This is a genomic window from Pseudomonas neuropathica (genome assembly GCF_015461835.1).
Taxonomy (GTDB): domain Bacteria; phylum Pseudomonadota; class Gammaproteobacteria; order Pseudomonadales; family Pseudomonadaceae; genus Aquipseudomonas; species Aquipseudomonas neuropathica.
On the sequence record NZ_JACOPX010000006.1, the window covers coordinates 57,672 to 173,014 of the forward strand.

99 protein-coding genes, 2 pseudogenes and 1 riboswitch are annotated in these 115,343 nt (G+C 59.5%); of the genes and pseudogenes, 40 read left to right on the forward strand and 61 right to left on the reverse strand.

Features of this window, described 5'->3' with window-relative positions; all coding sequences use genetic code 11:
• Positions 1 to 2: 2 nt before the first annotated feature.
• A complete protein-coding gene (locus tag H8F23_RS09785; protein ID WP_194934214.1) occupies positions 3 to 437 on the reverse strand; it encodes an HhH-GDP family DNA glycosylase in 435 nt (144 codons plus the stop codon).
• Between the two features lie 195 nt (positions 438 to 632).
• Between H8F23_RS09785 and H8F23_RS09790 the strand changes: the two genes are divergently transcribed.
• The gene (locus H8F23_RS09790) at positions 633 to 881 is read left to right on the forward strand and encodes a DUF6555 family protein (RefSeq protein ID WP_077572547.1); all 249 of its coding nucleotides are present in this window, start codon (positions 633 to 635) and stop codon (positions 879 to 881) included.
• A gap of 139 nt (positions 882 to 1,020) precedes the next feature.
• Here H8F23_RS09790 and H8F23_RS09795 read toward each other — a convergent pair whose 3' ends face one another.
• The gene (locus H8F23_RS09795; protein WP_095049913.1) at positions 1,021 to 1,338 is read right to left on the reverse strand and encodes a DUF7677 family protein; all 318 of its coding nucleotides are present in this window, start codon (positions 1,336 to 1,338) and stop codon (positions 1,021 to 1,023) included.
• Positions 1,339 to 1,625: 287 nt separating this feature from the next.
• Here H8F23_RS09795 and H8F23_RS09800 point away from each other — a divergent pair, with 287 nt between their 5' ends.
• Positions 1,626 to 1,913 (forward strand): hypothetical protein, encoded by a 288-nt coding sequence (locus H8F23_RS09800; protein WP_194934215.1) that lies wholly within the window; start codon positions 1,626 to 1,628, stop codon positions 1,911 to 1,913.
• A gap of 1 nt (position 1,914) precedes the next feature.
• A complete protein-coding gene (locus H8F23_RS09805; protein ID WP_194934216.1) occupies positions 1,915 to 2,343 on the forward strand; it encodes a hypothetical protein in 429 nt (142 codons plus the stop codon).
• Between the two features lie 110 nt (positions 2,344 to 2,453).
• On the opposite strand, the gene H8F23_RS09810 is transcribed toward H8F23_RS09805, so the two are convergent.
• Positions 2,454 to 3,461 (reverse strand): Rossmann-fold NAD(P)-binding domain-containing protein, encoded by a 1,008-nt coding sequence (locus tag H8F23_RS09810; RefSeq protein ID WP_194934217.1) that lies wholly within the window; start codon positions 3,459 to 3,461, stop codon positions 2,454 to 2,456.
• A gap of 494 nt (positions 3,462 to 3,955) precedes the next feature.
• On the opposite strand from H8F23_RS09810, the gene H8F23_RS09815 reads away from it, so the two are divergent.
• Entirely contained in the window at positions 3,956 to 4,318 is a 363-nt protein-coding gene (locus tag H8F23_RS09815; RefSeq protein WP_194934218.1) for a DUF6124 family protein, read from the forward strand.
• A 141-nt stretch (positions 4,319 to 4,459) separates the two neighbouring features.
• On the opposite strand, the gene H8F23_RS09820 is transcribed toward H8F23_RS09815, so the two are convergent.
• Positions 4,460 to 5,215: a bestrophin-like domain gene (locus H8F23_RS09820; protein WP_194934219.1), complete on the reverse strand. Its 756-nt coding sequence runs from the start codon at positions 5,213 to 5,215 to the stop codon at positions 4,460 to 4,462.
• A 206-nt stretch (positions 5,216 to 5,421) separates the two neighbouring features.
• Here H8F23_RS09820 and H8F23_RS09825 point away from each other — a divergent pair, with 206 nt between their 5' ends.
• The 3 genes from H8F23_RS09825 (at position 5,422) to H8F23_RS09835 (ending at position 7,722) form a co-directional block, all read left to right on the forward strand.
• On the forward strand, positions 5,422 to 5,982 hold the full coding sequence (locus tag H8F23_RS09825; RefSeq protein ID WP_194934220.1) for a nucleotidyltransferase family protein: 561 nt from the start codon (positions 5,422 to 5,424) through the stop codon (positions 5,980 to 5,982).
• Positions 5,983 to 6,123: 141 nt separating this feature from the next.
• Positions 6,124 to 7,125 carry an acyltransferase family protein gene (locus H8F23_RS09830; protein ID WP_194934221.1) on the forward strand — a complete coding sequence of 334 codons (1,002 nt, stop codon included), beginning with the start codon at positions 6,124 to 6,126 and terminating at the stop codon, positions 7,123 to 7,125.
• Between the two features lie 135 nt (positions 7,126 to 7,260).
• Positions 7,261 to 7,722 (forward strand): thiol-disulfide oxidoreductase DCC family protein, encoded by a 462-nt coding sequence (locus tag H8F23_RS09835; protein ID WP_194934222.1) that lies wholly within the window; start codon positions 7,261 to 7,263, stop codon positions 7,720 to 7,722.
• Here H8F23_RS09835 and H8F23_RS09840 read toward each other — a convergent pair.
• From H8F23_RS09840 to H8F23_RS09850, 3 genes are all read right to left on the reverse strand, one after another.
• Entirely contained in the window at positions 7,706 to 8,197 is a 492-nt protein-coding gene (locus H8F23_RS09840; RefSeq protein WP_194934223.1) for a DUF2269 family protein, read from the reverse strand. The two genes, H8F23_RS09835 and H8F23_RS09840, sit on opposite strands and share 17 nt — an antisense overlap.
• Position 8,198: 1 nt before the next feature.
• Positions 8,199 to 9,326 (reverse strand): saccharopine dehydrogenase family protein, encoded by a 1,128-nt coding sequence (locus tag H8F23_RS09845; protein ID WP_194934224.1) that lies wholly within the window; start codon positions 9,324 to 9,326, stop codon positions 8,199 to 8,201.
• Positions 9,327 to 9,512: 186 nt separating this feature from the next.
• Entirely contained in the window at positions 9,513 to 13,331 is a 3,819-nt protein-coding gene (locus tag H8F23_RS09850; protein ID WP_194934225.1) for an autotransporter outer membrane beta-barrel domain-containing protein, read from the reverse strand.
• Between the two features lie 164 nt (positions 13,332 to 13,495).
• A riboswitch (cobalamin riboswitch) is annotated at positions 13,496 to 13,701 on the forward strand.
• A gap of 92 nt (positions 13,702 to 13,793) precedes the next feature.
• Here H8F23_RS09850 and H8F23_RS09855 point away from each other — a divergent pair.
• The 8 genes from H8F23_RS09855 (at position 13,794) to H8F23_RS09890 (ending at position 20,673) form a co-directional block, all read left to right on the forward strand.
• A complete protein-coding gene (locus H8F23_RS09855; protein ID WP_194934226.1) occupies positions 13,794 to 15,731 on the forward strand; it encodes a TonB-dependent receptor plug domain-containing protein in 1,938 nt (645 codons plus the stop codon).
• Positions 15,731 to 16,090: a (2Fe-2S) ferredoxin domain-containing protein gene (locus H8F23_RS09860; protein ID WP_194934227.1), complete on the forward strand. Its 360-nt coding sequence runs from the start codon at positions 15,731 to 15,733 to the stop codon at positions 16,088 to 16,090. Before H8F23_RS09855 ends, H8F23_RS09860 begins: the two co-directional genes overlap by 1 nt.
• Entirely contained in the window at positions 16,087 to 17,007 is a 921-nt protein-coding gene (locus H8F23_RS09865) for an ABC transporter substrate-binding protein (protein ID WP_194934228.1), read from the forward strand. Before H8F23_RS09860 ends, H8F23_RS09865 begins: the two co-directional genes overlap by 4 nt.
• Before the next feature lie 50 nt (positions 17,008 to 17,057).
• The gene (locus tag H8F23_RS09870; protein WP_194934229.1) at positions 17,058 to 17,261 is read left to right on the forward strand and encodes a PLDc N-terminal domain-containing protein; all 204 of its coding nucleotides are present in this window, start codon (positions 17,058 to 17,060) and stop codon (positions 17,259 to 17,261) included.
• Between the two features lie 170 nt (positions 17,262 to 17,431).
• On the forward strand, positions 17,432 to 17,752 hold the full coding sequence (locus tag H8F23_RS09875; protein WP_194934419.1) for an isochorismate lyase: 321 nt from the start codon (positions 17,432 to 17,434) through the stop codon (positions 17,750 to 17,752).
• A 130-nt stretch (positions 17,753 to 17,882) separates the two neighbouring features.
• On the forward strand, positions 17,883 to 18,365 hold the full coding sequence (locus H8F23_RS09880) for a GNAT family N-acetyltransferase (protein WP_194934230.1): 483 nt from the start codon (positions 17,883 to 17,885) through the stop codon (positions 18,363 to 18,365).
• Positions 18,366 to 18,384: 19 nt separating this feature from the next.
• On the forward strand, positions 18,385 to 19,095 hold the full coding sequence (locus tag H8F23_RS09885; RefSeq protein WP_194934231.1) for a phytanoyl-CoA dioxygenase family protein: 711 nt from the start codon (positions 18,385 to 18,387) through the stop codon (positions 19,093 to 19,095).
• 36 nt (positions 19,096 to 19,131) lie between these two features.
• Positions 19,132 to 20,673 (forward strand): class I SAM-dependent methyltransferase, encoded by a 1,542-nt coding sequence (locus H8F23_RS09890; protein ID WP_194934232.1) that lies wholly within the window; start codon positions 19,132 to 19,134, stop codon positions 20,671 to 20,673.
• 34 nt (positions 20,674 to 20,707) lie between these two features.
• Here the strand turns inward: H8F23_RS09890 and H8F23_RS09895 are convergent, their stop codons facing one another.
• The gene (locus H8F23_RS09895; protein WP_194934420.1) at positions 20,708 to 21,175 is read right to left on the reverse strand and encodes an anti-virulence regulator CigR family protein; all 468 of its coding nucleotides are present in this window, start codon (positions 21,173 to 21,175) and stop codon (positions 20,708 to 20,710) included.
• Between the two features lie 105 nt (positions 21,176 to 21,280).
• On the opposite strand from H8F23_RS09895, the pseudogene H8F23_RS28855 reads away from it, so the two are divergent.
• From H8F23_RS28855 to H8F23_RS09905, 3 genes and pseudogenes are all read left to right on the forward strand, one after another.
• Positions 21,281 to 21,394 (forward strand): annotated as a pseudogene (locus H8F23_RS28855) (VOC family protein); the annotation flags it as partial.
• 66 nt (positions 21,395 to 21,460) lie between these two features.
• Positions 21,461 to 22,369 (forward strand): alpha/beta fold hydrolase, encoded by a 909-nt coding sequence (locus H8F23_RS09900; protein WP_194934233.1) that lies wholly within the window; start codon positions 21,461 to 21,463, stop codon positions 22,367 to 22,369.
• Between the two features lie 78 nt (positions 22,370 to 22,447).
• Complete coding sequence (locus H8F23_RS09905) at positions 22,448 to 22,606, forward strand: DUF2986 domain-containing protein (RefSeq protein WP_093433404.1); 159 nt, start codon at positions 22,448 to 22,450, stop codon at positions 22,604 to 22,606.
• Positions 22,607 to 22,737: 131 nt separating this feature from the next.
• Here H8F23_RS09905 and H8F23_RS09910 read toward each other — a convergent pair.
• Positions 22,738 to 22,884 (reverse strand): annotated as a pseudogene (locus H8F23_RS09910) (AraC family transcriptional regulator); the annotation flags it as partial.
• 175 nt (positions 22,885 to 23,059) lie between these two features.
• On the opposite strand from H8F23_RS09910, the gene H8F23_RS09915 reads away from it, so the two are divergent.
• Positions 23,060 to 23,605 (forward strand): GNAT family N-acetyltransferase, encoded by a 546-nt coding sequence (locus H8F23_RS09915; protein WP_194934234.1) that lies wholly within the window; start codon positions 23,060 to 23,062, stop codon positions 23,603 to 23,605.
• 42 nt (positions 23,606 to 23,647) lie between these two features.
• Here H8F23_RS09915 and H8F23_RS09920 read toward each other — a convergent pair whose 3' ends face one another.
• On the reverse strand, positions 23,648 to 24,355 hold the full coding sequence (locus tag H8F23_RS09920; RefSeq protein WP_194934235.1) for a class I SAM-dependent methyltransferase: 708 nt from the start codon (positions 24,353 to 24,355) through the stop codon (positions 23,648 to 23,650).
• A 215-nt stretch (positions 24,356 to 24,570) separates the two neighbouring features.
• Here H8F23_RS09920 and H8F23_RS09925 point away from each other — a divergent pair, with 215 nt between their 5' ends.
• The 3 genes from H8F23_RS09925 to H8F23_RS09935 all read left to right on the forward strand — a co-directional run bounded on the left by H8F23_RS09925 (position 24,571) and on the right by H8F23_RS09935 (position 28,097).
• Positions 24,571 to 24,885: a hypothetical protein gene (locus H8F23_RS09925; protein ID WP_194934236.1), complete on the forward strand. Its 315-nt coding sequence runs from the start codon at positions 24,571 to 24,573 to the stop codon at positions 24,883 to 24,885.
• 168 nt (positions 24,886 to 25,053) lie between these two features.
• Entirely contained in the window at positions 25,054 to 27,438 is a 2,385-nt protein-coding gene (locus H8F23_RS09930) for a DUF3772 domain-containing protein (RefSeq protein ID WP_194934237.1), read from the forward strand.
• A 197-nt stretch (positions 27,439 to 27,635) separates the two neighbouring features.
• A complete protein-coding gene (locus tag H8F23_RS09935; protein ID WP_095049879.1) occupies positions 27,636 to 28,097 on the forward strand; it encodes a DUF3574 domain-containing protein in 462 nt (153 codons plus the stop codon).
• Positions 28,098 to 28,283: 186 nt separating this feature from the next.
• Here H8F23_RS09935 and H8F23_RS09940 read toward each other — a convergent pair whose 3' ends face one another.
• The 20 genes from H8F23_RS09940 to H8F23_RS10035 all read right to left on the reverse strand — a co-directional run bounded on the left by H8F23_RS09940 (position 28,284) and on the right by H8F23_RS10035 (position 50,110).
• On the reverse strand, positions 28,284 to 29,684 hold the full coding sequence (locus tag H8F23_RS09940) for an APC family permease (RefSeq protein WP_194934238.1): 1,401 nt from the start codon (positions 29,682 to 29,684) through the stop codon (positions 28,284 to 28,286).
• Positions 29,674 to 32,061, reverse strand: coding sequence for a TonB-dependent receptor plug domain-containing protein (locus tag H8F23_RS09945; RefSeq protein WP_194934239.1), 2,388 nt, complete (start codon positions 32,059 to 32,061; stop codon positions 29,674 to 29,676). The genes H8F23_RS09940 and H8F23_RS09945 overlap by 11 nt, the downstream gene beginning before the upstream one ends.
• A 429-nt stretch (positions 32,062 to 32,490) precedes the next feature.
• Entirely contained in the window at positions 32,491 to 33,156 is a 666-nt protein-coding gene (locus H8F23_RS09950) for a sulfite oxidase-like oxidoreductase (RefSeq protein ID WP_194934240.1), read from the reverse strand.
• Positions 33,157 to 33,314: 158 nt separating this feature from the next.
• The gene (locus H8F23_RS09955) at positions 33,315 to 34,370 is read right to left on the reverse strand and encodes a substrate-binding domain-containing protein (RefSeq protein WP_194934241.1); all 1,056 of its coding nucleotides are present in this window, start codon (positions 34,368 to 34,370) and stop codon (positions 33,315 to 33,317) included.
• A gap of 23 nt (positions 34,371 to 34,393) precedes the next feature.
• Positions 34,394 to 35,419 carry an ABC transporter permease gene (locus H8F23_RS09960; protein ID WP_194934242.1) on the reverse strand — a complete coding sequence of 342 codons (1,026 nt, stop codon included), beginning with the start codon at positions 35,417 to 35,419 and terminating at the stop codon, positions 34,394 to 34,396.
• Complete coding sequence (locus H8F23_RS09965) at positions 35,412 to 36,968, reverse strand: sugar ABC transporter ATP-binding protein (protein ID WP_194934243.1); 1,557 nt, start codon at positions 36,966 to 36,968, stop codon at positions 35,412 to 35,414. Before H8F23_RS09965 ends, H8F23_RS09960 begins: the two co-directional genes overlap by 8 nt.
• Before the next feature lie 8 nt (positions 36,969 to 36,976).
• Entirely contained in the window at positions 36,977 to 37,648 is a 672-nt protein-coding gene (locus tag H8F23_RS09970) for a methionine ABC transporter permease (RefSeq protein WP_194934244.1), read from the reverse strand.
• Positions 37,645 to 38,445 carry a methionine ABC transporter ATP-binding protein gene (locus tag H8F23_RS09975; RefSeq protein ID WP_194934245.1) on the reverse strand — a complete coding sequence of 267 codons (801 nt, stop codon included), beginning with the start codon at positions 38,443 to 38,445 and terminating at the stop codon, positions 37,645 to 37,647. Before H8F23_RS09975 ends, H8F23_RS09970 begins: the two co-directional genes overlap by 4 nt.
• Entirely contained in the window at positions 38,442 to 39,251 is an 810-nt protein-coding gene (locus tag H8F23_RS09980; protein ID WP_194934246.1) for a MetQ/NlpA family ABC transporter substrate-binding protein, read from the reverse strand. Before H8F23_RS09980 ends, H8F23_RS09975 begins: the two co-directional genes overlap by 4 nt.
• Before the next feature lie 27 nt (positions 39,252 to 39,278).
• Positions 39,279 to 40,325, reverse strand: a complete 1,047-nt coding sequence (locus H8F23_RS09985; protein WP_194934247.1) for an isopenicillin N synthase family dioxygenase — start codon at positions 40,323 to 40,325, stop codon at positions 39,279 to 39,281.
• Between the two features lie 346 nt (positions 40,326 to 40,671).
• Entirely contained in the window at positions 40,672 to 41,589 is a 918-nt protein-coding gene (catA, locus tag H8F23_RS09990; RefSeq protein WP_194934248.1) for a catechol 1,2-dioxygenase, read from the reverse strand.
• A gap of 162 nt (positions 41,590 to 41,751) precedes the next feature.
• Positions 41,752 to 42,042, reverse strand: a complete 291-nt coding sequence (catC, locus tag H8F23_RS09995; RefSeq protein ID WP_194934249.1) for a muconolactone Delta-isomerase — start codon at positions 42,040 to 42,042, stop codon at positions 41,752 to 41,754.
• A 15-nt stretch (positions 42,043 to 42,057) separates the two neighbouring features.
• Complete coding sequence (locus H8F23_RS10000) at positions 42,058 to 43,179, reverse strand: muconate cycloisomerase family protein (protein WP_194934250.1); 1,122 nt, start codon at positions 43,177 to 43,179, stop codon at positions 42,058 to 42,060.
• 22 nt (positions 43,180 to 43,201) lie between these two features.
• Positions 43,202 to 43,963: a 1,6-dihydroxycyclohexa-2,4-diene-1-carboxylate dehydrogenase gene (locus H8F23_RS10005; protein ID WP_194934251.1), complete on the reverse strand. Its 762-nt coding sequence runs from the start codon at positions 43,961 to 43,963 to the stop codon at positions 43,202 to 43,204.
• Between the two features lie 21 nt (positions 43,964 to 43,984).
• Entirely contained in the window at positions 43,985 to 44,998 is a 1,014-nt protein-coding gene (gene benC / locus H8F23_RS10010) for a benzoate 1,2-dioxygenase electron transfer component BenC (RefSeq protein WP_194934252.1), read from the reverse strand.
• A 20-nt stretch (positions 44,999 to 45,018) separates the two neighbouring features.
• Complete coding sequence (benB, locus tag H8F23_RS10015) at positions 45,019 to 45,507, reverse strand: benzoate 1,2-dioxygenase small subunit (RefSeq protein ID WP_194934253.1); 489 nt, start codon at positions 45,505 to 45,507, stop codon at positions 45,019 to 45,021.
• Positions 45,507 to 46,862: a benzoate 1,2-dioxygenase large subunit gene (gene benA / locus H8F23_RS10020; RefSeq protein ID WP_099758901.1), complete on the reverse strand. Its 1,356-nt coding sequence runs from the start codon at positions 46,860 to 46,862 to the stop codon at positions 45,507 to 45,509. Before benA ends, benB begins: the two co-directional genes overlap by 1 nt.
• Positions 46,863 to 47,004: 142 nt before the next feature.
• Positions 47,005 to 47,961 carry an AraC family transcriptional regulator gene (locus tag H8F23_RS10025; RefSeq protein ID WP_194934254.1) on the reverse strand — a complete coding sequence of 319 codons (957 nt, stop codon included), beginning with the start codon at positions 47,959 to 47,961 and terminating at the stop codon, positions 47,005 to 47,007.
• Between the two features lie 882 nt (positions 47,962 to 48,843).
• Entirely contained in the window at positions 48,844 to 49,767 is a 924-nt protein-coding gene (locus H8F23_RS10030; protein WP_194934255.1) for a bifunctional helix-turn-helix transcriptional regulator/GNAT family N-acetyltransferase, read from the reverse strand.
• 67 nt (positions 49,768 to 49,834) lie between these two features.
• Positions 49,835 to 50,110, reverse strand: a complete 276-nt coding sequence (locus H8F23_RS10035; RefSeq protein WP_194934256.1) for a hypothetical protein — start codon at positions 50,108 to 50,110, stop codon at positions 49,835 to 49,837.
• Between the two features lie 138 nt (positions 50,111 to 50,248).
• Here H8F23_RS10035 and H8F23_RS10040 point away from each other — a divergent pair, with 138 nt between their 5' ends.
• Both H8F23_RS10040 and H8F23_RS10045 read left to right on the forward strand, forming a co-directional pair.
• Complete coding sequence (locus H8F23_RS10040) at positions 50,249 to 51,085, forward strand: AraC family transcriptional regulator (protein ID WP_194934257.1); 837 nt, start codon at positions 50,249 to 50,251, stop codon at positions 51,083 to 51,085.
• A gap of 55 nt (positions 51,086 to 51,140) precedes the next feature.
• Positions 51,141 to 51,737, forward strand: a complete 597-nt coding sequence (locus H8F23_RS10045; protein WP_194934258.1) for a LysE family translocator — start codon at positions 51,141 to 51,143, stop codon at positions 51,735 to 51,737.
• Positions 51,738 to 51,785: 48 nt separating this feature from the next.
• Here H8F23_RS10045 and H8F23_RS10050 read toward each other — a convergent pair whose 3' ends face one another.
• Complete coding sequence (locus tag H8F23_RS10050; protein WP_093433501.1) at positions 51,786 to 52,703, reverse strand: LysR family transcriptional regulator; 918 nt, start codon at positions 52,701 to 52,703, stop codon at positions 51,786 to 51,788.
• 103 nt (positions 52,704 to 52,806) lie between these two features.
• Between H8F23_RS10050 and H8F23_RS10055 the strand changes: the two genes are divergently transcribed.
• The 3 genes from H8F23_RS10055 (at position 52,807) to H8F23_RS10065 (ending at position 57,357) form a co-directional block, all read left to right on the forward strand.
• A complete protein-coding gene (locus H8F23_RS10055; protein WP_194934259.1) occupies positions 52,807 to 54,549 on the forward strand; it encodes an amidohydrolase in 1,743 nt (580 codons plus the stop codon).
• A gap of 189 nt (positions 54,550 to 54,738) precedes the next feature.
• Positions 54,739 to 55,476 (forward strand): TorF family putative porin, encoded by a 738-nt coding sequence (locus tag H8F23_RS10060; protein ID WP_194934260.1) that lies wholly within the window; start codon positions 54,739 to 54,741, stop codon positions 55,474 to 55,476.
• A 228-nt stretch (positions 55,477 to 55,704) separates the two neighbouring features.
• The gene (locus H8F23_RS10065; RefSeq protein WP_407692559.1) at positions 55,705 to 57,357 is read left to right on the forward strand and encodes a phosphoethanolamine transferase; all 1,653 of its coding nucleotides are present in this window, start codon (positions 55,705 to 55,707) and stop codon (positions 57,355 to 57,357) included.
• 129 nt (positions 57,358 to 57,486) lie between these two features.
• Here H8F23_RS10065 and H8F23_RS10070 read toward each other — a convergent pair whose 3' ends face one another.
• The 11 genes from H8F23_RS10070 to H8F23_RS10120 all read right to left on the reverse strand — a co-directional run bounded on the left by H8F23_RS10070 (position 57,487) and on the right by H8F23_RS10120 (position 68,301).
• Positions 57,487 to 57,765 carry a DUF971 domain-containing protein gene (locus tag H8F23_RS10070; RefSeq protein WP_194934262.1) on the reverse strand — a complete coding sequence of 93 codons (279 nt, stop codon included), beginning with the start codon at positions 57,763 to 57,765 and terminating at the stop codon, positions 57,487 to 57,489.
• The gene (locus H8F23_RS10075; protein ID WP_194934263.1) at positions 57,762 to 58,724 is read right to left on the reverse strand and encodes a HEAT repeat domain-containing protein; all 963 of its coding nucleotides are present in this window, start codon (positions 58,722 to 58,724) and stop codon (positions 57,762 to 57,764) included. Before H8F23_RS10075 ends, H8F23_RS10070 begins: the two co-directional genes overlap by 4 nt.
• A complete protein-coding gene (locus H8F23_RS10080) occupies positions 58,721 to 59,569 on the reverse strand; it encodes an ABC transporter ATP-binding protein (RefSeq protein ID WP_194934264.1) in 849 nt (282 codons plus the stop codon). Before H8F23_RS10080 ends, H8F23_RS10075 begins: the two co-directional genes overlap by 4 nt.
• The gene (locus H8F23_RS10085) at positions 59,569 to 60,348 is read right to left on the reverse strand and encodes an ABC transporter permease (RefSeq protein ID WP_194934265.1); all 780 of its coding nucleotides are present in this window, start codon (positions 60,346 to 60,348) and stop codon (positions 59,569 to 59,571) included. The genes H8F23_RS10080 and H8F23_RS10085 overlap by 1 nt, the downstream gene beginning before the upstream one ends.
• Positions 60,349 to 60,569: 221 nt before the next feature.
• On the reverse strand, positions 60,570 to 61,994 hold the full coding sequence (locus H8F23_RS10090; protein WP_194934266.1) for an ABC transporter substrate-binding protein: 1,425 nt from the start codon (positions 61,992 to 61,994) through the stop codon (positions 60,570 to 60,572).
• A gap of 210 nt (positions 61,995 to 62,204) precedes the next feature.
• Complete coding sequence (locus H8F23_RS10095) at positions 62,205 to 62,450, reverse strand: 4Fe-4S dicluster domain-containing protein (protein ID WP_003225615.1); 246 nt, start codon at positions 62,448 to 62,450, stop codon at positions 62,205 to 62,207.
• A gap of 28 nt (positions 62,451 to 62,478) precedes the next feature.
• On the reverse strand, positions 62,479 to 64,209 hold the full coding sequence (locus tag H8F23_RS10100) for a fumarate reductase/succinate dehydrogenase flavoprotein subunit (protein WP_194934267.1): 1,731 nt from the start codon (positions 64,207 to 64,209) through the stop codon (positions 62,479 to 62,481).
• Positions 64,206 to 64,958 carry a GntR family transcriptional regulator gene (locus H8F23_RS10105; protein WP_016774450.1) on the reverse strand — a complete coding sequence of 251 codons (753 nt, stop codon included), beginning with the start codon at positions 64,956 to 64,958 and terminating at the stop codon, positions 64,206 to 64,208. The genes H8F23_RS10100 and H8F23_RS10105 overlap by 4 nt, the downstream gene beginning before the upstream one ends.
• A gap of 183 nt (positions 64,959 to 65,141) precedes the next feature.
• Positions 65,142 to 66,107 carry a Gfo/Idh/MocA family protein gene (locus H8F23_RS10110; protein ID WP_194934268.1) on the reverse strand — a complete coding sequence of 322 codons (966 nt, stop codon included), beginning with the start codon at positions 66,105 to 66,107 and terminating at the stop codon, positions 65,142 to 65,144.
• 10 nt (positions 66,108 to 66,117) lie between these two features.
• The gene (locus H8F23_RS10115) at positions 66,118 to 67,005 is read right to left on the reverse strand and encodes a Dyp-type peroxidase (RefSeq protein WP_194934269.1); all 888 of its coding nucleotides are present in this window, start codon (positions 67,003 to 67,005) and stop codon (positions 66,118 to 66,120) included.
• Between the two features lie 183 nt (positions 67,006 to 67,188).
• Entirely contained in the window at positions 67,189 to 68,301 is a 1,113-nt protein-coding gene (locus H8F23_RS10120) for an AraC family transcriptional regulator (RefSeq protein ID WP_194934270.1), read from the reverse strand.
• Between the two features lie 211 nt (positions 68,302 to 68,512).
• Between H8F23_RS10120 and H8F23_RS10125 the strand changes: the two genes are divergently transcribed.
• The 3 genes from H8F23_RS10125 (at position 68,513) to H8F23_RS10135 (ending at position 70,183) form a co-directional block, all read left to right on the forward strand.
• Complete coding sequence (locus H8F23_RS10125; protein ID WP_194934271.1) at positions 68,513 to 69,460, forward strand: SphA family protein; 948 nt, start codon at positions 68,513 to 68,515, stop codon at positions 69,458 to 69,460.
• 254 nt (positions 69,461 to 69,714) lie between these two features.
• Positions 69,715 to 69,909, forward strand: coding sequence for a type II toxin-antitoxin system RelB family antitoxin (gene relB / locus H8F23_RS10130; protein ID WP_194934272.1), 195 nt, complete (start codon positions 69,715 to 69,717; stop codon positions 69,907 to 69,909).
• 46 nt (positions 69,910 to 69,955) lie between these two features.
• Positions 69,956 to 70,183, forward strand: a complete 228-nt coding sequence (locus H8F23_RS10135) for a type II toxin-antitoxin system RelE/ParE family toxin (protein ID WP_324187882.1) — start codon at positions 69,956 to 69,958, stop codon at positions 70,181 to 70,183.
• A gap of 47 nt (positions 70,184 to 70,230) precedes the next feature.
• Here H8F23_RS10135 and H8F23_RS10140 read toward each other — a convergent pair whose 3' ends face one another.
• From H8F23_RS10140 to gspG, 9 genes are all read right to left on the reverse strand, one after another.
• Positions 70,231 to 82,725, reverse strand: a complete 12,495-nt coding sequence (locus H8F23_RS10140) for a filamentous haemagglutinin family protein (RefSeq protein ID WP_194934273.1) — start codon at positions 82,723 to 82,725, stop codon at positions 70,231 to 70,233.
• 203 nt (positions 82,726 to 82,928) lie between these two features.
• On the reverse strand, positions 82,929 to 84,035 hold the full coding sequence (locus H8F23_RS10145; protein ID WP_194934274.1) for a substrate-binding domain-containing protein: 1,107 nt from the start codon (positions 84,033 to 84,035) through the stop codon (positions 82,929 to 82,931).
• A gap of 466 nt (positions 84,036 to 84,501) precedes the next feature.
• On the reverse strand, positions 84,502 to 85,713 hold the full coding sequence (gspF, locus tag H8F23_RS10150) for a type II secretion system inner membrane protein GspF (RefSeq protein WP_194934275.1): 1,212 nt from the start codon (positions 85,711 to 85,713) through the stop codon (positions 84,502 to 84,504).
• Complete coding sequence (gene gspE, locus H8F23_RS10155; protein WP_093442461.1) at positions 85,713 to 87,119, reverse strand: type II secretion system ATPase GspE; 1,407 nt, start codon at positions 87,117 to 87,119, stop codon at positions 85,713 to 85,715. The genes gspF and gspE overlap by 1 nt, the downstream gene beginning before the upstream one ends.
• Positions 87,120 to 87,270: 151 nt before the next feature.
• Positions 87,271 to 89,637, reverse strand: a complete 2,367-nt coding sequence (gene gspD, locus H8F23_RS10160; protein ID WP_194934276.1) for a type II secretion system secretin GspD — start codon at positions 89,635 to 89,637, stop codon at positions 87,271 to 87,273.
• Complete coding sequence (gene gspM, locus H8F23_RS10165; RefSeq protein WP_194934277.1) at positions 89,634 to 90,179, reverse strand: type II secretion system protein GspM; 546 nt, start codon at positions 90,177 to 90,179, stop codon at positions 89,634 to 89,636. The genes gspD and gspM overlap by 4 nt, the downstream gene beginning before the upstream one ends.
• Positions 90,172 to 91,350 carry a type II secretion system protein GspL gene (gene gspL, locus H8F23_RS10170; RefSeq protein WP_194934278.1) on the reverse strand — a complete coding sequence of 393 codons (1,179 nt, stop codon included), beginning with the start codon at positions 91,348 to 91,350 and terminating at the stop codon, positions 90,172 to 90,174. The genes gspM and gspL overlap by 8 nt, the downstream gene beginning before the upstream one ends.
• Positions 91,347 to 92,306, reverse strand: a complete 960-nt coding sequence (gene gspK, locus H8F23_RS10175; RefSeq protein WP_194934279.1) for a type II secretion system minor pseudopilin GspK — start codon at positions 92,304 to 92,306, stop codon at positions 91,347 to 91,349. The genes gspL and gspK overlap by 4 nt, the downstream gene beginning before the upstream one ends.
• Before the next feature lie 8 nt (positions 92,307 to 92,314).
• Entirely contained in the window at positions 92,315 to 92,773 is a 459-nt protein-coding gene (gspG, locus tag H8F23_RS10180) for a type II secretion system major pseudopilin GspG (protein ID WP_407692557.1), read from the reverse strand.
• A 147-nt stretch (positions 92,774 to 92,920) separates the two neighbouring features.
• On the opposite strand from gspG, the gene gspI reads away from it, so the two are divergent.
• Complete coding sequence (gspI, locus tag H8F23_RS10185) at positions 92,921 to 93,307, forward strand: type II secretion system minor pseudopilin GspI (protein WP_194934280.1); 387 nt, start codon at positions 92,921 to 92,923, stop codon at positions 93,305 to 93,307.
• A 440-nt stretch (positions 93,308 to 93,747) separates the two neighbouring features.
• On the opposite strand, the gene H8F23_RS10190 is transcribed toward gspI, so the two are convergent.
• Complete coding sequence (locus H8F23_RS10190) at positions 93,748 to 94,206, reverse strand: winged helix-turn-helix transcriptional regulator (RefSeq protein ID WP_194934281.1); 459 nt, start codon at positions 94,204 to 94,206, stop codon at positions 93,748 to 93,750.
• 96 nt (positions 94,207 to 94,302) lie between these two features.
• Here H8F23_RS10190 and H8F23_RS10195 point away from each other — a divergent pair, with 96 nt between their 5' ends.
• Positions 94,303 to 95,244 carry an aromatic alcohol reductase gene (locus H8F23_RS10195; protein ID WP_194934282.1) on the forward strand — a complete coding sequence of 314 codons (942 nt, stop codon included), beginning with the start codon at positions 94,303 to 94,305 and terminating at the stop codon, positions 95,242 to 95,244.
• A gap of 177 nt (positions 95,245 to 95,421) precedes the next feature.
• Here H8F23_RS10195 and H8F23_RS10200 read toward each other — a convergent pair whose 3' ends face one another.
• Positions 95,422 to 95,781 carry a DUF6124 family protein gene (locus H8F23_RS10200; RefSeq protein WP_194934283.1) on the reverse strand — a complete coding sequence of 120 codons (360 nt, stop codon included), beginning with the start codon at positions 95,779 to 95,781 and terminating at the stop codon, positions 95,422 to 95,424.
• A 628-nt stretch (positions 95,782 to 96,409) separates the two neighbouring features.
• On the opposite strand from H8F23_RS10200, the gene H8F23_RS10205 reads away from it, so the two are divergent.
• The gene (locus tag H8F23_RS10205) at positions 96,410 to 98,566 is read left to right on the forward strand and encodes an AAA family ATPase (protein WP_194934284.1); all 2,157 of its coding nucleotides are present in this window, start codon (positions 96,410 to 96,412) and stop codon (positions 98,564 to 98,566) included.
• A gap of 275 nt (positions 98,567 to 98,841) precedes the next feature.
• Here the strand turns inward: H8F23_RS10205 and H8F23_RS10210 are convergent, their stop codons facing one another.
• The 3 genes from H8F23_RS10210 to H8F23_RS10220 form a co-directional block, all read right to left on the reverse strand.
• Positions 98,842 to 99,693, reverse strand: a complete 852-nt coding sequence (locus H8F23_RS10210) for a hypothetical protein (protein ID WP_194934285.1) — start codon at positions 99,691 to 99,693, stop codon at positions 98,842 to 98,844.
• 263 nt (positions 99,694 to 99,956) lie between these two features.
• Positions 99,957 to 100,982, reverse strand: coding sequence for a restriction endonuclease (locus tag H8F23_RS10215; protein WP_194934286.1), 1,026 nt, complete (start codon positions 100,980 to 100,982; stop codon positions 99,957 to 99,959).
• 377 nt (positions 100,983 to 101,359) lie between these two features.
• A complete protein-coding gene (locus tag H8F23_RS10220; RefSeq protein ID WP_194934287.1) occupies positions 101,360 to 101,791 on the reverse strand; it encodes a type II secretion system protein N in 432 nt (143 codons plus the stop codon).
• Between the two features lie 118 nt (positions 101,792 to 101,909).
• Between H8F23_RS10220 and gspH the strand changes: the two genes are divergently transcribed.
• Both gspH and H8F23_RS10230 read left to right on the forward strand, forming a co-directional pair.
• The gene (gspH, locus tag H8F23_RS10225; protein WP_008087980.1) at positions 101,910 to 102,356 is read left to right on the forward strand and encodes a type II secretion system minor pseudopilin GspH; all 447 of its coding nucleotides are present in this window, start codon (positions 101,910 to 101,912) and stop codon (positions 102,354 to 102,356) included.
• Positions 102,353 to 102,961 (forward strand): prepilin-type N-terminal cleavage/methylation domain-containing protein, encoded by a 609-nt coding sequence (locus H8F23_RS10230; protein ID WP_194934288.1) that lies wholly within the window; start codon positions 102,353 to 102,355, stop codon positions 102,959 to 102,961. Before gspH ends, H8F23_RS10230 begins: the two co-directional genes overlap by 4 nt.
• Before the next feature lie 206 nt (positions 102,962 to 103,167).
• Here H8F23_RS10230 and H8F23_RS10235 read toward each other — a convergent pair whose 3' ends face one another.
• From H8F23_RS10235 to H8F23_RS10245, 3 genes are read right to left on the reverse strand one after another with little or no spacing between them, the layout of a single operon-like run.
• A complete protein-coding gene (locus H8F23_RS10235; RefSeq protein WP_194934289.1) occupies positions 103,168 to 104,106 on the reverse strand; it encodes a FecR family protein in 939 nt (312 codons plus the stop codon).
• Between the two features lie 31 nt (positions 104,107 to 104,137).
• Positions 104,138 to 104,689, reverse strand: a complete 552-nt coding sequence (locus tag H8F23_RS10240) for an RNA polymerase sigma factor (protein ID WP_064119825.1) — start codon at positions 104,687 to 104,689, stop codon at positions 104,138 to 104,140.
• Positions 104,686 to 105,351 (reverse strand): secretin and TonB N-terminal domain-containing protein, encoded by a 666-nt coding sequence (locus H8F23_RS10245; protein ID WP_194934422.1) that lies wholly within the window; start codon positions 105,349 to 105,351, stop codon positions 104,686 to 104,688. The genes H8F23_RS10240 and H8F23_RS10245 overlap by 4 nt, the downstream gene beginning before the upstream one ends.
• A 207-nt stretch (positions 105,352 to 105,558) precedes the next feature.
• On the opposite strand from H8F23_RS10245, the gene H8F23_RS10250 reads away from it, so the two are divergent.
• Complete coding sequence (locus H8F23_RS10250) at positions 105,559 to 105,873, forward strand: hypothetical protein (protein WP_194934290.1); 315 nt, start codon at positions 105,559 to 105,561, stop codon at positions 105,871 to 105,873.
• A 148-nt stretch (positions 105,874 to 106,021) separates the two neighbouring features.
• Here H8F23_RS10250 and H8F23_RS10255 read toward each other — a convergent pair whose 3' ends face one another.
• Complete coding sequence (locus H8F23_RS10255; RefSeq protein ID WP_194934291.1) at positions 106,022 to 106,462, reverse strand: carboxymuconolactone decarboxylase family protein; 441 nt, start codon at positions 106,460 to 106,462, stop codon at positions 106,022 to 106,024.
• A 312-nt stretch (positions 106,463 to 106,774) separates the two neighbouring features.
• Between H8F23_RS10255 and pdxR the strand changes: the two genes are divergently transcribed.
• From pdxR to H8F23_RS10275, 4 genes are all read left to right on the forward strand, one after another.
• Complete coding sequence (gene pdxR, locus H8F23_RS10260; RefSeq protein WP_194934292.1) at positions 106,775 to 108,208, forward strand: MocR-like pyridoxine biosynthesis transcription factor PdxR; 1,434 nt, start codon at positions 106,775 to 106,777, stop codon at positions 108,206 to 108,208.
• 123 nt (positions 108,209 to 108,331) lie between these two features.
• Positions 108,332 to 108,625, forward strand: coding sequence for a putative quinol monooxygenase (locus H8F23_RS10265; protein ID WP_194934293.1), 294 nt, complete (start codon positions 108,332 to 108,334; stop codon positions 108,623 to 108,625).
• A 193-nt stretch (positions 108,626 to 108,818) separates the two neighbouring features.
• Positions 108,819 to 109,223 carry a cupin domain-containing protein gene (locus H8F23_RS10270; RefSeq protein ID WP_150652200.1) on the forward strand — a complete coding sequence of 135 codons (405 nt, stop codon included), beginning with the start codon at positions 108,819 to 108,821 and terminating at the stop codon, positions 109,221 to 109,223.
• 216 nt (positions 109,224 to 109,439) lie between these two features.
• Positions 109,440 to 110,153, forward strand: a complete 714-nt coding sequence (locus tag H8F23_RS10275) for an ATPase (RefSeq protein WP_194934294.1) — start codon at positions 109,440 to 109,442, stop codon at positions 110,151 to 110,153.
• Between the two features lie 217 nt (positions 110,154 to 110,370).
• Here H8F23_RS10275 and H8F23_RS10280 read toward each other — a convergent pair whose 3' ends face one another.
• Positions 110,371 to 115,266: an NAD-glutamate dehydrogenase gene (locus H8F23_RS10280; RefSeq protein WP_194934295.1), complete on the reverse strand. Its 4,896-nt coding sequence runs from the start codon at positions 115,264 to 115,266 to the stop codon at positions 110,371 to 110,373.
• Positions 115,267 to 115,343: the final 77 nt, after the last annotated feature.

Genomic DNA, 115,343 nt, shown 5'->3' on the forward strand with positions numbered 1-115,343 from the left:
GATCAAAGGCTGATTACAGCGCTGGCTTCGCGCATGAAGATTTCCACGGTCTTCGGGCCGATGCCATCGAACTCCGCGAGTCGCTTCTCGAATGCCTGGCGATCAGGGCTTGCCTCGATCATATGGCTGACCTTGCCCGCGTACTCGTCGTTAAGCTTGCGTGCCAAGGCGTGCAGCCGCACGGCAGTGGTCTCGTCGTAGCGCACGTAATGCGCCTCTCCGAGCATCGCAACCAGTTCACGATGGCTGCACGCAGCCAGTTTGCGCGGTGTATCGCGCGCGTGTTTATCGGCAATCACCCGATAGGCTTCGGCGGCGATTTCGGCCTGTATCCGCTTGCCCATCAAGAAGCTCGCGAGCAGCCATTTGAACAAGCCACCGTCATCGTTGTGCTTAAGTTGAATGTTCAAATCCCTGGCGCTGATCGTCTTGTTCACCGCTAACCTCCGGGGTTGAAATCGTGGGGATTTTTCGTCCTCTGCCTGCCTGGCAAGCGCTTGATCGTTAGGCTACCGCCGGCTCCAACCGTTCAAAGCAAAACACTTACCAGCGGCCTGAAACGAACTCCCGAAAATCCTTTGAATTTTTTTCGTCGGCAAAACTCATTTGCGTATGAGCGTAAGGAGGAGCGCATGAGTAACGTCGACATCTTCGTCATCGAATACAAACTTCACGGCCAGCCAAAGTCATTCGTCATCCGCGCGAAAACCATGCGCAACGCTGACGCATGGCATTGGGCAAGTTGCGACGCCGGCATTGCGCCGATTCCCAAACCCGGCAAGCCACCGTTGAAAGTCATCTCCAAACCCCAGGCCGAACGGTTTGGCATCACCGAGGTGAAATGGCGCGAAACGGCGACGGTGGACTGGACGGAGGCCTAGTCATGCTCAAACAGATCGGTAATAGGCTGGATGGTGGGATTTGGCAGTCGCCGTGAGGATTCTCAAGCGCCACGCCGACGCCTGGCGGATACAAACCCGGGCATCCCCGGATGTCTCGGACTGGCACGTAAACTAGACATTAGCGCGTGATTTTGGGTGGCCCATAGAGTTCGGTTTCCCAGTCCTCAAAAGGCGGTTTTACTTCGAAAGACCGATCGCAGTATGACCGTAGGTAGTCAGTCGCCCTTTTTTGCGCGTAAGTGAAATTGAGGACATTGCCTTCGTCGTCCATCTCTATGACATTCGCAAATATCGCAAAGACCTGTTCAATCGCACTGGGCTCTGAGCCATACATATCGAGGTACTTCACGTCCTTGAGCATGTAGTGGCTTCCACTGGCCATGAAGTATGCGAACGTTCGGAGTGCTCCGCTGAAATCGTTACTTAGCTTTTTCATATCAGGTTCTTGTAGGCAACATTAAGGATTTGATTAAGAAGCGATTTTCATCCCCCCGTGAGCGAGCAAAGCAAATGGCCCGGGGTGTATAAGCCGAGGACCTGACGCACGGTGACTGCACCTGATTACTGGCTGACTAACGGAAGACCTAGCGTAAGAGGAGCGCCATCTATTTGCTATCATCCTGATGCTTTTTTGTGGCCGAATGCGCGAGCGGCACGCCCACGTAGCGTCTCGCGCTGGCCACCAGCGGTCCGGCAATTCGACTATTCATGTAAGGCACGTTAATGATCTCCGAATTGGCAGTCTCGAATCTTTTAGGGCCATGGCGCGGGGATGCCCATACAGGGCTAATGCAACGCTGCAAGGGGTCATGGGATACACCGCTAGTGCATTTGAGCGATCTGATGGTCGCTACTTTTTTGAATCAGAATATCGCACCCGAGCACCTGTTAACCGAGGCAAAACACCGCATCGAAGTGCGGCAAAGAGATGGCTCCGAGTACTTCGACGGCCAGCTTCTCGAAGCAATAGAAAATGTGAGATCTAGGGGGCTGGATATTTCTGGAGTTTGATATGGGGTTCTCCTCCACGCTATGGGCTTGGTACGGCCAGAATGAGTACAAGCAGGTTCTTGCCGTGTGCGAGGTCATCGAGGCGCTTGGGTTTCTGGCTCAAGCTTCGGACATACAGCAGGCAACTATCCCGGATTGCCCCGCCTGTGAAGTCTGGTCCGAGATGATTCTTCCGATAGAAAAGGTACTTTCAATCTGCGGCAGTGGGCTACCGGAGGATATAAAGAGCCGGCTGGAAGACATTTGGGAGCGATGCAATAGCCTTACGGAGGCCGCATTTCATTGCAATGATCGCCTGATCTTTGATCATGAAGAATGGATGCCCATCAGGACACGAGCCACCGAGTTGCTGGTTTTAATGGAGTCGACGGAAATCCATCCATTCCTGGGTGACGTGCTATTGGACTGTAAAAAGTTGCTCTCGGAATGATCCGGTGAGTCGTTCAGGCGCACCAAAACGGTTTTACGTTCAACCGTTGAGTGAATGCGCATCACCGTCGACCTGAATGAGCGGCAGGTCGGCGGTGCTGCGCAGAACGGTTACTGCACTCGCAGTTCCAGCAGTTCACCACCCTCTTTGCTCAGACGCTGCAGATACGCACCGGCATCGAGCAGCTGATAAGGAAAGTAAAGACCTGCCGCAGTCGGCGGCTGACCATCCAGACCGAGCAATCGCTCGAGCAACATGGCGACGCTCAGACCCGTCAACGCTGCAGCGCCTGCCGGGTGAACGAGGGCATGCCGGGTGTGCAACGGTCGCCCTTGATGATCCTCACCCAGCAGTTCGATGAGAATCTCGGTCGACATCGGCCGACCGGCGCGCCGCGATGAACTCACTCCGCTGGCGAGATTGAACTGAACATTTGGCGCATCGGTGGCCGCCGCCAGCCCGGTGACATCGATGGATGAGAAACCGCTGGCTTGCATCGGCGTACCGTCCAGCGCTCGGAAGCTGACGTTCTTGTCCTGCCCTTCGCGCCAGAGGTAATCGCCTTCGCGCCGAGTCAGGGCGGCGGGCAACATTTTGTTCAAGTGTTCGAAATCCTTGGCCACGGTGGGCCCGCCGCCATCCTGCTCGTCGACCAACGCATCGATGCGAATATCGCGCACCTGGGCAAAAGCCTCGGCAAGGTGCAGCGTCGCCACGGTCGTTGCGCCCACCATCCACTCGTAACCCAGCACGATGGGCGCCGCATCAGGGCGATGGATGTAGCTCGCGATTTGCGGCGCCATCTCGAAAATGCCGGAAGAAATGCTCAGATGCGGCACCTTACGCCTCTGTGCGAAACGCAGCCCGGCAAGAGAATGATCCATATAGAAAACCGCCACGGCACTGACCGGCTGATCACCCAGCCCCAGGTCATTGGCAGCAGGATCAATGACCACGCCCTGCGCCCCGCCCATTTCCTCGGCGGCTTGCTCAGCCTTGGTTAGGTCTCGGCCGCCGATCAGCAACGGGACGCCGGGATAAGCAGCACGCAACGCTTCGGCAGAACGGTGGCCAATGGCGCCGGAACCGCCCAGGAACAAAATCGGATGAACTGACATGGGTATCCTTCCTCGTCTTTTGGGGTTGCAACCTAGTATTGGTGCTTGCCCTGTCGTGAGGGTTCCCCGCCATTGCCTGAGCTGGAGAGTGGACCGACGAATGTCATTTTGAACAGCGTGTTGATGAGCCGTGTTTAGGCGTTTTTCATGATTGTTTAAAAGACACGTCGCGTTACCTGCTTAAGGCTACAACGCCTTGCGTCATTGCCTACGACTACGCCAGAATCCGCCGGCTTGTGCGTCTGCGGCGCGGGTTTTATCGTTCCTGGGTCACTGAAAAACAGTGATGGGGTTTGGTAGCCCGCTCTCATATGACGCATAACGTCACCGTACGCAGATGCTTTTCAGCATTTGTCTTATGGTGGCCATGCGCAGGGCGCCCTCGGGCGCGCCGGATTTTCCATATGGGCCGGTCTACCAACCTTCGTATGGCCACCACCTTTCGTTTGGTAGCGAAGGTGATGGCTCCTCAAGTCCCATATGGAGCTTCATCTATGTTCAAACCAACGCCGAATCCCCCAGAAACCGATCCAGTCTCACCCTACAAATTTCCAGACTCGCGAACACTCAACGACGCCGCCGAACGCGCCCTCGATTACTACCTCACGCCAGCACAACGCATCATGGGCAGCGACCACAAACACGCTCCCATGTTTCTGGCCAATTCCGACTACGACAGCGAGTCCCTGCTCGTTAACGCCAGCGAATCCCTCAGCTCAGCCACCGAAATGCTCTGCAACTTCGCCGCCCTCCTGGACCCTGGCCACCGCAAAACTGCGCTGGGCATTGCGCAAGTGGTAATGCTGGGCGAATTGGCGGTAAATCAAGCGCTGGATAATGTTGTGCCGGTGGATTGATGGGGAATCCCTTTGTGACGGCGGTCTGGCTGTTGTCACAAAGGGACCGAATTTGCATTTTGCGTCGGTTTTCGGCCAGAAGCGGACTCCCTGTGGTCCGCCTCGAGACTACGACGCAAAACGCCTGCACGCCACGCGCCCCTAGAGCTGCATGACTGCGAGCGCCCTGCGCAGGGGCTCGTCGGATATCTGGATAGGACCATGAAATGGCACGTCCATGTCCAAAACAAGGTATACGGACGCCGCAATGAGTAATGACGAGATGATGAACATTCCTGTCACCATCGAGTTACGGGGCGCGCGGTATCCAAAACTGGCGAAAATGAGCGTCAACCAGGCAACTAGCATCCCAATAAGCGGGCCAGGAATCGCTCCCTCGGATTGCTCGACGATCCTCCAGCGTTGCTCGATGAGCGAATGATATTGCTGCCGAATATCCTGAAGCATCGTTTCATGGTAGCGGTCCGGGGGCTTGATAAGAGCCAAAGACTTACCTATATCATCCAGGTATTTAGCCGCCTCACTGTTACGATGCTGCAGCGCCTCGTCTCCTCGATACGGTGTCTCGATAGCGCGTTCAAGATAGGTGATCAGACGATTTCGCGTATCTTGCGCCGCATCGCCATAGCCCCGCAGTGTCCGATCAAAAATGATCATGCTGGTTGCATACCCATGGAAGTTTGCATCAATGGACTCGAAAGTGTTTTTGGCAGAATTGATCATCAAGCCAAAGACCAGCGATGTCATAACCACAAAAATGTTGGCTACTAGACGAATAACTGCGTTGGTTTCGTCATCCCTGTGGTGGGATGCCAGCTTCGGGTACCACTGCATCATGAGAAGCGAGGCAGCAACGAGGCACGCAAAAATGGCCAGTGCGATCCAGAGAGAGTTCATACATCAGCGCCCCGATCAATTTGAGTCAAGTCTTGAAGGATAGACCGTTGGGTTCTCTCCGAATTCTGCTCGGCAGATACTGCGTTGGCAGTTCGGGAATGACCCCAATACTGGTTTGAACGCCAGCGCTGGTCATCGGTAGATATGGGTAGTCGATGTCCACGCTCGCACCCAAGCAGTCACTGGATGTAATGAGAGAACACGCGATGAAGCACGTAGCACAACTAAAGGCCCTGCTTACTCACGACCCTGCAAGGATGAAAATCCTGCGCATCGCTCGCGATCTGAACTTGCCTGACTGCTGGATTGCCGCCGGCTTCGTGCGCAGTCTGGTATGGGACCACCTGCATCAACGCAAGCCTTCAGCGCTGCCAGATGATATCGATGTCATCTGGTTCGACCCGGCACGTGCCAATACAGAAACGGATTCGGCTTTGGACAGAAAGCTGTCGAGCCGGTGTAGTGAAGTGAACTGGTCTGTAAAAAATCAGGCGCGAATGCACCTGCGCAATGCCGATACCCCTTATCAATCGACGACCGATGCAATGACCTGCTGGCCCGAGACTGCCACGGCCGTCGCTGTCAGGCTTGATCATCACGATGAAGTGGAAGTTTCAGCACCGCTGGGGCTGGAAGACCTGTTCTCAGGAGTGGTGCGGCCGACCGATCGATTCAGATCCGAAAAATACCCGCTGTTCCTGGACCGCATTAGATCCAAAGCGTGGCGTGAGATTTGGCCTGAGCTGATATTCGTCACGCAACGATAAGGTCAATGGCGACTGGCCTAGCCTCCTGAGGTGATCAGCCGCTGAAATCCTTTAACCCCGAACGCAGAGAAAAACCTGTTATCCACCCATAAATCATCGTAATTTACCCGCCATAACTACAAGGTCGTTTTGGGGATACACGTGGGAGCCTATCGTTTGCTGTTGGCCGTCCTGGTCGCTGTTTCGCATATGGGCAAGATGTTCATGGGGTTCAACCCGGGCGTGGTGGCGGTGATTTCTTTCCTGCTCATCAGTGGTTTTGTGATGACCTCACTGATCGAGCGCAACTACCAGGCGCCCGAGAAAGTTGGCCGGTTCTACCTGGACCGCGCCTTGCGCCTTTACCCGCAATTCCTGTTCTACTTCATCCTCTCTTGTGCGGTGATCTATTTCCTCCTGCCTGGCACGCCGCAATGGGCTGAACTGAACGTCAAAAACATCGCCGCGAGCCTTGCAATCGTGCCCCTCGGTTTCTATATGTTCGGCGTGACCGGAGCGGGAATCGTGCCACCGGCCTGGTCGCTAGGACTGGAGATGTGTTTCTACCTGGTGATCCCGTTCCTGCTCATCTACAGACTAAGGGGCGCGGCCTTCGCCTTGTCGGTTGCGGTCTTCATCCCCGCCTGCCTTGGATTCATCAACACCGACTACTACGGCTACCGTCTGTTGCCGGGTGTCCTGTTCATCTTCCTGTGCGGCAGCTACCTCTACAAACCGCAGGCGAAGGGTTTCGCGATTGCTGGCGGTGCCGCTGTAGCAGCGGCATTGATCTTTGCGGCGATCATGATGGGCTGGATCGAACGTCGACCGTCCAACGCCGAAGTGGCCGCCGGCATTGCCCTGGGCATCCCTGCCGTGTACGGGCTGACAACACTCGAATTTCACCGGATTGACGAGTTTCTCGGGAACATCAGCTACGGCGTATTCCTCAATCACTTCCTGGTGATTTACTTCCTGCACGGCCTCTGGCCGATCACCTCATTCGATTGGTCCAAGGTTGCAACGGTGTTGGTGCTGTCGTTCTTGCTCAGTGGTGTTTCGTATTACTGCGTCGAGCGGCCAGCGTTGAAGTTTCGGCATAAACTTCGGGCCGGCTCCAAGGATCGAGTGGGAGCCGTTCGGGCAAGTGAGGTAACGGCTTGACGGCGACAGGCGACAGATCACGCTGCTGAACGTGGTCTGTCTCTCACATTCATGTGCCTAAGCGAGCGCAGTCATTCGCGAACCACTGCTGGCGACGCTATGATCGCAACACCCGACGTCTTGAACACAAAACCCATGGCCACCCCAAAAATCCGCCCTACCCCCGCCCCGTTCCTCAACCCCGGCGAATCCGTGGTCCTGTTCGATGGTGTGTGCAAACTCTGCAACGGCTGGGCGCGTTTTTTGATTCGCCATGATCATCAACGTCGCGTGCGTCTGGCAGCGGTACAGTCGCCGGAGGGACAGGCCTTGCTCGCGTGGGCCGGCCTGCCAGTCGATCAATTCGACACCATGGCGGTAATCCGCGACCGTCACTACTGGGAACGTTCAGACGCGTTCTTCGAAGTCATCAGCCAACTACCCGCGCGCTGGCAGCCATTGCGGCTGCTACGCGTATTCCCGCGCGGCCTGCGCGACTGGGCCTACGACCGCATCGCGCTGAACCGCTACCGACTGTTCGGCAAGTACGACACCTGCCTGCTGCCAACCCCGGATCATCAACAGCGCTTTCTGAAAATAACTACGCCAGAAAGCTAATCAACTGCACCAGTGTCATCTTCGTCACCATCATCAGCACGATGACAAACATCCCGGCAAACCCGAGCACGCCCATCCAGAACCACTTCCGGTAAACGGCTTGATACTGCTCATCAAGCCCTGTCCCCGCTTCGCTCGCACTCGACGCCATCCCATACAGGCGCTTCTGCAGGAGCAACACCGGCAACCACAGCGAGCCGACGCAGAAGAAGACGATCAGCGAGGTCAGCACCCACTCGGTGCTCATGCTCAGCCCCGACAGGCGCATCAACAGATAGCCCGTGATGATCTGCACGAAGCCGGCCGGCGTGGTGATCCAGGTGTCGAAGCGCACGACCATGCGCGCGACGTGCGCTATCACTTGCGGATTGCCGGTGCGGCTGGCGGCGATCAGGTAGAGGTAGGAGCCCATGCCGAAACCGAACAGGAAGATCGCGGCGATGATGTGCAGGTACTTGAGGCACAGATAGAGCATGTCAGCGCTGCCCGTCCGAAAAATGCACGGCCAGGCTCAGGTTATCCGGGTCGTTGATCGCGGCCATGTACTCGGCGACGCTGATTTCGCCCACGCACGGTCTGGCGCCGGCGGTTGGCACGTAACCCTGGGCCATTTTCGTGGCCAGGGCCACGGCGGCGCAACTGGGGATCTCCGGGCCTTTGTCGTTCAACGCGGTGAGTTGCGCGGTCATCGACAGCGGTTTGCCATCAACACCAAGGCCCCGCACGTCGATGTACATCGCACTTTTGCCATCGCCGAATCGCTCGAATCGCAAGCCCAGCCGATGCAGTCTTCCGGCCCACAAGGCATGGTCGCGCACCAGTCCGGTTTTCAGCGCGAGGGCCAGCAAGCCGTTGGCGATACCGCCGAGCTTGAGACCGGCGCCGGCCTTGAAACTCAGGGTTTGCGCACCATAACGACCGGAGAAGATGTCCATGTCCGGGACATCGACGTTGGCCAGCAATCGCGTGCCCATCTGCGGCATCTTGCGCAGGGTCAGGTCCAGCCAGCCCGACACTTCATGCACCTGGCCGTTCTTGAGTTGCCTGATCGGTTTGCCGGCATAAGCCAGGACACCTTCGATGGTCGACAACCCGGGCATTTTCGCCGAGGAAGAAATGCCATGCTCGATCGAGTCAATGCGCGAAAAGCGCTGGCGCTGCTCATCAATGATCGCTGAAGACAGCGTCGGCACCGAACTGCAACCACTGAGGATCGCCACGCCCGCTTGTTTCGCCCGCGCGTCGAGCACGTCGATGCCGTTGACGAAGGTGCGGCAGTCCGCGAGGTCGCAGTAGTTCACACCGGCATCGATGCAACGCTGCGCAACGGCATAGGATTGCCCCTGAAACGGCCCGCCGGTGTGGACGACCAACTGAATGTTCAGCGCACGCAAAGCGGCTTCGAACTCCGCACCCATGGCATCGCCGCACCAGCCTTCGCAGACGTTTCCCGAATGGCTGTTGAGCTCATCGAGTTTGCGCTGCAACTTGCGCGGATCACGGCCCGAGAGTACCAGCCCGATATCCGGCATCAGCGCCAGATGTCTGCACACGATGCTGCCGAAATTTCCGTAGCCCCCGACCACCATCACCCTGAACGGCATGCAATTCTTCCCTAATTCAATTCATCAAACAGGCGGGAAGGATATAGGGCCGAACGTCAGCAAGCCATCCACTGTAGGCCTTCGCCTGCTCGCGATAGCGCTGTGTCAGGTGTTGATTTGCTATCTGACACAGCGTTATCGCGAGCAGGCGAAGGCCTACAGGGTTATGCGGTGTAGCCGAATGCCCTAGAAATTGATCTTGAACCCCAACATCGCGTCATACCCATGGCTGTCGCCATCAAAGCCCTGGCGATAGCCAGCCGAAACGGTGAACGTGGTGCGCCGGTTGGCCTGGTAATCCACCCCCACATTGACCTCGCCCCACGTGCCCTGAATGTCGGATTCGAACGGGATGTACCCCGACTCGGAGGAAAACTCGGTTTTCGGCTGCCCCTTGAATTCATGCCAGACACTCGGCCGGATCCAGCCGTTGGTGCGCCGTGCGCTCTTGTCGACGCCTTCGGTGTCCCAATCCTTGGCGATGCGCACGCCGGCACGGCCAATCAGAGAGTCCACGTCCTTGAAACGAATGTTCGCGCCGACGTCATCGCTGCTGTCCAGATCGACATAGCTGTAGATCGCCTGCAATTGCGGCTCGATGTACCAGTCTTTGTCGACTTCGTACGGGTAGCCGTTTTCCAGCGACGCGGTGTAGCCCCAGCCACGGGTTTTCAGTTTCGCCAGCTCGTTGGGTTTGGCTTCGATGTCGAAGCGATTGACTTGCAACACCCCGTCCAGATACCAACCGGAGGGGCCGAAGTGCGTCCAGTACGCACCAACGCCGTAAGCGCGCAAGGTGTCTTCACCGGCGGCGCGCCGGGTGTAGTGGCTGACGCCGGCGTCGATGGTACCGGCGGACAACGACAGCCCGGCCTGTTCGTGACTGCCGTCAGGCCGGTCCTTGCGGTAGAGGTCGGTGCCGACCTGAAAGGCCGTCAGGTCGTAGTTGTATTCGGGCGTGTTGCCCAAGGCGTTTTTGCGGTCGCCGTCCTGTTTGCCGCTGCGGTAGATCACCCGGCCCCAGCCCATCGATGGCGCCAGGGTCGACTCGTCTTCCTTGGGCAACGGATCACCGCGATTCAGACGCTCCTCACCGACCCGCTCGTGAAGGGTGTCGACCATCGTCCGGCCGTAGACCAGTGCCAGCGCCGGGACGGCGCCGTACAGCGACACTTCCGGGCGGTAATTCGGTACCGGGGTTGGATCGGGATCAGGACCGGGTGGACCGTCCGGGGGCACCGCGTCCGAACGCAGATACCAGGTGTCCTTGCCGCTACCATCCTCGGCACCTTGTTGCAGGCGATATTCGTAGGGGCCGGCGACGACACGCCGGGCCAGTTGAAACGCATTGGCGTCACTCGCGGTTTCGGTTTTATTGAGCAGTTCGACCACCGCAATGCCGTTGCCCTGAGTCAGTTCACCCTGCCCGCCGACATTGCTCACGATCACGCCGGTGGTGCGGCCACTGGTAGTGGCCGTCGAATCCACCACCAGCATGTCGGAAAGACTGTTCGCGCCGCCGCCATTCAACGTGGTGTTAAGCAGCAACCTGCCGCCATTGGACACGAACACCCCGCCGCCATCGGTGCCGGCGGTGTTGGCGCCGCTGATCAGCAACACATTGCCGACGGTGTTGCTGCCAGCGGCAAGGTCAAGGGTGCCGCTGTTGATGAAGCGGTTGACCCCGAGCAATTGGCCCTGTACGGCGCCGCCTGACGTGGGCGCATTGGCAGCCTGGCCCAAAGGCAAATAGGCGCCGCTGGCGTTGAAGGTGGTGATGCCAGTCGCCGGTTGCGCGGCCAAGCGGATCACGCCGCTGTTATCGATGCTGTTGGTGCCCGATGTGCCGAGATCACTGACCGCAACACCCCAGGTATCGCGGCTGCCGCTGGCATTGCTGGCGGTGAAATTGCGCAGTGTCCAGGTGCCGCTGTTGGCCACCGTGCTGGCCGCGCTGACGGCATTCACGGCGCCGGTCATTTGCCCGGTGTTGTTGAGCGAAAACGTTGTGCCGGGTGTGGTCGCGTCGGCGCGTACGGCGACATCGCTCAGCGCACTGATCACACCTGAGTTGTTCAACGTCTGGCTCGCACCGCCGAGGGCGACGCCGCTGCTGTCGCCTCGCCCGCCCTGAAGGGTTGCCGTGTTGGTCACGGTGGCGCTGCCGCCCTCGGTCAACGCGTCGATGGCCGACGAACCAATGCCTCGAGTGGTGATCGCGCCGCTGTTGCTGACGGTCAGATCCGCTGCACCCGACGCCTCGGCGAGAATGCCCTGACTGTTGCTGGCGCCGAGCGTCTGGATCGCGCCGCTGTTGACCACGCTCTGCGCGCCAGTCACCGACAGCGTACGGATGCCGCGCTGTTGATCGCCACGCGCAATCAATTCCCCGCTGTTGCTGACATTCAAGGTGCCCAGCCCGCTGCCCGAGTTGAAGGCATTGCCGGCGAGAATCGCCGCGCCTTGGCCGTTGACGTCGATCAGCGGACCATTGAACACGACACCCACGTCACCGCCCAGCGTCAGCGCCTGGATACCAAAGGCGCCAATGCCCGTGCCATCGCCCGAACCGGCGTCCGAGTGGGTGATGATGGTGCCGCCGGCATTGACGTTGACCGTGCCCGTCGGCGACTGCGTCGAGACATAGATGCCGTTGGCGTTGCTGTGCAGGGTTTCGATGCGATTGCCGCGATAGTTGACCTGGACGCTGCCCCCGGTCGAGTCGACCCGAATACCGCCCGCGCCAAAGCCACTGGCAAACAGATCACCCGAGTAATCTATCAGCACATTGTTGTTTTCCGCGCTGACAATGATCGCGTAGGCCCGGGTGGTGTTGATGTCGCCGAGGACGTTGATGTTGCCGCTACCGGTGATCGAGACATCACCGGTACCGCGCTTGATCACGTAGATCGCCCGCGAACCGGCAGTGTTTGCCGTGCTGCCGACGTTGATGGCGGCATTGTTCTCGATGCTGATCGAACCACTGCCGCCGACGTTGTCATTGGCATAGATACCGTGCGCGGCGCCGCCCGTCGTCGTGATAGCGCCGCTGTTGACGATGGCGATGCTGCCGACCGTGGCAAACGAACGAATGCCAAAACCGTTGAGGCCGCTGGTGGTCAGCGTTCCGCTGTTGGTGAGGCGGGTAATGCCATTTCCACCTTCAGTAAACAGACCGAAAGCGTTCATGCCGATGCTCTGCACGTTCGCCGCGTTGATCAGTGTGGTGTTGCCATTGACTGCGCGGGTATGCACGCCGGCATGGTTACCAATGCCCGCCGTGGGCAACGTTTCGTCGCCGATCGGAGATCCGGCCGACAAAGCATCATCATTGTTGACCAGAATGCTCACGCCACTGCCGACGTTGACGTTGATCTCGCCGCTGCCCGTGGCTTTGGTCCAGATGCCGTTGCCGCCGAGCAAGGTGATCTGGCCATTGCCCTGATGATTCAGGTTGATCGCCCCGCCGCCGCTGGCATTGATGTCAATGCCGTCGTGTTCATTGCCGACCACGGTGTTGAGGATGTTCAGCGTAGTTCCGGCGCTGACCGTGAACGTCGACAGGCCTGCGCCGGCATTACTGAGCGCCAGCGCATCCAGCCCGCTGCCGCCGAGGTTGACGGTATTGGTGCCGCCATCGACGCTCAGGTTCGCGTTGCCGGTGGTGCCAATGACATTGGCGAACACCGCGTTGGCAGCCGTCGGGGGCGTGCTGTTGACCGTCGTACCGCTGAGCGTCAGCGTTGTGTTGGCGTTGTTGCCTCGACTGTTCAGCGAGGATCCGGCCGTGGTGGTGATGGTGGTACCTGTCTGAGTGCTGATCGACGCATCGACTCCGGCCGTTGGCAAGCAGGTTTGCGAGACGTTATAGGCGCCTGCGGCCAAAGGCCCGCACGCCGCTTGCGCGTCGGTCAGCGTCAGCGCATTGGCCATCGCGACCAGCAAGGCGTTGCGAATGAAGTGCGGGGCGAACCCGCCGTGAACATGGTCGCTGGCAGCGTGCATGAAAACCTCCTTGTTCGACTGCTCCTCGAGCAACTCGCGCCTGTCGACACCACGGATATCGCGTTGTGGTTACCGTCATAGACCTTAGTAGTTATTTCCAAAGTTGGTAATTCGCGGGTCGAGGACCTGTACTGGCAAGTTGACGAACGGTCTGTCGAATGTTCAGATGCCGCCCAGTTTCAGGTGTCCCATGCCGCCGTGCATGGGGTGAAACGGGAAACCGGTACGTTCTTTTCGAACAAGTCCGGTGCTGCCCCCGCAACGGTATGCGCGTGATGCTTTCGACAGACCACTGTGGCCACTGGGCCATGGGAAGGTGAAAGCCTCGATACGCGCGAGCCCGGAGACCGGCCTGGAATTTCGTTTGGCAAAATCCTGCGGTGGGCGGGCATGGGCCGGTATTGGCTGTGCGCGATGCCTTCTCCTGCATGCTCTTCTGCGAAGATCCTTTTCGAGAAGACAATGATTCGACCTTTCAACACCTCGGCTCCAACGTTCTTGTTCGGCTGCCTGTTCAGCCACGTGCTATTGGCGGATGACACGCCACTGGAACTCCATCAGCAAATCGTTTCCGCACCGTCGGTGGAGTCCACCACCGTCGCCGACATGGCCAGATTCGGCAGCAAGGTCGAAATCGTCAGCCGCGAACAGATCGAACGCGCCGGCCCCAGCGCCGATGTCAGCCGCGTCATGCAGATGTTCATTCCCGGCCTGTATGTCGCGCCGAAAAATGGCCCGTTCGACTACGGCACCTATTCGCTGCTGGGCGGGCGCAACGACGACACGCTGATCCTGCTCGACGGCGTACGCCTGAACAATCGCCTGTACGGCGGCCTCTATCTGGACACCCTGCCGGCCAATGCCATCGAGCGCATCGAAGTACTCAAGGGCGGCCAGAGTCTGTTGTTCGGCACTCAGGCCGTGTCCGGCGTGATCAACATCGTCACCCGCAGCCCGCAGTCGCGCAAAGCCGCCGGCGAGGTGAATCTGGGCGTCGACAGCTTTGGCGGCACCACCGAAGACGCCCGCGTCGAGAATATCTTCACTAACGGCTTCGGCGACCTCGGTTTGCTGGCATACGTCAGCCATAACGTCTCCGACGGTTACCAGCCCTATCGCAACCGCGACATGAAAAACGATTCCGGCAAGGATCGCGCCTACGAAGTCACCACCTTCGGCGGCAAGGCGATTCAGTCGTTCGACAATGATTCGCGGCTGGAGCTGTTTTACCAATACGCCGACGCCAACCTCGATTTCGCCCGCCCGGTCGACAACCACAAGACCACTAACGACCGCGTGCAGCAGATCGCCACGGCGACCTTCGAGCAGACCGTCAATGAGCGCCTGAGCTACTTCGTCAAAGGCCATATCAACGACTGGGACACGCGTTATACCCGCGTCAACAACATGGAGGGTGGCGGCACCAAAGTCATTAACCACAACGACTATTGGGGCTTCACCGACTGGGGTGTGCAGGCCGAAGGCAAGGCTGAATTGCCCGGCGATCATGTGCTGGTGTTCGGCACCGACAATCAATGGTTCAAGGGCCAGGATGATGTGTTGATCATCGATAACGACAAGGCCGAAGCCCACGCTTTCTACACGCAACTGCGCCCGCAGATCGACGCCCTGCCCGACTGGCACCCGAGCATCGGCGTGCGTCACGAGTCCATGAGCGGCGGCGACAGTGCCACGGTCGGCATGCTCACTTCGCTGTACGACCTCAATGACAATTGGTCGGTGCGCGGCCAGTACGGCAGCGCCTACAAACTGCCGAACGCCGAGCAGCTGTTCGTCAACGAGCCGGGCGACGAGATTGGCAATCGCAACCTGAAGCCGGAAAAAAGCCGCAATGCGGAGCTGGGTGTCGACTACAAAGGCTTTCTGCTCGAGCGCGAATTCAGCGCCAGCGTGACCCTGTTCAAACGCAAGATCGACGACTTGATCACCCTCGACGACATTCAATGGGTCAACGGTGAAGGCCAGGTGCGCATGCGCGGATTCGAGGCCGACGCCAAACTCGCGCTCAACGATCAGTGGAGCCTGCAAGCGGACATGACGCGCAACCTCACCGAGTCGCGCACCGGCGTGACTATCAACGATATCCCGAGTTTCTTCGCCCGCTCGCGCGTGGGTTATGAGTCGGAAAACCGCCTGTGGGGCGCCGGCGGTGCGATCCGCTATATCCGCGACATCAAAAGCTCGAAGCAAGTCGAGTACGGCAATTATTCCGTGGTCGATGCCGACGCTTATCGCTACCTCGACAACGCCCACCAACACCGTTTGAGCCTGCTGGTAGAGAACCTGTTCGACCGTGATTACGTCACCAGCCGCTCGAGCAACGTCGATAACCTCGGTCGGCCGTTCACCTCCGAAGTGCGCTACACGTACCGCTTCTGATGAGTGAGATCAAAACCATCGACGGCGTCGACACGCACCCGGACTGGTCGCAGGTGCCCGAGCATGCACGCCATGTGTTCCTCTGCAGCGGCCCGCGCTGCACCCAGCGTGGTGCCTTGCAGTTATGGAAAACCCTGCGCCGGCATTTGCTCGCGCACGATCGCATCGAGACCCCGGGCGGTGTTTTGCTGACCCGTACGCATTGTCAGTTCCCGTGCAATCTGGGGCCGATTGTGACGGTGTACCCGGAACGCTGCTGGTATGGCGTGCGCAGCAACGAAGAGGTGCAACGGTTGGTCGAGGGGCATCTGGTGGGCGGTGAAATTGTCGCGGATTTGCTGATCAAGGCGCGGGGATGAGATCGATTATATTGGCACTTGGCGCCCTGCTCGGCTCAACGCCTGTGCTCGCCGACAATTACCGCAATTGCGGCGAAGAATGGAGCGCGGTTCAGCCTTCGCGCATCGTCGCGCTCAATCAGCATGCGGCCGACATTGTGTTGGCGTTGGGCGCGGGGTCATCGTTGGTCGGGGTCGCCTATCTGGATGACACCGCTGCCGGCCAGCGCCCCTCCGCGTATTTCGGCGTGCCGGTGATCGCGCGGCAGTACCCGGCCAGCGAAGTGCTTTACGCTGCGAAGCCGGATCTGGTGATCGGCGGTTTTGCCACGGCGTTCGGCGACGGGGTGACCTCGCGCTCGGGGCTGGCGCGCAATGGCGTGGGTTCGTATCTGCTGGAGTCGGCCTGCAACGGGCACTCGCTGGATTATTTCGCGCATGTGCGCAATGACTTGCTGACCTTGGGCAAGCTGCTGCACCAGCAGCAAAAAGCCCAAGCATTGATCGACTCCATGGAAAAGGACATTGCCAGCGCCCGAGCCTTGGCCGGTGCAGGTAAACCGTTGTCCGTGTTCTACCTCGACAGCGAAGTCAAAGGTCTCGACAGCGAAGGTCGGCGTGGCTTTGTCACTCCGCTACTGGCGGCTGCCGGTGCACGCAATGTGTTCGCCGACATCAACCTCTATCGAGTCACCGTCAACAGCGAAACCTTGCTGGCCAGCGACCCGGACGTGATTCTGCTGGCCGACGCCGACTGGTCGCCAGCCGCTCGCAAACGCTACCTGTTGACCCACGACCCGGTGCTCTCGCAACTGCGCGCGGTACGTGAAAACCGAATGATCGACATCCCCTTCACCCATCTGCTGCCGACCTTCAACAGCGGCCGCGTCGCGTTGGAACTGGCCCGTCAGCTCAACGCCTTGAACAAAAATAAATGAACCCACCGCCCCCCACGTCACCTAACGAACAGACCATCAGGAGGTAGCCAATGCAAATCGAAACCGTGTGGATCGTACTGGCGGCAGTTCTTCTGCTTATCGAACTCTGGGCCATCAATCGGGTGCGCAAGAGCGAGGGGAAATTGAGCAATAAAGGCGTGTGGATCGTGCTGATTGTGTTTGTGCCGTTGTTCGGGTTGATTGCCTGGGCGTTGGCGGGGCCCAAGCATGTCAGTCATAACTCAGCATCGTAGTCAGGTCGCTAGAACCTCATCTATGCTGCACACCGCAATACGGCCGGCCAGGCGACAACAGGGAGGTTGCATTGGCGAAGCGTATCGTAGTGATGGATGCCGGTATCGTCGGCACCTCTTTCGCGTATCACCTGCCCGGCAAAGATTCCCCCGAAGAGAGAACGACGTACATGGAAGTGATCAACACATTACAACCCGCCGATTGTGCGGACATGCAAGACATCCGGAGTGAAATCAATCGTCTCGATCAGGCGGTTATCAAACTGCTGGGCAAACGTTTCCAGTACGTCATTGCCGCGTCGAAGTTCAAAACCTCAACGACGTCGGTTCGAGCACCTGAGCGCTTCCAGGCCATGTTGGCCACCCGCCGCGAATGGGCCTGCGCCGAAGGTTTGAACGCTGACGCGATCGAGAAAATGTACAGCGACCTGGTCAATCACTTCATCGCAGAAGAGATGAAGCACTGGACGGCGCAGCAACCGCAACGTTGACGTCTTTGCCGGAGTTTTTCACTGGCTCACGAACATGCGGCGCGTGCTGTCGACCACCGCCCGCGTGTGTCCGATGATTTCTTTTTCAACCACAACGCCACATCCCCCACGAAATCAAGGAGCGCTATTCATGGAAGAAGTCATTACCTACCGCACCGCCACCGCTGCAGATGCTCTGGCGATGTGCGAATTGGGCCAATTGCTCAACTCGGTACACCACGCCGCTCGCCCTGATATCTACGCCGCCGCCACCGAAGATTTTGCCCGCGATTTGCCGCACTGGGCCGGGGTATTCGAAAAGCCTGGCCAGATCGTCTTCATCGCCAGCGCCGGTGAACGGCCCGTGGCGTTCATTACGGCCATCCTGTCCGCCAGTTCCGGCCCGCTGATGCAACCGCAGAATGTGGTGCGCATCGGCTCGGTGTGTGTCGCCGAGCCGTTCTGGGGCAAAGGCATTGGCCGCGCACTGATTCAACGAGTAAAAGACTGGGCCATCGAGCAGAATGCTCAGGACTTGCGCCTGACGGTGTGGCCATTCAACGAGCGCGCGGTACGCATGTATGCCGAGTTCGGCTTCGAAACCCGTGCCCTGGAGATGGGCGTGCGTTTGTGAGGAGCGGACACGTCCGATCATGAATAACCGTGAACAGCTCCATCAACAAGGTTTCGCCCTGCTCCGTCATGCCATACCCGCCGAATGGCTGGACGACCTGCGCCAGGCGTTCGATGCGGGTGTGCTGCCGTCAGATCGCTGGCCCGTCCCACGGGGTCAGGACTGGCGTCATTCGCTGTTGGATGACCAGGCGACCGTGCGCGCGGTGTGCCGCTTGCCAACGGTGTTGGCCGTGGTCGGTGAGCTGATCGCCGAGCGCTTCTTCCTGTCCCAGGTTGAGGGTCGCGAACCGCTTGCGGGGGGCGGCCATCAGCAGCTGCATCGCGACTTGTCCGCGCAACGCCCCGGCGACTGTGCGGTGGCCTTGGCTTTTTTCGATGACTATGGTGCCGACAACGGCGCGACCCGCATCGTCCCCGGCAGCCATCGCCCGGCGCCGGGAGCGCCACCGGTAGACGTCAATGATGAGTCGGGGTCAGTCCAGCTCACGGGCCGTGCGGGCGATATTCTGGTGTTCGATGTCGACCTGCTGCATGCCGGCACCAGGAATCTGCTGGGTGGGCGCCGGCGTTCGGTTCTGATCAACTATTGGGCCGAGCCGCTGTACGCATCTCACCGGCAAACCGTGGGCCTGCGAAATATCCGCATGGACCCTATCGAATGGTTCGATCCTGCCGACAACATCCTGGTGGACACCGAGGGGTTTAACGGCGCAAGTTTCCCCGTATAAAAGCCACTTTCTATTACGATTCAAGAGGCTGCACCCATGAGCAACGCCTGGAACGAAGGTTATTTCACCGACGAAGGCTACACCTACAGCTATAGCCGGGAAATCAATCCGGTATTCCAGCGTTACTGCCTGTTGTTGCGCGGCGTTGCCGGTCTGGACAATCCCGACGGTTATCACTGTGAACTCGGCTTTGGCCAGGGTGTGTCGATCAATATCCACGCCACGGCGAGCCCTGCCGGCTTCGTCGGGACCGACTTCCACCCCGGTCAGGCGGCCCATGCCATTGAGCTGGCGGAACTCAGCAACAACGGCGCAAAACTCTATGACGACAGCTTTGAGCAACTGCTGGCGCGCCATGATCTGCCGCAATTCGACAGCATCAGCCTGCACGGCATCTGGACCTGGGTCAGCCGTGACAACCAGAAACTGATTGTCGAATTCGCTCGGCGCCACCTCAAACCGGGTGGTCATCTGTACGTCAGTTACAACGCATTCCCGGGCTGGTCGCCTGCGGCGCCGTTGCGCCAATTGTTCAGCCTGCACGACCGTTTCGCCAATCACTCGACGCGCGCAGATCAGCGCATCGACGCCGCGTTGCAGTTTTCCGAAGCGCTGCTGGCGGCCAACCCCAAGTACGCCATTGCCGCGCCAAGTCTGGGCGCCCGACTGCAGACCATCAAAGGTCAGGACCGCCAATACGTCGCCCACGAATATTTCAATCGCGACTGGAACTGCATGTATTTCGCCGACATGGTGGATGCGCTAGCCCCGGCCAAGCTCGATTACGTCACGACAGCGGTGCCGATGGATTCGGTCGACGCACTCAATCTGAGTGCCGAAGCCCTGACCTTTCTCGACGGTATCGAGCACCCGGTGATGCGCGAGCAGGCACGTGACTACTTCGTCAATCAGTCTTTCCGTCGTGATCTGTACGTGCGGGGCGCCAACCGGCTCTGCGCCGCAGAGCGCCGGGCGCGCATGCTCAAAACGCGCTTTGTCCTCATGCAACCAGCAGAAAACGTAGCGTCGAGCGTCACCGGCCCCGCTGGCGAAGCGTCTTTGCAAGCGGAAATCTACGGCCCGCTGCTCGATGCCCTCGCGGGCCAGACGTATGAAGCCAAAACGATGCAGCAGTTATTCGATACGGTGTCGCCAATCGCCTATGACGATCTGGAACAGGCGCTCGCCATCCTGGTCGGCATGGGTGCGGTAGCCCCGTGCCAGAGCGAAGCCGCCGAGGCGCGGGTGTACGAACGCTGCGCCGCGTTCAACCTGCAACTGTGCAAGCGCGCGCTGTTCAACGCCGACATTCAGGTGTTGAGCAGCCCGGTCACCGGCGGTGGCATCATGGTCAGCCGCTTCCAGCAACTGTTCCTCATTGCAATCCGCCAAGGTAAACAACACCCGGCAGAGTGGGCGCAACTGGCGTGGAGCGTCATCGCCGAACAAAACGAAGTGTTGGTCAAGGACGGCAAAACGCTGACCACCGCCGAAGCCAACATCGCCGCACTGACCGAGCAAGCGCAGGCCTTTGCCGAGCAATCGCTGATCGTGCTGAGTGCGTTGAAAATCGTCTGATCGGGGTGGTTGGTGCGCAGAGGGGCAGGAAATCTTAATCAAACGCCCCGTTGAGCACCTCATAAATCAGGCCGGTGGCCAGCGCGACCAGTATCAGATCCGTACCCGCCTGCTGCCATTCGTAGCCATCGTAATGCGGCAGATGACCGGCCAAACGCCCATCGAGCTTTTTCGCGATACCGGGCGGCAATGGCTTGCCGGGTGCAAGATTCTTTTGAATGCCCGGTGGTAGCGCAGGCCCCGGGTTCCAGTAGTCGCGGTAGCCATCAACAATCCCGAGCACATTGCCGCGATCGATACTTGGGCCATGACTCCAGTCACCACCAGAGTTGTTGCCCTTGTTGCCGTTACCTTTCTGGTTACCGTGGCCCTGCACATTCTGCGAATTACCTTTGCCATTGCCCTGGCCCTTTCCATTACCGGGATCAGCCAATGCCATCGCCGAGCTGACAACCAGCGCAAGAGAGGAAATCGTTGCAATCAACGTGCGTGACTTGATCATGCGGCGAGCCTTCATGGTGGGATGCTCCTGTGTCATCTTGACGTTACCCGTCAGCTTAGTTTATTCCGGCTGACCGATCGTCGATTACGCCCAGCCCATCGACTCCCGTCCGGAACCCGCATCATCTGGTTGCCCAAGCGCTTCGGGCATTTCTCGATCGAAATTCTCGAAGAGAAGGCGCTGGGGGCATTTATCGAGGCAGCATTTGCTTGCGGATGAAACTCCGCCGCCCCTGATCGATACGTCTACGCTCTCTCCATCGCCGCCACGCCTGGAGACTTCGCCATGACCCGCCCGCTGCTGACTGGCTTCGCCCTGCTCGCCCTGAGCTTCCAGGTCCACGCCGACATCACTCCCTTCCCCGCCACCTTCCACACTCAGGACATCAAAGTCGAAGGCGCGACAATGCATGTGCGAGTTGGTGGCAAGGGTCCGGCCGTGGTGCTGTTGCATGGTTTCGGTGATACCGGCGACATGTGGGCGCCGCTGGCGGCGGATCTGGCCCGCGATCACACTGTGGTGGTGCCGGATCTGCGCGGCATGGGTTCGTCATCGATTCCGCAGGACGGCTACGACAAGAAGACCCAGGCCGGCGACATTCGTCAGGTGTTGAGCGCGCTGAAGATCGAACATTCGGTGGTCATCGGGCATGACATCGGCACCATGGTCGCGTTCGCCTATGCCGCGCGCTATCCCGAGCTGACCGAGCGCCTGGTGGTGATGGATGCGCCCGTACCCGGCATCACACCGTGGAACGACATCGTTCGTTCGCCGATGCTCTGGCACTTCGACTTCGGCGGCGCGGACATGGAGCGTCTGGTTGCCGGGCGCGAACGCATCTACCTCGACCGTTTCTGGAATGAGTTCGCCGGCAACCCGGCCAAAGTCGATGAAGGCACCCGCCAGCACTACGCCAAGCTCTACGCCCGCCCCGGCGCCATGCACGCCGCTTTTGCCCAGTTCCGCAGCATTCGTCAGGACGCCCTCGACAACGCCCCCGTTCTGCAGAAACACCTGGCCATGCCGGTGCTCGCCGTGGGCGGTGAAAAGTCCTTTGGCAACAACGAAGCGATCGTCATGCGCAATGCCGCGGACAACGTTACCGAGGGGGTGATTCCGGCAGCCGGACACTGGTTGATGGAAGAGGCGCCGGCACCGACCATCAAGGCAGTGCGCGACTTTATCGCAATGTGAGGAATTGGGATTGCCTTGGCCCGAGGCTTACGTCAGGATTCGCCCCTTTTGCGCGCAAGAGCAGGCCGGACAGAAAACATGAATCGTCAAAAGAAACTGCAGCAGTTGTTCAAGGAAAAGGCCAAGAAGGCCAGCGCCAAACTGGCGCCGAAAAAGCCCAAGTACATCAGCAAGGCTGAGCGGGCGAAACTGGAGGCTGAGGCGGCGGTGGAATCAACCGATACCCGCGAGAGCTGATCCCTGACCTACAAGAACGGCGCAATATTCGCCAGCGCCCGCTCAATGTAGAGGTCTTTCTCCGCCACCGGCGCCACGTCATGCAGCGCATCGCATCACGTGCAGCTTGCAAACCGACAAGCCGTGCGATGAACCAGGCCGTTCATTGACCGCACCTTGGCTGTGGGACTGGCGATGGACACGCGCCAGTGCGGCTGCCGAACCCGGTTGAGCATGGCGTAGGCAATCAGCGAATCGAGTTCGTTGAAACCTTCGAAAGTCAGAATGGCAATGTGCATGCCGAGCCTCGAGCGAGATAGCCGAAAGCTCATCGCAGAGTCGCAAAATCAACACAATCAATAAATTGTCATGGGTACAACCGTTGGCTCCATGAATTCCCACCGAATTGGATCTTTCCTTAGCCTGTTGCCAGCCTAGACTGGTCACACTCCTCAGATCGATCAGGAAGACACCATGCCGGTATGCGAATTCGACTGCCAACCCGTTCTTCATGGACGCACGCTAAAGCTCAGGGCGCTGACCGCCAGTGACTTTGAAGTGTTGTTTTCAGCGGCGAGTGACCCGCTCATCTGGGCCGGCCATCCTGCCCACGATCGCTATGAACGGCAGGTGTTTGAAAGGTACTTTGCCGCTCGACTGGCCAGCGGAAAAGCACTCGTCGTTATCGATATCGAATCGGGGCAAATCGTCGGTATGTCGAGCTACTACACGCCACCCGATCAGCCCGAAAGTATTGCCATCGGCTACACCTTTCTGGTGCGGGCAAAATGGGGTGGCGACGCCAATCGTGAGTTGAAGGCACTGATGCTGGAACATGTATTCGAAGTCTACGGCACCGTCTATTTTCACATTGGTCCCGCCAACATCCGCTCGCAAAAAGCGGCGTTGAAAATCGGCGCCGTGTACTTGTACGACGCCGAGTTGAGCCTCTCCAGTGCACCGGCCCTGTGCAAATGCTATGGGCTGACCAGGGAACAATGGATCGAACGCCGACAGTGACGTTAATGGCATGTCTGCGCGCACCTTGCGAGCCAGTCCGCATCAAGAAGGCGTTTTACACGCCAGCCAAGCCCCCCAGAACAAACTGCTGAAAAACCGCGTCGCCTCGCCAAACCCGGCCTCATGCAACAACGCCTGAACCGCCGCTTCGGAATGCGGCGGGTCAGCGCCTTGCAGAATCTTGCCCAGCTTGGCCTTCACCTCCTCCGCACTGACGCCCTGCTGCCGCCAACGCTGCCCCCACGCCTGGAGCATTAATGGCTGACTGGCATAGGCGTAATGGTTGCCGGCGACAATCAGCGGCGCGCCCGGTTTGAGCCGCGCCTGAATCGCTTGCAGGATCTGGCGCTTGGGCTCATCACCGTTCAGATGATGGAGCACGCCGATCAACGTTGCCGCATCAAATGAGGCAGCAGCCGGCAGGTCTTCGACGTGGCCGAGATGCACCTGGGTTCGGTGCAGCAAGTCGTTGGCCTGCAGTTGCGCTGTCGCGGTTTCCAACATCGGTACGGAAGGGTCGACTGCGGTGAAATGCCATTGCGGCTCCAGCGCCGCCATCGCAATGATTTCCTGCGCCGTGCCGCCAGCGCCGACCACCAGTATGTTGGCCGGACGCGAACCCAGGCTCGCCGCCAACATGCAGGCCGCCAGATCATGACAGGCGTCGTAGCCGGCCAGCGCTATGCGGCTTTGGCGGGCGTATTCGCTGGCGCGGGAGGTGTCGAATTTTTCAGCTGACGTTGAGTTCACGGCGAAGCTCCTTGTTGTTTCATAAGAAATTACGCGCACACATCAGATAAGAAAAACTCATTAATTTTATGCACTGCATTCCCACGGAGAATACAAGACGAAGCGCCTTCATTAACCGCATCAATAACAACCATTGATTCAATGAAGTTCTCTTATCAAATGCGCGGCGTAAGATCGGCTCCAGACCCCACCACTACATCACGGAGCACACACTCATGAAACGCCAAGCCCTTCTCAGCATCGCTTTCTCATTGTTCGCCCTGAATGCTGTTGCCGCTCCCGCGACTCAAACCGATCCGCTGTTCAGCGACGCAGTAGCCGCCGCCACCCAGACTGATCCGCTGTTCAGCGATGCCATTGCCGCCGCCACCGAAACCGACCCACTGTTCAGCGATGCCGTTGCCGCCGCCACCGAAACCGACCCGCTGTTCAGCGATGCCGTTGCCGCCGCCACCGAAACCGACCCGCTGTTCAGCGATGCCGTTGCCGAAGGGGGTTCCGACCGTTTGCTCGAACGCCGCGCCGTCTGAATGCAGCGTTTTACCGCCGTCACCGAAAAAAGGCCCGACCTCACCCGTCGGGCTTTTTGCGTCTGCAAGTTCTGCTCACCGGCCCTGCTCTGCGGGAAACTTTTGCGCGCCAATCGCCTCGATCACCTAACCTCATAGACTGTGTGATCCATTCGAGCCGCCTCACCCATGCGCAACACATTGAAGTCGTTGTTTTTTTTCGCATTCATGCTGGCGGTTGGCGGCAGTCCGACGCTATTGGCCGCCGACTTGCCGCCGCCGGCAACCACCGCCGCCGCGCCGCTGCCGGTGATTTCGCAAAGCGAACTGCAGGCGCTGCAACAACGCCTCGACGGCCTCAAGCAACAGATTTCCGCAGCGAACAATTACAACCAGCTCGAAGGCCCGCAGGATCGGGTGCAGGCGTTCATTCTGGATGTCGATCGGTTGTCGGCGGCGTTGTTGCCGCAGCAGGCGCAACTGGCGGTGCAGTTGGGGGTGCTCGGCGCGGCGCCGGATGCTGATCTGGCGGCGGAACAAGCGGATATCGTCGTGCAACGGGCAGCGCTGGCGGAGCAGAAAAGCAAGGTCGACGGAACCCTGAAGAGCCTGGTGGCGTTGAAGCAGAGCGCGGCGGATCTGATTACGCAGATCGCTGGCATTCGTCGCACGTTGCTCGAAAGCGAGTTGACCTTGGGCACTGACAGCGTGCTGAGTCCGAGTTTCTGGTCACCGCTGGTGAATCCGACCGACGATGATCGTCAGCGTCTGCGTTTTTTCGTCGATCAAGTACGTGATACCTGGGCCACGGTTTGGGCGCCAGGCGAACGCCTCTTCACCAGTATCCTGGTGCTATTGGCGCTGATCATCTGGACCTTCGGTCGCCGGCTGGCCGAACGCGGTCTGACCTGGGTGTGCATTTACCGCGTGCCCGAGGGACGTCTGCGCCGCAGTGCGCTGGCGTTCGCCTCGGCGCTGGCGACCATCGCCACCACCGCCATTGCCCTGCAATTACTGTTCTACGCCTGCACCCGTCATCAACCTTTGCCGCCAGTGCTGGAAACCTTCTCCGAAGAGTTCGAAAAGGTCGTCTATGCCTGCGTGCTGCTCACCGGGTTGAGCCGCGCGTTGCTGTCGACGGAACATCCCTCGTGGCGCCTGCCGGCGATTGCCGATCAGGTGGCGCTGGCGCTCAGGCCCTACCCGCGCATTCTGTCCTGCACGTTATTGGTGCTGGTGACACTGGTGCAGGTGAGCAATGCCACCGGCATGAGCAGCCAGATCGTGATTGCCGGACGCGGGGTCATTTCGATCGTGGTGCTGGCGATCGTGACGGTCCTGCTGTTGCGCGTCGGCAAAGTGCGCAAGGCGCTGGTCGCGGCCAATGATGCGGCAGCAGCGAACAGTACGTTTGCCGGGGTGATTTACACCCTTGCCAGCGTCTCGATGTTTGTCTCGGCGATTGCCCTGCTCGCCGGCTATGTGTCGCTGGCGCGGTTCATCAGTTATGAGCTGGTGTGGGCGTACATTGTCTTGTCGGGTTTCTACCTGCTGATCCAGTTGATCAAGGACGCCTGCGAGCACGTTTTTTCGCCACGGCACGCCAGCGGCAAAGCGCTCAAACAGTTACTGGGCATCGGTGACCGGAGACTCGATCAGATCTCGATCCTGCTGTCCGGTTTCAGTCGGGCCGCGCTGATGCTGCTGGCGGTGATCGCTCTGTTTGTCGGTGGCATCGGCACCACGCTCGGGCAACTGGCGAGCAACATCATGGCGATCCTTGGCGGCGCCGGGCTGCGCAAGCTGAACATCGTCCCCGGCCACCTGCTCAATGCCGTGCTGGCGCTGATGATCGGCATCTGGCTGATCCGCGCCCTGAGTCGCTGGCTCGACAACGAGTTCCTGCCCAAGACCGACATGGACCCGGGCATGTGTGCCTCGCTGAGTACGCTGTTTTCCAATATCGGTTACGCCTTCGTGATCCTGCTGACACTGTCGTCGCTGGGGGTGCAGTGGACTAATCTGGCGTGGATCGTCAGTGCGCTGTCGGTGGGCATCGGCTTCGGTTTGCAGGAGATCGTGAAGAACTTTGTCTCGGGGCTGATTCTGCTCACCGAACGACCGGTGAAGGTCGGCGACCTGATCAGCATCAGTGGCGTCGAAGGCGACATCCGCCGCATCAACGTGCGCGCCACGGAAATCCAGCTCAGCGACCGCTCGATCGTCATCGTGCCCAACTCGCAACTGATCTCGCAGAACCTGCGCAACGTCACCCTGGGCGGCAGCGCGCAAGGCGTGGCGTCACTGGAACTGGTGTTCCCGCTGGATATCGATCCTGAAGAGGTGAAAGACCTGTTGCTCAACACGTACCGGGAGAACGAAACCATCCTCGATAAACCGGCACCGTTCGTGCGCTTCAGCAAGTTGTCGCCGGACGGAATTACTTTGACGGTGACCGGGTACGTGGCTAGCCCGAGGATTGTCGGGGTGACCAAAAGTGATTTGCTGTTCGAGATTCTCAAGCGGCTGGGTGCGGCAGAGATTGCGTTGGCGAAACCGCCGGCGAGTGCGTAATGAATCGGTAAGGCTCTGGCATGGAATATTTTCGCTGTCTGAAAAATCGCTTTCGCGAGCAGGCTCGCTCGCACAATTTTTGCGCGGTGAAGGGTTATTCCGGAAGCGCCTAAATGCCTGCTTTTTAGGTCTTTATTGGCGGTCAGACGGCAACCTTATACTCGAGCGGTTTACTCATCGTTCAATAAGGATGTTCCATGCCTCGACGTTTTCTACTGGCGGCGCTGTTCGTCGCCGTCGCCGGTTGTGCCAGCCCTCCTCCTGCGTCCGTTCACACCCATGATCCCGCCAGTTCGACCTTGCAAGGTGATATTTCGCGGCCGGCGCAGGCGCAGTGGATTCGCACCGAGTTGTACTTCTCCGTTGGTTCGATCGATGGCAAGGACGGTGCAGTCAGCCCGGCGCGCTGGCGCGAGTTTCTTGATCAGGAGGTGACGTCGCGATTTCCTGATGGTTTCAGTGTGTTCGATGCTTATGGGCAGTGGCGGGACAAGGGCGCGAAAGAGCCTGAACGCTTGAGCACCAAGGTGATTGTGATCTTGCATGAGAACAGCCCGAAGAATGCGGGCAACATTGAAGCGATTCGCCTGGCTTACAAGCGTATTACCGGGGACTTGTCGGTGCTGCGGTTGTCGCAGCCGGCGGAGGTGTCGTTCTAGAAGTAGAAGCCCCTCACCCTAACCCTCTCCCAGAGGGAGAGGGAACCGATCCGGGGATATTGGAGAGGTACGCCGACTTGAACGTGCATCACTGAATCCGTAATCGAACTCGGCCTGTTTTTGCCTCACTGAATCCATCATCGACCTCGGCCTGTATTTGCTTCAAGCCATAATCGACTCGCTCTTTCAGGTCGATGTATCCCCCAAGACACCTCGGTCGGCCCCCTCTCCCTCTGGGAGAGGGCTGGGGTGAGGGTTTAGCGTCAGTCGGCTCAACCCGGCCAAAAGCACCACGCCCACCAACAACACCCCAATCCCCAAAAACGCCCCAAACCCCACCACCGTCACGCTGGAATACAGCATGTACAGGCACAACCCGAAGAACAGCAGCGGCAACAGCGGATACAACGGCACCTTCACCGGCCTCGGTACCTCGGGAAAGCGCCGTCGCAGGATGATCAGCGCCACGCTGCTCAAACTCAAAAACAGCCAATAAACCGGGGTCAGGTACTCGACCATGGTGTTGAAGCCGTTCTGAGTAAAACTGCCAAACAGCACCAGCAACAATGCCACCGCTCCTTCCGCCAGTAACGCTTTGCGCGGTACACCATGGCGGTCATCCCAGGCGCCGAAGCTGCGCAGTTGTGGCACATCGCGCGCAGCAGCGTAAGTGGTGCGAGCGCCGACCAGCAGGGTCGAGTTGATGGTCGCGATCGCGGCGATACCGACCATCAGCAAAATCAGCATGACACCCGGTGCACCGAAAGCACGGTTCAACAACTCAACCGCCGGTGCATTGCTGGCGGCCAGTCCAGCGAATCCCAAGCCCTGAACGAACGCCCAATTGAGCGCCAGATAGATCGCCATCAACACGCTTAGCGCACCGAGCATGGCAATGAAAATCCCTCGTCGACCATCGCGAACCTCTGCCGATAATGTCGCCGCATCGCTCCAGCCGCCGAACGCCAGAAAGACGAAAATCATCGCCGCCGAGAACCCGGCCATGCCGGTGTTTTGCGCGACGGGCGCAAGACTCGGCGCAGGTGCTTCGATACCTTGCCAGGCCAGAAAAACACCGGCACTGGCGATGCTCAAAAAGCCCAGCGCCAACAGCCCCACCAACAAGGTCTGGGTAATAAAACCAATGTGCTTGCCAGTGAGATTAAGCAGCACCAACGCGGCAATCACCGCCCCGGCAAACAGCCCCGAACCGTACTGCCCCAGCGGCACCACCGCGTTGACGTAATCGGCAAACATGAACGCCGACAACGCTATCCAGCCGGTGTGCATCACCGAAAACCGCGACCAGGCGAACAGGAATCCCATGCGCTCGCCATAGGCCGTGCGCAGAAAGTGATAATCGCCGCCCGGGTGCGGAAACGCCGTGGCCATCTCGGCAAAACACAGTGCGCCAATCATCGACGCGACACCGCCCAGCACCCACACCAGATAGAAATGCTCTGGCCCAACGTTGAGGGCGACGGTCGGCGCGGTTTTCAGGATGTCGGTGGTGATCACCATGCCCAGCGTGATCAGCAACGCCTGAAACACCGGCAGATGCCGCCCCGGTCCCGCGTTAGAAACCATAGGTAGCGCGGGCGTAGTAGTAGGCGCCGTTGGTGCCGATTGGCGAGAGCACGTCGTATGGCAGGTTACCGCCATAGTTGATCGCCGAACCGGAACGTTCCGGGTAGTTGTCGGTGAGGTTGTTGCCGCCCACGGCAATGTTGAATTTCGGCGTGAATTTGTAGGCCACCTCGGCGTCCAGCTGCCACACAGCGCCGTAGGTTTGCTCCGGTTGCGAATCGCCGAAATCGAAGACACGGGTGGTCTCGCCCTGGCGCGTCAATCTTCCAAGCAGGCCCCAGTGTTCGCTGGCCCAGTTGGCGGAAAAGATGAAGCGATCCTTTGGCGCCGCGTCGGTCAGGGTGTTGGTTTCCTCGACACCAACGAGGGCGTCATTGCCAATGCCCAGCGCCGTCAGTTGCGACGGCGTGCCTTTGGTGCTGGTGACTTTGGTGTGGTTGTAGGTGTACGCGGTGGTCAGGCCCAGTTGCCCTTCGTAGAACGGCTGGTGGTAGTTGAGCACCAGTTCGGCGCCGTGGGTGCTGGTGTCGGCGGCGTTGGTGAAAAAGTTGACGTCGTGCACGCCAGCAACGCCGAAGTTGTCGTTGATGTAGTTTTCCAGGGCGTCGCTGCCAATGCGTTGTGACAGGGTGATGCGGTCTTTGACGTCGATGCGGAATACATCCAGCGACGCGTCGAAGCGTTCGTTCAACTGAAAGGTCAGGCCGAGGCTGAAGTTCTTCGAGGTTTCCGGATCGAGCTTCTCGGCGCCGAGTGCGCGGGCGATCGGGTCGTTGACCGAGAGCACGCGGATGTCGGTCAGCGTGCCGCCATCGCCAAAGTTGCTGGTGGTGTTCTGGAAGCCACTCTGGGCCAGCGACGGCGCGCGGAAGTTGTTCGAGACTGCACCGCGCAAGGCCCATTGTTCGGTGAGTTTGTAACGACCGCTGAGTTTGCCGGTGAGTTTGCTGCCGGCATCGTCGTAATGTTCCCAGCGCGTGGCGGCGTCGACGAAGAAGCGATCACTGAGATCGCCGGACAACTCGGCGTAGGTGCCGAACACGTTGCGATCCAGATCCGACTCTTCGCTAGGGCGTAGACCGTTGGCGCCATCGGCTCCGGAGCCGATGTAGGAGGCCTCGTCACCGGCGTAGGTCAGGTAGTTTTCGTAGCGGTATTCGCCGCCAACCGCGAGGACGAACGAGCGCTCGCCGAGACGCAGTTCGCGGCTGAAGTCGAGGTTGGTGGTGGTCTGGCGCAGCTCGTAATCGCCGGTATCGAACTTCGTCGGTGAGTCTTCGCCGAGGCTGACGTTGAGCGTGCGCCGGGTGGAGCCATCGAAGCGGTTGCGACCGTGGGTGACGCTGCTGTCGAAGTCCCACTCATCACCGATCAGGCCTTTGAAACCGGCGGTGGCGGAGACGTCGTTATTGTCGCCGAGCGATTGCGGCAAGTAGCCGTTGGGGTAGAACTGCGGCTGTTCATACGGGTAGCGATAGAACTCGGCGCCGGTGGTGTGCCGCTGGTTATAGGTGCCGAAGCTGTAGGCTTTGCCGCCGGCCAGCGGCAGTTCACTGTTGAACCAGAGGTTGACGTCACGCGCAACGCCGTCGCCCATCACATAGTTGCGCTGACCGGGGCTGTCGGCAAAACCGTCGAAACCGGCGCGGTTGGTCGGATTGCGATCCTTGTATTCGGTGCCGCCGCGGATAAACCCGCCCTCTTCGCCCAGGCGCGTGCCGATCTTCGCCGTGGTCACGCTGTTCTGGCCATCGGTGGTGGTCTTGTCGATGGCGTCCTGATGGGTGTGATAGGCGCCATAACTGGTGGACACCTCGCCACCCTCGGGCGCGTCGTCGAGGATGATATTGATTACCCCGGCAATCGCGTCGGAACCGTACTGCGCGCCGGCACCGTCACGCAGCACTTCGATGCGTTTGATCGCGCTCAGCGGGATCGAGTTGAAATCCACGGGTGCGGTACCGCGCCCGATCTTCGACGAGTCGTTGACCACCGCTGACGTATGGCGACGCTTGCCGTTGACCAGTACCAGCACCTGATCCGGGCTCATGCCACGCAGTTGCGCCGCGCGCACGTGGTCGGCGCCACCGGAGTTGGATTGGCGCGGCAGGCTGAAGGATGGCAATAACGTCTGCAACGCCGCGCCCAGTTCACCATCAGCGGCGCCGGCGGATTTCAGGTCTTCGGCGGTGAGCACGTCGACCGGTACCGGCGAATCCAGTACGGTACGTGAAGTACCCCGGGTGCCGGTGACCAACACCGTGCCGAGTCGGGATTCGCTGTCGGCGCTGACGGAAGTTTCTTCGGCGTTAGCGGGAAGTTGCCAAATAGCGGACACAACGGCAGCCGCCAGTAATGAACGGGAACGGTAATGCATATAACAGCTCCTTGAATCGCAGTTAATACCCGGCCGTTACCGACAATAAAGTTCGGCAAGCAATGCGCGGCAATGTCTGCTGTAGTTTTGGATTTCTGAAAGGCAGTGAAGGCTTTTTTACGGTGAGTTGCAGTTTCCCCAGCTGAGACGTTTCCCCTTGAAAGCCGATGCTAGACGAGCTTCCGTCGATCGCAAAAGAACCAATAACGCTTAGGTTAGATCGCTCTAAAGGAGTGTTCTTAGTTCAGCAGAAGTGTTGCTGAGCCAACACCTTAATCAACTAACACTAATTTTTTATATTGAAATGCAATCCCCTGTAGGAGTGAGCCTGCTCGCGATAGCGGTACATCTGTCGACATCACCGTTGAATTTAAAACCGCTATCGCGAGCAGGCTCACTCCTACAGTTTTGATCTGCATGAAACGCTACTTAGTCGAACGCTTTTTCCAGCCAGGCATCCTCCGCAATATCCAGTTCATCACCACTGAATCGCTGTTCGGCAAACGGATCGGCGTGCAGATGAAAGCCGTTCTGCTCCCAGAACCCGGGTTGTTCCTGCTCGACGAATTCAAGTCCGCGCAACCATTTCGCGCTCTTCCAGAAATACCGCCCCGCCACCACCAACCGTAGCGGCCAGCCATGTTGCGCGGTCAACGGCTGGCCGGCGTAATGGGTGGCCAGCAGAGTGTCAGGATGCAGCAGATCCTCAAGTCGCAAGTTGGTCTGGTAACCGGGGTCGGCATGAGCCATGACGAACGCTGATGTCGGCTGGATATCGAACGCCTGCAACAAATCCTGCAGATGCACCCCACTCCACTCGGTGTCGAACTTCGACCAGCGTGTCACGCAATGGATGTCGCAGCGCAGTTGTCGTTGCGGCAGTGCCTGCAGCTCGGCGTAACGTAATTCGATGGGCTGTACGAGCGTGCCGAACAGGCGCAGCGACCAGTTGGCGAGGTCGTAATCCGGTATTTCGCCTTCGTGGAGAATTGGGAATCGCTCCGTCAGCACCTGGCCTGGGGGCAGTCGTTTACCGAGCGCCGGATCGGTTTTTGGAGAACGGCTTTTGCGTAAGCGGTCAGCTTTGTTGTGCATGTAAGCTCCAGAACTCCCTCAGTTTCCGCAACTACGCGTTAACCCTGTGGGAGCGAGCTTGCTCGCGAATGCGGTGGGTCAGTCAACAGAGTTATCGACTGATCGGGCCTCTTCGCGAGCAAGCTCGCTCCCACACGGGCGATGTCGTGGCAAACGTTCTAGTTGGCCACTGGAATCCACGACGCCCGTGCAACATTCGCGGTATCACCAAAACTCGGTAGCTTCTGCGCCAGATCACGCACGTTTTTCACATCCAGATCCAGCAACTGCTGACGGGTAATCAGCGTCGGCGGCACCAGCACCTGATGCCCCGGATTTTCCCCGGCAATCAACATCGCCAGACTGCGCACACTGATTGCCCCGGCCACTTGCGGATTGACCGCCGCCGTCGCCGCCCAGGCGCTGTCCGGCTCTTTCATGATCTGAATATCGGCGGTGGAAATATCGGCGCTGTAGATCTTCACCTTACTCGCGAGCCCCGCTTCGTCGACGGCGATTTTTGCGCCTTTGGCGAACTCATCGAACGGTGCAAAGATCACGCTGATGCCTGGATTGGCTCGAAGCACGGCGCTGGCCTGATCCGCCACGGAGTTGGCAATCGGCGGATTCAGTGTGCCAAAGCGTGCCTTCTCGACGATTCCCGGATTGGCTTTCTTGACCTGACTCCAGATCTCATCGCGGCGTTCCATCGGCGTAAAACCACTGATGTACACATAGCCGGCATCGAACTTCGTGCCGTTGTCCTTGACGGCTTGATCGAGGGCCAGACGCGCCAGCGCATGGTGATCCTGCTCGACCTGGGTCACTTGCGGGGTGTTCAGATCGACATCGAAGGCGACGACCTTGATGCCTTTGGCGATCGCCCGATCGATCGGTGCTTTCAGGGTTTCGGCCAAACCGAGTTGGACGATGATGCCGTCGACGCCGAGATCGACCGCCTGATCGATCATCTCGCCCTGACTCGCCGCTTGCTGCCGGGCATCGAATACCCGCAGGTTGGCACCCAGTGCTTCGGTCTGTTTTTCGACGCCGCGCAAATACGCCTCGGGGAAGTCCCCGGAGAACAAATACCCCACCAGCGCGATCTGTACCTGACCTTTGTCGAACGGTGCGGGTGCGCCGGGCAAGGCTTTGGCCTGAGCGCTCAGTGCCATCGCCGAAAGCAACGCGCCGGCGAGGCAATGACGGGCGAACTGTGTGATTGAACCGTGCATGCAACTTCCTTGAATAAAGCGGCTCAACGCGCCCGATGCGCGAGGCCGAAGGTGAACATCAGGGCCAGCACCAGCACCAGTCCCTTGACGAAATCCTGTGCGTAGTACGGCGCGTTGAGCATGGTCAGGCCATTGAGCAGCGCCGCCACCAGCAGCGCACCGACCAGGGTGCCAAAGGCGTTGGGCTTCTTCGCGCCGAGTACAGCAAAACCGATCAGCGCTGCGCCGAGGGCATCCAGCACCAGACCGTTGCCCGAACTGACGTCGCCGCGACCCAGGCGCGCTGCCAGCAACAATCCGCCGAGCGATGCGAGCAACGCCGAGAGCACGTAAGCCAATAACTTGAAGCGCTGCACCGGTGCACCGGCCAGTCGTGCGGCTTGCTCGTTGCCGCCGATGGCATAGAACAAACGACCAATGCGCGTACGTTCGAGAAACAGCCACACCGCCACCGCAACCACCGCCGTGATCAACACCGGAATCGGCACCACCTCCCACAACCGCCCACGCCCCAGCGCAAGAAATGCGGGACTGAACGTACCTTCAGTTTCCTCACCGCTGGGCAAGGTCATGCCCACCGCAATCGAGCGTCCGCCCGTGGGAATAAGTTGCACGCCGATGACCAGAAACATGCTGCCCAGCGTCGCGAGAATGTCCGGCACCCGCAGTTTGACGATCAGCCAACCGTTAAGCAGGCCGACCAGCGCACCGCCCGCCAGACTGATCAACACCGCCGGCAACGCGCCCCAGCCGAGCACGACCATCACGTAACTGGCGATCATCAGGCTCATCGCCGCCACCGCGCCAATCGACAGATCGAGACCGCCGACCGCCATGGTCAGCGTCACGCCCAGCGCCAGCAGCGCGACAATCGACACCGATTGCAGGATGCTGAACAGGTTGCCGACGCGCAGAAATGCCGGCTCGGCCACACTGAAAAACACCACGATCAGCGCCAGCAACCACAACAGGCCGTAGCGGATCAACCCGTGCAACAGACGTTCGGCACGTGCCGGCTCGGTCGATAACAGTGAACTTGATTCAGGCACTCGCTCTGCTCCTTGGCGTGGCTTGAGGGGAATGTTCGGTCACGTCGCTGCCGGCCAGTGCGGCAACCAGATCAGCACGATTGAGGCCGGCACGCGGGTACTCGGCGACCACGGCGTGATCGCGCACCAGCAGAATGCGGTCGGCAATTTCCAGGGCTTCATCGACGTCGGCGCAAATCACTAAAGTCGCGCGCCCCTCGGCGCTGTCGCGCAGCAGTTGGCCGATGTCGCGGCGGGCGCGCACGTCGACGCCTTGAAAGGGTTCATCAAGGATCAATACCCGCCCTTCGCCGAGCAGCCAGCGGCCGAGCACGACCTTCTGTTGATTGCCGCCTGACAGTGCGCTCATCGGCACATCGATACCGGCAGTCTTGATCCCCAGCGCCGCCACTTGTGCCTCGACCGCTGCCGCTTCGGCGCGGTTACGGATGAAACCGCCGCGGGTAAAGCGCTCGATAAACGGCAAAGTCAGGGTGCGACGCAAAGTGAAATCGGGTACCAGCGATCGACTGGCGCGATCTTCGGCCGCGAAGAAAACCCCGCTTTGGATGGCCTGGCGCGGTGAGTCCGCACGCCAGTCAGTACCATCCAGTTGCACGCGGCCCGAGGTCGCTTTACGCAGGCCGAACAGCACCTCGGCGATTTCACTTTTACCGGCACCCAACAGCCCGGTCAGCACCACCACTTCACTCTCGTGCAGGCTCAGATCGAACGCGGCGGAGCGCGGCAGAATTTGCATGGCGTTGAGTTTCAACACTTCGCGCCCGGCCACGCGTGGCAGGTAAACATGCTCGGCCAGCGCCTGCCCGAGCATGGCGCTCACCGCGTCGGGTAATTGCCGTGCCGTGAACTCGCCCGCGAACTGGCCATCGCGCAGAACGACGGCGCGATCCGCCACGCGCTGCAGGTCGGAGAGTCGATGGGAGATGTACAGAATCGCCACGCCGCGAGTGCGCAAGGTGTCGATCAAACCAAACAAGCGCTGCGCTTCGGCATCGGAAAGTGCTGCTGTCGGCTCATCCAGAATCAGCAGGCGCGGCTGCAACGCCAAGGCTCGAGCGAGCACCACCAATTGCCGTTCGGCCTGACCGAGATGCTCGATCGGTTGCTCCAGCGGCAAGGTCAAACCCAGCCCGGCGGCAATGCTTGCGGCACGCTCCAGCAGGTGTTTGCGATTGAGCCAGAAGTCCGCGTCCGGCTTGCACAGTTCATCGAGCAGGAGGTTTTCCGCGACACTCAAACCCGGTGCGATGCCCTCGTTGATCTGTTGATGCACCGCGACAATACCGAAGCGCCGCGCCGACAGCGGCGAACTGAAATGCCGTGGCGCGCCCTCCAGCCAGATCTCGCCAGCGTCGGCAGTCTGGCTGCCCGCGAGGATCTTCACCAGAGTCGACTTGCCCGCGCCATTGGCACCGAGCAGCGCCACCACTTCGGCGGGATAGATGTCCAGGCTGACGGCGTCCAGCGCCCGACTCGCACCAAACATTTTACTCAAGTCACGCACACGAATCAGTGGCTCGCGAACTACAGCGACCGGCACACTCATACAAATCCTTAGCGGCGATGCGCCAGCGAACGAACCAATCGATCACCCAGGCTTTGCACGCCCTGAACGAGGATCACCAACACCACCACCGTGGCAACCATCACTTCATTGTTGAACCGCTGATAGCCGTAACGGATCGCCAGATCACCGAGCCCGCCACCGCCGATCACCCCGGCCATCGAGGAGAAACCGATCAGCATCACCAGCGTCAAGGTGATCCCAGCCAGCAACGCCGGCAGCGCTTCGGGCAACAGCACTTTGAAGATCACATGACCGATGTCGCCGCCCATGGCGAGGATCGCTTCGATGCGACCCTTGTCGACTTCGTCCAGAGCGTTTTCGACGATGCGCGCGAAGAATGGAAACGCACCGATGGTGATCGGCACCACGGCAGCGGTGCTGCCCAGCGTTGTGCCGACCATTAGCCGCGTCAGCGGGATCAGGGCAATCAGCATCACCACGAATGGCAGTGAACGGCCGAGGTTGACCACGCCACCCAGCACGGCATTCAGGCGTGGCATCGGCAACAGTCCGTCGCGACGACTGATAAACAGCAACACGCCTAACGGCAAGCCGATCAGCAGCGTGAACAGCCCCGCGAGCAGGACCATGTACAGGGTTTCACCGGTGGCGTTGAACACCAGTTGCAGGATTTCATCCCAATTGACCGTGCGGTTCATGAGTGCGCAGCCCGTACGCCGTATTGTTTGAGAAAACTCAGGCCTGGCTCAGCGTGGCCCAGCGGCAAGCCGCAGGTCGGCCGCAGCGAAGCACCGAGTTGCGATTGCGCATCGGCCAGCAGACGTGGCACCGGCCCGGCTTCGACCAGGCGTCCGTTGGCCATGAACGCAGCGTGATCGCAGATCGACTTGACCACGTCCAGTTCATGGGTGATCAATACGATGGTCACGCCCAATTGCCGATTGATATCGCCCAGCAATTGCAGGATCGATTCGGTGGTTTCCAGGTCGAGCGCACTGGTGGCCTCGTCCGAAAGCAGGTATGCGGGCTCTGCGGCGAGGGCGCGGGCAATGCCGACGCGCTGTTTCTGCCCGCCGGACAATTGCGAGGGAAAGGCCTGTGCCTTGTCACTCAAGCCAACCAGTTCCAGCAGTTCGCGCACCCGCACATGGCGCCACGGCTTGCCGACATTGGCGATTTCCAGCGGCACCGCGATGTTGTCGAACACAGTGCGCGAATGCAGCAAATTGAAGCCCTGGAAGATCATGCCGATGCGCTGACGCTGGCGGCGCAGGTCGCTGACCGACAGCGTCGTCAGGTCGACGCCATCGAGCAGAATGCGTCCGCTGTCCGGCCGTTCGAGCAGGTTGAGGCAACGCAGCAGCGTCGACTTGCCCGCCCCGCTACGCCCGAGAATCCCGTAGACCGCACCGTCGGGAATGCTCAGCGAGACCTGATCGAGTGCCGGTTGCGCGGCCGAAGGATAAGTCTTGCTCAACTGCTCGACGGCGATCATGGCTTGCCGCCCGCCACCGGAATCACCGAGCCGGCGAAGTTGTCGGTGATGTATTTGGCGACCTCTGGCGACGTCAGGTCCTTGGCCAATTGCGCGATACGCGGGTCGTGTTCGAGCTTGGGCGTGGTCACCAGAATGTTGGCGTAGGGATTGTGTTCAGCCTTCTCCAGGCCCAAGGCATCCTTGGCCGGCACCAGGCCTGCGTCAAGCGCGTAGTTGCCGTTGATCACGGCCAGATCGACGTCGTCCAGCGAGCGCGGAATCTGCGGCGATTCGATCTCGAGAATCTTCAGTTGTTTCGGGTTTTCGGCGATGTCCTTGGGTGTTGCCTGGTCCGCCGCCGGGTCGTTGAAGCCGGATTTGAGTTTGATCAGGCCGTTGTCCTGCAACAGGTACAGCGCGCGGCTCAGGTTGGTGACGTTGTTGGGCACGGCGACGGTGCCTTTTACCGGCACGTCGGCGAAGCTTTTGTGCCGGTGCGAGTAAATGCCCAAGGGTTCGATATGCACCGTGGCCGCCACCGCCAGTTTCTCGCCGAGGGCCTTTTCCTGGGATTTCAGGTACGGCAGGTGCTGGAAGTAATTGGCGTCGACGTCACCGTGCACCAACAGCTCGTTGGAGTTCACCCCGTTGGGGATCTCGATGACTTTGAGGTTCAGCTGCGGATCGATCTTCTGGATGTACGCCAGAATCTGCGCGTGGGGCACCGGGTCGGCAGCCACGCGCAGCGGCTCCAGCGCCTGCACACCGAACGACGTCACCAGCGCGCCGAGCACGGCCAGGGTCAAACCTGCTTTCTTGATCATGTGCGGAGTCCTTGAGCGATGGTTGAGTCAGGCGGATTTACGAACGGGCGGTGGTGGCAGCAACGCATCGGCGTAGAAGCGCTGCGCGACATCGGGATGCGAGCGCAAACGACCCTTGAGGTAGTTCCAGCCGACATCGCGAAACAGCGGATTGAGCGGATCACTCGCCGGCCCGCGCGCCTCGCGCAACAGTGCGGTGGGCAGCGGATACAGCGGCACCACGGCATCCAGTTGCGCACCGAGGAAGAACGCGACAGACAGACGCTCACTGCCCTCCGGCGGCGACACGACTCGGTGCACCGTGGCCCGCAGATAACCGTTGCTGGCCAGTTCGAGCAGTTCGCCGATGTTCACCACCAGGGTGTTCTCACGCGGCAACGCATCGATCCAGCGCCCCTCTTCGATCTCGACCTGCAGCCCGGCCTGCTGGTCTTGCAGCAGGAAGCTGAGGAAACCGGAATCCTTGTGCGCGCCGACACCCTGGTGGCTCGACTCGCTGGACTGGCCGGGATAGCGCATCAACTTGATGTGTTCGTTGGGCTTGTCGCCGTAGAGCTGATCAAACGCATCGGCCCGTAGCGATAGTGCCTGAGCAAACGCACGCAGCAGGCGCAACGACATCCGCGTCATCGCCTCCTGCCATTCCAGCAGCAAAGGTTTCAGTTCCGGCAGAGCCGCCGGCCATTGGTTGGGGCCTTGCAGCCGCGCCCAGAACGGGCTGCCCGCCGTCAATGGCAGCGCCTCGCGCTCGGCACCCAGATCAAACTGCTCGCGCAGATCGGGCTGGCCACGGGTGATCTCCGAGGCGGCACGGTTGTAACCGCGAAAGTGCGGTGAATTGATCATGCCGACGGCGGTTTTCTCTCTATCGGGCAAGGCGAAAAACTGGCGGGCGTGGGCCTGTACTTGCTTGAGTAAAGCGCTGTCGATGCCATGCCCGGTCAGGTAAAAGAAGCCGACGTCGCGCGCAGCGTGGCGCAGGTCTTCAAGAAATTCGTAACGCTGTTGCGCCGTGCCTTCGAACAGCGACAGGTCCAGGGTCGGTAATGCGGTGATATCGAGGGTATGCGGCATGATTCACTCCCGTGTGAATCAAACCTGAAAAACCTGTGATCGATTCAGCGTGTGCCGTCATGGCAATCGGGGGTCTATCGGTTTGATGCGTTTTGATTCGTCGTTGAGACAAAACTAAACGATCTTAAAAACGCTGAGCCAATATCTTTTTCGCATTACCTTAGGCCTGATTTCCCCTCACCCCAGCCCTCTCCCTGAGGGAGAGGGAGCCGACCGAGGTGTCTATCGCGATACATCGACCTGAACGACCGAGTCGATTATGGATTTGGCACAAACTGTTCAGGTCGGCGTGATGCTTAACAACAACGCGGTCAGTCCCCTCTTGAGGGAACCAGACGACTCGGTATCAAGCGTCTTGCAGCGCACGTGGCCGTTGGCTGCGTTGTTCGGCACTGGCGTCCGGCGCCGGTTGCAACTGGAAGTCGAACTTCAGCTCGGCATAACGCCCCGACACCGCGTCCGCACGGAACACCACTTCCCCGACCAAGCCTTCACGGGTCGCGTAGGCGAAGTCATCCCACAGGTATTGATCACCCGAAAGATTGATCTGCGTGGTCAGATGCCGATGCCCCGGCGCGCTGATAAAGAAATGCACATGGGCTGGACGCTGGCCATGGCGACCGAGCTGGTTCAGGCATTCCTGGGTCGGCCCTTGCGGGTCGCAGCCATAACCGGACGGCACGATGCTGCGAGCGCGGTAACGGCCTTCGGCGTCGGTAATGATGCGTCGACGCAAGTTGTACTCGGACTGGCTCGGGTCGAAAAACGAGTAAGTGCCCTTGGTGTTGGCGTGCCACAGATCAACGGTGGCACCGGCCAGCGGCTGGCCATGCAGATCGAACACCTGGCCTTCGAGGTGCATGACGGTGGCGACACCCTCCTCGCTGCCGTCATCCATGCGGCATTCGCCTTCACACAGCGGCGCGCCGGCCACGTACAGCGGGCCTTCGATGGTGCGTGGCGTGCCGCCGGTCAAGCCGATCTGTGCATCCTTGGCGTCCTGCAACAGGTCGAGGAAGTGCTCGATGCCAAGGCCGGCGACCAGTAATCCCGCCTCCGAACGAGCGCCCAGCCGGTTGAGATAGTCGACCGCTTTCCAAAACTCGTCCTCGCTGATTTCGAGGTCTTCGATGATTTTCGCGCTGTCCTGCAAGATGCGCAGGACGATGGTTTTCAGACGGGAATTACCCTCGTCGTTGGAGAAACCGGCGGCTTCTTTGAAGAAGGCTTGCAACTCGGCGGTGTGGGCAATTTTCACGGTCATGGTGGTTACCTCATCTTGTTGTTTTGTCGACGCAGTTCTTGAGCTCCATCACGTCCCTTGTAGGAGTGAGCCTGCTCGCGATTGCGGTCTGCCAGTTGCCATCGATGCTGAATGACACACCGCTATCGCGAGCAGGCTCACTCCTACAGGGAACGGATTGGGTCAGCGGTCGTCGCTGTGGATCGACGATGGATGCCGGCACAGGCCATCGACTTCGATGTCCATGTAGGGGAATAACGGCAAAAGCATCAGCGTGTCGTGCAGCGCCTCAACGCTCGGGACATCGAACACGCTGTAATTGGCGTAATGCCCGGCGATGCGCCACAAGTGCCGCCAGACGCCATCGCGTTGCAGCCGTTGGGCCAGTTCCTTCTCGTCAGCCTTGAGCCGGGTGGCCAATGACGGGTCCATGTCGACGGGCAATTTCACGGTCATTTTTACGTGGAACAACATGGTGACTCTCCTGATTCAGTGGCGACGAAAACGCGCCAGACGCTCTTCGTCCAGCGTCAGGCCCAGGCCTGGAGTTCGCGGAATGTGCAAGTGGAAATCGCGGTACTGCGGCGTTTCGGTGACGATGTCTTCGGTCAGCAACAACGGGCCGAACAGTTCGGTGTCCCAGGTCAGTTGCTTGAGCGTGAGGAAGGCGTGCGCCGAGGCCAGCGTGCCGATGGAGCCCTCGAGCATGGTGCCGCCGTACAGCGCGACGCCGGCGGCCTCGGCGATCTGCGCGGTGCGCAATACAGCGCGCGGGCCACCGTTCTTGGCGATTTTCAGGGCGAACACACTGGCGGCGCCGTCGGCGGCGAGGCTGAAAGCATCCTCGACGCTTTCGATCGATTCGTCGGCCATGATCGGCGCCGGGCTGCGCTGATTCAGGCGAATCTGCCCGGACCGGTTGACCCGCGAAATCGGCTGTTCAATCAGGTCGATACCGTTGTCACCGAGCACCTGACAGCCGCGAATCGCTTGGGATTCATCCCAATACTGGTTGACGTCGACCCGCACACTGGCGCGCTCGCCCAAGGCTTTTTTGATCGCCACCACGTGCTTGAGATCCTGCTCCAGCGGGTTGGCGCCGATTTTCAATTTGAAGATGCGATGGCGACGTGCTTCGAGCATCTGCTCGGCTTCGGCGATGTCGCGGGCAGTGTCGCCGCTGGCCAGGGTCCAGGCCACTTCAAGGCTGTCTCGCACGCGGCCGCCGAGCAATTCGCTGACCGGCAGACCGAGGCGCTTGCCCTGGGCATCGAGCAGTGCACTTTCGATGCCGGACTTGGCGAAAGTATTGCCCTTGGCGATATTGTCGAGCCGCTGCATCGCCGCGTTGATGTTGTTGGCGTCCATACCCACCAACGCCGGCGCCAGATGCGCATCGATATTGGCTTTGATGCTTTCCGGGCTTTCGTATCCATAAGCGAGACCGCCGATGGTGGTGGCTTCGCCGATCCCTTCAATGCCATCGCTGCAGCGCAGTCGCAGAATCACCAGAGTCTGCTTCTGCATCGTGTGCATCGCCAGTTTGTGCGGGCGAATGGTCGGCAGGTCGACGATGATCGTCGTCAGGTTTTCAATCAGAATTCGCTGCATTTCAATGTCCCTTGAAAAGTAGTCAACCGAGGTCGCCGCCACCGACCGGCAACGTCACGCCGGTGATGTACGAGGCGTCATCGGAAGCCAGAAAGAGGATCGCGCCGACCTGTTCGTCGAGGCTGCCGTAGCGTTTCATCAGGCTGCTGTCGAGGGTTTGCGCGACGATTTCCTGATACCAGGCCTGCTCCTGCGCTGACGGTTCGGCGGCATTGCGCGGGATGCGCCGGGCCGGCGCTTCGGTGCCGCCCGGAGCCGTGGCGTTGACGCGAATGCCGCGCTCTGCGTTTTCGAAGGCCAGACATGCGGTGAGTGCGTTGATGCCGCCCTTGGCCGCGCCGTACGGCACCCGATTGACGCTGCGGGTGGCAATCGACGAGACGTTGACGATGGCGCCGCGCCCTTGCTTGAGCATGTACGGCAGCGCTGCGTGGCAGCACCACAGCGTCGGAAACAGCGAACGGCGCACTTCCGCTTCAATCTGTTCGACTTCGTAATGCTCGAACGGCTTGGCCCAGATCGTGCCGCCGACGTTGTTGATCAAAATGTCGAGACGGCCGAAGGTGTTGATGGCTTCAGCCATGACCCGCGCGCAATCGGCGTATTGCTCAAGGTCGGCGGTCAGCGCGAGAACGCCCTCGCCTTGCAGTTCGTGAACCAGTTCAGAGCGATCGACGGCGACGATTTGTGCGCCTTCGTTCAGCAGGCGTTCGCAGACGCGGCGGCCGATACCCTGCGCCGCGCCGGTGACCAGCGCGATCTTGTTGGAGAATCTGTTGTTCATGACAACCTCGAAAGAAGGGTTTCAGGCAGCCGCAGCAGCGAACTTTTCGTAGTAGAAGTTCGCCGGAGTGATGCCCTGCTCGCGGATGTATTGGCTGACCGCTTCGACCATCGGCGGCGGGCCACACAGGTACACGTCGACATCACCTTCATTGAGGTGGCGCGGTTCAATATGCTGGGTGACGTAGCCCTTGAGTGGATGCGCACTCAGCGGGTTGGCCACGCAGGCGCCGAAACTGAAGTCGGGAATGCGGGCGGCGAAGGCTTCGAGACGATCGAGTTCGACCAGATCGAAATCGTTGGTCACGCCGTAGATCAAATGCACGGGATGATCGCAGCCCTGCTCGGCGATCTTTTCCAGCATCGCGGTGAACGGTGCCAGGCCGGTGCCGCCCGCCAACAACAGCAGCGGCCGCTTGATCTCGCGCAGGTAGAAGCTGCCCAACGGCCCGGCCAGGTTCATGCTGTCGCCGGCCTTGGCCAACCCGGTGAGAAAGCTGCTCATCAAGCCACCAGGCACGTTACGAATCAGAAAGCTGACCTCGCCGTTTTTCTGCAGTGAGCTGAAGGAATAAGCGCGGGTCTGCTCGCTGCCGGGCACTTGCAGATTGACGTACTGGCCCGGCAGAAACGCCAGTTTGCTAAGCGCCTCGCCCTTGATCGACAGCGCGATAGTGCTCTCGGACAACTGCCGGACAGCGCTGATCGATGCCTGGAAGTTCGCTTGTTCGGTCTTGCACACCTGCGAGCCGGCCGGCACTCGCACCACACAATCGCTTTCAGCGCGCATCTGGCAGGTCAGCACATAACCTTGCGCGAGTTCATCGGCGCTCAAGGCGTCTTCGATGAAGTTGTCACCCATGTCGTACCGCCCGGCCTCGGCGAAACACTTGCAGGTGCCGCAGGCGCCGTCGCGGCAGTCCAGCGGGATGTTGATGCCTTGGCGATACGCCGCGTCGGCGACGGTTTCATGGCCGCCAGCCTCGATGAAACGAGTGACGCCGTCTTCGAAATTAAGCGCAATCTGGAAATTCATGGTGCACCTCGCCGTGTCGACTAGATGTGGTAGATGTCGATGACCTGACGGACGTAATCGTTTTTCAGCACGACTTTCTTGGCCTTGATCAGCGGCTGTTCGCCATGCAGATCGAGGGTGTAGAAACTGCTGCCGAAGTAGCTGTCAGTGACTTGGTAGCGGAAGCTCAGGGTGTGCCAGTTGAAGCGCACCTGGCACTGGCCTGCACTCTGCTCGACGATCTCGATGTTGCTCAGGTTGTGTGAGGTGCGAGTGTCGGGAATGGTCGCGCTGGAGCGCTCGGTCTTGATCCGGAAGATGCGGTCTTCGAGGCCGCCACGGTTGCCGTACCAGATCAGCGAGATCTCGCTTTGCGGGTCTTCGGTGAGGGTGTCGTTATCGTCCCAGGCCGGCATCCAGAAGGTCGCGTCGGCGGCGTACAGCTCCAGCCATTGATCCCACTGGCCGTCATCGAGATAACGCGCTTCGCGGTAGAGAAAATCGCGCACGCTGTCGTAGAGGTTACTCATCACACAGCCTCCACGGGGATCAGTTGTGGTTCGGTGGCCGCGGCTTTGAGCATGGTTTCCTGCCAGTACTTGTGTTGCAGCACGAACAGGCCTTCGTCTTCGGTACGCATGCCGGAAAGCAATGGTTTGAGGTCGATTTCTTCGGCGGCTGCGTCGGCGCCTTCGACCCAGTGGGTCGCGCCCCGGGACATGTCGTTCCAGCCGCGCCCGGCGCCGTAACCGGTCTGGCACGAGCGGAACTCTTCCAGATCATCCGGCGTGGCCATGCCGCTGACGTTGAAGAAGTCTTCGTACTGACGAATGCGCTTGGCACGGGCCTCGGCGCTCTCGCCTTTGGGGGCGATGCAGTAAATGGTGATTTCGGTCTTGTCGACCGAAATCGGCCGGGCGATGCGGATCTGCGAACTGAACTGATCCATCAAGTACACGTTGGGGTACAGGCACAGGTTGCGCGAGTTTTCGATCATCCAGTCGGCTCGAGCCTGACCGAAATCACGGGCGAGTTCATCGCGGCGCTCGTAGGCGGGACGGTCTTCGGGGTTGGCCCAGCGGGTCCAGAGCAGCAGATGGCCGTGGTCGAAGGAGTAAAAACCGCCACCCTTCTTCGCCCAGCTGCCGGCGCTCATGGTCTTGATCGCTTCACCCGCTTCGCGCTGCTGGCGCTGGTTCTGGGTGGCGGCGTAGTTCCAGTGCACCGAGCTCACGTGGTAACCGTCGGCGCCATTTTCAGCGGTGAGTTTCCAATTGCCTTCGTAGATGTAGGAGCTGGAACCGCGCAGCACTTCCAGGCCTTCTGGCGACTGGTCGACGATCATGTCGATGATTTTTGCCGATTCGCCCAGATGCTCAGCGAGGGATTTCACATCGGCATTGAGGCTGCCAAACAGAAAGCCGCGATAGGACTCGAAACGCGCAACTTTGGTCAGATCATGGGAGCCTTCGCAGTTGAAGCCTGCGGGATAACCGGCTTCGCTCGGGTCTTTGACCTTGAGCAGTTTGCCACTGTTGTTGAACGTCCAGCCGTGGAACGGGCAGGTGTAGCTGGAGCGGTTGCCGGACTTGTGCCGGCAAAGCATGGCGCCGCGATGGCTGCAGGCATTGAGGAACGCATTGAGCACACCGTCCTTGTTGCGCGCGATGAAGATCGGCTGACGCCCCATGGTGGTGGTCAGGAAATCGTTGTTGTTGGGGAGCTGGCTTTCGTGGGCGAGGTAAATCCAGTTGCCTTCGAAGATGTGCGCCATCTCCAGTTCGAACAGCCGCGGATCGGTGAACATCTCCCGCTTGCAGCGGTAGGCGCCCTTCTCCTTGTCTTCTTCAAGCATGGCATTGAGGTAGTCGATTCCCAGGGACATGGCCGGGGCCTCCATTGTTATTGTTCAGGCCAGGTCAGATTAGGGAGGCGTAGCACGGGGCAATAGCCGAATCCTGCAGATCGCTATCCGTTTTGTGCTGGACGGCGCTGCAGGTGATTCGGGGAAGTTTCAGCGGGGAGTTTTAGTGGCGGCGTTTGAAGGTTTTCGACGGCAGTTCACCGAACTGCTGGCGATAGCTTTCGGAGAAACGGCCCAGGTGCAGGAAGCCGTAGTCGAGCGCCAGCTCGGTGAGGTTGCGCACCGGGCAGCTTGGGTCACTGAGGCAGGCGTGGATGCGCGCAAGCTTGCGTTGGCGGATGTATTGCATCGGCGTAACGCCCAGTTGGCGTTCAAACAAGGTGTACAGCGAGCGCGGGCTCATGCTCGCCTGTGCGGCCAAATGTTCAGCCGGCAAATCCAGTTTCAGGTTGCGTTCGATGTAATCGACGATGCGTTCGAAGCTGATGTTCGGTGCACTCAGGCATTCACGGCTGACGTTGGTGCTCATCAGCGAAATCAGTTTGCTGCCGATGATCTGTGCGTAATGCTCCTGCACCCGAAGCAACGGATCGCTGGCCTCGGCTTCTTGACAGATCATCGCGAGCAGGTTGGTGAAGCCTTCCAGTTCATCGAGCTGATAGTGATTGCGCAGGAAACGGATACCGCTTGCCGGACGCTGCCAGCGCTGCTCGTCACACACCGATTCAAGCACGCTGACCGGCACCTTGAGGATGAATTTCTCGCAATCATCCGAGTAAGTCAGATCGACCGGATCATCCGGGTTGATCAACAGCAACTCGCCGGGCACCAGATGCTGCTCGCGCTTGTGCCCGCGCCACAGGCAATTGCCTTGCAGCAGCACTTGCAGATGGTAAACGGTCTCCAGGGCCACGGAGGTCACGCGTACGCTGCCGCCATAGCTGATACGGGCCAGATCGAGATCGGCGAGTTTGCGATGGTTGAGGCTGGCTTGCGGGTGGGTGGTTCTGGACAGACCGATGAAGTGCTGGCCGACGTGCTGATTGACGTAGTCGGAGACGGCATAAGGGTCAGCGTGACGAAACACGCTGCTGCGATCGCTCAGCAGATGGCTGTCCATGGGGCGTTGCTCATTGTTGTCGTTATTTTGGTTTCACAGGTTTCAGGCACCTTGAGCCACAGTACGCCGGAGTGTCACGGTGGGCAATTGGACGAAGGTTTGGGTATTCGATAATCGAACACTTCTTGCGGATTACAGACTGGTTTGAACTACGCCTACACTTGCCGAAGAAATGCCCTACACGCAAAAAAACCGATACAGAAAAATCCTACTTATGACAGCTTATAAAAGACAAAAAAAGCCCGTTTCAGTCGAAACTGAAACGAGCTTCTCCCACCTCAACGACCGTTACTTCAGGTCGTCAAAGTGGTCTCGCAGGAACTCGTAAAAGCGAAAGGCTTTAAACAATCTCCATACAAGGCTCAGCGTACGCAGCAAAAGCTTCATACGTTTTGGCCTCCAGGGCTGGGGGCCAAACCTCCAGCAAGCTTACCGGACCATGCTTGCCTTCAGCATGCATGTCAAAGCAGCCAATGAGGCGGCCAGTTGAAAGCCCTCCGAAGTATCATTCCGGCACGGGTGCAAACCGTGTCAGAGGGAATGAAATCGTTGAGTTGCCAGCCAAACCTCGTCGCTGCTCAGACATGTGAGCGTCAGCATCATAACCCTCAATAGAACGATACATGACCAGGTAATTCATCGGCTTTGTAAAACGTTATTTCTGCCAGTATTGCTCTTTTCAACATTGGATAACGTATGCATCCACCTGAAACAGAATATTAATGTTGCGAGGGGACGAAAAGACTCATACCATGAGCACATGTCAAAGCAGCTAGTGAAGCAACAAACCTCGGTCGCAAACCAGGGTTTACAAAAGAACCGCCCCGCAAAGGCGGTTTTTTTTCGTCTGCCTTTTCACTGCATCCGCCGACGAAAAACAGCTCACAACACCCGCGCCCACGTCTGACTCAGCAGATCCTTGCCAAAGCTGTGAATCGTTTCTTCCTCCACCAACTGGAACCCGGCCTGCTGATAAATCTTGCGCGCTGCCGTCAGGTTACTGGTCGTCCACAAGGTCATTTTCTGGTAACCAACCTGACGGGCGAAACGCAGGCACTCCTCGACCAGACGACTGCCAATGCCCAAGCCCCGCGCGCTGGCGTCGACGTAGAGCATGCGCAGTTTGGCGGTCGTTTCATCCTGGCGGACGATGAACACCGAACCGATGACCTTACCGTCCTTTTCCGCAATCCAGCAGCGCTCGCTCGTCGGGTCGTAATCGCGCAGGTACTTGGCGACCACCTCGGCCACCAGCGCCTCGAACTCCGAATTCCAGCCGTATTCGCGGGTATACAGTGCGGTTTGCTGTTGCATCACCGTGCCCATGTCGCCGGGCTGCGGATCGCGTAATACGTAGGTTGAGTCTTTGTTGCCTTGCAGCAGTGTCTGGATCAGCGTCATGGCGCCGATCAGTTGTTTCTGCTGCGGTTCAGGCAATCGCTCGAGCATGGCGACGATCTGTTCGCGGGAAGCCTTTTCCAGCGGGACCAGAATTTCGCGCCCGAGGTTGGTGAGGTGCAATTGCGCAGCGCGGCCGTCCGTAGGCGACGGCACTTTCTGGATCAAGCCGCGTTTTTCGAAACCGCTGATGATGCGGCTCATGTAGCCGGCATCAAGGCCGAGCATCTGGCGCAGTTCAGCGCTGGTCAGGTCACCGCGCGACGCCAGCTCATACAAAATGCGTAACTCGGTCAGCGAGTAGTCGCTTTGCAGCAGATGCTCCTGCAATACACCGATCTGATGGGTGTAGAAGCGGTTGAAACCGCGCACGACGTCGGCTTGCTCGAGGAGATGGCTGCTGGACATGGCAAATGCTCAGTTAATTGCTTAAGGCAACTATATATTTGCCAAAGGCAACCATGTCAACAGAAAGCTATCGGCACTTGGCCAACACCACCTGACAGGTATCCGGCGTGCCCCCAGAGCGCCCGGCATAGCGAATGCAGTTGTTCATCGACTTCTGCCGGGCCATGTTCAAACTGGAGCCCCACGCCAGACCGCCCTCGCCGACCGACGGCAAGGCTTTGGCGTAGCAGGCGTCCCCGACGCCGGAAGGCGGATAGTGTTTGCGGCCTGAGCAGCCTGCCGTCAGCGCCAGGCTGAGGGCGATCAAGGTGAGTAAAACCCCGCGCGAGCATCGGTTAACCATCGCATTTCACCTGTCGCCAAAGGGGTCGTAACCTGCAGAGTCTAGCCCCCTTCACCTGCACAAATCTTCTAAACCTCGATGAGCATTGCGCGGTATTTTATGGGGCCACACCTTTCAATGGCGAACACTGGAGCTTTCGTGGATAAACGCAACTGGATCGAGCTGTCCCAGGATGCCGACACCGGGATTGAATCGATTCGTGCTCATTTTCAGGGGCATGCCTACGATCCACACTGGCATGACAGCTTCCTTGTCGGCGTCACCGAGCAAGGTGTGCAGCAGTTCAACTGCCGCCGCGTGCGTCATCGCAGTACCCCGGGCAATGTGTTCCTGCTGGAGCCGGGGGAAATCCACGATGGCCAGGCGCCGACCGAGGAAGGTTTTACCTATTCGATGCTCTACCTCGATCCGCACTGGCTGGAGCGTGAAATGCACGCGCTGTTCGAAGACGCACCGTCCGACAGCCAGCCCGGTTTTGCCGACACGCTGAGTCAGAATCCGCGTCTGGCCACAGCGATCAATCACGCTTTCCATGCCTTGCATGTCGGCGATCTGCGCATCGTCCGGCAGACCGCCATCGACGGTCTGCTGAACTCGCTCACGCGTCATCTCGACTGGCGCAAGCGCCAGGTTTTCGATCCGCGCCTGCCATTGGTGGCGCAACTGGCGCGGGATTACCTGCACGCGCATACCTACGAAGATATCGGTCTCGATGATCTCGCGCGGGTCTGCGGGGTGGACCGTTTCCGTCTCAGCCGGGCGTTCAAGTCTGCCTTCGGTCTGGCGCCGCACGCCTACCTGATCCAGTTGCGCCTGGCCAAGGCGCGGCAGTTGCTGGCGCGCGGTGAAACGCCGGCGCAAGTCGCCAGCGTGCTCGGTTTTGCCGATCAGAGCCACCTGGGTCGCTGGTTCCGGCGCGCCTATCAACTGACGCCGGCGGATTACCGCAAACGCTGCTCAAACCTTCCAGACTGACACACGCCGTCTAGCGATCATGGATACCTGTGTTGATTTTCAGGGAATCCCGATCATGGCGTCATTACTGCCCTTCCTGCTGTTTGCTTTCGTTGCCTCGATCACGCCGGGGCCGACCAATATTCTGGTGTTGAGCCACAGTTCGCGCCAAGGCCTGCTCGCCACGTTGCCGATCATTTTTGGCGCCTGCGCGGCGGCGGCCCTGATCGTGCTGGTGGTCGGCCTCGGTGCCGGCGAAACGTTGCTGCGCTACCCGCGAGTGCAGCAAGCCATGGCCTGGGGCGGCGTGCTCTGGTTGAGCTGGCTGGCGTGGCAGATCTTTCGCAGCACGCCGCCAGCACTGGACCCGGCGGATGCCCAGGAAGAAAGTTTCAGCGTGCTGGGCGCTGCCATGCTGCAACTGGTCAATCCCAAGGTATGGATGATGGCGGTGGCAGTGGTCAGTGTGTTTGTTGGCGGGGGTGACAAGACCCTGCGGCTGCTGGTGTTGTCACTGGCGTTTTTGCTGGTGTCGCTGCCGTGCATGACGTTCTGGGCATTGCTGGGTGTGGGCAGCGCACGGTTGATGGGTTCGCCACGGGCGTTCAAGCGCATGAATGCGGCACTGGCGTTGTTGCTGCTGCTCTCGGCATGGCTGACCGTCCTGGCATAACGCCCCTGCAGGAGCTGCCGAAGGCTGCTTCTACGGAGGAATGGGCTGTCAGCTCAGGCCACGTTCGGTGAGGAATGCCGAGATGTAATCGATGAACGCCACCACCTTCGCCGTGGCCCGCCGATGGCTCGGGTACACCGCGAGAATGTGCGGGCCGAAGGTATCCGGGTCGATGTCGTAATCAGCCATGACCCGCACCAGTCGCCCGTCGGCAATGTACGGTGCGGCGCTCCACAGCGGCGTGTGCAGCAAACCGCGCCCGGCCAAAGCACTGGCCAGCAGCAAGTCGTAATTGTCGCTGCGCAACCGCGGCGCCGCCGGTTGCGCCAGACTCAAGCGCTGCCCGTCGCGCTCGGCCCACCAGAATTCGCGGCTGAGCAACGGGTGCTGATAGAGCAGCCACTCATGCTGCTCAAGGGTTTGCGGAGTCACCGGCAAATCCTTGCGCGCCAGGTACTCCGGACTGCCGCACAGGGCCAGACGATTGCTACCCACCACCCGCGCAATCAGCCCCGGCAAGTCATCGTGGCCTTCACGCAGCGCCAGGTCGTAACCACTTTCCAGCAGGTTGACGAAGGCATCGCACAAGTCCACTTGCAGACTGATCTGCGGATATTGCTGCAGAAAGCCGTCACACACCTGATCGAGAAACGCCCGTCCATACGCCAGCGGCGCGGTGATTTTCAGGTTGCCGCGCAAGCCGTGCTGCAACTGCTCGATTTCCTCGCTGGCCTCGTCCAGCCGCTGCAACACCAGCCGTGCAGTTTCCAGGTACACCCGGCCGATTTCGGTAAGCAGGATCCGCCGTGTGCTGCGCTCAAACAGGCGCGCACCCAGTTCCGATTCCAGGTGATTGACCGCTTTGGTCAGCGCCGAAGGAGTCTTGCCCAACTGCTCGGCGGCGCGGCTGAAACTGCCGAGCTGCGCGGTGACCACGAACATTTTCAATGCACCCAACTTGTCCATACTTTTTCCATTCAGGCAAAAACGTTTTTCGTGAGGGAGGCGTTCTGTCGGCCGCTGTCAGCCACTAATCTCGCCATCAGACGCAATAACAAGGAAATCTTCAATGAAAAGATTCATCCCGAGTCTGTTGGTAGCCGCTGTAAGTTTTGCCTCGATGGAAGCCATGGCCGCTCCTGATCTGATCCTGCTCAACGGCAAGATTTTCACTGCCGACCGCGCACAACCCAAGGCGCAAGCCCTCGCCGTAGAGAACGGCAAAGTGCTGAAGGTCGGTACCGACGCGCAGATCAAAGCGCTGATCGAATCCGGCACCCAAGTCATCGATCTCAAAGGCAAAGCGCTGATGCCCGGCCTGATCGACAGCCATTCCCACGCGATTTTCGGCGGACTGGAAATGGTCTCGGCGAACATGGAAGACGAAGTCGTCAGCCTCGACGAACTGCAGAAACGCCTGCGCGACTGGCGTGCAGACGGCAAGGCCAAACACGGCGACGTGCTGAGCATTGCCGGCATGAGTTCGGTTTACTGGGCGCAGGCCGAAGCCTTGGGCAACACCTTCAACAACGGCGAATGGGCCAATGTGCCGGTGGTGTTTATCGGCAGCGACCACCACACGGCATGGGCCAACAACGTCATGCTCAAGCGCGCCGGGATTGATGCGGCCCTGCTGAAAACCTTGCCCGACGCAGAAAAAGACACCATCGGCAAACTGGCCAACGGTGAGCCAAACGGCTTTGTGGTCGACGCCGGTTGGGACCGGGTCGCTTCGAAGATGCCAGTGCCAAGCCCTGCCGACATGTTGAACGCCGCCAAATCAGCGGTGCGCTACAACAACAGCCTGGGCATCACCGCGTGGATGGACCCTGCCGCCAACGCCGCACCAGGTGAAGCGGTGTTCGCCCTCAAACCGACCGAGAAAACCGTCGGCGTGCTGCCAGCCTATAAAGCCCTGTCGGAAAGCGGCGACATGAGCGTCCACGTCGCCGCGCTGCTGGTGGCCAACCCGAGAAGCGTACCCGCCGACCTCGACACGCTGGACAAGGTGCGCCAGCAATTCCAGGGCATCCCCAATCTGAGCCTGCCCGGCATCAAGATCTTCGCCGACGGCGTGATTGAATTCCCGGCGCAGAGCGCGGCGATGATCGACCCGTACAGCAATTCGCACAAACAGGGCGAGTTGCTGATCGATCCACAGCATTTCGGTGAGCTGGTCAGCGCCATCGACCAGCGCGGCTGGCTGGTGCACATCCACGCGATCGGCGACCGTGCGGTGCGGGAATCGCTGAACGGCATTGCTGAGGCACGCAAGGATCGTCAGAGCGGCGTGACCCACTCGATCACTCACCTGCAAATGGTCAACCCGCAAGAGTTCGCCCGCTTCAAACCGCTCAACGTGATCGCCTCGATGCAACTGCTGTGGGCCAGCGCCGACGACTACACCACCGACATGATCAAGCCCTACGTCAGCGCCCTCGCCTTCCGCTATCAGTACCCGGCGCATTCGTTGCTGAAACAGGGCGCGACAATTGCCGGCGCCAGTGACTGGCCGGTGTCTTCGCCGAATCCGTTCAACGCCATGGCCCAGGCGATTACCCGTGTCGGACCGCTGGGCGTGCTCAATGCCGATGAGCGTCTGGACCGTGAAACCATGTTCTACGCCTACACCGTCAACGCCGCGCGAACCATTGGCCTGGAGAAACAGATCGGCTCGCTGACGCCGGGCAAGCAGGCTGACTTTATCGTGCTCGACCGCGATGTGTTCAGCGTCGACAACAAAGCCCTGCATGACACTCAGGTTTTGCAGACCTGGTTCGGCGGCCGTCAGGTCTATACCGCCACAAAATAACAACAACCATCCCATCCTGTGGGAGCGAGCTTGCTCGCGAAGAGGCCAGTCCATTCAACATCTTCACTGACTGACCCACCGCCTTCGCGAGCAAGCTCGCTCCCACATGTTTTGTGAGGGCGGCCGATATGGCATTCCCACACACAGTTTTCGTTCTGCCCAAAAATAATCACAACATCGGGACTTCACATGAAAGCCTTGCCCCTGTTCGCCCTGAGTTTCTTGAGCGTGCTGCCGTTGAGCAGCCAAGCGATCCCTCTGAACGATGACTTCGCCGTGTTGGTTGATCTGACCCTAGCCAGCGACTACCGCACGCGTGGCATCTCGCAAACGCAAAACGACCCTGCCGTGCAAGCCGGTCTCACCCTCGCGCACAGCAGCGGTCTGTACCTCGGCGCGTGGAGTTCCAACGTCGACTTCGGTGGTGGCCTGAAAACCCGTCAGGAAGTCGATTACTACGGCGGCTGGCTGTGGCAGGCGACCGAGGAAGTCAGCCTCGATCTGGGCTACATCAAGTACGCCTACCCCAAGGAAAGCCAGTTCAACCAGAGCGAGGTCTACGGGATTCTCGGGGTTTATGGGGTGAAGCTGGCGGCGTATTACTCCAGTGATGCGCCGGGGATAGATAGCAAGCAGAGTTCGCTGTACAGCTACATCGGTTATGAAACCGAGTTGCCGTTCGACTCGGGACTGAAGCTGCGTTACGGCAATATGGACTTCAAGGATCCGCATCTGTACTCGGCGTCCGGGCAGGCCGAGGACAGTTATCGCGAGTGGGAAGTCAAACTCACCCATAACCTCGCCGGCGTGGTACTGGGCCTGAGCTACATCGACACCGATCTCTCACAAACCCAATGCGTGAGCAATTGGGGCTTCAAGGATGTCTGCACGGCAACCGTCGTCGCCAGCGTCAGCAAATCTTTCTGACCCCACCGAGATCCATTGTAGGAGTGAGCCTGCTCGCGATAGCGGTGTGTCAGACAACACATCGTCACCTGACACACCGCTATCGCGAGCAGGCTCGCTCCTACAAGGATTCGCTTTGAATTCGGTAGTTGTTACAGGATGTTTACGAATTTTTTACTAATGTTCTTCTACAGTTACACGCGCAACCGCGTGGTTTTCTATTCAAGTAGAGGAATGTTTGACATGGCTTTGGGCAACGGACTGCGTTTACCGTCCATCACTCCTACCCGACTGGTGCTGCTGTTTTCCCTGGCGCTGGTGGCGTTGTACAACCTGGCGACCTGGAAGGCGCTGGGCACCCTGATCACTTTGCAAGGCGCGCACAAACTGGCGTTTTTCGCCTCGTTCGCGCTGTTTTTGTGGGCCGCGATCACCCTGCTGCTGACCCTGGTGTCGTTTCGCTGGACACTGAAACCGGCGCTCACCGTGGTCGCTCTGCTCTCGGCTTGCGCTGCCTATTTCATGAACGAATACGGCATCACCATCGACACGGTGATGATTCAGAACGTCTTCGAAACCAACCCCGCCGAAGCCACCGCGCTGTTCAGCGGCAAGCTGTTGGCTTACCTGCTGCTGCTCGGGGTGTTGCCGGCGGCGCTGATCTGGCGCTGGCCGGTGAGTTATCGACCGTTCTTTCGCGGCCTGCTCAACAAGATGCTGGTGGTCATCGCCTGTGTGCTGGTGATCGCCGTCTCGGTGGGCGCGTTCTATTCGACCTACGCGCCAATCTTCCGCGAAGAAGACAAGCTCACCCACTTCATCAACCCGACCAACTACATCTACGCGATCAGCAAGTACACCAAGCAACGCCTGGGCATCAAAAAGCATTTCGTGGTGCAGGCCATCGGCGAAGACGCGGTGATGAGCGCCAACGCGGCCAGCCGCGAGAGGAAATCGCTGATGGTCTTCGTGGTCGGTGAAACCGCCCGCGCCGATCATTTCTCGCTAAATGGCTACGAGCGCGAGACCAATCCCGAGCTGAGCAAACTCGACATCCTCAACTTCACCCAGGTGCATTCCTGCGGCACGTCGACGGCCGTCTCGGTGCCGTGCATGTTCTCGATGTTCCCGCGTGAGGATTACAGCGACAAGAAAGGCAAAACCTACGAAGGCCTGCTCGACATTCTCCAGCGTGCCGGCGTACAAGTGCTCTGGCTGGACAACAACAGCGACTGCAAAGGCACCTGCCTGCGCGTACCGCATCGCGACATTTCGAAGAATCAGCCGGGGCCATTCTGCGATGGCAACAACTGCCTTGACGAGGCGCTGTTGCAAGATCTGCAAAGCTACATCGACAGCCTCAAGGGCCACGCGATCATTGTCCTGCACGCCGATGGCAGTCACGGCCCGGAATACTATGAGCGTTACCCGAAAGAGATGGAGCGCTTCAAACCGATCTGCCACACCAACCAGCTGGGCAGTTGCAGCCGCGATGAACTGGTGAACGTGTACGACAACACCATCCTCTACACCGACCATTTCCTTGCCAAGGTCATCGAACTGCTCAAGCGCAATCAGGACTCACTGGACACGTCGATGGTTTACGTCTCCGATCACGGCGAATCGCTGGGCGAGAACGGGCTGTACCTGCACGCCGCGCCGTATGCGCTGGCGCCGCAAGCGCAGACCCATGTGCCGATGGTGATGTGGTTTGGTAATGGCACGCTCGCCAGTGAGGGGATCGATCGCGGTTGTTTGCAAGGCAAGACCGGGCAGGCCGATCTGAGCCATGACAACCTGTTTCACTCGGTGCTGGGGTTGTTTGATGTGAGGACGTCGGTGTATCAGCCAGGGCTGGATATTTTTCATGGCTGCCGGCCGTCGATGACGGCCGCGCAATAATCCCAGGAACTGCACAAATATCCTTGTAGGAGTGAGCCTGCTCGCGATAGCGGTGGATCAGCCAACATCATTGTTGAATGACATACCGCTATCGCGAGCAGGCTCACTCCTACAGGGGGCTGTGGTGGGTCAAGGGTTGAGGTTTGCCAGATAGGGCCACGGGTAGATTCCGCGCTGGTGGCCGTCGCTGAACACCAGTTGCACGCCATAGCCCTGCGGGTTGAGTTCGATCAGGCGCACGCGATCATCCACCAGTGGTGTCATGCCTTTGAGGCGAAACGCGCGGCATTGCGAGCACGGGCACTGGCGGCGCAGTTCGGCGTGGTTGAGCTGTTGTTCGCGGCCGTCCGGCCAGCTCAAGCGCAAGGTGCCTGCGCTTTGCGAATTAGCCATCGACAGCGGGTTCATTGCAGCTGACTCAAGGCGATGCGCACGGCTTTGCGCACCTCCGGGTCGCCGTCGTCCTGCGCGGCCTGCAACGCGGCCACGGCGCCGCGATCATGCAGTTCGCCCAAGGCCAGCGCGGCCTCTTTTCGCAGGTTGCTGATGCGATGGCCGAGGGTGTCGATCAGGGCGTCCAGCGCCGGGGCGAAACGCAAACGGCCGAGGCTGCGAGTGGCGCGCAGGCGCACTTGCCAATAATCATCGCTCAAGGCTTCGACGAGCGCGGAACCAGCGTCAATGTGGCCGACCTTGCCCAAGGTCGTCGCGGCTTCTTCGCGTACTTGCCAGGTGTCATCCCGCAAGGCCTGGCGCAGGGCTGGCAACACTTCGGCGCTGGAGGCCAAGCCCAAAGCGCCAGTCGCAGCACGGCGTACTTCGGTGTCGGGGTCAGCGCTGGCCAATCGTGCCAGGGCGGGCAAAGCGTCGAGCTGCTTGAGCCAGCCGAGCACACCCACGGCTTCACGACGAACGCTGGCGTCGGCATCGTTCAGCGCCGAAACCGCTGCCGGCGCGGCGGCGGCGAAACGCAACTCACGCAAGGCACGGAATGCGGCGATACGCACGCTGACGTCGGCGTGATCGGTCCACGGCAAAATCACCTGCCCCGCCGCTTCCGTTTTGAGCAAGCTCAGGCTCTGCGCGGCGGCCGATTGCACGGCGAGCGACGGGTCGGTCAAGGCTTCACACAAGGCCTGCACGACGTCCTCATCCTCCCAGGCCTCCAGCAAACGTGCGGCTTCAGCACGAACTTCTTCGGCGGAATCTTGCCTCAGGCGATCAACCAGCCAGAGCAAGCCATCCGGTTCTTCCAGATCCGCCAGATCAATCAGCGCAATGCGTCGCACACCGGCGTCTTCATCGGTGAGGCGCGGTTGCAGATCGAGAATGTCCTGGTTATCGGTCACAGCAAAAATAGAGGTCATAGGGCAAATCGCGGCAAAGGGTTTTCGGGAGGCAGGCCGAGCGGGTTGAGGCGCGGCAGCGGTCGGTCGTTGTCGTGGCGCAGCAGGTCGAGGCAGTGGCGTTTGAGTCGGGAGAATTCAGGGCTGGTGACCAGTTCGCTGGTGCGTGGCCGGGCGAAATCCAGGCGCAAGTCTTCGATGATTCGCCCCGGTCGCGCGCTCATCACCAGCAAGCGGTCGGCGAGGAACAGCGCTTCGTCGATGTCGTGAGTGACGAACACCACCGTGGTGCGGATGCGCGTCCAGATGTCCAGCAGCAGTTCCTGCATGTTCAGACGTGTCAGCGCATCCAGCGCGCCGAACGGTTCGTCCATCAGCAGCAGGCGCGGACGGTTGACCAAAACTCGGGCTATCTCGACGCGTTGCTGCATGCCGCCGGAGAGTTGATCGGGCCAGCGCTCGGCAAAGCCTTCGAGGCCGACCAGTTTGAGGATGTCATCGGCGGCGCGATGGCGCTCAGCCTTGCCGATGCCGCGCATTTTCAGGCCGAAGGCGACGTTGTCGCGCACCGTGCGCCACGGAAACAGCGTGTGATGCTGGAACACCATGCCGCGCTGCGGTGACGGTCCGGACACAGGCGCGCCATCGACTTTCAAGCTGCCGGCGTGAGCGCTCAGGTGCCCGGCCAGAGCGCCGAGCAGCGTCGACTTGCCGCAACCGGACGGACCAAGAATGCACACGAACTGGCCCGGTTCAATCTGGCAATCAAGTTCGCGCACGGCTTCGAACGCTTCACGCCCTGCGCCGAGGACGATGGACAACTGGCGGATGTCGATCCGCCCTTCCGGGGTTTGCATCACGCTCATCAGGCTTTTCCTCGCGGTCGATGCCAAGGCGTGAACAACCCGCCCAGGCGTTTGATCAGCAGGCTGCTGCCCATGCCCAACACGCCGATCAGCAACATGCCGACGACGATGTCGGCGTAGTTCTGAATCGTGTAGGACTCCCAGGTGTAATAACCGATGCCGAACTGGCCGGAGATCATTTCCGCCGTGACCAGGCAGAACCATGAAGTGCCCATGCCGATGGCAAGACCGGTGATGATGCTCGGTGCGGCGCCCGGCAAAATCACTTCCAGCAGAATTGCGCGGCGCCCTGCCCCGAGGCTTTTGGCCGAGGCGATCAGGCGCGGGTCGACGCCTTCGACGCCGTGCACGGTGTTGAGCAGGATCGGGAACAGCGCGCCGGTGAAAGTGATGAAGACCATCGACAATTCGGAGGATGGGAACATCAGGATCGCCAGCGGGATCCATGCGACGGCGGGGATTGGGCGCAGGACTTCCAGGGGTGGCAGCAGCAGGTCTTCGGCCCATTTTGAGCGGCCGATAGCCAGACCGAGGGCAATGCCGATCAGCAGTGCCGCGAGGTAACCGGCGAAGACGCGGCTGAGGCTGGCAGTGAGGTGTTGCAGTAGCCTGCCGGAATCGCCCAAGCCGAGCGCCGCTTCGATCACAGCCAAGGGTGTCGGCACGTTGGCGAAGGTGACGAGGCCGAGGTTCCAGTGATGGCTGGCGGCGAGTTGCCAGAACAGCAGGCAGAGCAGCAAGGATGCGGCTCTTGATGTCCAGCGGATGGGTGTTTTCATAGAGCGGGTTTCCAGTTCTGGATCTGTGTTGTGGCTTAGATTTACCCCCCTCACCCAGCCCTCTCCCCCCAAGGGGGGCGAGGGGGAAAGGGAGCCGATCTTCATGCTTTTCAAAACCTGAGTTCGACTCGATATTTCAGGTCGGCGTAGCTAGTCCAAACACCGCGGTCAGTCCCCTCTCCCCCCGGGAGAGGGCTAGGGTGAGGGGCTTTTGATCTTCATCAACGGACAGCGACGGCTTGGGTAGTGGCATCGGTGAAATCGAAGACTTTGCCGCCCTGTGTCGAGGCATACTGCTGCGCCTGACCCTTGAGCAAAAACGCGCTCAGACGCCCTTTCGCATCACTGGCAAACCACGCCTGCTCCGCGAGCAACTTGATCCCGCTGTCACTGGCCTGCGCATATACCGCACGGATGTTTTTACCTGCCTGCTTCAAAGCAGCCAGCGCGGTGAACGCCTCTTCCGCTGACGCGTATTGGCGCACCTTGTCCTCACCCCGCACCCAGATTTCCGCGACATGGCTGAAGTCGGTGATGGTTTTACCCGTCGCCGCATCCGTGGCCTTCAGCGGTGTCTGCGCGTAATTCGCCAATTGCGCCGTGTAATCCAGACCCGACGCCTTGAACGCCGCACGGATATATTGATCGTCAATGAAAGTGTTCAGATCGAGGCCACGATCGGCCTTCTTCAATAACTTCAAGGTGTCGATGGCCGTGCCAACCGCTTGGCGATATTCCGGCTTCCAGCTCAGGTCGCGGGTCTGCACGCCGAGCGGGCCGTGGAACAGGTAATTCACCTCGGCATCGACGCCAGTGACTTTGGCGATCAGTTCGCTGTACTTCTCAGGCTCGGCGGCGAGCAGTTGATTGGCCTCGATGCTCGCCCGCAAATAGGCGACGACGACTTCCGGGTACTTCTTCGCATACGCCTGATCCACCAGCGCACCGTGGAACGTCGGCGCATTGGCCTGAGCGCCGTCGTAGATCTTGCGGGCGAAGCCTCGGCTCGGAAACAGCTCGGCGAACGGCACGAAATCAGCGTGGGCGTCGATCTTGCCGGCCTGCAACGCCGAGCCGGCGACTTCTGGTGGCTGGGCAATGATGTTGACGTCCTTGAGCGGATCCCAGCCCTGCTCCGCCACCGCGCGCAACAACATGCCGTGGGCGGTGGAAGCGAACGGCACGGAAATGGTCTTGCCCTTGAGTTCGCTCAGCGATTGCACGCCGGACGCACTCGGCACGACGATGCCGTTGCCGCTGCCCTTGATGCTCCCCGACAGTACGCTGATGAACAGGCTGTGCTTGCCGGCAGTTTCGAACGCAACACCGTTGAACGCACCTGGGAAATCGGCCATGGCGCCGAAGTCGAGTTTGCCGGCGACCATCTCGTTGGTCAGTGGCGCGCCGCTGGTGAAGTTTTTCCACTGCACGTCGTATTTGGCGTCTTTGTAAGCGCCGTCGTGGGGCAGGTATTTGTCGAGCAGACCCAACTCACGAATCAACAGTCCGCCAGCGGCGCAATTGATGGTGGTGTCCTGGGTGCCGATGGCGATGCGGATGGTTTCGGCCGAGGCCGACAAAGTGAACGAAGCCAGTACCAGACCGGCGATTGCTGCACGCAACATGAGTGTTTCCCCTCGAATCATTTATTTGAGTTCGTCTCCGCCGCGATCAGGGCGCGGTGGGAAACGAGGGGTTTTCGGTAAGTCCAGCGTCCGGGGTTTGCCGGATGGCTTTGGGTTGTCGTAGATCTACTGTAGGAGTGAGCCTGCTCGCGATAGCGGTGTGTCAGCCTGCACATCTACATCTGACACACCGCTATCGCGAGCAGGCTCACTCCTACAAGGGATTGCGTTTCAACGCAGGAGATAGGGGATGTCGACCTTGACGGCGCCGGTCGGGCAATCCTTCTCGCACGGCATGCAGTACCAGCATTCGTCGAACGCCATATAAGCCTTCTGCGTCGCCGGATTGATCGCCAGCAAGTCCATCGGGCAGACATCCACGCACACCGTGCAGCCCTTCTCGGCGATGCATTTGTCCTCATCGACGGTGACGGGGGCGTTGGAGCGGAAGAAGATTTCTTGAGCTTGATAGGCCATGGTTCGGACTCTTTGATTTATTGATGCATCAAGCGGCGAAAGCGCCAACCCGCAGGCGGTCGTAAGCCTGCATTTCTTCGGCGTCGAGCGGGATGATGTAGGGCTCGACGGCTTTCTTGAAACTGGTCATCTGGCCGTCCTCGCCCTTCTTCAGATGGCAGTGGCAGAACCATTCACTGTCGTTGCGCTGCGGGTGATCGACGCGATAGTGGTAGAGGCCCCAGCGACTTTCGGCGCGAAACAGCGAGGCGCGTGCAGCCATTTCGGCGCAGTCGCGAATCACGCTGGTTTCCATCGCGCGCATCAGTTCATGGGCGTTGTTGGCCTTCATCTGCTCGAGATCGCGCTCGATGTCGCTGAAGCGTTGCAGGCCGATCTGCATTTTTTTGGTGACTTTCGGCGGTTGCAGGTAATCGTTAACGAAGCGCCGCAGCTTGTATTCGACCTGCGCCGGCGGCAGTCCATGTTCGCGATCCAGCGGGGCGTAGACCCGGGCCTTTTCCTTTTCGATCTGCGCGGCATCCAGCGCAGAAAACTCGCGCCCGGCGACAAAGTCTGCGGCGTTGTGCCCGGCAAACCAGCCATAGGTGAAAGCGCCGAGCATGTAGTTGTGCGGCACGGCAGCCATGTCGCCCGCCGAGTACAAACCCTTCACCGAGGTCTCGGCGCGCTCGTTGACCCACACCCCGGAGGCCGAGTGACCGCTGCAAAAACCGATTTCGGAGATGTGCATTTCGACCATTTGCGTACGGTAATCGGTGCCGCGATTGGCGTGGAACTGGCCGCGACTCGGGCGCTCGTTGCTGTGCAGAATCTCTTCGATGTTCTGGATGGTTTCCTCGGCCAGGTGATCGAGTTTGAGGAACACCGGGCCGTTGCCGCTCTCCAGTTCCTGGTGGAACTCCCACATCATCTGCCCGCTCCAGTAGTCGCACTCGATGAAGCGTTCACCCTTGTTGTTGGCGGTGTAGCCACCCAGCGGACCGGTCACGTAGGCGCAGGCCGGGCCGTTGTAATCCTTGATCAGCGGGTTGATCTGGAAGCATTCGAGGTTGGCCAGTTCGGCGCCGGCGTGATAGGCCATCGCGTAACCGTCGCCAGCGTTGGTCGGGTTCTCGTAGGTGCCCATCAGGTAGCCCGACGAAGGCAGACCGAGTCGCCCGGCAGCGCCACAAGCGAGAACTACAGCCTTGGCCTTGATCACATGGAAATCGGCCGTGCGGCAATCGAAGCCCATCACACCGTTGACGGTGCCCTCCTCGTCAGTCAGCAACCGCGTGCAAACGAGGCGATTGGTGATGTTCACCCGCGCACGTTTCAACTGGCGATAAAGGACCTTTTTGATGTCGTGCCCTTCCGGCATCGGCAGTACGTAGGCGCCCATGTGGTGGACTTTTTTCACCGCGTAATCGCCGGTTTCGTCCTTCTCGAACTTCACGCCCCAGCGATCAAGCTGCTCGATGGTTTCAAAACTGTGGGTGGCGTAGGCGTAAACGGCGGCCTGATTGACGATGCCGTCGTTGGCGATGGTGATTTCCTTGGTGTACTGCTCGGGCGTCGAGTGGCCGGGAATGATCGCGTTGTTCAGGCCGTCCATGCCCATGCTGATCGCGCCGCTGCGTTTGACGTTGGCCTTGTCGACCAGCAGCACGCGCAAGTCGCGGTTCTTTTCCTTGGCCTTGATCGCGGCCATCGGGCCTGCGGTGCCACCGCCGATGACGACGATGTCATATTCCTGTTCGAGCACGTTGCGGGTCATGCCTGCTCCCCTTTTTGCCGGTCGATCCGCAGGCGGTACTGGAACGCATCGCCACGGTAGTAAAGGTGTTCGAAGTCCAGCGGCTGGCCTTGCGCGTCGTGGGTCAGACGCTCGATGCGCATGATCGGCGAGCCGGCCTCGACGTTCAGCGCCTGGGTCAGGTCGCTGTCGGCGAGCACCGCATCGATGGCCAGATCAGCGTGACCGAGGGCGATGCCGCAGTCGTTTTCAAGGATCAGAAAGATGTCGCGGGTGACCAGATCAGCCTTCTCCAACCGCTCGCCGACGGCTTTGGGCAGGTAGGTGATTTCCAGCGAAATCGGTTCACGATTGATCAGGCGCACGCGTTTGATCTGCGCAACGATCTCGCCCTCGGCGACTTGCAAACGCTCGGCGACGCGCTTGTCGGCCGGGATGAATTTGAAGCTGCGCAGGCGGTTGATCACCTCGTAGCCACGCCCGGTCATCGACTCGGCGAGGCCTTGCAGGCTGCTGACGTTCTGGAAGGTTTTCGGTTTGGCGACGAAGGTGCCCTTGCCGTGGATCTTGAAGATCAGCCCTTCTTTCTGCAGATCGCCCAACGCCTGGCGCACGGTGATGCGGCTGACTTTGAACAGCGCACCGAGTTCGCTTTCGGAGGGCATCTGGCTGTCTTGCGGGTATTCGCCGTCGAGAATCCGCGCACGGAGGACATCGCGCAGTTGGGTGTGCAGCGGAACGCTACTAAGGGAAAGAACGTTATCGGTCATCACGGGATCACTTGTTATAACGAGTTATGACGTGATCTTAGAGTTGTTATGACAAGGTTAGAAATATTGTTTGGGCATAACCTTAGATTCGGTGTTGAAAATCAAAAGATCGCAGCCTTCGGCAGCTCCTACATAAGACCCCGATCCCCTGTAGGAGCTGCCGAAGGCTGCGATCTTTTGATCTTAACGTTTGAGGATCTGATCCATGACCCAGTCGGTCTTGAGCGCTTGTTCAGCGACGGCGGGATGTTGTGAGTCGCCACGAATGTGGGCGTTCATGCCGAGCACGTGATGCCACTGGATGTGTTCGTGATGGGGGATTTCCAGGCTGAGGTGTTCATCGGCATGCAACTGCACGGGATGCTCATCAAACACCGAAAACCCGATCCGCCCCTTGCTGCCAATGATCTCGACCCGATCCTCACGGCGATCCGCGACAAAACTCCAGCAACCCATGCCCAGTGCCCCGGAGGCGAAACGCCAACTGGCGCTGACGGCATCTTCTGCCGCGTACAACCCGGCCTGCCGCGCCGTGAATCCGGCGACCTCGACAATGTCACCGAGCAGATACTGAAACAGGTCAAAGCCATGACTGGCCAGATCGGCAAAGTAACCGCCACCGGCCACCGCCGGATCGGTGCGCCAATTGTCGCGACCGTCCAGATCCGCTGGCGAAGGCGCTTTGGTCAGCGTCCAGCTCAAGTGCCGCACCTCGCCAATACGCTCCTCCTCCAACCATTGCCGCACTTGCGCAAAACGTGGCAATGAACGGCGGTAATAGGACACGAACAAGTGCAAACCAGCCTCGGCAAATGCCTGCTGCATCTCGCGGCTTTGCCCGGCATTCAGCGCCATGGGTTTTTCCACGCAGCAATGTTTGCCGGCAGCGGCAACTTTCAGGCTGTAGGCGTGGTGGTTGTCGGGGGGCGTGGCGATGTACACCGCGTCCACCTCGGGATCGTTGATCAGCGCATCGACGTCGGTGTAGACCCGTTCGATGCGGTGGCGCGCGGCGTAGTCGGTCACGGCTTCGAGGCGTCGGCCCATCACCCCCACCAGCGCCGAACCGGGCGCCTTGTAGAAGGCCGGCCCGCTCTTGCGCTCAGCGACGCTGCCACAACCGATCATGCCCCAACGCACCACGTTCATTTCTATTCCTTTAGCCGATGCGCAAGGCGCGCAGATCGAGGTGACCGTCCTTCAGCGGCGGGCACCAGTAGTAGCCGCCAGTGATCGGCCGACTGATGCGATACAGACCATCGGTGATGCCGTCTTCCAGACCGCTCATACGGCGCAGTTGCGCTTCGAAGGCATCCAGCGAGAAACCGAAGGCGAGGAACATCAGACCGGCGCGATCACCTTCGATCCACGGCATCGAGCGGCGCACGACGAACGCTTCCGGGGCGAAGCTTTCCTGCGCGGTGCGTTTGACGTGGGCGGAGACTGGCGCGTCGTCGATCTCTTCGTTATCGCTGAGGCGACGGCCCATGATGTTGTCTTTGTCCTCGGCCGAGAGTGTGTGGAAACCCTTGAGGTCGTGCTGCCACTGCTGGATCGCGGCGAAGCTGCCGCCGACCATGCCGTCAGCGCCTGCGCTTTGCAGGGCGGCGGCGATGGCGGCTTCGTCGTGCGGGTTTTCGGTGCCGTCTTCGTAGCCGGTGAGGTCGTGGCCGTCCTTGTGGCGGAAGGCTTCCTGCATTTCTACCAAGCGCAGGGCCGGGGCCAGTGCGGCTTCGAGAGCGTTGCAACGGTTGAGCAGTTCACCACGGTCGACGCCGTGCAGCCACACCCACAGCGCGTGCTGGGTCGACGGGTTCTCGACGCCAACACCGGTCAGCGCCGGGAAGCTGCGCAGGCCGTCAATCTGCACGTTGAGCGCCTTGACCAGGGATTCACCAAAACCGACCACCGCCGACTTGCCGTCCACCTGATTGAGCAGGCTGTCGAGCGCCTGCGGCAGGGCTTCAACCGACTCAAGGGCGAAAAACAGATGACGCGCTTGCGCAGGAACAGGGGTGGCGAGAATGCCCGGCTGGTAGTAACTCATGTGAACTCCTTGGGAAAGTGCGCGGGAGTTTACCTGTGGCCGGAGGGTTTGTGTGGGTTTGGATGGAAGTCAAAAGCCCCTCACCCTAGCCCTCTCCCCGAGGAAGAGGGAACTGATTCGGGGATACTAGAAATCTACGCCGACCTGAAGGTGCAGCTGTGAATCCATAATCGACGCGATCCTTCAGGTCGATGTAACTCGCAAGACACCGCGGTCGGCCCCCTCTCCCTCTGGGCGGTCCGACGTTTCGGGAGGGCTGGGGTGAGGGTGCACGTCATTACGCCAGGCGCTAGGGCTCAGCCCCGTCCAGCGCTTGAACGCCCGCCGAAAACTGCGCACATCGCTGTAGCCCACTTCTTCGGTAATCCGTTCAATCGGCATATCGGGATTGGCCAGCAGACTCAAGGTCCGTGCCTGCCGCACTTGCTCCAGCAACGCCTCAAACGTCAACGCATGCTCAGTCAAACGCCGGCGCAACGTGCGGCTGCTCATATTCAAATCACCGGCAATCTTTTCAATGTGACTGCCGCTGCTCAAGTCCCGGGCGATCGCCCGCTCCACCGCTTGAATCAGATCGAGCTTCTGATGCACCTGCGCCGCTTCCAGCTCCAGCAATGCAACGGCCTGACGCAACGCCAGCGAATGATGATTAGGCAGGTGCACGTCCAGCCATTGCCCATCGATCAGCATGCGATTGTGCAAGCAACCGAAGCGCACATCCGGCCCCAGCAGGCGGTGATATTCGCTCAGGTAATCCGGCGCGGCATGCACAAATTCCACGGCAATCGCCTTGAACTCAGCCCCCACCAGTGCGCGGCCATACACCAGCAGGCTGGCGAAGAACTCCTCGACCGCAAACACCTGCACGTCGGCAAACGGCAAGCGGCATTCCGCATCGAGATGCACCTGCCCGCCGACCACATCGACGCTAGACACGACGATGCCGCCCGAGGTGTGCTGGTGGCGAATGCCGAGGGCAAAGGCATCGCGCAAGGTCTTGCACAGCGACAACACGTGCCCGAGAAGGCCCAGTGTGCCGAGTACGTTCTGCGCCCCGACCCACAGCCCCAAACCCTGATTGGGCAGCACTTTGAGTGCGCGCTGAATCATCGCTACGGCCTGGCGATAGGAAATCCGCTGCGCCGGATCCTGCAGATCCTCAAGGGTGAAACCCAGCCCACGGCACAGGCTCTGGGAATCGATTCCTCTGTTCTGCACGACTTCAGCGAGGGTTTGCAAAAGAAACGGCGAGACCAGCGCCAATTCAAAGGTCGGGTCTTGGACTTTTACGTTCATGGGGGCTGACATTCCGGATCACGCTTGATTGTTATTTTTGTAACCGGTTATGTCGAAGGAAGTTAGCACAGGGTGCGCGAACTGTCCGCAGATGCCCCCCTCGGTGTCCGCCAATACCCTGCCCCAACGTACGCCAAACGCTTATTTCTAGCGTACCGGCGCTCCGAGCGACCGGTACCAGGTCCCAATCACAATAATAATGAGGACAGTCATGAGCCCGAACCGCGTGAAATCCTTCTTGCCACTCGCCCTTTTCATCGCAGGTTGCACCCTGACGTTGCCCGCTCTGGCCACCGAAGCCGGGGTCGACAACATCGGCACCGGCACCGACGGTTTCTTCATGCTGCCGCTGGAAGTCGACAGCCTTCCGCAGAACATGGTCGCGTTCAACCTCTACTACAACCATTACAAATCGACCCGGTTGAACATCAGTTCGCTGGGAGGCAAGGTGCCGAACGTCGAAATCGAATCCACCGCGGTGATTCCGCGTCTCGATTACTTGAGCCCGGTGCGTGTGTTCGGAGGACGCCTTGCCGGGTACATCGCCCAGCCGTGGTTGAAGCAGGAAGTCTCGGTGTTCGGCTTGAGCGACACCCGCGAAGGCATGGGCGATACCACCTTCGCACCGATCATTCTGTGGGACATGGGCAAAAACCTGACCCTTGGCGCCGCCGTGGAAGTCACCGTGCCCACCGGCGAATACAGCGTCGATCGACTGGCCAACACCAGCAACAATTTCTACACCTACAAGCCGCTTTTCTCGTTCACCTGGCTGCCGACCGATAACACCGAAGTCTCGATGAAGACCACTTACAGCTTCAACGAGAAAAACAAGGACACCGACTACAAGTCCGGCCAGATTTTCCACTTCGATTATTCGGCCAGCTACAAGGTCACCGACGATCTGATGCTCGGCGTCAATGGCTACTTCCTCAAGCAAACCACCGACGACAAACAGTTCGGCCACACCGTGCAGTTTGCCGGGCAGGACGTCGACGACGGCGTACGCGGCAAGGTATTCGCGATTGGTCCGGCGCTGCACTTCACCTTTCTCAAGTACGCCAGTGCGGAGATTCGCTGGGCCAAGGAATTTGATGTGGAGAACCGGCCGGAGGGGGAAATGTTGTGGGCGAAGGTGAGTATTCCCTATGCGTTCTGAGTGCATTTGTAGGAAAGCGCACCTGGATTTGTAGCCTGAAAGCCTGAAAAACGCATGGGTGGAATACACCTACAGCGGCGGTCGAGATTACCGGACAACAGGGGGAAACGTCTGGCAGATTTAAAAGGTGCGCTTGCAGATACTGGGCTCCGTTACCCCGTGGTTCCTCAAGGGCTCATGGGGTGCATCGTCAGCCAGTGACGACAATGGGCCATTCCCCCCTTAGACTGCTTGAAATTGATCACGGAGGTCATATGAGCATATTGCTTTCCCCGTTTTATTCCGAGTTCGAATCCGAAGAAGAGGCAGAGAGCTACGATCGCTGGTTTCGTGCCAAGGTGCAGGCTGCACTGGATGATCCTAGTCCTGGTATTCCCCATGAGGAAGCCATGGTGCGGCTCGACCAATTATTAGAAGAGAAACGCAAGAATCGACGCGCTGCCGCTTGAATGGAGCGATCAGGCTCTGGACGATCTGGCTGACATTATCGATTACATTGAACAATTCAATTCCAACGCTTCAGCGGCTCTGCAGCACAAGGTGGGTGCAGCAACGCAAAGGCTTTCATCAATCCCTTATGGTTACAGATCCGGTCGAGTGCCAGGCACCCGGGAAATGGTGGTCAATCCAAACTATCTGCTGGTCTATCGAGTGAACGGGCTCATCAAAATACTGACGTTAGTCCACACTCGACAACAGTACCCACTAACCTCATCAACATAAAAAAAGGGCGACCAACCGGCCGCCCAAACGTACTGCACGAGAGTCTTTTACAACGTCAGTTGCCCACGTTCCTCCTCGGTCAACTGCTGTTTCGCCTGTTCATCCAGCGCCCCTGCCCCCAACACCTGCACCGGACTGTTCGAGTTGTAACCCGGTGCCGGCGCACGGCTGGCGCCATCGCGGGACGGCGCAAGTTGTTCATTGCCGAAGCTCAACACCTGCACGGTGAACACCGAAGCCTGATTCTGCCGCGAGGCGGCTTGCTGCTGACGCGCGACGTCCTCTGCTGCTTGCGTCGCCGACGATGCGGCGGAACTGGCGGAAGTGATCGCCCCGGTATTCACCGCCGACACCACCGGCACACCCGTTGCCTTGCCCTGCACCGAAATGTTGGCGGCATTGACCACCGTCAGCGCGGCGATGTTGACGTTACCCGACACGCGGATCCCCGCCTCACCGGCATCGATGGTGCCCAGCGGCGCGATCAGGTCGATGTCGCCCGGCGCCACTTCGGCGATCGGGTTGAGCGTGGCGATACCGGCACCGGTGCTCGGCACCGAAGGCGACAGGGTGACGTTGCCCCAAGTGTCGTAAACCCGTTTCGGCGGGGTGTAGACCACAGTGGTTTTCGAGCCGCGACCGGCGTTGATGTCGCCCTCGGCCGACCAGCCGAGAATCGAACCGCCGAAGGTGGTCATGATCCGGCTCTGGCCGAGCAAGATACTGCCCTGCGAATAGAGCTGAATGTTGCCCGATCCCTGAGTGATGATCCCCGCCGTCGATGGCGGTGCCGCGCCTTCGATGCCGAACACCTGACCGCCACCGGGGGTGAGCATCTGGATGTCGCCGCCGAACAGAGTCTTGACCCCTGCTCCGCCGTACATCGTGATATCGCCGTCGTAACGAATCGGATTGCCAGCCACATCTGTGCTCGGGAACAACGCCGCAATGGCGTTGCGACCACGCATATAACTGCCTTGGCGCGGGCCGTCGACATCGTTGTATTCCAGGCCACCGGCACGCAGTTCGGCGAAGTACACCTGCCGCGCGAAGATCGCCTGTTCGGTGCCCGGCAATGCGGCGTAGAACGCTTGCGCCTGTTCGGCGTTGCCGCTGAAGCCGTAGCCCAAGGTCAGCCAGCTCTGCAGCTCGTCGAGGTAGGTCTTGACCACTTTGCCCGGTTGCGCGCCGAGTGAGGTCTGCGCACTGGCGACGTTTTGCGGGTTCAGGTAACGCGCAATGAACCGCGAATAATCCAGTCCCTGCGCGCCTGTGCCCGCCTGCAATACCACACTGGCACCCGGGCGCTGATCACCCGCCACCAAGGAACCAATGCTGGTGATGCTGGCGCGATCCTCCATCAGAATATTTCGCCCGGCATTGACCTCCAGCGTGCCGGGACCGGCGATATCGAAGCTGCTGTAAAGGATGTCGCGGCCGGCCGAAACCCGTGATACGTCTCGCGGATCGTTATGGACGAACAGGTTGCCCGTCGAAGTGATGTTGTCTGCAATGTTGCTCAGATCGTTGGGAGCGAGCGTTGGCTGCCCCAGGTTAGTACCGGAGGCGACAATGTCGCGACCGGCACTCATCCAGACCGGCCCCGCCGATTCGTACCAAGTGCGTTTGGATGTTGCAAAATTCAACGTCTCGCCACTGCGAACCCCCACCAGGTCACCGGTCAACGCATAGAACCGCGCGGGGCCTTGTACATTGCTCAGTTCCGAATAGCTGTCGGGGCCAAAGGCGAATAACGGATAACGGTCGTTGCCGACCGAAACGATACCGTCGCGGCTGTAATTGGTAGCCGCAGGTTTGCTATCCCTGCTGGTGACATACCGGTTGAAGGCCGGATTGAACGGCGTGGCAATCGCCAACGGGCTGGCACCGGACTGATTGATCGCATAACCGCCGGCATAAATCGAGTCGCCCGCCAGCAACTCAAGCTGTCCGGCTGCCGACGGAGCCAAGAGCAATGAATAACCCGCCAGCGGGAAATTCGACAGCCCGGTGTAGCTGGCTGACGGCCCGGCATAAATGGATCCCTGCCCCGCCACGGCGCGCAATATGGACGGATACACGAATCGGCCATCGGTAGGCGAAGTATTACGGCCAGTGATCAACGCATTACTGCCACTGAACTCGCCGAGTTGCGTGCTCGGCGTCAGGTTGCCGCCAGCCGAAAACAGGTCGATGGCCGTGTGATCAGTCCATAGTGAGAAGCCGCTCAGCAGCCCTCCCTGCTGTATCTCCCCGCCGGCATTGAATACCGGTGTAGCGTTCTGCAAAATCATCCGGCCCGCATCCGCAGCCCCTCCCAGCACCAGGTCACCACGGGTGTTGAGGCTCATGCCCGAGTCACCGGGTATCAGCACCAGTCCACCGGAAGCGGTACTGGTGGTCGAGGTGAATGGATCAAATGCGCGGGTTTCACGAGGGTCATTGAACTGGTAGCCGGCGCCGTATTGCAGGTCAATCCCGCCCAGCGCACCGGCGCTCAATTGCGCCGCGCCACGCAGGTTGATCAGCGCACCTTGCAGATCGTGTGTCGGTGTGCGGGTGCCATTTTCCCCGGCCCGCGCTTGCAGCGATGGGTTCAGCGCACCGCCGATGCGAATGTCCATGTCGCCGCCACCGGTCATCTGCACGCTACCGTCACTCGCGACGCGTCCGGTGCTGCCCACAGCCACGATCAGCCCTTGGCTGCGCGGATAATTACCGGCATCACCCAACGGTCTGAGCATCCCGGCGTCACTGCCGGCCCGCAGGCTGATATTACCGCCACCCAAAGTGCCGAAACCGGTGAAACCCACCAGGTAAGGTTCGGTGTTGGCGTCTCCGGTTGGCATCAAGCGGGAGGCATAACTGCCGAAGTTGATCCACCAGGCGGTGGGCACATCCGGATTACCCGTGCCTTGGCGCCACAGCCAATTGCCAACCGCCACACTGGCCACCTGCTCGCGGAAGCCACCTGCCGCCGATTGCGCTTTGGTGCCCACCGAGTCACCCGATACGGCGCCACCGGCATTGATCGTCAAGTTGCCGCCCAGCTGCGGATACCAGGCCTGATAGAGGCTGTCGCTACCGCCGTTGACCCACTTTTCATAGTCGGCGCCAGCCGTGCCCAGCACCGAATTATTGTCCGAGAGATGCCCGCGTTGCTGGTTGTAGAGCGGGTCGACATTCGCTGATTGAGTACCGGCGGTGTACACACCGAAGGGTGAATCCATGCTCAGATTGCCGGCCGCCATCAGGTCGAGATCGCCGGTGCCTGTGCGCAGGACGCTGAACATCTGCGTATGGGCTTTGGCGGTTTTTCCCGGATTATTGCCGATGCACATTTCCGGATAGATTTCACAGAGGACCAGATAATCATCAGGCACGGGTTCATAGTCGGGTTGACCGAGCCCCGGTGCCCAGACCCAGCGCGCCATCGGTACACAGAGTCCCGGAACCTGATCACAGACCTCCAGTTGGTCATCGGGCACCGGGTAATACGCCGGAAGGTCATACGGATTATCCGCGGCCCACACCAGTTGACCGGCGCTCTGCGTGAGCGTCACACCGTAGTGAGAGTCAGCCAGTCGCAAGTTGCCATCCGCCGTCACCGGCTTCACGGCACGGCTGTCGGCCGCAAGAAGATCGGCGCCGGCGACCGCGCGCATCGACCACGACGCACTGCCCGACGGCAGCATGCGGGCCACCGCCCAGTTTTTACCTTGTTGCGTGCCGTTGAACGGACGCAGTTCAATCACCGAAGTACCTTCTGCGAGCTTCACATCGGTCATCGACGGAATCAGCGACCCGCGCAGCAAGGCCAGCTCGCCACTTAATTTCACCCCGGAAACGCTGGTCAGATCTGCATCGTAAACGCCTGGCAAGGGCACGCCCTTGGGCCAGTTCATCGCTTGCAGAGCGGTGGCTTTGTTCAAGCGGATGCCGGCACCCAGGCGTGTTTGCGCAGGCAGCGTCACACTGTCGCCAAGCAGCGTGCCGGCGGCGTACAACAGGTTGCCGCTCTGGTCGTGAATCGCCCCCGCCAGCACAGTACCGGCGCTGAAGGTATACGCCTCACCCAGCACTGCCTGAGTCGGCAGCAACGTGCCACTGGCCAGAACCGCGCCCTGGATGGTCACGTCGTAATTGAGCGTGGCGCCTATCGGGAACTGCGTACCTTCGGCCAATGACACGCCGGTGCCCGGTACGATCAGATCGCCACCGAACGGCTGCACACCGGCGATCAGTTTCCAACCAGCGTCATCCTGAGTTTCCGGTGGCGGAGCGAAGCCGTCGTTGATGCTGCCGTAGATGTCGAGATTGCCCCCAGCGCGGATTACCAGGCTGCCGGCCTCGCCCGATCCATATACAGAGGGATTCAACCGTGTATGCGGATTGAGGCTTGCGTAGCGATAGCCAGACAAGTCCAGATCACCCTCCACCACCAAGTCGCCGTCAGCGGTTTTGCTGGCGATTTCCACGCCCGGGCGCAGATGGAACGCATCGGCATAAGCAGCGTTGTTCAACCCGGCAAGTTTGCGTTGCAACAAATCGGTGTTGCCCAGGGCGGCGTTGATGAAGGTGTCGCTGTCACCGTGAATGCGCTCGAGCATGGCTTTGTCGATGACTTGATACGGTCGGCCAGTGACGGCCTGATCGGTACCATCGCGGGCATCGCTGTAGCGACGCACGCCATTGAGGCCGATCGAACGTGCGCCCTGAATAGTCAACGCACCGCTGGCATCAATGGCGATGTCATTGCTGCCCAAGCGCGGCGCGTTCAGCTCCAGCGTGCCACGCAGCAAGGCATCGTTTTGCCCGGCGAGAATACCAGGCACGGCATCGGTGCCGTGGCGCAGGTCGATCCGCGCCCCCGAAGCCAGCGTGAGCACGCCATCACCGGAATCGAGTTCGATCGTGGCCCGGTTCGGCGCATCAATGATTTTGCCGTAGCTGTCGACGCGCAGCACGCGGCCATGGGCGTCAAGCACGCTGTTACCGGCCAGGGTCAGACCGTTTTTCGCCGACAGACGAATACTGCCGACGCGCTCACCACTGGCGTCGATCAGACCGGCCACCGTCAGGCTGCCGTTGTCCACCGAGACATTGACCTCGCTGGCCTTGAGGCCGTCGCCAATGACAAGGTTGCCTTGCTTGAGCTGCAAGCTGCGGCTGCCGAACACCTGCCCGGCGTTCAAGCGCTGGTTGAGTGCGGCGAACTGCTCAGAGGCATCGCCCCCCAAACGTTGCGCGCGAATGTCCACGCCACCTGCCTTGTACGGCACCAGCGTGCCGCCGGCATCGTAATAACCACTGCTTGAACCGAGGATCTGCCCTTGCAGATCGACCATCCCGGCAGCGTCAGCCAACGCAATGGCGCTCAGCGTCCCGGCCTGATTGTTCTTCGCCGACAGATCGATCCGCGAGCCCGCCGCCTGCTGGATATTGCCATTGGCGCTGTACAGCGAAACATCGCCGCCCCAGCTGTACTTGCTCACATCGTTGAACGGCAACGTACGCCCGGCCAGATCCAGTACGGCCGCGTTGCCGAGGGTCAAATCACCTTCAGACTTCACCGTCAGTTTGCCGCTGGCCAAGGTGATACGGCTGTTGAGAGCAATGTTGCGCGCCTCAAGGTTGAGTTCCGCACCCAAGGCATCAGCCACCCCGGAAGCCGCGCCGCCGCTGAGCGTCAGACTGTTGCCGGCCTTGAGCAAACTGACCGACGCCGCTTCACCGGTCAGCAACGGCGTGCGCAGGTTCAGATTGCCGCCGCTGTAGTTGTAGCCCTTGAGCGGGTCGTAAGCGCCCTGCTGCTGATACACCGCCAGACTGCCCTTGTGATTGGCGGTGATGCGTTCACTGGCCGTCAGGTTGACGTTGGCAAAACCCAGCGCCAGACGATTGTTCTGATCCAGCCCGCTGGCCTGCGGCATCGGGCCGTAACCCAGTTCGATGCGTTGCGCCTGAATGTCCAGCGTGCCGCTGCCCGTGCCGGCGCCGCCAGTGATGACGCTGCCGGGTGTCTGGGTGGCGCCGTTCCAGATCAGGTTGCTGGTGCGGATGGTCGCCACATCGCTGGCATCGCCCAGCCCGTAAATGGCCGGCGTGACCAGCACCAGGTTTTGCAGTTTGCTTTGGCCGGTCTGCGGATCGAGCGTATCGAGGCTGACGCTGCCGTAGAAGTTGAACGCATCGCGGGTGGTCAGGTTCAAGGTTTCCAGCGCTGGTGCGCCGTACTGCGTTTCACCGCGCAGCAAACGGTCAAGCACGTTCTGGTTCAGGGTCAGCCCGGCCGGTACGCGACTGCCTGCCGCCGCCAGCGCCTCGGCACTGCCGGCATTCACCGAACCGACCGACAGCGCCAGGTGCCGCGTGCCGAATCGCACTGCTTCACCGAGTTCGAATTGATTGTCCGTGGCCGCAGTGATGCTGCCGTTGGAATACAGCAGCGCCGGATTGCTGCAAGCTGCGCTGGCGCACGTGCCGATTCGAATGCTGCCCGCGCCGCTCGTGCCACGGCCCAAGTCTGGTGCCAACACGTTTGTCCAGCCGTTGGACACGACCAACAGGCTGGATGCGCCCGGCTGGTAGAGGTAGCCGGCCGTTGAATCGTAGGCCACGTTGCCACGCCCAAGCGTGTTGATCCCGGCACCCGCCTCGACCGTGATACCGCCCGTGCTCAAGGTAGTGCGCAGCAAGACTTCCGGCGCAGAAAGGACGGCCCCCTCACGTAACACGATATTGGAGGTGCTGCCGAGGAAGCTGATGATATTGCCTGACGTGTTGTACACGACATCGGGCATTGCACCGAGGGTCAAACGCCCGGCGTTGAGGTTATTCAGCGTGTCGGCGTACAACGACACACCACCGGCGTGCGCGGTCGGCGCCTGCCCGGCGCCGAGGATTTCCAGGTCACTGCCGGCATAACCTCCGCGCACCACCGCCGTCCCGATCAACCCACCCTCGGCGGCGTTGAACAGCGCGCGCCCGTTGAACTGCAAAGCAATGTCTTGCTGACCACCGGTACTCAAACGCAGATCCAGGGTCTTGCCGTCCATCGGTGCCAATGCACGGGGCACCCCGCGCCTGGCGGCATCATTGCGGATGAATTCGGTAAGCCCGGTTTCGTTGTACTGCGAGTAACGCCGCAGCACATCCGCCGACGTCAAGATGACCTGACTGGCCAGGCTGTCGCGCAGGCCGGTATTGGCAATCGACATCTGCCCGCTGCCGGTCCACGAACCATTGCGCAGTTGCAGCGCCGCCGTCGGCGCAGCCGGTGTTGCCTGCCCGTTGACTTCGATCCGGAACGCCCCCGGCAACAAGGCAAAGGTGGATGGCATCAGCGTGTAAGTTCCCGCCGCCAGCCCCGGAACACCGGCGCCAATGGTGATTTGCTGGCCCACGCGCGGATCGACCGCGCCCGCTTCCGCCAGCATCGGCGCATAACGGTTCTGATTGCCCGGCACGATGGCGTAGACCGGGTTGCTGGTCAGCCCCGGCAAGCTGAAAGTGCCGTCGGTGGCATTGCGCACCAGCGGATTGAAACGCGCATCGGTAGAACCGCCGCGTCCGGAGATGAAACCAGCGCCGCGAAGATCGCCCCCACCGGACAGATCGATCAGCGCACCGCTCTGCACATCAATGTATTGCCCACCGATGGCCACACCGTTTTTTTCGCCAGTGATGCCGTTCAACACCACCGACTTGCCGTTGTAGAGATAATCGATGCCGTCAGTCGTGCCGCCGTAGGGCATCACCAGACCGGCGCCGCTCACCGACGTTGTACTGCCAGCAAGCAGACGTACCTCGCGGCTGGTGGTCAGCAAATCGTCGCCCAGGACAATCTTGCCCAGCGGGGCCCGCACAACACCGCCCTGCTCGATGTACGCAGCGGAAAAGCTCAGATTGCCGAACGCCGAGTACGGCACCTCTGCCGGCGCCGCGCCGTGGCCGCTGATGCGCAGGGTGTGGTCGGATACCGCAACGGCGCCCTGATAACCGACCCGCACTTCAGCCTGGACGCCAGTGCCCGGATAGATCTGCGCAGCACCGAGATTCAAGTCACCCGGCGTCCACAGCCGGGTTTTCTCGGCACCATCGTTTGGCGCGAGGAAACGCAGGTCGCCGCGGCTGTCGAGAGACACCACACCGAACGCCCGGCGGCTGTACTCAACAGCCGGGGCATTGAGTTGCAGAATCGAACCCTGCGTGCCGACGGAAAGGCCATTACCCACGTCCAGCAAGTCTGCCGACGCATTGAATGTCGCGTCCGACAGTTGAGTGGTCGGGTTATTGGTCAACCGCGGCCGGATCCTGTTGACGCCCGCGAAGTAGCTGCCCACACCGGACAAACGTAAATACGGAGCGCTCAAGTCGACACGTGTCGTGTCCCTGGACGTTTCGGCCAGCGACAACGCCCCGGCGTACAGATTGAGGCTCTGGTTCATGTGCAGATTGACGTCGCCGTCAAACGACAGCAGGCCGTTGCTCAACAGGCTCAGGTTATCGAAACCGCCCGCCATCAAGCCGTCGGCACTCAGACGTGCCTGGCCATAGCGCAAGCCTTCGGCGCCCTCGCCCGGACGCAGATCCTGCGCGAGCGACTTATCACCCGCACCCTGGGCGATGATGAGTTCCCTCGGCGCCCGCACCGCATTGCTTGCCGAATCAACGTAAAGCGGCGTCTCCAGGGCGATGTCAAGACGACCGCCGGCAGCGCCGACACCGCCCGCCGCCGCACGCAAGTTGCCATCGAGGAACAGGCCGTTGTAGGAACCCAGGCTAATGCGCCCGCCATCCGTCGCGACTCGGGTTGGCCCCTGCCCGGCGATATCCACAATGGCCTCGGTGCCAGAGGCATCAAGCCGAGCGCCGGGACGCACAATCACGTAGGCATCGGCAGCCGTGGCCGTCGCCAGTGTCGAATCGAGTTCGCCGCCGATGATGATGCTGCCGCCCTTGCCGACCTGCCCGTAAGTGCGACCCAGGTTATCGAGCGCGGTGTTGGCGCGACCGGCGACATCCAGCACCGCCTGCTCGCCGATCCAGATGGAACGGTTATGCGCATTCGGATCGGCCAACTGAATCGACGTTTCCGGTTTGATCGAGCCGAACTGCTGCTGACGAATATCAACCGTGCCGCCCCAGGCATTGAGCTCACCTTCAACCGTGATCTGCCCGGCACCACGCAACTTGATGCTCTGCCCCGGATCGACGCTGATGCGCGAACCGCGGCCAAGCGTCAACGGACTGTTGGCCGCGTCGATCAGATCGATCAGGCTGGCCCCGCCCTGCAAAGTCAGGCTGGCACCGGCGCGTTGGGTCAACACACCCTTGATCGGGTTTTCCTGGAACAGCGTCGGCGCCCACAGCTCCAGTGCCGATTGCGGCTCAACACTGCTGACCTGATTGGGCGCGGCATCGGCAAAGCGGTACACCGGCATGCTCACATCAATCGCCGTGCCTTCGGCAACGTCGAGCCCGCTCAGGCCAATCAGGTTGTAAGCAGAGAAGCCCTTGCTGAACAGGTCGGCGGACAACTGCAGGGTGTTGTCGGCCAGCACCTTGTCGGTCTGCCCGATGAGTATCTTGTTGGCCTGCACGGTCAGGGTCCCGCCCCCCGTGACACCGAAGCCGCGTAACTCGCCATCGAGATTCAAATGGGTCTTGCCCGGTGCGCTAATGGCGCTGGATTCCAGCGTCACATCACCGCCCTTGCCGCCCCGGGTCTTGCCGTTGGGGAGCATCGCGCCGCCAGAGGAAACATCAAGCAGGCTACCCACGCCAATATCGATATCGCCACTGCTACGGATCGACAGCAGACCACCGTTGAGATACGCCAGACTCGCGCCATCGTCCGGGTTGGTGCGCAGGTTGCTCCACACACCTCGGGTATCCAGCCGCACGCCTTCTGCCACGACAACGTGTGTCGACTTGCCGGATTTCGCCGTGATTTGGGTATCGGTGGCTGTAGAGCCGTTGAACTGATTGAGCACGTTACCCAGCCGCAAACTGCCACCGCGTGCAGTCAGGTCGGCGCCAACTTGCACATCTGGGGCATACAAGGTGATGTCGCCTCCGGCATCGACCGTGAGCGCGCCATCAACAGCGATTTGATCCTTCGCCGCCACCTTGAGCGCGCCGAGACGGAAGCCATTGAGCTGATCGTTATCAAGATACAACGTGCCCTTGCGCGTATCGGACACTGCACCGAGCAGATCCAGATCATTGCCGGCGACCGGACGCTCGCCGCCAATCTGCACCTGATCAAGCAGCGGATTGAGCGTGTAGAGCAATCCACTCGCCGCCGCTACATAGGCCGGGTCATAGCTGCCGACAATCAGTTGAGCGCGACGCGCCAGCGCCGTCTGGCTTTGTTCGTAGCCATCAAGCAGCGGTTTTGGCGCCTGATTCTGCCGCTCGCCCTGATACACCTCGCCAATCATCTGCCCCTCGAGCGCGGCGTTGGCGGTGGCGATCACCAGTTGCCCGGCATCGCGACCCACGGTGTACCCCGATTCGACACGCGAGCGCGGAGCAATCAGCGGATTGTAGAAGTAGCTCGTCTGGCCCCAGCGTTCGCTGCTGTCTTCATAACCTTTATAGAGGCCGGTGTAGAGCAGATCGCCCGGCGCCCTGGAGACTTCATACAATTTACCGTCGGCGCCACGCAGCCAGCTCTGGCGAATCTCGCCGCTCTGCACATCGAGGGTGCCGCCGGACAGGTTGATCAGCGAACCCTTTTCAGTGACCACATCGTTGCCGGCAAAACTCACCGTGCCACCCTGCGCCATCCACTCGCCAACGCTGTGGCCTTGCGTGCCGAGATAACCGCCGACTTCGAGCAAACCACCCGCCGTGTACCAGCGATCGGTGGCATAGCCGTTGGTGCCGGCGGGCACGTAAACCAGCTCACGCACATCGACCCAGATGTCATTGCTGTTGAGCGCGCCCTTCTCACGGTTGACCGAGGCATCGCGCTGCTCGTTGCCTTGCACATTGATCTTGATGTTGTTGTTTTCCATCGCCACTTTGACGCCAAGGGCACCGGACACATCGATCATCGCGCCGTCGCGCACAAGGCTGCGGCGCTGCGCGCTGACCGCGACCTGACCGCCCGTGGCCAAGGTGATCGAGCCGCTCTGGAACTCGACGCTGCCACCACTCTGGATGTCGATGCGCGACTGATCACCACGAACCCGGTTGTTCGCGCTGACGGCGGTCAGGGCCGCGTCGCGCTGGCTGTCGAGGGCGGTGAGATCACTGCTGTCAAGCATGATTGCCGTGGCACTGCCCTGCCCCAGCGTGACGCTGCCGTTGCTGTCGGTGTTTGAGTTGGTCAGGTGAATCGTGCCGCGCGTCGCCACTGACGTGCTGGCGAGCAATACACCGTTCTGCACCACTTCGTGGCCGGTCAGGGTGATGTCGCCGGTGGCGGACTGAATCAACCCGTTGTTGGTGACTTTACCCGCCACAGCCCCGGCTTTAAAGCCTGGGATGACTTCATTGCCGAACGTGGTGGACAGCGCATTGCCTTCAGTGCCCGAACCTTTGCGGATGTAGAAACGGTCACCGGCCGCGAGCACGGTCTGGCCCTTGATGGTGTTGATGCTGCCGTCGTTCTGCACTTCGTTGCCGAGCAGCAAGGCATAGCCGCCCGCATCGGTGGACGCCGCCGGTTTGTGCGTCGCGATGGAGGCGCCACGCTCCACCAGCACCTTGCCAGCAGCGTCGGTAAAGGTCGGCTGAGTGCCGGTACTGTCGAAGTACAGCCCACGATCACGGAACTGGATATCGGTGATATTCGCTGCCGCTGCCACCAGGTTGCGCACGTTGACCTGACTGCTGCCGCTGAACACGATGCCGTTGCGGTTGATCAGCATCACCGTGCCGTCACCCTTGATCTGGCCCTGGATCTGACTGGCCCGTGCGCTCGGGTCGTTGACACGGTTGAGCACCGCCCAGTTCGCTTGCTGGGCGAACTCGACCGTGGTGTTGCGCCCGACGTTGAAGGTTTCCCAATTGAGGATCGCCTTGTCGGCCGTCTGCTCGATCTTCACCGTGGTCTTGCCGTCGGCCTGCGTCTGTTGCGGCCCCTTGGCGTTCTGCCAACCTTGCGCGAGGCTGTTATCAACCTTCAAACCGCCCTCGCCCAGACCGTCCGGGACAAACTGCACCGAACCCAGCGCCGCAGCACGTCCGGCCGCCTGCGCCGCCTGCTGCGCGGCAATCGCAGCAACCGTGTTGTTCAAGGTCTGGATCGAACGCTGCAACTGCTGATTGGCCTTCTGTTGTTGCGCCAATGGCGGCGTCATCCCCGGCAAACCACCGACGCTCGGTCGTGCTGCCGCAGCTTGTTGCGCGGCGCCCTTGGCGGCGAACCAACCCGAACTGAACGCCGTCTGTGCGTGCGCACTGCCCGCCACCAGACACAACGCCACCGCTTGCGCCAACGGCTTGAGCAGCCACAGCGCCGGGGCTACGGCATCACGCTTGAAGGACTGAACGTTGGTACGACGACGGGATGGGCGAGCGAGCATCACTACGAGATCCTTTTTGATTGCCACACTTTGGTTGCCACGCAAGGCCGCAGGCGTGCAAAAACCTGCTGTTACGACATAGGCAGTTGGCGAGGGGCACGACCGAACGGATGTCACACAAACTTCATGTTCGGGGTGTATTCGAGCAAAAAAAATGGCGGCAACCCGAAGGTTGCCGCCATTTCGATTACGCCAGCTTGAGCTTAAGGACGACCGATAGCGTTGCAGACGCTAGCGTTGTTGATGTCCAGGTTGTAGCCCGAAGTGTTGGTGATGAAGCTCGCGGTTACAGCGTTTTTCCAGGCGTTAGGCACAGCGACAAACTTGTGAGCCTGAGTCGCAGCGTTGTTGCCAGGGATGCTGTAGTGAGTGGTCAGGAAGGCTTTGACGTCTGCGGCCACAGCTGCATCCTTGTAGCACTGGCCGAAGATGAAGTTGGTGTAGGCAGCCAGTTTGTAGCCCGAAGCCGGGTTAGCCACTACTGGCGACCAGTTGGCCGGGTTGGTAGCCGCTGCTTGAGTCGCAGGCGCGGAAACCGATGACAGGGCCAGGGTCACGTTGAGCGACGTTGGCTGAACACCGTTGACGCGGGCAACCACAGCGTTGCTGGTAGCGTCAACACCGTCCGGACCAACATAACCGATGGAACCGTCAACCGCGTTCACGGCAGTGGCGACTTCAGAAGTGTTGGCGACGCCGACCCAATTCGAAGGCAGAGCGATACCGCCGATACGGGCGCTGGTGAAGGTAGAGTTGGTGTTGAACTGAGTCGGGCAGACCGAGTTCAGGTGACGGGTCAGGATTTCCGAAGTGCCGCTGGAAACGTTGCGGTAAACCACGCGGATGGCGGTGGTGTCAGCAGTGCCCAGCAGCGCGCCCCAAGTGGTTTTCTGGCCGGAGAACACTTCGCACAATTGCGCGCTGGTCAGGTTCAGAGCAGTCTGGCCGGCTTTTTTGTAAGGGATGGCAACCGAAGTGGCTACCGAAGGCAGTTGGATCAGCGGGCCGTACGAAGCACCGAATTCGGTGGTGTAGGTGCTGAGTTCCGAAGCGCTGAGGATCGAGTCGCTACCGGCGAAGTGCACGGTGCCGGTGGTGCCGAAGCCAGCCGGGTTGTTCTTCAGGAAAGCAGTCTTGCCACCGCCGCTACCGATGGCAGCGTAGGAGAAGTTGGCTGGCAGGATGCTGTCGGCAGAGCCTTTGTACAGAGCGGCAGGCAGCGTTGCACCACCACCGGTAACGGCCATGGCTTGAGCGGAGGCCAGAGCGGCGACGGTCAGGGAAGCTGCGATCAGAGTGCGCTTGAACATGAAGAATCTCCTTTTCAACTAGGTTGTGAACACAGGTTTTCGGGTGACTTGCATGACACTGGGAGGACTCACCGGGGCCCTCGCTAGCGTTGGCCTTGGTTAAGTCGCACTGAGAAATTCGCAGTTTCCGGTGACAGATAAAGGAAAAAACCTCGGGAGCTGAACGGTGTTTTCAGAGGGATTTTCTCGGGTGTTTGTCGCCTGCTGCGCAGTGTCTGGATCGCGGGTTTGGCTGAATCGGGCTGGAGGCGTTGGCGGGTGGTTGCAGATGACAGAAAGGAGAACCCGAGGATGGTTCTTTTGAGGGTCGGGTGATGGTCGAATGCGGTGTAAAAGTTTTACAGATTCTTTGCCTGAGCTGACCTCATCGCGAGCAGGCTCACTCCTACAGAGGAACGCATTTCAAATGTAGGAGTGAGCCTGCTCGCGATGAGGCCCGACCAGACACCCACAAAACAGCAGACATCTATTGCACCAATTGGTTGATCTCAATGATCGGCAACAACACCGCCATCACAATCACCAGCACCACCCCGCCCATCACCACGATCATCAGCGGTTCCAGCAGCGCGGTCATGCCCATTGCCCGCCGTTCGATATCGCGCGACAGGGTCTGCGCCGCACGCTCGAGCATCGGTGGCAATGAACCGGTTTTCTCGCCACTGGCAATCAAATGAATCAGCACCGGTGGGAATACATTTTCCACGCGCAACGCTGCCGCGAGATTGACACCCTCACGCACCTTGGCCGTGGCCTCAGTGACGCTCAAACTCAAGCGGTCATTGGACAAGGTCTGCCGCGCCGCCTCCAGCGCACGCAACAACGGCACCCCGGCGCCGCCGAGAATCGCCAGGGTCGAGGCGAAACGCGCAGTGTTCAGGCCAAGGATAAAACGCCCGAACAACGGCAACTTCAGCACTCGATGATGCCAACTCAAGCGTGCCGCCGGATTGCGCAGGTACAGGCGCCAGCTCCAAAACGCGCCGGCCATGATCGCGGCGCACAGCCAGCCCCAACTGCGGATGAAATCACTGGCGTTGAGCATCGCCAAGGTCAACCCCGGCAAATCCTGCCGCGCCTGGGAAAACGCGCTGACCACCTGCGGCACCACGTAACTGAGCAGGAAAATCACGATGCCTATCGACACCAGACCGACCACGCCCGGATAAATAAACGCGGTGAGAATCTTGCCGCGCAGGTTGTTGCGTTCCTCGATGTAATCCGCGAGGCGTTCCATGACCTGGGCTAAATCACCGGACTCCTCACCCGCCGCAATCAACGCGCGATAGATCTCGGGAAAATCCCGTGGCCGCGCCGCCAGTGATTCGGCCAGACGCATGCCACTGCGCACATCCGCACGCACGGCGCTGAGGGTGTGGGCGATGTGTTTTTTCTCGGCCTGCTCGACCGTGGCACTCAGCGCTGCCTCCAATGGCAGGCTCGCGCCCAACAGACTCGCCAATTGGCGCGTGGCCCAAGCCAGATCGTTGTCCGAGAGTTTGGCGCTGAACAATCCACCACCGCCGTGCTGGGCAACGTTGCTTTCCTTGTGCACCGACAACGCGGTCAAACCGCGCCCGCGTAATGTTGTGAAAGCGGCGCTCTGGCTGTCCGCCTCAAGGTGCCCGGACTCAATCTTGCCGGTCGCGTCGGCGGCTTCAAAACGATAGCGATTCATCAGGCGTCCCGTGTCACACGGAGGATTTCTTCAGGGGCGGTGGCACCGCTGCGGATCCAGCGCTCACCGTCCTCGCGCAGGCTGAACATCCCGGCCTTCGCGGCTGATGCGCGCAAGGCCTGCTCCCCTGCCCCTTGGTGGATCAGGGTGCGGATGTCGTCGTCGATGCAGAATAATTCGTGGATGCCGGTGCGGCCGCTGTAGCCGGTTTGATTGCACGCTGCACAGCCGACCGGGCGCCAAGTGCCGGGTGTCGCCGGGTCTTCCTGCTTGCATTGATTGCACAGGCGTCGCACCAGTCGTTGTGCGAGTACGCCGAGCATCGACGAGGCCAGCAGAAACGGTTCGACGCCCATGTCGATCAAGCGGTTGACCGCCGACACCGCGTCGTTGGTGTGCAAGGTTGCCAGCACCAAATGCCCGGTCAGCGAGGCCTGCACGGCGATTTGTGCGGTTTCGAGATCGCGGATTTCGCCGATCATGATGATGTCCGGGTCTTGCCGCAGGATCGCCCGCAGTGCCAAGGCGAAGGTCATGTCGATCTTGGCGTTGACCTGAATCTGGCTGATCCCCGGCAAGTCGTACTCCACCGGATCCTCGACGGTGAGGATGTTGCTGGTACTCGCATCGAGCCGGGCCAGTGCCGCATAGAGGCTGGTGGTTTTGCCGCTGCCGGTGGGGCCGGTGACCAGTACGATGCCGTGGGGCTGGCGGATCAGGTGATCGAGTTTGGCCAACACCTGCGCGTCCATGCCGAGGGTTTCCAGATGCAGACGCCCGGCCTGTTTATCGAGCAGGCGCATCACCACCCTTTCGCCATGCCCGGTTGGCACGGTGGAAACACGAATATCGATCGGCCGCCCGGCCACGCGCAAGGCGATGCGACCGTCCTGCGGCAGGCGTTTTTCGGCGATGTCGAGTTGCGCCATGATCTTGATCCGCGACACCAGCGCACCGTGTAACGCCTTGCGCGGCGAGACCACGTCACGCAACGTGCCGTCGACGCGATAGCGCACCACCGAATGGGTTTCGAACGGTTCGATGTGGATGTCGCTGGCCTCATCGCGCGCGGCTTGAGTGAGCAAGGCGTTGATCATGCGGATCACCGGCGCGCCGTCCTGGGTGTCGAGCAGGTCGGTGATTTCCGGCATGTCCTGCATCAGGCGGTCGAGATCGACTTCGTTTTCTGCAGCGCCGACCACAGCGGCGGCGCTGCCGGTGTCGGCATAGGCAGCGGCGAGCAAGCCATCGAGTTCGTCATCGCGCACGCGCTGAATCGTGGTCGCGCCGAATTGGCGCCGCGCCTCGCTGATCGACCAGCCCGGCGTTGACGGGCACACCGTCAGCACGCCATCGCACAACAGAATCCGCTGCGCCTTGGCCCAGGCGTAAGGCAACGCGCTCATTTCAAGCCCTCCCCAATCCCTGTAGGAGCTGCCGAAGGTTGCGATCTTTTGATCTTTGGCCGTCGGGGTCCGTCGAAGAGCAGGATCAACAGATCGCAGCCTTCGGCAGCTCCTACACGTCGGTTTTTCAGATCAAGAGGTGATGTCGGCGTCATTGGATGGGCACCGCTTTGATGGTTGCGCGCGGACCCGACCCAGGTAAAACCGCCGGCACACCCTGCGCCGCCGTCGGCAACTGCGGCGCCTGCATGTCCGGCATCGCCCAGCTGCGTTCAGGCTGCAAACCACCCTGCGCGCGGCGCATGAAGTCGTAGCGATTAAGGGTGATGCTGCGCCCCGCTTCGCTGTCGCGGATGATGTACGGACGCAGAAACACCATCAGGTTGGTCTTGGTGATCGCCCGACGTTCGTTGCGAAACAGCGCGCCGATCCCCGGCAGGCTGCCCAGCCACGGCACCGCGTCATTGCTCTGGCTGTAGCCGTCCTGGAGCAACCCGCCGAGCACCATGATCTGGCCGTCATCGAGCAGGATGCTGGTATCGATCGCGCGTTTGTTGGTGACGATCCCCGCCGAATTGGCACTGGCCGAAGCCCGCTCATCAATGCTGCTGACTTCCTGATAGATATCGAGCTTCACCGTGCCGCCCTCGGAAATCTGCGGGCGCACGTTGAGCTTCAAACCGACCTCTTCACGGGTCACGGTCTGGAACGGGTTATTACTGGTGCCGCCACCGCCAGTGACATAACTGCCGCTGACAAACGGGATGGTCTGGCCGACAAAAATACTCGCCGCTTCGTTGTCCAGCGTCAGCAGGTTCGGCGTCGACAACACGTTGGTGCCGCCCTTGCTCTTCAACGCCCGGGCCAACACTTTCAGATCAAGAATCTTGCCAATGCCGGGGATGTCGACAGTGCCGTTGACGTAGCCCAGGTTCAAACCTTGCGGCAACACATCGATGCTGGTCTTGCCGTTGACGTTGATCCCAGAACCACCCAGATTGGCCCCGCCGATCACGCCGTTGCCGCCGAGATTACCGGTCTGCCACTGCACACCGAATTCACTGGCATCGTCCTCGCCGACTTCCACGATCAGGCTTTCAATCACCACTTGCGCGCGGCGTTGGTCGAGCAAGTCGATGACTTCACGCAGGTTGCGATACAACGGCTCCGGCGCGGAAATCAGCAAGGTGTTGGTGGTGGCGTCAGCCTGAATGGTCACGCCGCCGGCACTGAAGGCGACGTTCTGATCGCTGTTCTGAGCGCCGCTGCCGGTTGTGCTGCCACTGCTGCCCTGCGCGTAACTACCGCCCGTGCTGCCGCTGCTGTTAGTGGTCGATATGCTGCCGCTGGTTTGCGTGCCGCTCTGGCCGTTCTGCCCAGCGCTGCCGCCGGTACTTGCGCCCATGGCACTGAGCACCGAACGCGCACTGTCACTGGTGCCGCTGTCACTCTCGCCGGTCAGCAAACCGCGCAAGGCCTGCGCCAGTTTTGCCGCTTGGGCGTTTCGCAGATAAACCACATGCAGGTTGCTCGGATTGCTCTGCGCGTTATCCAGTTTGTAGATCAGATTACGCGCCAGCTCGGTACGCTCCGGGCTGCCGGCGCGAATGATGATGGTGTTGGAACGCGGATCTCCAATCACCGCAATTTTCTGCGTCGGATCATTGCCCGGCGCATCGAGCAAATCCGCCACCATCGGCGCGATGTCAGCGGCAATGCCGTTCTGGATCTGCACCACATCCGTGTCGATCGCGCTCGGCGAATCAATACTCGCGATCAACTGCGCAACGCGGGTCAGGTTCTCGGCGTAATCGGTGATGACGATGGTGTTATTGCCCGGATAAGCGTTGATCGGATTGTTCGGCGAAACGATCGGCCGCAGCACCGGAATCAGGTTCACCGCGTTTTCGTATTGCAGGCGAAACGTGCGTGTGAGCATGCCGTTGCCCGCCGGTTTGTCAGCGCTGTAAATCGGCCCGCCGAGCAACTTCGCATCCGCCTCCGGCACCACCTGCGCCACACCGCCGACGTCAACCACACTGAAACCCTGCATACGCAACGCCGCCAACAACATGTCGTAAGCCTGCCGCGCCGGCACCTGACCTTCCGAGACCAGGGTCAACGTGCCCTTCACTCGAGGGTCGACCAAAAACTGCTGACCCGTGGAACGCGACAACGCCCGCACCACCGCCTGAATATCGGCGTCGACAAAATTCAGTGTCACCGGTTGATCACCCAAAGGATTGCTCGGCAAGGCAATGCCCGACGCCGCCGCACCGCTGCGCGCACTCTTGGTGATGTTGTGTAATTGCTTCGGCACGGGGCGCGCCTGAGCCTGCGCGCGCTCGCGATCGAGCACCGCGTCGCCGCTGCGCTGGGTGTTGGCCAGTGGCCGCCCGAGTTCACTGTCGACCAGCAACGGCGGCTGATTCTGTGGTGTGGTGTTGCTGCACGCGCTCAACGCCATCAGCAACATCGGCAACGCCAGACGTGCCGGTTTGGATCCTGACCCCTTCATGAAGCTTCCTTAGCGCCCAGCGCCTGATCCATGCGAACGGTGCCTGACAAAGTGCCGGCGGTGACTTCGGTCGAGGGGTTGTCTGCGCGTTGCAAACGGGCCTCGACCACTTGCAGAGAAAGTTGTGCCGGGTTGCTCAACAGCCAGTCGAGCACGGCGTCGGCCGGCGCCGCGTCGAAGGTCAACTGCCAGGCGCCCTGTGCCTCCTGTAATTGGTAATGCCCCGCCAAGCCACTGGCCTGTAGGGTCTGCTCCAGCGACTGCGCCACGCTTTGCCCGGTGGGACGCACGCTGACTTCGCGCAGCAATACTTCCAACGCTTCGGTCTGGGCGCGCAGCTTTGGCGTCTCGGCTTCCCAATAAGCAATTTTCTTCAGCGGTGGCTGGATCAGCGCAACCCACAACAGCAGGCCGATCAGCGCAACAGCCATGCCGGCAACCATGCGTTTTTCACGCTGGGCCAACGGCTGCCAACGGGTCTGCACCTGAGCGTTAAAGCGTTGCCACTTGGCGCGGTAGAGCGCGAGCGAGGCCTTATTCATCTTCTTCTGCTCCGCCGTTGTCATCGCTGTCGCTTGGGGTGGCTTCAGTGGCCGGACGCAAGGTCCAGCCCTCGTCATCTGCGGTAACGCTGATACCGGCCTGGGCCAAGGTGCTTTGCCACTCCTGATCATTGCCGCCGCGACGGGCTTCACTCAGCAGACTCAGTTGCAAGACGCCGTCGACAAACGTCAGCCGCTCGACACTGCCGGCCATCGACGGCATGCCGCTGCCGGCCTGCAACACCAGCCGATTGAAGGTCTGCGCCGGATCATCCGCCGCGCCCTTCTGCCGCGCCGCCAATTGCTGGCGAGCCTGTTGCAACGGGTTGAGGATCACCGGCAACTCGGGGAACGCCTGCTTTACCCGCAGGTTCATCTGGGTTTTCAGTTGCTGGCCCTGCCCGGCCTCGCGGGCGGCATACAGGTTCAAACCGATCACCCAAATGGTCACGGCCAACGCTGACAGGGCGATCGCCCTGCCCCAGCCGCGATGCTCGGTTTTTTGTTGCTGGACCGCGCCATGCAGCCCCCAACCCGGAAGCGGCCCGGTCCAGCGCTGCGCATCGGCCATCGGCAGTTCAGCACCCGGCGGCGATTGCTCACCGATCCAATGCAAAGTGACGCCCGGTTCCCACACGACACCGTCGAAACCGTCATCGAACAACGGCTGCACCCGCGCCGCTTGCACGCTATCGCGCAGCAACAAATGCCCGTCCTGCACGCAAGCGACGGTGCCGGGCAACACTGGCAAACAGTACGGCGCCGGGTAGAGACCGCGCAGGTTCAGCCCAGCACTTTTCAGCAACTGGCCAAACCGCAACAAGTGCTGCCGAGGCGCCCAGGCGATCTGCACCTGCCCGGCCTCGTCCCTCGAGCTGTGCGCGATGTGCATCTCATTGCTGTCGCCCAGCATCAAGGCCTGCGCCGCACACTGCACCGCCGCGACAATCTTGTTCGCAGGCAGCGGCGGCAAATCGAGACTCGCCAACAGGCTGTCAGCCGGGTGCAGAAAACACACCAGCGGCGGCAGTTTCGACTGCTGGCTCAACTGGCTCAGACTGAGGCGTTCTTCCCGGGTGACCTGACCCTGACGATCCAGCCAGGCGCAAAGCAATTCACTGTGCAGATCCAGCTCCGCCAAGGGTGGCAACGCCACTTTCAACTGGCTCATACGCCCACCCGCGACCAGATCACCTGCGGCAAGCGGTCCTGGCTGCGATGCAACAACGCCTCAAGACTGACCCGCCGCTGATCGCGCCGCGCCTCACCGCGCAGGCGAAACCAGTCACTGGTGATGCCGACCTTGACGCTGGTCAGCTCCAGTTGCGGCATGCGCAAACGGTTAACGAAATCGCCACGGTTGATAAACCAGCGCCCGGCGTCGCGCTCGGCTATCAGCGCATTCGCGCGCTCCAGCGACAGCCCCGGCACATACGCGGCCAAGACCGGCGCGGTGGCGGTGTTGCCATTGAGCCAAGTGGTCGCGGGGATCACCGTCAGGTACGGCGCCAGTTTGCCGATCAGCGCCTCATTCACACCGTCGACACTGCGCAAATCATCGATGCTGCGCAGCATCGGCAGCGTCGGGTTCTGAGGTTTGTGTGACGCATTTGGCGAGGTCGCGCGACCACTGTCGAAACCGCTTTTCGGCGCCTCGGCAATCTGCGGATTCAGCAGTCGCGGGTACGAAGCAATCACCCGCTGACTGATGCGCTGACTCAATCCGGCACTGACCCCAATCAACTCGCACAAGCGCTGAAACGCCGCCACCTGCGCCTCATCAACACGCTCGTTGGCCACCAGATTGCGCAGGTTGAACTTGCCCTGCTCATCCTCCAGTCGCCCTTCAAAACCTTGCGCGGAAAGACGTTGCGCCCACGGCTGATCGAGCCGGGTCAACGGATCGCGCTGACGTGCATCCCAGAGCAACTGACGGCTGATCTCCAACCCACCCTGCACCAGCCAACGCCCCTGCACGCGCTGCTGATCCGCCTCCAGCGCACGGGTCGACACGCTCTGGCGCGCCAACATCCCCGCCGCAATCACCGCCACCACCGCAGCAATCAACAACGCGCTGATAATCGCCATGCCCTGTTGCTTCGCCCCCTCAGGCGAGCGGCTGTTCATGGCCGGCCTTACAACTGCCAGGAACCGATATCGGCATTCACGCCGTCGCCGTCCGGCTGACCGTCGGCACCGAGGGAAAAGATGTCGATCTCGCCATTGGCGCCGGGGTTGAGGTACTGATAAGGACGCCCCCACGGATCGTTCGGCAAACGCTCCAGGTACGAACGCCAATTGCTGTTCTTCGCATCCGCCGGCCGCTCCACCAACACCTTCAGCCCCTGGTTCATGCTCGGATAAGTGCCGTGATCGAGGCGATACAGCTTCAAGGCCTGCATCAACCCACCAATATCCTGCTTCGCCGCCGTCGCCCGCGCCTGATCCGGCCGGTCGAGCACCTTGGGTACCACCATCGCCGCCAAAATCCCCAGAATCACCACGACCACCATGATCTCGATCAGGGTAAAACCCTGCTGCCCGCGCGGCGCGCGCATCGGGTGCTGAAGCGATTTGAAAGGTGCGATATCCATCTCGACATTCCCTGGCTTGATTCGATTCGACGCGCAGTGTTGCAAGAAGATATGTCAGTGATGTTGAAAATCCTCGGGTGTTTTCGTCGTCAAGCCGTCAAGGACGCGGGTTAGCGTCGAGGGCTGGGTTTTGGCTTTGGGCGGTTTATGCGTGCGCGTTCGCGGGAAGCGGGTTTCACGTTGATTGAGGTGCTGGTGGCGCTGGCGATTATTGCCGTGGCGATGTCGGCGGCTGTGCGGGTGGCGGGGTTGATGACGCAGAGTAGCGGGGTTTTGAGGGATAGGTCGGTTGCGATGATTGCGGCGCAGAGTCGGATGGCGGAGTTGCGACTGGAAGGGAAGTTGCCGATGGGGATGAAAGCTCAGGACTGCGATCAAGGGCGGTTGTTGTTGCGCTGTGAACAGCTGATCAGCGCAGCCGAAAACGGCCGCTTACTCAAGATTGGCATCCAGGTATTTGACCGCAACCAGGATGCGCCGCCGTTGGCCAGGCTTGAGACTTTGTTGTCGCGAACCGAAAGCCCCTCACCCTAGCCCTCTCCCAGAGGTAGAGGGGACCGATTCGGGGATATTCGAGAGCTACACCGACTTGAACGTCTTTCATTGAATCCAAAATGGCCAAAAGCTCACAAAACGAAATCGAAGATCCTTCCCCGAAGGCATCACCGCTGGAGTCTTTCACCAAAACCATAATCGCCAAAATCTTTCTGGTCGACGTACCCCGCAAGACACCTCGGTCGGCCCCCTCTCCCTCCGGGAGAGGGCTGGGGTGAGGGTAGCTACTACTCGAAACCTCCAGAATCACCAAAGCCATAATCACCAAAATCTTCCAGGTCGACGTACCCCGCTAGACAACTCGGTCGGCCCCCTCTCCCTCCGGGAGAGGGCTGGGGTGAGGGCCGCTTGATCGCAAGCCCCGAAGCCCACAACAGACTGGCAACGTTCCAGGCAATGGTCTTAGCCAAAGTAACTATTCAATCAGCCCCATCCAAATCAACCAGCCCCACCACCGGAACCTGCCACGAAGGCTTTTTCCCACTCTGACCATCAAACACCCGACGCGCCTCGCGAAAATCATCGACGTGCTCCACAACCCACGTCCAAATCGGTGACATGCGAACCAACAACTCCATACCCAACGCCGTCAGCTCGTACTCGACATGGGGCGGCACTTGATCCAACTCCCGCCGTATCAACAGACCATCGCGTTCCAGTGCACGCAGCGTCTTGGTCAACATGCGCTGAGTCACGCCGGTCATTTGCCGTTTGATCTCGGCATGACGCATCGTGCCGTACACACCCAGGGTATGCAGGATACCCAGTGACCAGCGGCTACCGGCGTGCGCCAAGACTTCGCGCCGCACGCCATCTTCGTCTCGTCTTAGCGTCTGGCAGATCGCTTCTGCCTGGCTAATGATTTCCTCATCGGTCATGTGTCCCCCTGGTATCACGCGTGTGCCTTCTTCTGAGCGCTGCGCAATCGTGCCAGCATCGACAAATCATACAGACGACGAATCTCAGGAAACATCATGACCGCAGCGACCCACCCTTCCCCACAATCCATTCTCGTACTCGGCGCCGGCGAACTCGGCCTGCCGGTGCTGCGCAATCTTGCGCGGGTAGCCAAGCGCTCGCCCGGCAGCACCCTCAGCGTCCTGCTCAGGGACTCGACCATCAACACGCAAGCCCCCGAGAAAAAACTGGAAATCGATGAACTGCGCAGTCTGGGCATCCAACTGGTCGCAGCAGACCTGGTTGACGACTCCATCGATCAACTGGCCGAAATGTTCGCAGCATTCGACACCGTCATAGGCTGCGCAGGCATGGTCGCGGGCCGTGAAACGCCGATGAAACTGGCAACAGCAGCGCTAAAGTCCGGCGTGAAGCGCTACTTCCCCTGGCAGTTTGGCGTCGATTTCGAAGTGATTGGCCGGGGCAGCCCGCAGGACTTGTTCGATGCGCAACTCGACGTGCGCGAGTTGCTCCGCGCCCAGGATAAAACCGAATGGGTGATCATCTCGACCGGCATGTTCACCAGTTTTCTGTTCGAGCCGGTATTTGAAGTCGTCGATTTTGACAACCACACCGTCAACGCCTTGGGCAGCCTGGAAACCAGCGTGACACTCACGACACCGGAGGACATCGGCAAACTGACAGCGGACATCGTTTTCTTCGAACCGCGCTTTCGCAATGAGATCGTGTACCTGTCTGGCGACACGGTGACGTATGGGCAGGTGGCGAGCCTGCTTGAACGGGTGCTGGGGCGGCCGTTCAAGCGTAACGTCTGGACGATTCCGTACCTGATGCAGGAACTGGAAAAAGACCCCACTCACCACATCAAAAAATACCGCGCCGTATTTGCCCAAGGCAGAGGCGTGTCGTGGCCGAAAGCGGGGACTTTCAACGAGCGGCAATCGATTCAGGTCACTACGGCTGAACAGTGGGCTCGGGACAACCTGGCAGTCGATTGAGGCAAAGAAAGCAACCCACTCGCAGGTACAGATACGCGTACATCGTCTCAACATTTATCGCGGCTGAAGAGCAAGCCCGCTCCCACCTTGGAACACGCTCAAACGTGGGAGAGAGCCTGCTCGCGAAGGCGCCAGAATGAACACCCGATTAGTCACCAAGTGATCCCAGCACCCGCATCACTCCGGCAATTGCAAATTATCCAGCGCCCGATTCACCGCCAACTCCCCGAGCATGATCAACTGCGCAATCCCCGCCAGCGCATGGCGCTGCGATGCCGGCAAAAGGCTGGAGACGTTCTGGGCGATGGTTTTGGCCGAAGCGAGTGTTGCACTGGCATCGACCAGTAGTTCTTCGGTTTTGTTGTCCGCCGTCACGGCGTACATCCTACGGTTTTTACGTGGGGGCGGCGTGGAACCGGGTGGACAGAGGTAATGGTCGAGCGCGCGGTCGGCGGCTTCGTGGAGTTTTTTGGAGTCGATGGATTCATAGGGGGAAACCGAGACGGTTTCGGGCGGGTTGGGTGTTGGTTTGATCATGGTGAAGCTCCAAATTTATACCTGGTGGAACCACCAACACCTGTCGCTAAACAAGTAAGGGTGGCAGCTGCACGCGGGTTAGCGAACCGAGAGGTATAAGACCCGGCAGACCCGAAGGTCTCCCACGCACAGCCACCATATCGTCGTCGCAAACGTCTGCGACAAACTGGAGCGTCGTTGTACTTATACCTGGTCGGGTCGCTAAACCCGGCCGCTGGGTTGCCAGCGACCCATAGACGATATAGACCAGGTACAAAGCCCACAAGCCGGCGGATTCTGGCGTAGCTGTAGGCAAAGGCGCAAGGGTGTGTAGCCTGAGAGAGTGTCTGGAGATGTCTTTTTAAACATTGGTGTTTAGCGGGCTCCTCATCCCGTCTCGGATCCCTCAACAGATCCGTCCCCTTATGCCGGCCCCTTATCTCACTTTGCACCTTGGAACCAGCCATTAGCGCGCTGACTAGGACATGCTTGCGCGTCCCAATGTATCCCGCCACATTCCTCGCTTGCCTTTGGACAGGCCTTGCTTCCCCCGGTCAAAAGACAAAGTGGCAGACATCCCCTTGCTCGCCTATGCTCCTCTTCGCCAACAGAGATGGCGCAAAGCCACTTAGCATTCTGGAGTTTCTTTATGATCACGGAATTGAATATAGATGGCGTCACCAGCTACAAATCTAAATCCACTTTTTCCCCAATTAATAAAACGTCGCTTATATACGGGCTAAACGGGGCAGGAAAGAGCACTATCTCCGAGTTCTTGTACAACCAAAACGCACCACAGTTTGTGAAATGCAGCTTAAAAACGAGCCAAGCTTGTGAAATTCTTGTATATAACCAAAGCTTTTTGAATGACTACTTTTACGAAGAGGATAACTTAAAAGGGATCTTCACCCTTTCGAAAGAAAACAAAGGTGCTCTCCAGCAAATCGAAGCTGAGACGAAAGAACTTGAGAAACACCTAACCGCTCAGCAAGAAAATGCGAGGTTAGCTGCCGAGACAGCCACAAAGCTCGAAGAAGCAAAGTCAAAGGCAAGTAGCAAGGTTTGGGAAATTAAGACAACCTTCTCAGGCGGTGATCGTGTTCTTGAGTTCTGCCTAGAAAGCTTGAAAAGAACCGAACTCCTTTTTCAACACATTGTCAGTTTACCGCTACCGGAAAATGCGCCTGACTATACGGTTGAAGATTTGAAAGCAGAAGCATCATCTATTGAGGGAGAAGGTGCAGTTTCATTCACAACTTCCCCTATCCTTTCTGCTGGGTGGCTGAGTATTGAGAGAGACTCATTATGGTCGAAGATAATTGTTGGGAGCCAAGAGGGGTCGGTTGCTGAATTCATTGCGAAAACTAAAAATTCTGACTGGGTGAAAGAAGGACTTCAGTACATTTCAGATGACGAGGATCCCCAAGCCTGCCCATTTTGCCAGCAAAAAACAATTACGAAACACATCATTGATTCTATACGACATGTCTTCGACGAGGCCTACGAGCAAGATATTAAAGAACTGGAGTTAATCAAAACCCAGTATGAGACACTAACCTCCAACTTGAACATTCAAGACATTTCAAATTCTCCGCTTGCTAAAAAGGAGCTTATAGATGCTTGGACTATCGCCTGTGAAGCCTTACGGGCATCAATACGCGAAAACATCTTACACATTAGTAACAAAACCAAAAGCCCGAGCACGCCAGTGGTACTCACCGATACAAAATCCACCGTCGATCTGATCAACGAATTGATCAAAAGTCTGAACGAGATTATTGACGCCCACAATGACAAGCTGGCTAACAAGAAAAAAACCAAAGACAACATAAGATCTCGTTTCTGGACGCTGATGCGCTGGAATTACGACCAGACGATTTCTGCCTACTCTCAGTCAGCATCTGCGCTAAAAGAAGAGACCAGTGAAATAAACCAGTCTGCCACTAATATAGGTGCAGATGTCACGGCATCTAGCGGTAAGATCGCCAACCTTAGAAAACAGACGGTAAATATTGAAGAGTCAATTGAGAACATTAATTGCGGGCTGTTGGAAATTGGCATCGATGGCTTTTCTGTGGTGCCGTATGGTGATAATTTTTACCGCGTATCTAGAACTACCGATCAAGCAAATGCCTTTCACTCGTTGAGTGAAGGTGAGAAAACGGTTATCAGTTTTCTCTACTTTATGGAGCTTTGTAAAGGACAGAAAACCGCCACTGCTGTCCCTCAAGCTAAAGTGGTTGTGATTGATGATCCCATTTCAAGTCTTTCTCATCTCTACGTGTTCAATATTGGACAGTTAATCAAAAAATACTTCATAAATAGTGACCTATACAAGCAGGTTTTTGTGCTGACTCATAGTTTGTACTTTTTCTATGAACTGACTCACACGAACCATAAAACCCGATCAGAGACTCAGCAACTATTCAGGGTTTATAAGAACAAAAACGGAAGCTCGGTAACCCCAATGAAATACGAGGAGATTCAAAATGACTACCAATCATACTGGTCAATCATAAAAGACCAGGCTGCGCCACCGGCGCTGATCGCAAACTGCATGCGGAACATCGTCGAATATTTCTTCAATTTTGTTCAAAAAACGGACTTTAACAACGTCTTCCAAAAGCCAGCTCTGTCGGCTGATAAATTCACAACCTTCTACAGATACATGAATCGAGAGTCACATTCTTTGGGCCAAAATATTTTTGACATAAAAGAATTCGATCATGAGGTTTTCAAAGACGGTCTGAGGTTAATCTTTGAAGGGTGCGGGTACTCCGAACACTATCAAGCCATGAGTAAATAGCTACAGGTTGAGGGGTGTTACCGAAAGGCGGACCCATAACTCTAATCTGCGGTTCGCCTTTCAGCCATTTCTATTAGGACATTTCTCCGCCGCATTCTCCTCGACCTGCGCGAGCCTGATCCGAACTTGAACCTCTGGTACTAGGGAGTTTTTTGTGAAAAGCGGTGTGAGTGGTGGCTTTCAACCGAAAAAGCACCCTGTCGAAAGCGTCTGAGAGTTTACGGTGACTCACATTACTACGCAGCAGATTGCTAGGAATTTGGGTACTTGGAGACCTACATTCGGACATCTTCATGCCTGACGCCTCTAAGATTGCAGGCCATCAGACCTTGATACGGTCCTGAGTAGCCAGTAATTACGAAGTATCCTCTCAATCTATAAACCCCCCTCTGCCAGTAAAAAAAGCAACTTCCTAAAACATGTGAGATGTGCACGGAGAACTCCGTACCTGTGCATTTATAACACGAAGGCTCCTCCCCCTCTTCCAAATCTTCGAAACAGTCTTCATAAGCTACAAAATATGGATTTGGCTCATCAACACTACCCTGAAAACTACTATCATCCATAGTCAGATCGAGAAAAACAATACCCTCGTCATTCTCACAAATAAAACTTGAAAAAACTTTATAGTCTTCTATAGACGAAAGTACACCTTCAAATCTTGGCTTGCTTGGTATGGACTCCTTGTCTGGAAATCCAAGCAATGCTCGTAAGAAACCAGCCTGCGGAGCACTCACCGCACTCAATATATCACCACAATCATATACTGCAGTCTTGGAAATTTGGCTTTGGAATTTCAACTTCTCCTTGTCAGCCAATTGCATTAACTGACCTGTGACAAAAACAAACGTTGTTACACCCCCCCGACTTGCCTTATTCAAATCTTTTAGAAATTTAGCTTCTATTTCTGAAAAAGACTTGTATTCCTTGATGGGAAAATAGCATGCAACCGTTAAAGTACCATCTGCACTTTGTAAGTCACGCCCTCCATCTGGCCCTCCAAGCGGGGCGACATTTGTCAACGGTGGATATACCCCCAAGCTCGAAAGAAAGGCGTTAACAAACACTTCAGCCTTCCCTGCCCCATCTGACCAAAGCCTGAGTTTAGATTGAATATCACTACGCATAGGGCTACCTTTCACAAATCTATCAACTTTACGCTTATGACAGAGCAGTTAATAGGAAGACATGTAGAATATAGAATTAATTTTTCAAATGAACACTTAAAACTTGCTGACAAACGCAATTAAGCCTAGATCAAACGACCGATGTTACCCGTCAACCGCTCGTAACGGATCACACATGCCAGCAAAAACTGACGTTCACCCTCTGCTTCTTCATTTTTCAATTGAGAAATTTGAGGTTGATAGCATCCCACCAAACTTCCATATCAGATCCTTACAATCCCTGTTCCGGGAGTCCGAAGGCGAGTGAGCCAAGCGTTCACGGCGTGTCGCTCAACAACCTGTATCGGATAACCTCGAGCACTGATGGTCGTTTGTGCGCCAGGACTCAACTCTGATGTTGTAACTATCATGCCGTACTCGGCACCCATAAATTGCACGTCCGCCGCAAGGCCCTTTATTATCACTTTCTCAACTTTTGCTTTCTGCCGCTTACACTGTATCAGACAGGTCGGTTTCGCATCCTTCGGTGTGTCTTGCTTCCACAATCGGACATCTACACCATCGTCGTTAGTACCTGGACCGATTTCAACGCGAAACCCCTCCCTTTCGAAGTATTCTGCTGTGAGTTCTTCAAATTTTCGCCAGTGCATTTCTGCCAAGCGGTGATTATTGTTGGACAAATAATTTATAAATCGCTGGTCAATGAATGTTCCTTTTTCGGGAGCATCTAAGGCGCCAGTAAAGAGCGACTTGAGTTCTATAGTGCTGCTCCACTCATCGTATCTAGACAAAGAGTGAGGACTGATTCGCATGTGATGATCGAAACCCCGAATATACTCCATAGCCATATCCAAGCCAGTTCGCCCAAATTCCAAAGCACAACGCTTCATAATTTGCGATGGATCTATCGATTTGCCACCACTTCTTGTAGTTTCTTCAATTAACCCCATCATCATTTGATTAAAAATAGCGCTTACACCCTCGTATATAGCCAGTAAACGAGGGTTGTGCTTGTATTTATGGTAGAGCTTGATCTGGGGAGGTATGCCATTTTCCTCGTCTTCTGTGTAGCCGATCCTGTGAAGCAACCGATAGCAGATCGCCTCAAACTCCTCAGAGCGAATCCGCAAGCCACTCTTTTCAGACTGAAGTAACACATCTCCGAGATTGCGATGATCTCCGGAGAGGTGATCACATAGCTCTTGCATTGATAAAGCTAAGCCAACCTTTTGGCCCGCAATTTCAGATAGGTGATCGGCAAATACGCCGGGTGAAAAGTTCATGGCCATCGATTACTTCCTTGATTTGGCGATTGGCTAAAGGCGATAGGAAGATGCAAAGAGATTTTAGCAGTTCGATAATTTATAGAACAAAATTTTATGGAGCACCAGCGTGAATTAGAAATTCGCATCTTGTCCGAATGTACGTTTAGATATCAAAGAGTGCTTCAGTTTAGGCGGGAGGGGCATCGCTGGTTCTGACCATAGGCGAACCAGTTCCACCCCAGCTATCGGCCGGTGGGGATTTTCACGACGATCCACTTCTGGCAGAAAGTAACTAAAAACGTTCTTTACTTGCTCGCCTTCTTTTACCGAGGCGCTTGATCCTATATCCCAGATGGCACTATTCGAACTTAAGCGCCGAGACACTAACTTCTACCCTATAGTCAGGGCCTCTTCAGCATCGGCAAAACCACCCCCTCCGCCAACCTCTCCACCCCCAACCTCACCCTCTCCCCACCCTGCTCAATCACCACCCCATCCCCCTCCACCGCCACCAGCTTCACCCCAGGCCCAACCTTCTCCCCCTGCAAAAAACTCCTCGGCGGCCCATCGTTCAGGCTCAGTATCGCCACCGCCCCCCGACTCCCCGCCATCACCCCGCTCACCTTGATATCCATCGGCGCCGTTTGATTGGAAAACCACTGCAACGCCGGGCTATCACTGCGCGCCGCCAGCAATTGCGGGGCGGCTGCCGGGGTGTGTGATTCGGCGGAGGTCAGCAGCAGCGACGACCATGTCGCTACGCCGACCAGCGCGGCAAGCAGCGCGAGTGCCTGAACCATTTGGGGTGGGGAAAAGCGTGCGGTGAAGGTCATGGGTTGAATCTCCTTTTTATCCCTGCTGTCAGCCTACGCGGCAATTCTCTCCGTTTTATTTCACACGCCTTACATGTTGGCCGTGCACGATGGCGCAGGACGCAAAGGAGCGCGCGCGATGAACAGGCAACAGGGTTTTACGCTGATCGAGTTGATGGTGGTGCTGGTGATCATCGGCATCGCCAGTGCGGCGATCAGCCTGAGTATCAAGCCCGATCCGTTGCAGTTGCTGCGCAAGGATGCCGAGCGTGTGGCGCAGTTGCTGCAGGTGGCGCAGGCGGAGGCGCGCGCGGATGGCCGGCCGATTGTGTGGGTGAGTGATGCCAAGGGGTTTCGGTTTAGTCGGCGCAGTGACAGTGGCAAGGGGTTTGATCATTTCGCGCAGGATCCGCAGTTGCGGCCGCGTGCCTGGCAGAGTCCGAAGATGGAGGTGCGGGTGGAGCCGAAACAAAGGGTTGTGCTGAACGCTGAGTGGATTAATCCGCCGCTGCAATTGACGTTGTCGGATGGCTTGAATCGCTTGAGTGTGCTGCGTGATGGCAGCGGCAGGATCAGCCTGCAATGAAGCGCCAGCAAGGGTTTACGTTGATTGAGGTGATGGTCGCGATTCTGTTGATGGCGGTGGTGAGTCTGATTGCCTGGCGGGGGCTGGACAGTGTGACGCGGGCGGACAGTCATTTGCAGGCGAGCAGTGAGCAGAGTGACGGTTTGTTGCGGGCGCTGAATCAGTTGCAGCGGGATGTGGAGATGCGCGCGGGGATTGAGTTGACTGAGCCGAAGAAGGTTGGGGTGGATGATGAGCCAGTGACGGCGCCGGCTGCTCTGACTGTGCGCAGTAGTGACAGTAAGGGGTTTCGGCTGGACATTATTCGTACGGCGGCGGATCAGCCGGGGGCGTTGCAGCGGGTGCGCTGGTGGGTCAAGGGTGACACGTTGTATCGGGCGGTGGCTGAGCCGCGGAGTCGGTATCCGTTGCCGGCGCCTGGGAATGGGGTGGCTGTTTTGCAGGATGTGAGTGATGTGCAGGTGCGGGTTTGGGAGGTGGATAAGGGGTGGCGGCAGTTGAGTGGGAATCGGCGGGAGGATCCGTTGGGGTTGGAGATTCGGTTGAGTCGGGGGACGGCGCAGGGGGTGGAGAAGTATCGGCAGGTGATTGGGCCGTTGGAGTGACATATATCCCTTCTGCTCGGATATTCCTGTAGGAGCTGCCGAAGGCTGCGATCTTTTGACTTTGATTTTGAAGATCAAAAGATCGCAGCCTTCGGCAGCTCCTACATTTGGATTGGGGGTAGTCAGTTGGGGGTTGGTTGGCTGTGAAGCCGCAATCGCTGGCAAGCCAGCTCCCAAAGGGGGGGTGGTGTGTTGGCGGGTGTGGGTTAGCTGAGGACGACGACGCCGCCGGGGAGTTCTGTGCATTTGATGCCGTAGGCATCGCGGATGAGCAGTGCGACACCGGCGAGTTGGTCGAGGCTGAAGCGGGCCTGCACCCGGCGCTGGCCGAGTTCGCGGTTGAGCAGCAGCAACATGCCGGGGCGGTAACGGTTGATTTCGTCGATCATCTGGCTGAGGGTTACGCCGTTGAAGACCAGCACTTGTTGGCGCCAGTTCATCACCGCCGCTGTGTCGACACTCTGCACACTGCCAACCTGCCGCGCGTCATAGGTCACCTGCTGCCCCGGTTCAAGACGCAGACTACGCCCCTCAACATCCACTTCAACCGCACCATCAAGGCAAGTCACGCAAACTTGCTGATCAGTGTTACGCAAGTTGAAACGCCCCTGACTGGCCCGCAACCACCCTCCTCCAGCCTGCATCGCCAGCGGCAACCGCGCGGTCTGCACTTCTACTTCGCCGCTGACCAGTTCAAAGCCCTGCACGCCGTTATCGATGGAGCGCTGATTGATCCGCGTCTGGGTGTTCAGCTCCAGGCTCACGCCTTGCGCCGGTTCGAAGCGGCGCTGTTGGCCAACTTCAGTGATGTAGTCGGCACCCAGCCCTTCGAAGCCGCCGGGAATGGTCCCGCGCACCAGCAAAAACGCCGCCGACGCAGCAATCGCCCCCCCGAGAAAGGCACGTCGACCAAACCCGCGCGGTGCCTGCATTTGCTCCACGGCCGGTTGCAGCTGCTGCCACAACCGCTTGGCCTCTTCGAACGCGCGGGCATGCTCGGCGCTCTGCGCGCACCATTCGCGCAGGGCGCGGGCGTCGGCCACGGTGGCGCGGCCGGAGGTCAGCAGGACCAGCCAGTCGCGGGCTTCGCTGTGCAGATTGTCGGCCGCCGATGGCTCGGCAGGTGTCAGTCGAAAGATGTTCAAACGCGCAGATTCTCAACGAATTGATCGGGCACTATTCAGAAGACGGTTTTCCGGCCCCGCGACCGAACCGCTGAAACACTTTTCTTTCCAGTTTCGCGGCGCAGAAGCCCAACGCGGCTTTGATTTCCTTCTCGACCATGCGTGTGGAAATGCCGAAGCGCTGGGAAATTTCCAAGTGCGGCGCCTCTTCCAGGCGCGCGGCAATGAAGATTCGGCGACGGCGTGCGGGCAGTTCGTAGAGGGCGCTGAGCAGCGACTGGATTTCCTTTTGCCCTCCCACCACCCGCGCCGGGTCGAGAGCTTCATCGCCGATTTGCAGCAGCTCCTCGACTTCCTCGCCGGTGAGCAGGCGCGCGTCGGCCTGGCGGCGGTCGGCGGCGATGTTCAGGGCCATGCGATAGAGGTAGGCATTGGGCCGCAGGACGTTCGGCGGCGTCTCCATGCGGTCGACGCGCAGGTAGGTTTCGTGCAGCACGTCGTTGGCCAGATCTTCCGAACCGAGACGCCTGCGCAGGCGCACCCGAAAGTCCTCGTAGGACGTCAGGAACAGTTGGACCATCGAACCTTGTCCGGTGTCTTTCATCCCCCGGAAACTCCTTCCCATTTGGTGCATTCCATGCGTTTCCCTGACGACTCCGGTAACAACAGCAACGTGACCGGCTGACGCAAGGCGCTGGGCGTCGGCCGGTCGATTTTGAGGTTGCGAAAACTTTCCACCAGCGCGTTGTCGCGCCGTACATCACCGGTCGAAGTGACCAACCGGTTGTGCTGCACCACGCCATCGCGGCCGACCCAGACCTGCAACACCGCGCGATAACTGCCCGGACGGGTCAGCGGCGAGCGACACAGGTTGAGCTCGATCGCCGCTTGCACTGCCGTGGCGTAGCTGCGGTTGACCGCGACGCTTTCCGGCGTCTGTTTTTGTGCCGGCGTAGGCACGTCTTCGACCTGCGCCACTTGCAAGGTAAACGCATCGTCCCGGGCATACCGCGCCATCAAACCACTGCCGCCGAGCAATCGACGCAGGGCATCGGCGGCGGTGTATTCACCGTCCACCGCCAACGAGCGGCGACCGCGACTCAACTGACTGTCGACCAGCACCGCAACGCCAGTGGCATGGCTGTACTGATCCAGCGCGTGCGCCAGATCCTGTGCCGGAATGTGCAGCGTCATGCGCAGGTCCGCCGGCACCGCGTCAGCCATGGCGTAGCCCGCCGCACAGCCAAGCAGCCACCCCAGACACATCCGGCGCACAAGCCTCGTTGAACGCTGAAAACCGTCCGTGGAATTGCCTCGCTGCACGGCTGACGAATCCTTGGAAATCGTCATCCTGAGGGCTGTTTATGAATCTGGTGTGACGGGCGGTGCAAAAAAACCATCACGGGAATTGCGCGAGGCTTGCACTAGACTCAAGCCATAGCGCGGCCCCGTCGGGCCGGCCAGGAGGCGAGCATGAAAACACTGTGGCGAATCAGCCTTGGCGGACTGTTGTTGATGGCGTTGTCGAGCGCTTATGCCGAAGAGCCCTTGGGCTGTGTCGAGGTGACAGTCGGCGGTTACAAGGCGCCGAATTACGACTGTTTGAGCCAGCAGATGGGCAACAACCCGGAAGGCGCGGCGGCGGCGGAAAAGAATCAGGAAGCGCTGAATGTGCCGGTGAATAAGCGGCCGCCGAATCAGGTTGGCCTCGCTACGCCAGCGGCGACCAGTACGCGGATGGGCAATACCTTTGGCACATCAGTGAAACCGCAACGTCCGCCGCAATGACATCGACGAACCAATGACACCCATGTAGGAGCTGCCGAAGGCTGCGATCTTTTGACTTTGCCTTTAAAAACAAGATCAAAAGATCGCAGCCTTCGGCAGCTCCTACACTGATTGTGCCCATGCCCCGGATGGGAACGATCATGTGGCGCTAATCGCTGGGGGTTTGGCGGAAGCTCACCGCGAGGCGATTCCAGCTATTGATGGTGGTCACGGCCATGGTCAGGTCGACCAGTTCGCCTTCGCTGAATTGCTCGCGCGCCTGCTCATAAACGTCATCAGGCACACGGCTCTCCGCTAAAAGCGTTACCGCCTCCGCCCAGGCCAGCGCCGCACGCTCACGCGGGTTGAAGAAGTTGCTGTCGCGCCACACCGCGATCGCATACAAACGCCGATCACTCTCCCCGGACCGCCGCGCATCCACCGAGTGCATGTCGGTGCAGAATGCGCAGCCATTGAGCTGTGAAGCGCGGATCCGGATCAGTTGCAGCAGCGGCTGTTCGATACTGAGGTTGGCGGTCAGCGCCTCCATGGCAATCATCGCTTTCATCGCCTTGGGCGAAGCGTTGTAGTAATCCAGGCGCGGGGACATGGGCTAGTCTCGGTAGACGGAATAATGAGTTCACCGTAAACGCCGACAGCGGCGCATTACAGCCCCAATTGCGCGGAAAATCGCTACACCACTGAATCCCCGCCAAACACAAATCCCTGTAGGAGTGAGCCTGCTCGCGATAGCGGTGTGTCAGGCAACATTGATGTCGGATGTGCCACCGTCATCGCGAGCAGGCTCACTCCTACAGGGGACCTAGGCCAATTTCGGGTTTTTCGGATAGGCAACTATTGCCAATCAAACAACAGCGGTAATCTGGCGGGCACGCCAAACAGTCTCGGGAGCCTCGTCGGTATGGAACTTCACGTCGTGATCAACGGCCGCAAGGATCTCGCCGGTCAGTTGTATCAGCAACTGCGCGGGGCCATTGAATCCGGGCGCCTGGCCGCCGGCACGCAGTTGCCACCCAGCCGTCTGCTCGCCGAGCAACTGGGCATCTCGCGCAAGACCATTTCCGACACCTACGCGCAACTGACCTACGAAAACTTCCTCACCGGGGTGATCGGCAAAGGCACTTACGTCAACGCGCGTCCGGCGCAGATCCAGCGCAAACAGAGCCACACCGAACTGGCCGGCGCCGAGGTGATCGAGAGCTGGCGCAATCTGCCGGTGTTTCTGCGCCACCCGACGCTGGAAGGCTCGCTGCGTTACGACTTCATCGGCGGCGCCACCAGCAAGGGCCAGTTTCCGCAGGATGACTGGCGCCGCTGCGTGTCTCACGCGATGCGGCAGATGGCGCAGTCCAAGGGTTTCTACAGCCTGCCCGAGGGCTTGCCGGCACTGCGCAATGCGATTGCCCGGCACATCGCGTTTTCCCGCGGGATCAACTGTCAGGACGAAGACATCGTCGTGTGCAACGGCGCGCAGCAAGCGCTGGATCTGATCACCCGTGTGTTGATCCGTCCCGGCAGCCTGGTGGCCATGGAAGATCCCGGTTATCCGCCGGCGCGTCTGCTGTTCGGCACCCATGGCGCCGAGGTGGTCGGGATTCCGGTGGATGCCGAGGGTATTCAGGTCGAACACATCCCCGATGGCACCCGCCTCATCTATGTCACGCCGTCGCACCAGTTCCCGCTGGGCATGCCGATGAGTCAGGCGCGCCGTGAAGCCTTGCTGGCTCGCGCGCATGAGTTGGGCGCGATCATCATCGAGGACGACTATGACAGTGAGTTTCGCTATGAAGGCCGGCCCACTGATTCGCTGTTCAACCTCGACCAGCGCGGCATCGTCGCCTACGTCGGCACCTTCTCGAAAACCCTGCTGCCGGAGCTGCGCCTGGGTTATGCGATCCTGCCGCCGGCGATTCTCGAGGCGGTGATCCGCGCCAAACAGCTCACCGACCTGCACGCCTCGACCTTGCCGCAGTGGGCGCTGGCCAAGTTCATCGCCGAGGGTTGCCTGCTCAAACATATCCGCCGCTGCCACACCATTTACGCGCAACGCCGCGAGCGCATTCTGGCGCGCATGGCCGACGATCTTTCGCCGTGGCTTCAGGCGGTGCCGCCGAGTGCCGGGTTCCACATGACGGTGTTCTGCAAGGTGCCGATCGACCTGCCGCTGGTGATCGAACTGGCGAAAAAGGTCGAAGTCGGCCTGTATGCGATCAACGGCTTCTATTACCAGCAAACGCCGAAAAACGGCCTGTACTTTGGCTTCGGCGCCATCGAAACCCTCGACATCGATACCGCCCTCGATCGCTTGCGCGACATTCTGCAACAAGTTGCCTGAATGATTGGTCTGGGCGATTAACCGCCGATTGGTTATTGGTGATCGACAGGTGCAGGCCTATTCTGCACAGGCGTTATCCCTCAATGAGCAGGATTCGTCCGGCCTGATTCAGGAGTGTGAGCAATGTCCAACGAAGTGATCAATACGGTCCAGGTGCAGGCTGCGGCCGGCCGCTCGGATGAACTGGGCAAGCAACTGCAGAAGATCGTCGAAACCCTGCGCGAAACGCCGGGCTGCGATTCGTACCTGGTCGACCGCTGCCCCGAGGACGGCCACCGCTGGACGGTCAGTGCCCGCTGGCAGTCGGAAGCGGCGATGCAGGCGCATTTCAACCGGCCCGAGGCGCAGGGGTTTATTGACCTGATCGATAGTCGGCTGGCCAATAGCGTGGATTTCAACAGCTTTCCTATTGTTTAAAAGCAAGATCAAAAGATCGCAGCCTTCGGCAGCTCCTACACCGCCCCCTGTAGGAGCTGCCGAAGGCTGCGATCTTTTGATTTTTGGGGCATATGAATTGGTCACCTGATCTTCCCGAATATTGGCCGTTTGAATGCCCCGCCCTGCGGACTACTGTGATCAGCAACACCCCGATCATCACAGGTAACCCGCCATGAAAGCCCTGCCCTTCTTCGCCGCCGCCCTTGCCCTGAGCCTTTGCACTTCGGCCGCTTTCGCCCACGACCCGTCGGAAAAGGTCACCGTCCTGCAAGACCAGATGCTGAAAAACGCCCCCGGCAAAAAAGCCATGATGATCGAGGTCGACTACAAACCCGGCCAATCCTCCATCGCTCACAAACACGACGGCACGGCGATGGCTTACGTGCTCGAAGGTGAAGTGATTTCCCAGGTCAAAGGTGAACAACCGATCACCTACAAGAAGGGCCAGTTCTGGTACGAACCGGCTGGCTCCGAACATCTGGTGTCGAAAAATGCCAGCAAAACCAAACCCGCCAAGTTGCTGGTGTTCATGGTGCTGGCCCCGGACGAACAAGTGTTGATCCCACTGAAAAACTGATGGCTGTTTAACCAGCCATAAATAAACGGGCGCAAATCGCTGATTGGCGCCTTTTTATTTCCCGGCGTCATTAACCGCTGCGGGTTACAGCAAATGAAACTATTCAACGGCTGTTCGCTCAGCAAATTGTCAGGTTGGCGGGTTTAGTCTGAGTTAACGGTCGTGATTTACGACTTTTAAACTTTCCGACTGATGTTGTTTCACGGGAGAAACACCATGAAACTTGCGTTCACCAGTGTACTGGCGATATCGGTTTTAGCTCTGTCAGCCTGTTCGGTACCCACCGCGCCTCAAGCCGTTTCCTCACTGGACACCCTGCTCCCCCATCCCACTGGCCGCAGCAGCGCCACCCAGGTAAAAAGCGGTCCCGGCGTGTCGCTCGGCGTGGTCTATAGCCCAAGCACCCAGACCAACCGTGAATACCTGCGTGACTACCAAGCCAACGCCGGCACCGGTTTCGGCCAGAGCCTGCTGGTGCAACCGATCCACGACGCCTACGTCGCCAGCTCGAAACCAGACATGGCGGTGGAATGGGTCAACGCTTCCCTACAACGTCAGTTCGGCTCGGTGACGGTGTATCCGGACATGCAGAGCCTGCGTGCAGCCAGACCGGATGTGGTGGCGATCGTCGACACCCACAGCCAGTTAATTACCTCGCGCAGTTCCGACATCAAGGCGGATGTCAGTGCCGATTTTTATGATGCGCAGTTGAACTATATCGGTACGGCGAAAGGTTCAGACGCACGGGAATTGACGCCGGTGTGGGCGGACTTCAAGGGTTCGGAAGAGATAGTTGCCGATATTAATCAGCAGCAGGATGTGCAAGTTCGGGCGCTGCAGAAGTTTGACCAGGCGCTCAACAATTTGGTCGCTCGGCCGGCGGATAAAGTGTCGATGCTTGATACTAAACCGGCTCAGAAGTTGTATTGAATGTAAGGGCCTCTTCGCGAGCAAGCTCGCTCCCACAAGTTTTGCGCAACCCACGATCCCTGTAGGAGCTGTCGAAGGCTGCGATCTTTTGATCTTGATCTTTTAAAAGCAAAAGATCGCAGCCTTCGGCAGCTCCTACACCGGTCGGTACCAATCCATGAGACATAAAAAAGCCCCGGCATCTCACGACACCGGGGCTTTTTCATTCAGCGCTTACTTATGCCAATTCAAGCTCGGCATTCGCAGCCACTGCAGGCACTACCGCTTGCCCGCTCAACGCCAGATCCAGCAGTTCACGGTTGGCCACTGCATACATGGCGTAATCCGTGCCGCTTGCCGCGCGGATTTCCACCAGCATGGCGCGCCAGCGCGAGATCATGCTTTCGTGCTGTTCCATCCACAGCGCCAGACGTGCTTCCACGTCCAGTGTGCCGTCGCCCTGTTGCAGGACGGAGATGGTGATCGCACGTTGCTGCCAGTCGACGTCATCACGGAACGCTTCACGGGCCAGGGCCTGCCAGTTGTTTTCAACCGGCAGTGCGCTGATCTGTTGCAGGTACCAGGTGATGTCCAGCGCACTGCCCACGGCGAAGTAGGCCTTGGCCACTTCGGCAGGGTTCTGCCCGGTCACGTCGGACGCTTCGATGATCGGCAGCAAGGTGTACAGGTGCGAGGTGCCCGCCACCATACGCGCCAGCAATTCCGGCACACCGGCTTCGACGTACGCCTGATAACGCGCCTGCCAGTTTTCACGGATTTCGCCGCTCAGCAGTTCGTCGAGTTTCAGGCCCAGCTCTTTCAGGTGCGGACCGAAATGCGCGACGTCACGGGCAGCGTTCTGCTCGTTGCGACGGGCACGCAGGAACCAGCGCGTAGCGCGGCGGCCCAGACGCATCAGCTCGTCCATCAACTCCAGTTGCACATCAGCGCTGACTTGGTAGTCCAGCGCTTCGATCTGACGGAACCAGTGCGGGAGGTGGAAGATGTCACGCACGATCACGTAAGCACCAGCAACGTTCGCCGGGCTCATGCCGGTCGACTCTTTGAGTCGTTGAACGAAGGTGATGCCCATGTGGTTGACCAGGTCGTTGGCGATCTGGGTGCTGACGATCTCGCGCTTCAGACGGTGACGACGCATGGCTTCGGAGAACTTGCTGACCAGGGTCGGCGGGAACGCCGTTTCCATGTCGCGGGTCAGGTAATCGTCGTCCGGTACCAGCGAGCCCAACAGCTGCTCTTTGAGGTCGATCTTGCTGTACGAGATCAGTACCGACAGCTCAGGACGGGTCAGACCGTGGCCTTCGGCAATGCGCTCGTTGATCTGCTCTTCGGTCGGCAGGAACTCGATGGCACGGTCCAGCTTGCCACGGCCTTCCAGATCGCTCATCAGACGCTTGTACTCAGCGATGCGCGCATAAGCACGGCGCGCCGCCAGGGACAGGGCCTGAGTCTGCTTGTAGTTGTTGCCCAGCACCAGATTGCCGACTTCGTCGGTCATGCTCGCCAGCAACTGGTTGCGTTGCTTGTCGGTCATGTCACCGGCCTGAACCACTTCGTTCAGCAGGATCTTGATGTTCACTTCGTGGTCGGAGCAGTCCACGCCACCGGCGTTGTCGATGAAGTCGGTGTTGGAGCCGCCGCCATTCAGACCGAATTCCACACGACCCAGTTGGGTCATGCCGAGGTTACCGCCCTCGCCCACGACTTTGCAGCGCAGTTCGTTACCGTTGACGCGCAGTGCGTCGTTGGCCTTGTCGCCGACGTCTGCATGGCTCTCGGTGCTGGCCTTGACGTAAGTACCGATACCACCGTTCCACAGCAGATCCACCGGCGCCTTGAGCAAGGCGTTCAGCAGTTCGGTCGGGGTCAGCTTGTCAGCCTTGATGTCGAAGCGTTCCTGCATCTGCGGGGAGATCGCGATGCTCTTCGCGCTGCGCGAGAAGATACCGCCGCCTTCGGACATGATGCTGGTGTCGTAGTCGGTCCAGGCCGAACGCGGCAGGTCAAACATGCGCTGACGCTCGACGAAGCTGGTCGCCGGGTTCGGGTTCGGGTCGATGAAGATGTGCATGTGGTTGAAGGCAGCGACCAGTTGCAGCTTGTCGGACATCAACAGGCCGTTACCGAACACGTCACCGGCCATGTCGCCGACGCCTACAACAGTGATGCTGTCTTCCTGAACATTGATGCCGCGCTCGCGGAAGTGACGTTGTACGCCAACCCACGCGCCTTTGGCGGTAATGCCCATTTTCTTGTGGTCGTAACCGGCCGAACCACCGGACGCAAACGCGTCACCCAGCCAGAAGCCGTAATCGATGGCGATGCCGTTGGCGATGTCAGAGAAAGTTGCAGTGCCCTTGTCCGCTGCCACTACCAGGTACGGGTCGTCATCGTCGTGGCGAACCACGTTCAATGGCGGTACCAGCGCGCCGTCTTTCAGGTTGTCGGTGATGTCCAACAGGCCGGAAATGAAGATGCGGTAGCAGGCGATGCCCTCGGCCGCGATCTCGTCACGGCTGCCGCCCAGAGGCAGGCGACGCGGCAGGAAGCCGCCCTTCGCGCCGACTGGCACGATGACCGAGTTCTTCACTTGCTGGGCTTTTACCAGGCCGAGGACTTCGGTACGGAAGTCTTCTTCACGGTCGGACCAGCGCAGGCCACCACGGGCAACGTTACCGAAGCGCAGGTGCACGCCTTCAACGCGTGGCGAGTAGACGAAGATTTCGAACTTCGGCACTGGCTTCGGCAGTTCAGGGATCGCGTGCGGGTTGAACTTGAAGCTGAAGTACGACTTGTTCTGGCCGTTGGCGTCAGTCTGATAGAAGTTGGTCCGCAGAGTCGCTTTGATCAGGTCGAGGTAACGACGCAGAATGCGGTCTTCGTTGAGCACCTGGACATCGTCCAGTGCGGTCAGAATCGCCTGTTCCAGGCGCAGTTGCTTGTCTTCCAGATCGTCGTCGCTGAGTTTGCGCGCCAGATAGAAGCGGGTCTTGAACAACCGGGTCAGCTCGCGAGCGATGTCGGTGTGGTTGTTCAGGGTGCTGGCGATATAACCCAGATCGAAGCCCAGACGAATCTGCTTCAGGTAACGCGCGTAAGCACGTAGCAGCGCCACGTCGCGCCATGGCAGGCCGGCGGTCAGTACCAGACGGTTGAACGCATCGTTTTCGGCGTCGCCACGAACGATGTGGACGAACGCGTCCTGCAGGGTGTCGTTGAGTTGCTGGATGTCGAGGTCCAGACCTTCAGCGGCAGTGAACGCGAAGTCGTGAATCCAGAACTCGCGGCCATTGGTGTGACGCAGACGGTACGGGAATTCACCCAGCACGCGCAGACCGAGGTTTTCCAGAATCGGCAAGACGTCGGACAGCGCCAGCGGAGTGTCGGCGTGGTACAGCTTGCAATGCAGCTCGCGCTGGCCGGAGACCTGACCAAGCGGCTGATAGAAGCTCATCACCAGCGGATTTTTTTCGTTGAGGCTCAGCAGGTGCTGCATGTCGACCACGGCCGAATGCGCAGCAAAACGCTCGCGGTAGCCGGCCGGGAAGCCTTTCGGGAAGTCGGCCAGCACGTTGGTGCCGTGGGCTTCGCCGAAGCTTTCGACGGTCAGGGCGGCGTAGTCGTCCTGCCAGCTGCGGCAGGCTTGCACGACTTCTTTTTCCAGCAGCACCGGGTCGATGTCGAGACGGTTTTTCGGGTCGACACGCAGGATCAACTGCACGCGCGCCAGTACCGACTCAGAGAAGAAGGTCCAGAATTCGCAATCGGAAGCCTTCAGGCGCTCCATCAGCACTTGCTGGATCTTCTGGCGAACTTCAGTGGAATAGATGTCGCGCGGCACGTAGGCCAGGCAGTAGCAGAAACGACCGTACGGGTCTTTGCGCAGGAACACGCGGATCTTGTTGCGTTCCTGGATCTGCACGATCGACATCACGGTGGTGAACAGTTCGTCGACCGGGGTCTGGAACAGGTCATCACGCGGCAGCACTTCGAGGACCTGCGCCAGTTCCTTGCCCAGGTGAGCCTTGGACTGGAAGCCGGAGCGACGCTCGATTTCCTCGACCTTGCGGCGGATGAACGGTATGACCCGCACGCTTTCGCCATACACCGAAGAGGTGTACAGGCCCATGAAGCGGTGTTCCTTGATGACTTTGCCGTCAGCGTCGATTTCACGGATCGACACGTAGTCCGGGTAGGCCGGACGGTGTACACGGCTTGGGTGCGCAGCCTTGGCGAACGACAGCAGGGTCGGTTCGCGCAGGTAGCTGACGGCGTAGTCTTCGATGCGCAGGTCTTCGTAGGTCAGGCCGGTGCGCAGCAATTTGGTCAGGCCGAGGAAGGAGTTCTGGTCGTACTCGATGTGGCCGCCATCGGCCTGATCGGTAACCACGAATTCTTCGTAGCCGAGGAAGGTGAAGTGGTTGCCCACCAGCCATTCCAGGAAGCTTTTGATTTCGTTCTTTTCGTCGGCATCGACGGCGAAGGCGCTGTTGTCGAGCTGGGTGAGGATGTCCTGCACCTTGGCTTTCATCGGCTCGAAATCGGCGACCGCGACGCGGACTTCACCGAGAACCTGTTCCAGCTCTTTGCTCAGCACATTCAGTTCGGCCGCGTTGGCGCAGCGGTCGATTTCCAGGTACATCAGCGATTCGTGCAGAACGCCTTCGCCGGTGCTGCCTTTTGGCAGGATTTCCAGCAGCTCGCCCTTGCTGCCACGGCGTACGCTGAGCACGGTGGTTTGCAGGGTGTGGATGCTGTAACCGCGACGGTTCAGCTCGGTACGGACCGAGTCGACCAGAAATGGCAGGTCATGGTGCAGGACTTCGACCGCAGTGTGGGTCGACTGCCAGCCATGACGCTCGTAATCAGGGTTGTAGACGCGCACTTGCGGTTGCGCGTGATCGAAGCGCTCAAGCAGGCGCCACGCAGAAAGAGTACAGCCAGCGAGGTCGGAGAGGCGACGTTGAGTCAGCTCGTCCAGAGAAATGATGCCGAAGAATTGTTCAGCGAACAGCGCCACTTGTGGCAGTGCCTGTTCACTGATGTGCTGCGCCAGTGCCGCTTGCAGTTGGTGCTGGAAGTCGGCTTTGCTGGCTGCGGTGAAGAACGCCATCTGTGGTACTCCGCTTAAGCTTGTTATTGATGGAAAGCGTCGCGTGCAACACCCCTTTCGGGGCTTGTGTCGCCCTG

Coding starts and splice junctions, on each gene's coding strand:
- H8F23_RS09790 (WP_077572547.1), top strand. CDS start 633: ATGAGTAACGTCGACATCTTCGTCATCGAATACAAACTTCACGGCCAG.
- H8F23_RS09795 (WP_095049913.1), bottom strand. CDS start 1,338: ATGAAAAAGCTAAGTAACGATTTCAGCGGAGCACTCCGAACGTTCGCA.
- H8F23_RS09800 (WP_194934215.1), top strand. CDS start 1,626: ATGATCTCCGAATTGGCAGTCTCGAATCTTTTAGGGCCATGGCGCGGG.
- H8F23_RS09805 (WP_194934216.1), top strand. CDS start 1,915: ATGGGGTTCTCCTCCACGCTATGGGCTTGGTACGGCCAGAATGAGTAC.
- H8F23_RS09810 (WP_194934217.1), bottom strand. CDS start 3,461: ATGTCAGTTCATCCGATTTTGTTCCTGGGCGGTTCCGGCGCCATTGGC.
- H8F23_RS09815 (WP_194934218.1), top strand. CDS start 3,956: ATGTTCAAACCAACGCCGAATCCCCCAGAAACCGATCCAGTCTCACCC.
- H8F23_RS09820 (WP_194934219.1), bottom strand. CDS start 5,215: ATGAACTCTCTCTGGATCGCACTGGCCATTTTTGCGTGCCTCGTTGCT.
- H8F23_RS09825 (WP_194934220.1), top strand. CDS start 5,422: ATGAAGCACGTAGCACAACTAAAGGCCCTGCTTACTCACGACCCTGCA.
- H8F23_RS09835 (WP_194934222.1), top strand. CDS start 7,261: ATGGCCACCCCAAAAATCCGCCCTACCCCCGCCCCGTTCCTCAACCCC.
- H8F23_RS09840 (WP_194934223.1), bottom strand. CDS start 8,197: ATGCTCTATCTGTGCCTCAAGTACCTGCACATCATCGCCGCGATCTTC.
- H8F23_RS09845 (WP_194934224.1), bottom strand. CDS start 9,326: ATGCCGTTCAGGGTGATGGTGGTCGGGGGCTACGGAAATTTCGGCAGC.
- H8F23_RS09850 (WP_194934225.1), bottom strand. CDS start 13,331: ATGCACGCTGCCAGCGACCATGTTCACGGCGGGTTCGCCCCGCACTTC.
- H8F23_RS09855 (WP_194934226.1), top strand. CDS start 13,794: ATGATTCGACCTTTCAACACCTCGGCTCCAACGTTCTTGTTCGGCTGC.
- H8F23_RS09860 (WP_194934227.1), top strand. CDS start 15,731: ATGAGTGAGATCAAAACCATCGACGGCGTCGACACGCACCCGGACTGG.
- H8F23_RS09865 (WP_194934228.1), top strand. CDS start 16,087: ATGAGATCGATTATATTGGCACTTGGCGCCCTGCTCGGCTCAACGCCT.
- H8F23_RS09870 (WP_194934229.1), top strand. CDS start 17,058: ATGCAAATCGAAACCGTGTGGATCGTACTGGCGGCAGTTCTTCTGCTT.
- H8F23_RS09875 (WP_194934419.1), top strand. CDS start 17,432: ATGGAAGTGATCAACACATTACAACCCGCCGATTGTGCGGACATGCAA.
- H8F23_RS09880 (WP_194934230.1), top strand. CDS start 17,883: ATGGAAGAAGTCATTACCTACCGCACCGCCACCGCTGCAGATGCTCTG.
- H8F23_RS09885 (WP_194934231.1), top strand. CDS start 18,385: ATGAATAACCGTGAACAGCTCCATCAACAAGGTTTCGCCCTGCTCCGT.
- H8F23_RS09890 (WP_194934232.1), top strand. CDS start 19,132: ATGAGCAACGCCTGGAACGAAGGTTATTTCACCGACGAAGGCTACACC.
- H8F23_RS09895 (WP_194934420.1), bottom strand. CDS start 21,175: ATGATCAAGTCACGCACGTTGATTGCAACGATTTCCTCTCTTGCGCTG.
- H8F23_RS09900 (WP_194934233.1), top strand. CDS start 21,461: ATGACCCGCCCGCTGCTGACTGGCTTCGCCCTGCTCGCCCTGAGCTTC.
- H8F23_RS09905 (WP_093433404.1), top strand. CDS start 22,448: ATGAATCGTCAAAAGAAACTGCAGCAGTTGTTCAAGGAAAAGGCCAAG.
- H8F23_RS09915 (WP_194934234.1), top strand. CDS start 23,060: ATGCCGGTATGCGAATTCGACTGCCAACCCGTTCTTCATGGACGCACG.
- H8F23_RS09925 (WP_194934236.1), top strand. CDS start 24,571: ATGAAACGCCAAGCCCTTCTCAGCATCGCTTTCTCATTGTTCGCCCTG.
- H8F23_RS09930 (WP_194934237.1), top strand. CDS start 25,054: ATGCGCAACACATTGAAGTCGTTGTTTTTTTTCGCATTCATGCTGGCG.
- H8F23_RS09935 (WP_095049879.1), top strand. CDS start 27,636: ATGCCTCGACGTTTTCTACTGGCGGCGCTGTTCGTCGCCGTCGCCGGT.
- H8F23_RS09940 (WP_194934238.1), bottom strand. CDS start 29,684: ATGGTTTCTAACGCGGGACCGGGGCGGCATCTGCCGGTGTTTCAGGCG.
- H8F23_RS09945 (WP_194934239.1), bottom strand. CDS start 32,061: ATGCATTACCGTTCCCGTTCATTACTGGCGGCTGCCGTTGTGTCCGCT.
- H8F23_RS09950 (WP_194934240.1), bottom strand. CDS start 33,156: ATGCACAACAAAGCTGACCGCTTACGCAAAAGCCGTTCTCCAAAAACC.
- H8F23_RS09955 (WP_194934241.1), bottom strand. CDS start 34,370: ATGCACGGTTCAATCACACAGTTCGCCCGTCATTGCCTCGCCGGCGCG.
- H8F23_RS09965 (WP_194934243.1), bottom strand. CDS start 36,968: ATGAGTGTGCCGGTCGCTGTAGTTCGCGAGCCACTGATTCGTGTGCGT.
- H8F23_RS09970 (WP_194934244.1), bottom strand. CDS start 37,648: ATGAACCGCACGGTCAATTGGGATGAAATCCTGCAACTGGTGTTCAAC.
- H8F23_RS09975 (WP_194934245.1), bottom strand. CDS start 38,445: ATGATCGCCGTCGAGCAGTTGAGCAAGACTTATCCTTCGGCCGCGCAA.
- H8F23_RS09980 (WP_194934246.1), bottom strand. CDS start 39,251: ATGATCAAGAAAGCAGGTTTGACCCTGGCCGTGCTCGGCGCGCTGGTG.
- H8F23_RS09985 (WP_194934247.1), bottom strand. CDS start 40,325: ATGCCGCATACCCTCGATATCACCGCATTACCGACCCTGGACCTGTCG.
- catA (WP_194934248.1), bottom strand. CDS start 41,589: ATGACCGTGAAAATTGCCCACACCGCCGAGTTGCAAGCCTTCTTCAAA.
- catC (WP_194934249.1), bottom strand. CDS start 42,042: ATGTTGTTCCACGTAAAAATGACCGTGAAATTGCCCGTCGACATGGAC.
- H8F23_RS10000 (WP_194934250.1), bottom strand. CDS start 43,179: ATGCAGCGAATTCTGATTGAAAACCTGACGACGATCATCGTCGACCTG.
- H8F23_RS10005 (WP_194934251.1), bottom strand. CDS start 43,963: ATGAACAACAGATTCTCCAACAAGATCGCGCTGGTCACCGGCGCGGCG.
- benC (WP_194934252.1), bottom strand. CDS start 44,998: ATGAATTTCCAGATTGCGCTTAATTTCGAAGACGGCGTCACTCGTTTC.
- benB (WP_194934253.1), bottom strand. CDS start 45,507: ATGAGTAACCTCTACGACAGCGTGCGCGATTTTCTCTACCGCGAAGCG.
- benA (WP_099758901.1), bottom strand. CDS start 46,862: ATGTCCCTGGGAATCGACTACCTCAATGCCATGCTTGAAGAAGACAAG.
- H8F23_RS10025 (WP_194934254.1), bottom strand. CDS start 47,961: ATGGACAGCCATCTGCTGAGCGATCGCAGCAGCGTGTTTCGTCACGCT.
- H8F23_RS10030 (WP_194934255.1), bottom strand. CDS start 49,767: ATGTCCAGCAGCCATCTCCTCGAGCAAGCCGACGTCGTGCGCGGTTTC.
- H8F23_RS10035 (WP_194934256.1), bottom strand. CDS start 50,110: ATGGTTAACCGATGCTCGCGCGGGGTTTTACTCACCTTGATCGCCCTC.
- H8F23_RS10045 (WP_194934258.1), top strand. CDS start 51,141: ATGGCGTCATTACTGCCCTTCCTGCTGTTTGCTTTCGTTGCCTCGATC.
- H8F23_RS10050 (WP_093433501.1), bottom strand. CDS start 52,703: ATGGACAAGTTGGGTGCATTGAAAATGTTCGTGGTCACCGCGCAGCTC.
- H8F23_RS10055 (WP_194934259.1), top strand. CDS start 52,807: ATGAAAAGATTCATCCCGAGTCTGTTGGTAGCCGCTGTAAGTTTTGCC.
- H8F23_RS10060 (WP_194934260.1), top strand. CDS start 54,739: ATGAAAGCCTTGCCCCTGTTCGCCCTGAGTTTCTTGAGCGTGCTGCCG.
- H8F23_RS10070 (WP_194934262.1), bottom strand. CDS start 57,765: ATGAACCCGCTGTCGATGGCTAATTCGCAAAGCGCAGGCACCTTGCGC.
- H8F23_RS10075 (WP_194934263.1), bottom strand. CDS start 58,724: ATGACCTCTATTTTTGCTGTGACCGATAACCAGGACATTCTCGATCTG.
- H8F23_RS10080 (WP_194934264.1), bottom strand. CDS start 59,569: ATGAGCGTGATGCAAACCCCGGAAGGGCGGATCGACATCCGCCAGTTG.
- H8F23_RS10085 (WP_194934265.1), bottom strand. CDS start 60,348: ATGAAAACACCCATCCGCTGGACATCAAGAGCCGCATCCTTGCTGCTC.
- H8F23_RS10090 (WP_194934266.1), bottom strand. CDS start 61,994: ATGATTCGAGGGGAAACACTCATGTTGCGTGCAGCAATCGCCGGTCTG.
- H8F23_RS10095 (WP_003225615.1), bottom strand. CDS start 62,450: ATGGCCTATCAAGCTCAAGAAATCTTCTTCCGCTCCAACGCCCCCGTC.
- H8F23_RS10100 (WP_194934267.1), bottom strand. CDS start 64,209: ATGACCCGCAACGTGCTCGAACAGGAATATGACATCGTCGTCATCGGC.
- H8F23_RS10105 (WP_016774450.1), bottom strand. CDS start 64,958: ATGACCGATAACGTTCTTTCCCTTAGTAGCGTTCCGCTGCACACCCAA.
- H8F23_RS10110 (WP_194934268.1), bottom strand. CDS start 66,107: ATGAACGTGGTGCGTTGGGGCATGATCGGTTGTGGCAGCGTCGCTGAG.
- H8F23_RS10115 (WP_194934269.1), bottom strand. CDS start 67,005: ATGAGTTACTACCAGCCGGGCATTCTCGCCACCCCTGTTCCTGCGCAA.
- H8F23_RS10120 (WP_194934270.1), bottom strand. CDS start 68,301: ATGAACGTAAAAGTCCAAGACCCGACCTTTGAATTGGCGCTGGTCTCG.
- H8F23_RS10125 (WP_194934271.1), top strand. CDS start 68,513: ATGAGCCCGAACCGCGTGAAATCCTTCTTGCCACTCGCCCTTTTCATC.
- relB (WP_194934272.1), top strand. CDS start 69,715: ATGAGCATATTGCTTTCCCCGTTTTATTCCGAGTTCGAATCCGAAGAA.
- H8F23_RS10140 (WP_194934273.1), bottom strand. CDS start 82,725: ATGCTCGCTCGCCCATCCCGTCGTCGTACCAACGTTCAGTCCTTCAAG.
- H8F23_RS10145 (WP_194934274.1), bottom strand. CDS start 84,035: ATGTTCAAGCGCACTCTGATCGCAGCTTCCCTGACCGTCGCCGCTCTG.
- gspF (WP_194934275.1), bottom strand. CDS start 85,713: ATGAATCGCTATCGTTTTGAAGCCGCCGACGCGACCGGCAAGATTGAG.
- gspE (WP_093442461.1), bottom strand. CDS start 87,119: ATGAGCGCGTTGCCTTACGCCTGGGCCAAGGCGCAGCGGATTCTGTTG.
- gspD (WP_194934276.1), bottom strand. CDS start 89,637: ATGAAGGGGTCAGGATCCAAACCGGCACGTCTGGCGTTGCCGATGTTG.
- gspM (WP_194934277.1), bottom strand. CDS start 90,179: ATGAATAAGGCCTCGCTCGCGCTCTACCGCGCCAAGTGGCAACGCTTT.
- gspL (WP_194934278.1), bottom strand. CDS start 91,350: ATGAGCCAGTTGAAAGTGGCGTTGCCACCCTTGGCGGAGCTGGATCTG.
- gspK (WP_194934279.1), bottom strand. CDS start 92,306: ATGAACAGCCGCTCGCCTGAGGGGGCGAAGCAACAGGGCATGGCGATT.
- gspG (WP_407692557.1), bottom strand. CDS start 92,773: ATGGATATCGCACCTTTCAAATCGCTTCAGCACCCGATGCGCGCGCCG.
- gspI (WP_194934280.1), top strand. CDS start 92,921: ATGCGTGCGCGTTCGCGGGAAGCGGGTTTCACGTTGATTGAGGTGCTG.
- H8F23_RS10190 (WP_194934281.1), bottom strand. CDS start 94,206: ATGACCGATGAGGAAATCATTAGCCAGGCAGAAGCGATCTGCCAGACG.
- H8F23_RS10195 (WP_194934282.1), top strand. CDS start 94,303: ATGACCGCAGCGACCCACCCTTCCCCACAATCCATTCTCGTACTCGGC.
- H8F23_RS10200 (WP_194934283.1), bottom strand. CDS start 95,781: ATGATCAAACCAACACCCAACCCGCCCGAAACCGTCTCGGTTTCCCCC.
- H8F23_RS10205 (WP_194934284.1), top strand. CDS start 96,410: ATGATCACGGAATTGAATATAGATGGCGTCACCAGCTACAAATCTAAA.
- H8F23_RS10210 (WP_194934285.1), bottom strand. CDS start 99,693: ATGCGTAGTGATATTCAATCTAAACTCAGGCTTTGGTCAGATGGGGCA.
- H8F23_RS10215 (WP_194934286.1), bottom strand. CDS start 100,982: ATGGCCATGAACTTTTCACCCGGCGTATTTGCCGATCACCTATCTGAA.
- H8F23_RS10220 (WP_194934287.1), bottom strand. CDS start 101,791: ATGACCTTCACCGCACGCTTTTCCCCACCCCAAATGGTTCAGGCACTC.
- gspH (WP_008087980.1), top strand. CDS start 101,910: ATGAACAGGCAACAGGGTTTTACGCTGATCGAGTTGATGGTGGTGCTG.
- H8F23_RS10230 (WP_194934288.1), top strand. CDS start 102,353: ATGAAGCGCCAGCAAGGGTTTACGTTGATTGAGGTGATGGTCGCGATT.
- H8F23_RS10240 (WP_064119825.1), bottom strand. CDS start 104,689: ATGAAAGACACCGGACAAGGTTCGATGGTCCAACTGTTCCTGACGTCC.
- H8F23_RS10245 (WP_194934422.1), bottom strand. CDS start 105,351: ATGTGTCTGGGGTGGCTGCTTGGCTGTGCGGCGGGCTACGCCATGGCT.
- H8F23_RS10250 (WP_194934290.1), top strand. CDS start 105,559: ATGAAAACACTGTGGCGAATCAGCCTTGGCGGACTGTTGTTGATGGCG.
- H8F23_RS10255 (WP_194934291.1), bottom strand. CDS start 106,462: ATGTCCCCGCGCCTGGATTACTACAACGCTTCGCCCAAGGCGATGAAA.
- pdxR (WP_194934292.1), top strand. CDS start 106,775: ATGGAACTTCACGTCGTGATCAACGGCCGCAAGGATCTCGCCGGTCAG.
- H8F23_RS10265 (WP_194934293.1), top strand. CDS start 108,332: ATGTCCAACGAAGTGATCAATACGGTCCAGGTGCAGGCTGCGGCCGGC.
- H8F23_RS10270 (WP_150652200.1), top strand. CDS start 108,819: ATGAAAGCCCTGCCCTTCTTCGCCGCCGCCCTTGCCCTGAGCCTTTGC.
- H8F23_RS10275 (WP_194934294.1), top strand. CDS start 109,440: ATGAAACTTGCGTTCACCAGTGTACTGGCGATATCGGTTTTAGCTCTG.
- H8F23_RS10280 (WP_194934295.1), bottom strand. CDS start 115,266: ATGGCGTTCTTCACCGCAGCCAGCAAAGCCGACTTCCAGCACCAACTG.